Raw genomic sequence first — 112,394 nt, 5'->3', positions numbered from 1 at the left:
ACGGTCGCCGTCTGCCCGACCTTGAGCTTCGTCGCGTCGGCCTCGGTGAACTTGCCCGTGACCTGGACCGCGTCCGGGTTGGCGAGCTCGATGAAGCCCCCCGACGAGGACGCCGAGGACCCCGAGGACCCCGAGGACGCCGACGACCCGGAGGCCGACTCCCCGACGCTGTCGTTGACGGCGGTGACCGTGCCGTCGATCGGCGCGTACAGGACGGTCCCGTCGAGGGCCCGCTGCGCCGCACTCACCGCGTTCTTCGCCTGCACATAGCTCGCGTTGCCCTGCGCCGTACTCGTGTCTCCGTCGGCCGCCACGGCCAGCTGAGCCTTGGCGGCGTCCAACTCCTCCTGCGCCTCGGTCCGGTCCAGCTCGGCCAGCTTCTGGCCCTTCTTCACCGCGACACCGACCTTGACGTCGATCTTCGTCACGGTCCCCGAGCCGCTGAAGGACAACGCCCGTTTCGTCGCGCTCTCCACCGAGCCGGAAGCCGACACCGAAGCGGTCAGGTCACCACGCATCACCCGCGTGGTCCTGGTGGTGGCCGAGGCAGTCGCCCCGTCGTCGCCGAGCGACACGTACGCGAAGCCGATGCCCCCGGCCAACAGCACGGCCAGCGTGCCGTTGACCAGGAGGGCCCGGCCTCTCATCACAGATCTCATGGACCGCAAGGCTGGCCCGCGCACCTGTGGCCGCGATGGCGGACAGCTGTGAATCCGCCATGAAACCTATGTGCAGGCGCCTTCCTGCACGGTGGGGCCGCCTGACCGGCAGGCGAAGTGGCGACAGGCTCCCGAGGTCAGGCGGGGGGAGTCGTCGGGTTGGTGGGCATGTCGGGGACCGACGGCCCGGGCAGGATCTTGATCGAGCGGAGCGGGGCGCCACTGAGGGACATGCCGTAGCCCATCGGCGACGTCGCCGTCGGCGCTCCCGAGCAGGCGTCGCCCTCGTAGACGTTGATCGGCGTGGTGGCGTGGTTGCCGACGAAGCTGAACGTGCCGCCGGCGGGAGCGTCGGGGAACAGTTCCTTGACGGTGTAGCAGTGGTTGTCCACCGGGTCCTTGATGGTGACTCTCTGGGCGGTCATGAGCGGCTCGCCCAGCGTGACGGTCACGGTGCCGTACGCGGCCGACGCGGGGGCGGCCGCCGCGAAGGCGAGCACGAAGGCGCCCGCGGTGGCGAGCGAGAGTCCGGCCCGGCGGCCGGCGGGCAGACGGGGCATGGATACCTCCAAGGCGCCGCGAAGGCATGCCTCAAGAACGATGCGCCATACACGCACCAGTATCCTCCAAGCCCCCGCCCACCGCATCGCGTGACCGACCGCCCACCCGCTCTCCAAGGCACCCCCGAGCCGGGAGGCGGAGCCCGCCGGCCTCATCCACTCCTACCGCCGGGGACGGAGACGGGTCGTGGTCAGTGGCCTGCCCGTACCGGCGCCGCCGCTGCCGGTGTGCCGGGGTGGAGGGGGTAGGCGTCGGCCATGGGGGATCGGCCGGTGGTGAGGAAGTCGTGGATGGCGGCGAGGTAGACGGATCGTTCCACGGTGCCGTCGTGGCGGGGGTCGAGGGCGTCGAAGGCGGCGTCCGCGCCTTCGGGGGTGTTGCCGGTGGCGGCGCGGAGCCGGGTGAACTCGTCGCGGGTGAGGTGTCCGTCGTCGTCGTGGTCGGCGAGGTCGAAGAGGGAGCCGAGGGCGGGCCGGCAGGACTCCTCGAACGCGTCGTGTCCGGCCCAGTCGCGGTATTCCTCGTAGGTGACGGCACCGTCGGCGTTACCGTCCATCTGCCCGAACACCTCCTCGTGGGCCGCCAAGGCGACGGCGACCAGAGGGTGCTGTGCCTCGCGTCCGCATGCGGCGGCCGCCCGGTGGACCCGGTCGAGGTACTCGGGCCGGGTGATCACCCCGTCGCCGTCGGCATCGAGCATGGTGAAGATGCGCCGCTTGGCGGTATCCGACATCTCGTCATCATTCCTTCCTGGATCAGCTGCTCTGTCCCCGTACGCACAGCAACGCTCCAGGCCGCCCTTCGGTCACCGTCCCGGAACGCCCACGGAAGTCACTCGACCGGGTGGGCGCCGATGCCACACCACTCTGCGCGGAGACCCACGTATCAGCCGACCGAACACGCTACGGAGCGTTGCGGAGTTCTCAGCCCGGTTGCCTGATGCTCTCGATGATGCGGGCGAAGCCTTCCTCTCCGTGGCCGGCGTCGATCTGGCGCCGGATGAGCCGCTGGACCATGGTGACCACCTCGGTGCTGATCCCCTGGTCGGAACTGGCGGCGAGGAGGTCGCCGAGGTCGGAGAAGCGCAGGCTCTGCTGCCCTTCGACGGTGTAGTCCCCGCCGTCGATGACGGCGGCGAAACCTTCGAAGGCGCCCGTCATGGAGGTCAGCCAGGGCGCGGCCTTGGCCGCGAACTCTCCGGCCGTGATACCGGCCGGCGCGACCATGGCGGCGCCGTGCATGAATCCGGCGAACATGACGTACATGCCCGCGAGCAGGGCGAGGTCGTACAGAGAGGCCAGCCCGGCATCCTCACCGAAGTAGGTACTGCTGCCCCACAGGTCGAGCAGAGCCTTGTGCTGATGGAAGGCATCGGACGATCCGCTGTAGAGGATCGAAGCCCCAGGCCGGCCGATCATGTGCGGTACGGCCATGACGCCGCCGTCCAGATAGGTGACCCCGGCCCGGGTGGCCCAATCCGCCAACTCCCGTGACTGGGCCGGCGACGTCGTCGTCACATTGACCAGTGTTCGCCCGGCCAGCTCGTCGGTGAGCGGATCGAGCACCTCACGGACCGACGCGTGATCCAGCAGACAGACGACCACCAATCGCCCGGCCCGGACCGCATCGCCGGCCGTATCGGTGCTCAAGGCCCCCTGGGCGACGAGGTCGTCCGCCTTTCCCGGTGAGCGGTTCCAGCACGTGGTCGCGTAACCGGCCTTCACCAGCGTGCTCGCGAGAGCACTGCCCATCGCCCCCAGCCCGAGAACACTCACCCGCAGCGTGTTGTCAGTGGTCATCTTCGTTTGCTTCCCCTCGTGTTCGCGTTCGATTCGATCCTCCTCCCAGTCGGTAGGGTTGACCAGTACGGACTATTTGGTCAGGTACTCACCTGCGAGTAAGTACCCCAGGGAGGGCTGATGGCAACGGCAGCGCGACGCGGTCCCTATTTCTGTGGAATCGACGCGGCGATGGATGTGGTCGCCGGGAAGTGGAAATCGCTCATTCTCTGGGAGCTCCACCATCACGGGACCCGCCGGTTCGCCGAGCTCCGTCGTGGGCTGCCCGGCGTGAGCGAGAAGATGCTGATCCAGCATCTGCGGGAGATGGAAGAAGACGGGCTCGTACATCGAGAGGTGTACCGCGAGGTCCCGCCGAAGGTCGAGTACTCCCTGACGGAGCACGGCATCTCGCTCAACGCGGCTCTGAGGTCCTTGGGGGAATGGGGCACCGAACGCATTCAGCGGATCGGAGCGGAACGCGTCCTCACCGACGTCGGCTCGACAGAACGGCAGTAGAGGCGGGTAGCCCGGTTGGGCGGAGGTGTCCCACCGAGGACAGAGCGAGCATCCGGTTGCCGCGCCGCATCGCGATCACACGAAGCACTGTCCGCTTGGCGAGACGGGCCGGCGAGCCGTGGCGCCGGCCCCCACCTCGCCCGGAGTCGCGTACGGGCGCGCCTTATGGTGGGTGGGACGTGGACGTGCGGAGGGCACGTCGGCCGAGCTGCGCCGGGGGAAACGTGGAATCGAACGATGCGGACGCGGGCGGGTTCCGTGACGGGGCACGCCTGCTGACCGAAGAAGAGGCCTGTCAGTGGTTCGGCTTCCGGCGCGGGTTCGACCTCTATGACGGGATGGGGCATCTGTTCGCCTACGCCGACCCCGATGAGATGGGCCGGTTCCCCGGGCACGCGCTGTGGGGTCGTCTGACCAGCTACAGCTGGGACGCACGGGATCGGATCGTACGCCTGCTCGCTGATCAAGACGGCGAACTCGTCCGGAGGTTCCAGGCGAAGCCCTGGGCGCGCATGGTCAAGGGGGGTGAGGAGAACAGGTTCTGGGTGGCTGCCGACGGGCACGTGGAGATATCCGAGCCGTGCCGGGAGCCCGGCGACGAGGTCGGCCAAGAGGCCTGGAAGTACCTGTGGTTTTCCAAGGGAGACCAGGAGGAGCTGTTTCGGCGGACCGCGGAGCGCCAGAGCGTGATGCTCCGTCTGCGCGTCACCCGGCTGTACGGCGAGATGCGCCCGAAAGACGAGTGGGAGGAGCCCGAGCCTCGGTACTGGTGAGGCCCTCTGTGCTGCCCGAAGCGCACCATCTCGCCATCCTCGCCCCTTTCGACTCAACTACCACTGACTTCGTGAACGTGGTGTCGTCGGTGTCGGCCTCGGTGGTCCGGCGGAGGATCGACCTGTTCATGGGCTCGGAGCGCCGACATCGCCGCGGGCGGCGCGGCGGGCTTGTGGGCGGGGTGCGTCACGTACGCCTGTACGCGGTGCCGCCGATGATGAGCAGGTCCTTGTGGGCGAAGGCGTTTCCCGCGGGGAACTCGCCGTAGTGGAAGCGCCGTTCGTCGAGTTCCCGGCCGGTGGCGGCATCGAGGAGGTGCAGCTGCGAGGCGGCGTACAGGGCCAGGGGTCGCCTTTCGCCCACCACGGTCAGTCTTCCGTCGCGGAGGTGGAAGGCTGCGATGTCGACGTCGACGTCCGCCCTCCACAGCAGGCGGCCGGTGGTCAACTCGATGGCCAGGACGCTCTCCCGGTACGGGCTCTTGTGCCTGGTGGTGCCGCCGCCCCCGGTGACGATGGAGGTGAAGAGGGTGGTGCCGGCCGTGACGGCGATGCTCCGGTCACCCAGCGACCCCTCGACGGGCGGGTTGGGTCGCCCGTCGTCGCTGAAGGAGTACGCGGCCTCGGAGTTGGCCACGATCACCGGGTCGGCGGACATGAGGAAGACGTTGCCACCGGTCCAGGTGACCGGTTCCCGGTCGCCGAGGGAGGCGTCCCACAGGAGCCGGCCGGTGGCCGGATCGAAGGCGGCGGCGTGCAGTTCGGCGTCCCGGGAGAAACCGTCCGGCTCCTTCCTCCCCGTCCCTCCGCAGCCGAGGAGAGCGCCGACGTGCCGTGCGGCCGGCCGCGCGTGGGCCACCGCGCAGCCGGCGGGAAGGGCCGCGGTCCAGCGGGGTGCGCCGGTGCGGACGTCGAAGGCGCGCAACGCCTGGTGGGCGAGTACGGCGAGGCCGCCGCCCGCGTGCACGGCAGGACGCCGGAAAGCGTACGAGATCACCTCGGTGGGCGCCGCCGGGGCCGACGTGCGCCACAGCTCGCGGCCTGTCCTCATGTCGACCCCGGCGACCACCGTGCACAGGTCCTTCTTCGCCGAGGGGGGCCGGTTCTCGTCGTCCCGGGTGACGACCAGGACGGCGCTGTCGACATCGGCGTCGGCGGCGCAGAGCTTGGCATTTCCCGGTGACCGGTACTCCCAGACCCTCCGTCCGGTCCCGGCGTCCTGGCCGGCCGCCCCGTTGAACCCGCTGCGCACCAGGGTGTCACCGACCAGCCAGGACCCGTCGCCGTCGGCCCGCCGCCCCTGGTCGCCCGCGTCGATGGCCCGGACGTCCGCAGGGGTCTGCCAGGCGACGTCCATCGAGTCGCCGGGGACACGGCCCGCGGCGAAGAAGGCCGCGGGGACCCCGCAGACCAGGGCCAGGGCCACCCCGCACCCGATCAGGACGCGTCGCCGGCCCGGTCTCCGATGCGCGGACGGCTCCCCGCTCGCCTCCCCGCTTGCCTCGCCGCCGTTCGCTTGCGCCGTTGTCGCGGCCATGAGCTCGCTCCCCCCTGGAGTGACGTCCCGGACCGGCAGCCGGCAGGGCGTCACATGATCTGTGGCGAGGGGATCATAGGCATGGCGCCGGGAGGGCGAGTGGGTAGCTGGTTCCCGACTTCGTACCGGTACGGCTGGACCTTGCGGCGGATGTGTACTGGAGGTCCGCTGTTTCCGAGGGGGAGGCATGCCGTACACGTCGGAGCCGGGAAGGACCTGGGCACCTGTGGTGCGGAGCCGACGCCGGTATTACTTCCACCCGGGAGACGTGCGCGGGGCCGCGTCGGCGATCGCGGAGGGCTCCCTCACTGGAGTGCGGCCCGCCGGGACGGGGGTCGTTATCTGACGTACGGCGGAGGTTTGGGATGTCGTACGGTGGTCGGGTTCCTGTGCCGGTCTCGGCGGCAGGGATTTCCTGTTCCTTCTGCGGTGATCTTGAGGTGGCTTCTCATCAACCAGGCCGTGTAGTCGTCCGCGTTTCCCCGCGTGCTGTCGTGTCGCACGTGTCCGGGGGCGGACGTCGCGCCGGCCTGAGTTGCGTCACCCACCCCGCAGTTCGTTGTCCTTCCCGGGTGCAGCTCTGCCGCCTGCCCCGGGCTTCGTGTTTCTGCGGCCCTGATGTGGCAGTCGGCGGGCTCCCGGATTCTTCGGTGTCGGCGTGCTGGACTTGGACGACGCGATCATCCTGCTGGATCTGGCGGAGCCGTTGCCCGATGACGTGGCCGGCACATGGGTCGAGCTCTTTATCGAGCGCGAGAAGATCGCTCTCTATCCCTACGAGCTCTGACTGGAGATCAGGCCTGGGAGACCTCCCATTGCGACATGCGGGTCTCGTCGATGAGGTCGGACAGGTAGATGAGGGTGGCCTGCGGGTCCATGCCGAAGGCGGCGGCAACGAGTTTGGGGTCCATCGTGTTCACGAGGTCGACGAGGCGGGTGCTGCGGATCATCCGAGGAGGAAAGCCGCAGTCGTCAAGGACGTGGGAGTTCGTCCCGCAGGGCGACGGGCCGCAGATCGTGGGGAATGATCCGCTGGGCGATCTTCGCCTGGGGTGGGCGGCGCCGCGCAGGTGCGATGCGGGGAGCCGGCAGTGGGCCAGTGGCTTGGTGGTCGGAGAACCGCGGCGCCCCCGTGCCCACGCCTGCGGCCGGGGATGTACCTGTGGCCGGGGTAGCCGGCTGGTCGGTGGCCGTGGGCGGCCGGGAGGTGGCCGCGGTCTTCGCTCCGGGGGTGGCGGCCGCGCAGCGGGAGCAGCACTCCATCACCTCCCACCAGCGGGCTTCCCGATCGGTGACCACGGCCACGACGACCCGCCCGCCGCACCGCCAGGGCTCCGTACGCGACCGGCCGGTGTCGGGAAGATGGGTGCGGCAGTCCGTCAGCCGGCATGCGCAGTACGCGGTGGCCCTCGGAGCAGGGGCGGCGCGTAGGTGGGCCTTGATGTGGGCGACTGCGGCTGCACGGCCGGCGGCCGCGGACGGCAGACGCTGCTCGGAACAGCCGGGTCGGCTGCACGAGATGCGCACCGTTGCACTGCCCCGACCGGCGGCGTCCAGACGCACCGTCCAGCGGCGCCCCGGCACCCGTTCGTCGAGCTCACTCACTGCGGCCTGCGTCATCCCGGTCGTCCTCCCGTCCTGCGCCGGCGGTACCCGCCCGTGCCGCGCGCCAGGCGGTGTGCGGTGTGCGGGCGGTGTGGCCACCGTATTGGTCCGCACGGGCGACGGTCGTTGAACTCGCCCTGCACGAGCAGCGCGAATTGCGCGCGGGTCAGGAGTTCGGGGTGGTCGCGGGGGCGCCGTCCAGGGAGTCGAGGAGTTTGCCGAAGGTGACCTTGGTGTCGTCGTACTCGAAGGTCATGGCGGCGGCGAGGGCTTCCCACCGGCCGGTGCTGTGCCCGCAGTGCTCCAGCAGGATCGTCAGCACGATCGCGGGTTCGTTGCGGGAGAGGACCTCGTCGGCGGGGATCTGACGCAGGTGCTCCAGGGTGTGGTGCCGGGACTTGAGCAGGGCCCGGTAGATCTCGGAGCGGGAGAGGATGTCGTCGGTGGCGGGGGAGTCGAGCCGGGACTGCAGGACGGCCGCGGGGTCGGGGTGCTGGTCCAGTTCGTCGTCGCCCAGCAGCCGCAGAACGCCGTCGTCTTCGTCTTCGTCTTCGTCTTCGGGGGCCGGGACGGCGGCCGCCGCCTCCAGGAACCAGGCCGGGCCGCCGGTATTCTCGGCGATCCGGGCCAGTTCGGCGGGGTGCATCACGTTCAGGGTGTCGGTGACGGCGGCGTGCGGGTTGTGCGGGGTGTGCGGGTTGGCGGCGAGCGCGGCCAGGATCTCGGCACGGCGCTGCTCGTTGTGGCGTTCCAGAAGCCGGGCCGGGTGGTCGTGGTCGGCGGGAGGTTGCCGTCGAAGACGCGGATCAGGGTCCGGCTCGGTGGGTGGGAAACGACGCCCGGCTGGTCCAGGGCGGCGAGCTGGGCGCAGGCGCCCGCGAGGTGGTCGGGGTTGGCGCTGAGGAGGGCCAGGTCCTCGGCGAGGAGCCGTACGCGCCCGTCGAACTCGTAGTCCGTGTCCGTCTTCCCGGGCAGGCGCAGCAGCTGGCCGCGGACCACCTCCTTGTCGGGCTGCGCCCCTGAACGCCCGTCCCGCCCAATCCACCCCGTGCCACCCGGTCCGCGCACGCAGCGCTCACGCAAGCCAGGCCGGCTGCAGGGAGGCGACGCAGCCTTCCCCACCGTCAGGGGGCGGGGAAAGGGCCTGGCGTTTGAAGCACGGGGGCAGATCTCAGCCGAGCAGTCCGCAACCAGCTGATCCAGTTCCCCGGCCTCGGGGGAGCTGAGCAGAAGGTCGTGCCCTCTCCCACACCTGCCGGCTGCTCACCTACCCGCTCGCGGGCCGGCTTGCCGCGGGCGCCGGCTTCCCGCCACGGCCGCCGTCCTGGGCGTCGTCGCGCCGGCGGCCACCGTGGCCGCGACGGCCCTGCGGCCCGCCCGCGCCCCGTCGCGGACCGAGCACGTCCACGCCGAACTGCCCCCGGACCACCCCTACCTCGCCGAAGCAGGTCCCACCCGGGACGGCCGGCGCCACGACCACCACTACGTCATCCGACCGCTACCGACGCCACCGGCCCCGCCCGGCGCCCGCGGACCGCCAGGAGGGCGCCCCGACCGGCCGCCGCCGTCAGCGGGTCGGCGGGTAGCCGCTCGGGAGGGAGAGCTCGGTGTACCGGCCGCGCCCTGCGAGGAGGGTGAGCAGGATCGTCTCGTCGGGCTCCAGCCGTGCGGCGGCCGCCAGTTCGGGCGCGCGGACGCTGCGTACCGGCCGCAGGAAGTACCCGTGGGCGCCCGCGGCCAGGGCGAGCCGCTGGTAGCAGGCACCGGCCGCCAGCAGGGCGCCGCGCACGGCCTCGGGTCCGGCGGCGAGGTCCTGACGGCCGACCAGCAGGAAGCCGGTGTCGCAGGCGGCCGCGTCCACCCGGTGCGCCGGATAGGTGAAGGCCGAGGCGACCGCGTCCGGGGAGACCGGCACCAGCCGCAGCGGCGCGCCCTTCGAAGAGGGCAGCCCGAGGTCCGCAGCGGCCGCCTTCAGCAGGTCGGGGAGCGCCCGCGGTCCCCGGGGGTCGGGCCTGCGGCTGGGTACGAGGCCCAGCGGGCCCCGGCCCGCACTGCGGCGGCACAGCACGTCCAGCACCCCGCGGCCGGCGAGCAGGTCGCCGAAGGGACGGGCGAAGGAGTCGGGGTCGAGCGGCCAGAGGGGCGCGGCCGGGTGCGGCCGGGCGCACGGGGTGCCGGGCTCGTGCCAGGCCGAGACCGGGGTGCGGTCGGGCGTCGGCCCGGCGTCGGTGCGGGGCCAGGCGGGAAGGAGCAGGCCGGTGAGCCAGGCCGCGGTGGCGTGGTGCATCCCGGCTTCGAGGAGGCCGACGACCTCGCGCACGGGAGCGTAGCCCTCCGGGACGCGGCGGAGGTCCGCTTCGAGGCGCAGACCGGTGGGGACGAAGGGGGCCCGCGCGGGCACCAGGGCGTAGCGCGCGGGGTCGTACTCGGCGCCCTGTCCGTCGGCGGTGAGGGTGAGCCGGGCGACCCGGACGCCCCGGATGGAGGCGGTGGCGGCGTGGGGGCCGACGAGGTCCCGGGGTTCGAGTCGGCGCATCCCGAGGGTGCCGTCGACGATCGCCGTGAGGGCGGACAGCGGGGGCAACCGGCCCGCCGTCGCCGCGACGTGGGCCTCGCCGCCGTCCAGCGGGTCCGTTCCGGGGTACGGCAGCTTGAGCGCGGGCCCGGGCTCCGGGACCGGCCGGAGGTAGACGGGGTGGCCCTGCGGGCGGCCGCTCGCGACGAGGTCCCACAGCTCGCGTCCGGCGGAGGCGGAGGCCGGGCCGCTGTCGATCTCGGTGGTGCGGGTCAACGGGGGACTCCTTGGTGGACTTGGGCTAACGGCTGGACGAGCCGTCGGCGCCGGTGAGGGAGAGGGTCCGGGGATCGACGGACACCGGCAGCTCGGGCCAGCTCCATCCGTCGGGTCCGGAGGCGAGGGCGAGCGCGGCGTGAAGTACGGCCGCGGCGGCCACCGCGCGGACGGGAGGGGCGAAGGAGTGCGGCAACCGGGCGGCCGCCGCGTCCGGGCCGACCCGTTCGGCCACGAGGACGCCGCCCTCCGCGGTCAGCCGGAACCCGGTGGTCGTCGCGCCGCTCCGTGCGTGGAGCGTCAGTCCGGTGCCGGGGCGGGCGGGCAGGAGCTGCTCCAGACCCCAGTCGTGGGCGGCGGCCCGCACCGCGCCGGTCTCGATCCGGTCGCCGACCGGTTCCCAGACCGTCGCCGCGATGCGGTCGATCGCGGCCTGCGGGTCGGCGGCCCAGGCGAGGGCGTAGCGGTGCCAGGGCAGCGCCGAGGAAGCGAAGTCGGCGGGTACCAGGACGGCCGCCCCGGTGCCGAGCAGGGCGTCGAGGAGCGAGCGGGGCAGCCGCCCGGGCTCGACGCCCGCTTCGAGGTGGCCCGCCAGCCGCGGCCAGCTCCGGCCGAGGGCGGGTGCGTCGAGGGTGTGTTCACCCCGGAGGGTGCGGACGAACAGTCCGTCCGGTGTCGGTACGGCCACCGTGGCGGGCCGCAGCACCACCACCCGCGGTGTCGGCGCCGGTGCCGGGATCGGCGGGGTTGCCGTCCTCGGCGGGGTCGCTGGGTCAGGCATGTCCTTCTCCGTTCTCGTGGCCCACCAGGAGGCCGATCAGTGCTGTGCGGTCGATCAAGCCCCCGCCGAGCCGGGCCGCGGCGACCACCGGGACGATGCCGTGGACCAGGCAGGAGTGCAGGCCGGCCGCACCGCCGGCGAGCGCTACGAGGGCCAGCAGCGCGGCCGCGTCCCGCAGGACGTCGGGGTCGAGGTCCGGGCGCAGCGTGAGGTCCGTGTGGGCCAGCAGGAGCGCGGCCCGTCCGGGCAGGTCGGGCTGCATGAGGACGTCGCCCGCGGTTCCGGGCGCGAGCAGGGTCAGGCGGATGCCCGAGGTGTCGATCCCGGCGGCGCGGGCGCGGGCGCGGGCCCGGCGCAGGGCGAGCGCGAGGGAGCTCCGGTCGGCCGGGCGCCAGTGCAGGTCGCGCCGGCTGCGGCGGGCCCGGAGCCCGGCCTCGGCCAGGGGGCTCCGCCGGTGCCCCGGCGTGACCTCGATGCCGCCGAACGCCAGGAACCCCGGCGGCAGTTCGGGCGGGCGGGCGGCGCACACCCGGGCCCGCAGACCGGCCGCTGAAGCTGCCGTGACGGTCTGCGCGAGCAGCGCGCCCGCTTCGGCGGAGGCGATCCGCCGCCCGGGGTCGCCGTACTTGCCCACCAGCCGCGCGACGTCGACCGCCAGTCCGAAGCCGCCGTCGGGGGTCCCGCAGGGGAGGTGCGCCGCCTGCAGTGCGGCCGGATCGTCCGAGTCGTGCCGCGGCTGGAGGAGCAGGGCCCCGTCGCGGCCGGGGGCGATCAGCGCGCCCGCGCCGAGGTTGCCCGCCGAGGGGGCCCAGCGGTCGATTGCGGGGTCGGCGGACCGGCGGCCCGCGACCCTGACGAGGAACCGCGTCCAGCGGGGCTCGGAGTCCAGCGCCACCAGGTCCGCGGTCAGCGGCTCGCCGGGGAGCACCGCGTGCTGGAGGCCGACGGCGGCCTGCGTGAAGTGGACCTCCTCGGCGGCCGGTGCGCGCCAGCGGCGCGGCGGCGCTGCGTCCAGCAGTACGGCGGGCAGGGCCTCGGCGGCTGTACGGGCCCGGTCCGGGCGGGCGGGCCGGCCCGCGCAGCGGACGCAGTCGGGGGCGGGTCCGATGCCGTGGGCCCGGGTGGTGCCGGAGCCGGGGGTGTGCTCGACCACCAGGCCGGGGCGGGCGCCGCGGCCGATCCCGGCGACGGTGTGGACCGCTTCGGCGACCGCGAGGGCGGCCAGCAGCCCGAGGTCTCCCGTCACCGGGCCCGCGGCGGGGTGACGACGGGCGACGCAGACCGGGCACGGGGTTTCGCCGGGCTCGGTCCAGGGGCCGACCGCGACGGTGCCGCCCGCGGCGCCGACCGGGAGCTGGGGCCTGGTCTCGGCCGGGTCCGGAGCGCGGTCGACGACCAGCAGCAGCTCCCGGGCCCCCGTCGTGGCGGGCCAGCTCCGCGCCAGTTCCCGTACCAGCTCCCGGGCCAGCGCGGAGTCCCCGACGACGACCGGCCGGACCTGCCGCCAGGCGTCGAGCACGGCCGCCCCGCCGGAGTGGCGCCGGGTGGTCGCGGCCCAGCGGCCGCAGAACCGCAGGGCCGCGCCGCGTACGGCCGGATCGTGGAAGGACCGGGTCCGGTCCCCGGCGGGCTGGGTGTCGTCCTGCTCCCAGAGGCCGAGGGCGTGCAGGAGGTCGGCCTCGCGGGCATCGGCCGGACGGCCGTCCAGTACCTCGCCGAGCCGGGTGCCCGCCGTGCCGTCGAGCCGCCAGGTGCGGGGGCCGCCGGTCACCAGGAGACCGGCGGGGCCGTGGCCGACGCCGAGGCCGGCGGGCGGGCGGCCCGGCACGGGGCGCGGCGGCAGTCGGCCGTCGCGCACCGCCTCCATCAGGGCGGGGATGCGCTGGTCAGCCGAGATCCGGGGCACCGTTGCCTCCCCGCAGCCGCTGCCCGTGGAGGTCGAGGGCGTACCAGTCCCCCAGGCGTGCCCCGTCGAGCTGTCGCAACAGCCCGGCCGCGACGGCCGCGTGGTGCGGCAGGGCGCCGGTCGGTACGGGCTGGTGGGCGTCGGCCAGCGCGGCGTCGCCGACCACCAGCCAGCCCGACCGCTCCACCACGGCCAACCGGGCCCTTGCGCGGTGCTCGGCGGCGACGAACCGGTGCTCCGGGCCGCGCGCCGCGAGGAGGCGGCGGAGGTCGGGGTTGGGCACGGCGACCAGGGAGGGGTCGACAGCGTGGCCGACGGCCTCGTCCATGGACCTGATCACTGCTTCACCCCGACCGGGACGAGGTAGAGGGGCTGGGTGTACACGCCGTCCCAGCCGGCGGCCACGGCGAGTTCGTCGTCGTAGAAGCCGCCGATCGGAAGGGTCTTGAGGCCGAGGGCGGTGGCGGCGAGCAGCAGGTTCTGTGCGAGGTGGCCCGCTTCGAGCAGGGCGAAGCGGATCCCGCGCTGTCCGTAGCGCGGGGTGATGGCGGCCGGCGCGATGCCGAGCAGCAGCAGGGCGGGGGCCTCCTCCGCGGCCACCGGCCGGGGTCCGCCGCCGCGCGGCTCGGTGTACGGGGAGGCGGCGAGCAGGGCGGCGGTGTCCACCGCCGTGCGGGGGGCGAGGGAGTGCGGGCCGGGCAGGTAGCGGTAGGCGCCTGGGGCGATGCCGGTCACCCGCTGCACGACGACGTCGAGCAGGACCGGGCGGACGGCGCCCGCGGAGGGGTGCGCGTACAGGTCGAGCCGTACCGGCCGGCCGGCCTCCTCGACGTCCACGGTGGCGGTCACGCCGGCGGCGAGGCCGAGCAGGGTTCCCAGGTCGGCCGCGTCCAGTGCGCCCCCGAAGCGGCCGTAGGCGCTGCGGCGCAGCCCGAGGGCGTCCGCGAGGTCCGGCGCGGCGAGCCGGGCGGGGTCGGCGGCCGGCAGCGGGACGTGGGCGCCGGGCAGCAGGTCGCGGGCGGTGGCCGGGTCGGGGCGGTCCGTCTCCTTGCGGGGGGCCTGGCGGTCCATGGCGCCGCGCCGGAACTTGGCCGCCTGGAGGAAGTCGTCGGCGGCGCTGCGGCCGCTCGCGTGCAGGGCGTCGGGGCCTTCCGCGCCGACGAGCGCAAGGCTCGCCAGCCAGGCGAGGAAGGCCTCGTCGGCGACGGGTATGCCCAGCCGGTTCGCCAGCATGTGCCACTGGCTGGTCAGCGCGGGCCACGGACCGTGGTGCAGGTCGTCCCCGAGGGCCTCCAGGCCGCGGGCGTACGGGGCCACGGCGGCGGCCCAGCGGCCCGGCAGCCCGGCGGCGGCCCCGGCCCCGGCGGTGGCCCGGCCGCGCAGCCGGGCCACCGCCGAGCGGAACTGCTCGGGCCGCCGGTCGTGTTCCGCCTCGGCACGGGACCGGGCGGCCGCGACGTCCACCCGGGGCGCCCCGGGCAGGGCGGCCCAGGACAGCGCGTACCGACGCAGCACGGCGGCGACGGTGTGCTCGTCGAAGCCCGCGTCCAGCAGACCGGCGACGTGCCCGGCGAGCAGCCCGAGGGCGGCGCCGGTCCGGGAGGTGCCCGCCAGGACGGCGGGGAGCGCGGCGGCGGCCACCTCGCTGGAGTGCTGGAACAGTTCCTCGCCGAGGGGCAGCGCGCGCGGGCCGCCGTAGCGCGCGGTCTCCGGCTCGTACGCGGGCCGCAGGACCGTGCCGGACGGCTGCCAGCCGAGGTTGCGGGCCCCGTCCGGGTCGGCGGTGTGTGCGTAGAAGGAGTCCGGGTCGAGCGGCGCGGCACCCGGAAGGGTGCCGGTGAGGGCCGCCAGACGGCCGGCGACGGCATCGGCCGCCTCGGGCCGGGCATCGCACAGCCGGAGCCGTACGTGCGGTCCGCCCTCCCAGTACCGCAGGGCGAACCATCCGGCGGCGAGACCGCTCTCGACGGCCTGGCGGCCTTCCGCGGCCGCGGCGAGGTACAGGTGGTCGGCGGTGGTGCGGTCGCCGTGGGCAAACACATGCAGGGACTGCCACGTGGTCGTGGCCGTGCTGGTGGGCATGGGGGATTCCTCGGGAATGGGGGCGCGGCGGCGGTGGACCGGCGGGGCCTACGGAAACGGGTGCGGCAGCGGTGCGCCGCGGTGTCCGGTGCGTGCCCTGGCCCGGTCGAGCCGGGGCAGTCCGGTGGTGCGGTGGTGGACGTGCCCGAAGGTCACCGGCACCGCGCCGGGCGCGATGAGCTTGACGGTGCTCAGGCCGAGGGCGGCGTCCCGCCGGCTGGTCAGGTCGACGACCACCGGCGGCATACCCGCCGCCGTCATCCCGTCCAGCACCCGGGTGAGGAGTCCGGTCAGGTCGTCGCTGCGCCGGGTACGCTCCCAGGCCTCCTGGCGGTCGCCCAGGTCCGTGGCGGGCAGGCCGGAGTCCAGCAGGTAGTCGAAGCGGTGCAGCGCCTCCGGGAGGGTGTAGAGGGCGACGTGGTCCTCCATGTCCCTTACCAGCGTGGGGTCTTCCAGCATCCGCAGCCGCTGTGCCCGATCCACGGCGGGGCGCCTGCCCTGGAGCAGGATCATCACGACGACCTCCAACAGGGCGGCGCGGGCGGCCCGTTGCGGATCAAAGTGGGCGCCTGCGGCCGAGAAGCTGGCGGCGTCGGGACGGTCCGCGGCGATCGCCAGGGCCTGGACCACCGGGACGCCGGTGTCCGTGGTCGCATCGAAGAGGTGGACGCTGTAGCCCTCGGCCAGGGCACGCTGCCGGAAGAGCAGTGCGGTCGGGTCGGTGAGCGCTTCGGGAACGATCGGCGGCGCCGCCTCGCGGGCGTACCAGCGCAGCAGGAAGGCGTCCCGTTCGAGCACCTCCAGCGCCGCGTGCAGGGTGGCCTCCTCGCGGTTGGACCCCACCGCGCAGCCGTTGGAGCACTCGTAGAGGAACATCGCCTGGTTCGGGCGGGAGGGCACCCCGTAGTGCGCCACGTGCTCCGGTACCAGGACCTCCCGCCGCTCCGCGTGGGACCAGGCCGGCACCCAGGTGGTCACGGTGTCGGGCCGGTACGGGTCGAGAATCGTGGCCGGGTGGTCCTCGTACCCGGCCGCGGGCAGCCCGAGGACAGCCGGGTCCAGGGCCTGCTCGCCGAGGTCGAGATAGCTCGCGGTGACCCGACGGTGCCTGCGCTGCGGGCGGCAGCCGCTCTCGCGCTCGACGGCCTCCAGGAGCCCGACGGTCCGGGCGCCGGCGTGGTCGTCGCCGCGCCCGTACCCCCACAGCCGCCGGTGCACGTTCGGCAGCGCCACCTCTACGCCGACCAGCGCGCCGGGGGCGAAGGCGTCCCGGTAGGCACGGCGCATGGGGCCGAAGCGGTGGTCGACCAGCAGGCGTTCCAGCCGTTCCCCGTCGGGTTCTTCCCGGCAGCGCAGCGATCCGGGGCCGCTCATGGTCCGCGGCACGAAGGGGCCGGGCTGCGGGTCCTCGGCGCCGCGGTCGCAGCCCGGGCAGCCGACCACCGGGGTGAGCCGGTGCCAGGTGAGCGTCCCGGTGACCAGGTCGAGGCAGAGCACCGGCCGGCCGGCCGCCTCGTCGCACTCCAGGGTGCGCTCGCCGAGCTCGTCCAGGAGGGCGGGCAGGGCGGGCAGCCAGTGCGCCCCGGGCAGGGCGCGGCCGAGGTCGTCGGCGACCTCCGGACCGGCCCCGGTCTCGGAGGGGTTGAGCCCGGTGTCGTCGAGCACCGCCCGGTGCCGGCTGTCCGCGCAGAGCAGGCAGGCCCGGCCGTTCGGGGGCAGGAGGGGACCGAGTTGGAGCACGTCGCCGATCAGGCGGGCCGCCAGGGTCGTGCGGCCCCGGTCCCGGACGGCATTGTCGAGCGGGCTCGCTTCCTCGGCGGGGGATCCGTCGAAGCCGACGACCTTCGGCGCCGGGTTCTGCCCGGCCGCCCAGGCGCGCAGCTCGTCCAGGAGCCGCTGCCGGGCGGGGGCGGCGGAGCGCGGGCCGGCCGTCGAGGGGCCCGTAGCCGAGGGCCCGGTCGCCGAGGGCGTGCTCGCCGGCGGCTCTGTTGCCAGGAGACTCATGTCGTACCTACCCATCCCACGTGAACGGCGGCTTCCTGCCACCGAGGCCCGACCAGCAGCTGGCGTACGGTCGTTCCCGGGAGCGCCGTTCCGAGGCGGTCCAGGGCCTGCCGGTGAGCCGCGGGCTCTCCGGCCTCCAGGCGCGCCACGAGGTCCGCGTCCCCGTCCAGTGCCGTGAGCGCGGTGGCACGCGGATCGACGACCTCAGCGGAGAGTTCCGCGTCGACGTCCCCGCCCCCGGCCAGCAGCTGGGTCCGGGCGGCGGCCAGGCGCAGCGCCTCCGCCACGGCGGTGTCGGCGTCGGCGGCGGCGGCCCGGTGGAGGACGGGCTCGGCCGCGTGCGCCGGCCACAGCTCGGCCTCGGCGACGGGCAGCGGACCGTCCCGGTGCAGCCGTACACCGCCGAGGCGGGGCGGGGCCGCGCCGGGCGCGGAACGGGCCAGTACGGCCATGCCCTCCGCCCAGCGGATCCGGACCGCCTCCGGAAGGGGGTCGACCGGCTCCCACCGCCCCGGCGCCCCGTCGACGGGGGGCGCGAGGGCCACGGCGGTGCGGGCGGCGAGGTCGGCGACCAGGCCGAGGTCCCCGAGCCCGGCCACCGCGTGGGCGCCGGGCGGAGCGACGGCGGCGGCGGCGAGGCGGGCCGCGCCGAGTGCGGCAGCCACCCATGCGGCGTCGTGGGTGTCGCCGAGGCCGACGACCGTCCGCCCGGCGGTCGGGAAGGGGCCGGGTGCGGGCAGGGCGCAGGAGGTCATGGCAGTGGGCATCTGGAGGAGCCGGCCGGGGTGCGGCTCGCGCCAGGGGCCGAGTTCCGGGTCCCAGGCGCGGGACAGGGCGTCGATGACCGGGCCGAAGTCGTCTGGGGCGGTGCGCGGGGCCGCGCCGAGCGGGCGCGGCGTCCGGGGGGTGAGGTCGGCCGGTTCCGGCAGGGCGCGCAGCTGGACGCCGTCGCGGGTGACGCGGTGCCACAGCTGGGGCTGCGCCGTGCCGGAGAGGGTGCGCAGCACCCGGTGGACGGCCACGGCGGCCGCCAGGGCCGGGGCGACCGCGGCTTGGGGGGCGACCGGGCCCGCTGCCTGCCGGTCGGCGTCGTCCAGGCCGCGCGTCCAGCGCGCGAAGGTCTCCGCGCCCGCTGCGTCGGCGACGGCGACGCCGTCGCCGTGGGCCAGTACGGCGACACCGGCGACCGGCCGGTCCACGGCGTCGCGTACCGACACCCGCAGGAGCAGACCCGGTTCGGGCACGCCGATGGTGATCCGGTCCGGGTCGGCCTGACCGTCGAGGGCGGCGCGGGCGGCGTCCGTCCACCGCGGCGTACCGCTGACCAGCCACTGAAGGCCGGCCGGATCGTGCCAGGCGTCGTCGGTGGCGAGGGCGGCGGTCTGGGCCGCCGTCGGGGTGACCTCCCGGCGGACCAGCAGGCCGTGTTCGTCGAGCAGCGCGGTGAGCACGGACCGTGCCCGCCGGGCGCCGTCCGACGCCGGTTCGGGGCCGCTGACGAGGTCGATCCCGGCGGCCTGCCAGAGCGCGGGCAGCCCGGCGGCGGTGCGCAGCCGTACGGTGCCGCCGGCGCGGTGCAGGACCAGCCCGTCCTCGACGGCCCGCACCCGGGCCCCGGGCCGCAGCCGCGGGGTGTCGGACCGCGGGGCGGGCGGGGCATCGGTCCGTACCCCCTGTGCGGTGGACGGCGCTTCGAGGGGTGCGGTCATGAGCGGGCCTCCGCCCCGGTGGCGAGGAGTTCGCGCCAGTCGGCGCCGAGCAGCCGCTCGACGGAGTCGCACAGCGCGAACGCCGCGAAGTAGCGCTCCACGGGGGAGACGTCGAGCAGCGGGACGGTGCGCAGGAACTGGTTGACGACGAAGCGGTAGGCGGCGAACTCGGCGACGTGGACGCGTTCGGGCAGGTGGTCGAGGCCGCGCAGGGTCCGGTGGAACTCGCTGTAGCCGCGGTCGGCGCCGAACTCCCAGCGGGTCCGCTCCCCGGGCCAGTGTCGGGCGGCGCGGGCGGCGTAGCCCGAGCCGAGGTCCTCGCCCAGTTCGCCCCGCCCGGCGGCGGCGGCCGCGTGGGCGAGGGCGCGGCCGAAGGCCGCGGACCAGGCGGTGGTGGCCTCGTCGGCGCCGGTGTACGGCCCGCGCCGGGCGCCGTCTGGGTGGTCGTCGTCGATGCCGTCGAGGACGTCCGCCACGATCCGGTCGACGGAGGGCGCCACCCGCGCGTGCTGCTCGGCGAAGGGGGTCCGCAGCAGTCCGTCGGGGTCGTTGAGGTGGAGGTACTCCTCCAGGTGGGAGCGGTAGGTGAGGTGTCCGGAGCGCACTCCGCCGACCGGCCAGGCGGCGGCCAGCGCGACCATCGGCGCGATGACCCGGATGGCGCCGGGCAGGTCGCCCAGGGGCCGGGACACCGCGAGGGCGGGCAGTAGTTCGGCCATCACCCGCTGCTTCAGGCGCAGTCCGGCGGTGCCGATGAGCCCGGTGATCTGCTCGGCGGGCAGCTCCTCGACCGCGACGGTGTTGTCCGGGCGCAGTGGTCCGTAGGGGCCGGGTACGAGCTCGGCGCGGCCGAGGGCCTGCGAGCGGGCCAGGTGGGTGGGCCCGTCCAGCGGCCGCGGCGAGCGGTGGCGGGCGAGTACGGAGCCGGCACGTGCCGCCACGGCCTCGAAGCGGTCCTCGGCGCCCCAGACCCGGATGTGCGGTCCGCGCAGCCAGTGCCGTTCGAGGCCGAGCCCGGCGCCGCCCGTGCCCGCGCCTTCAGCGAGCAGCGTGGCGGCGAGGTCGGTGGCGAGTTCCAGCTTGGTGTCGGCGTGGTGGGAGATCACCAGGACGGGGAGCCCGGCGCTGTGGTCGTTCGTCATGAGTCCTCACGAGGGGCTGGTCCGGGGGCCACGACGGTCTCCAGGACGTACTCGGTGCAGCGGTCGCCGGTCAGCAGGTCAGTGGGGCGGCCCTCGGTGTCGGGCAGCGCCTCGGTGATCCGGATCCGGGCCGCTCCCGCCGTCCAGGCGGGGAGTGAGCGCAGGTCGAGCATCGAGCGGAGGTCCACCGGCACGGGCTTGGTGCGCATGGCCACGAACTGCTGCCAGGCGCCCTCGGCCTGCGGCTCGGCCCGGACGAAGACCCGGGCGGGGACGGAGTGGCGCCGGCGGAAGGCCTCCATGGCGAGCAGCGCGGTCGTGTCGTCGTCGCCGGGACCGCGGACGGGGAACGCCCCGGCCGGCATGGTCCAGGCCCGGCGGGTCACCACGACCCGGCCGGCCGTCACCCGCGGGTGGTGCACGATCGACTCGGGGTCGCTCTCCCGCTCGACGTCCGCGCCGAGGTCCATCCGGACCAGCGGGCCGCGCCCGAGCATGTAGAGGGCGGCGTCCCGGGCGGGGAGCAGGAACGGCACGAGGAAGCCGAAGTAGGCGGGGTGCACGGGGCGTCCGGCGGCGTCCTCGGCGCTCAGGGTGTGGGCGCCGACCCGGATGCTCAGGGTCGCCGGATCGAGCACGGCCGAGCCCGGGACCGAGGGGCCGGGCCGGTCGGTGGTGGTGAACGAGCGGTCCAGCAGCTGCGGGTGGACGTTGGCGTTGAAGCCGTGCACGGGGCGCAGTTCGACCGCGTCGGTGCCCAGCAGTTCTGCGAGCCGGGCCCGGATCCGCGACACGACCCCGTCGCCCCATCCGCTCAGGAAGCGGGAGGTCATCTGGGCGTAGCCGTCGTGCACGGCGTTGAGCACGGCCCCGTCGATCCGGGGCGTCCCGTCGGGCCGGGTGTCCTGTCCGGTGGGCTGGACGAAGTAGGCCAGGGCCTGGCGTTCTCGACGCAGTTCGGGCGGCACGGAATCGGCCCAGCGGCGGAGCCTGGCCGGCGTCCAGACGAGCTCGCGCTGTCCGGCCCGGCCGGCGGCGGCGAGTTCGGCGGCGGCCTCGGCGCGCAGCGCGACCAGCTTGGCGACGGCGGGGTAGCCGGCGCAGACCTCGGCCACGAGCCGATCCCGGTCGAGCGACTGCCCGGCCAGGAACTCGGGCAGCCGCCGGGCGAGTTCGGCGAAGGGGATGAGGCCTCCGACGCCGACCTCGGCGGTGAGGGAGCGGTGCAGGATCGCGTGTCCGATGTGGGTGTTGTCGAAGATGTCGGCCACGGCCGTGAGCGCGGCCAGGTCTTCTTGGACCTCGCCCCATGCCGCGGTGGGGAAGACCACCGGGCGGGTGGCGGACACGTCCTCGTAGGCGGGCCGGGCGGGCGTCGCCCCGGCGGTGCTCCACGCCTGCGCGAGCGCTTCGACGGCGGCCGCCCGGTCGCCGGAGCCGCGTTGCGGATGCAGGGCGTCGGTGGCGTCGGCGATGGCGGCCAGGTCGTCGGCCAGCGCGTCGCCGCCGGGGATCGCCAAGGCGCGCAGCCGGTCGGCGGCGGCCCGTACGGGGTCCGCGTCGTCGGGGTCCACCGGGTCCCACCGGCGCAGTGCCCCGGCCGACAGGAGCTGGTCGACCAGGGCCGCGGCGCGCGGGGTCCGCTCGGGGTCGCCGCCGCTGAGCAGTGCGGCCAGCTCCCCGCGCGCGCGGGGGCCGGCGGTCAGCGCGCCGAGCACGGCGCGGACGGCGAAGCCGGCCCGCACGGTGACGGTGCGGCTGCGGCCGTCGACGATCCGGGACTGGCCGCCGGCGTCGTCCACGGGCTGTCGGAAGGCGACGGTGGTGCCGTCGTCGGCCGTGAGGGTGGCGGCGACGAGCGGCTCGGCCCCGCCCAGCGCGGCCAGGCGTGCGCGGACCAGGCGGTGCAGTGCGGCGAGGTCGGTGGTCAGCCGGATGCCCAGGCCGGTGGCGGGGGCCAGGTCGAGGGGGCCGTCGGACAGCGGCAGGTCGCCGCGGTGGCGCTCGTCCCAGGCCAGGCCGACGGCGGTGTAGTGGGAGAAGGGGCTGGTGCGGTGCAGTGCGCGCGCGGCGGTGCGCAGCAGCCGGGGTTCGCGCTTGCGCAGCTGCTTGTCGGGTGCTCCCGCGGAAGCGGCGTAGCGCCGGGCGGTGGCCGCCAGCGAGGCGCTGGACATGGTGGCCGCGAGCTGGAGCGCCGGGTCGGCCAGGGTCGCCGACAACCAGGCCCGCTCGCCGGCGAGTTGTCTCTCGACGAGGGTGGAGAGCCGTGCCAGTGCCTCGCGTTCGGCGCCGAGGGCGGTGCGCCACCGCTCGGCGGCCGCCCGGACAGCCTCGGGGAGTTCGCCCCCGGGCGCGGGCGGTACGGCGGGCAGCGCCGCCGCGGAGTCCAGGTCGCGCTGGATCCGCCGGGCCAATGCCACCGCCGCGCGTCGCAGTCCGGGCCGCTGGTCGCGGCTGCCCAGGGGGTACAGGTCGGCCAGCAGTGCGCGGGCGTCCCGGTGCCGTTCCTCGCGCAGCAGCTGGATGTCGTCGAGTTCTCGGTGGTGGAGTCGGGGGCGGGGCGGGGCGGTCACGAGATTGGCACGCACCAGGACCCAGGGCGCCGCCCCGGTCCGGGCTGCCCCGGCAGTGGCCGCATCGGGCCCCGCCGGGTGGATGGCCGCTGCACGCGGCATACGGGGTCTCCTTGGCGTCAGGTCTGTCGACGGCGCCCCCTCGGGGGGCGGCGGAGCTCCCGCCGCCCCCCGAGTGAGGTCATCCGCTGTCGGTCGTCCGCGAGGAGGATCAGACGCAGCAGGTGGAGGTGGAGCCGCAGGTGGAGTGCGAGTCGCAGCTGCTGCTGCCGGAGGAGGCGCCGGTCTCCGGGAGCTGCACCGCGTCGCGGACCTCTCCGACCTCCAGGACCTCCAGGTCCAGGCCGTCGAAGTCGATGCCGGCGGCCGCGTCGATGGTGTTCGCCATGGTGTTTCCTCTTTCGGTGATTTCCGGTGGTGCGCCGACACGGTTTATCGGCACACGGACCGGCCTTTTCGGTTTCGTTCGCCCCGTTCGGCCGGTGACACATTTCTCGCACCCCTGGCGATGGCCCGTCAACACATCTCGGAATTCCGGTGACAATTGTCAGACGGGCCCTGTGACAGGCCATCCATAAATCACCCTCGCGCCATGACAGCTGTCACGCAAGATCGCCAACCGGGCTCCCGGAAGCGCGCTCCCCGGGGGATATCGGACCGACCCCCTGCCGGGCCATGACAACTGTCACGAGCCAGTCGTCACAACCGACCCTGGGCAACCCCACTCCCGCCGAAATAGGCTCGGATTCGCCCCCACGCGCAGAACGGAGCAGGAGAGTGACATTGATGGAAACGGAACGCGCGAATACGACACCGTACGAAGGCGCGGGAATTCTCGCGGTGGACGTGCGCGGCCTTGAGGTCCGTTATCCGGGTTCGGATGTCAACGCCGTGTCCGGTGTCGACTTCCAGGTGCGCCCCGGCGAGATCGTCGCGCTGCTCGGCCCGAATGGCGCGGGCAAGTCCACCCTGATCGGTACCCTGCTCGACCTGATCGAGCCGACGACCGGCTCGGTGCGGGTGTTCGGCTCCACGCCCCGCGGCGCGCTGGAGGCGGGCCGCGTCGGTGCGATGCTGCAGACCGCGGGACTTGCCGAGCAGGTGTCGGTCAAGGAGCTGATCTCCTTCGTCGCTTCGCTGCACCGCGACCCGATGCCGCTGGCGGAGGTGCTCGCCGCGGCCTCGCTGGAGGACATCGCGGGCCGCCGGGTCGAGAAGCTGTCCGGCGGCCAGCGCCAGCGTGTGCGGTTCGGGCTGACCCTGGTCGGCCGGCCGCGGCTGCTGATCCTGGACGAGCCCACCAACGAGATGGACGTGGCCTCCCGGCAGTCGTTCTGGGCGCAGGTGCGGGCCGCGGCGGCGCACGGCCGGTCGGTCCTCTTCTCCACCCACCACATGAGCGAGGTGGAACAGGCGGCGGACCGCGTCGTGGTCATCGCCGGCGGCCGCACGATCGCCGACGAGACCCCGCAGGAGCTGCGCCGCCGCTCCGGTGGATCGACCGTCCGGTTCCGCTCCGCCCGCCCGGTCCCCTCCGCCGAACTGCTCGCCCTTCCCGGAGTCACCGGGTGCGGCGAGGAGGCCGACGGCGTGAAGCTGACCACCGTCGACCCCGACGCGACGGTCCGCGCCCTGGTGGTCCGGGTGCCGGACGCCTGCGACCTCCAGGTCCAGGCGGCGGACCTGGAAGAGGCCTACCTGTCCGTGGTGACCTCCGCCACCTCCTGACGGTCCTTCTCCATCCCCCCGCCCACGCCGCTCCTCCGGCTCCGTTCCCCCGGTCCCCACCCCTCACGGAGGCTCAGTCCCCCATGGTTTCCTACCTGCTCTTCGAGGTGCGCCGCACCTTGCGCAACCCCCGGTTCCTCGTGATGACCCTGCTGATGCCGGTCATGATGAACATCGTGTTCGTCCAGCTCAACAAGGGCCGGATCGGCGACACCCCGGCGGCCGACTTCGCCTCGAACTACATGATGAACATGGCGGCCTTCGCCACGGTGTCCGCCTGCCTCTCGACCGCCGGCCACCGGCTCTCCCAGGAACGCGGCAGCGGCTGGTTCCAGCAGCTGACGCTGACCCCTCTGACCTCCGCACAGGTGGTGCTCGGCAAGCTGCTGTCGGCCGTCTCGGTCGGCGTCCCGGCCGTCATCGCCGTGTTCGTGACCAGCGCGCTGGTCAACGGAGTGCGCCTGCCTCCGGCCCGCTGGGCGCTGGCCCTCGCGGTCGTGGCCGTCGGGTCCTTCGCCTTCAGCGCGCTGGGGGTGGTGATCGGCCTGCTGACCAGCGGCGAGACCTCGTACGCGGCCAGCATGATCGCGCTGATGTTCTTCGCCTTGCTCGGCGGCCTGTGGCTGCCCACGGAGATCCTGCCCGCCTGGGTCGCGAAGCTGACCACGCTCACGCCCTCCTTCCAGATCGCCGACTCCGGGCGCACCCTGATCGACGGCGGAATGCCCGGCTGGCAGACCCCGCTCGTCTTCGCCGCCTGGACCGCGGCGTTCGGGACCCTCGCGCTGGCAGCGTTCCGCCGGGCCGCCCGGAAGCGGTAACGGTGGCCTGGTACGCCCCGTGGCGCCGCCGGCCGGCCCCCGCGGCCGACCCGGTGGGGGACCGGCTCACCGCGCTGGCGGCCCGTCTGGGACCAGCCCGGGAGCAGGCCGCCGCGGACCCGGGCCCCAGCGCGGAGTTACCGGGGCTGGAGCGGGACCTGCGGGTGATCCTGCACGAGGCCCGCTTCGAAGCCCCCGGATACCGCCAGGTCCGCCTCGGGGCCGCGCTCGACCGTACGGTGGCCACCCTGCGCGCGGTGGGGATCGAGGTCGACAGCCGGACGGCACCGGAGCAGGCCGGCGGGCGGGCCGTGCTGGACGCTCTGGAGCCCAGGGTCTCCGACGCCCTGGGATGGGTGTTGCGCGAGTGCACCGCCAACATCCTGCGGCACAGCACGGCAGACCGGGTGTGGATCACGGTGGGCGTCACCGCGGGCCGCGTCCGGCTGGCGATCGCCAACAACGGGGCCCCGCGGCCCCGCCCGGGTGCCCGGCTCGGCCACGGGGCGGGCAGCGGACTGCCCAGTATGCTGACCCAGGCGTCAGTGCTGGGCGGAACGCTCCGAATCGAGTACTCCGGCACGGACTTCGAGGTCATCGCCGAGGCGCCCACCGGCCCCGGGTCCACCATCCGGGGGCCCACCGCCTTCGCCCCGGCTTCCGGGACGCCCCGACGAGAGGAAGACACTCGGTGATCACCGTCGTGCTCGCGGATGATCAGCGGATCATCGTCGATGCCCTCGGCCAGCTGCTCGACCAGGAGGAGGACATATCCGTCCTCGCCCTGGCGCGCGACGGCGACAAGGCGGTCGCCGCCATCCAGCGGCACCGGCCCGACGTGGCCCTGCTCGACATCGACATGCCGGGGCAGGACGGCCTCGCGGTGACGGCCTGGGTCAAGCAGAACCTCCCGCAGTGCCGGGTGATCCTCCTGACCTCCTTCGGGCAACCCGGGTACCTCACCCGCGCCCTGGCCGTCCAGGCCGACGGATTCCTCGCCAAGGACACCGAGGTCCAGGAGATCGTGAAGACCGTCCGCCAGGTGGCGGCCGGGCAGCGGGTCGTCGACGCCTCGGTGGCCCTGACAGCCCTGACCGCCGTTCCCAATCCGCTGACTCCCCGCGAACGCGAGGCGCTGGAGGCCGCGGAGTCGGGTGCCCCGCTCTCCGAGGTCGCCGCCCGGCTCCACGTGGCGCACGGCACGGTCCGCAACCACCTCTCCGCGGCGATCGCGAAGACCGGCAGCCGGACCCGAGTCCAGGCCGCCAGGGCCGCCCGCGAACGCGGCTGGCTCTGAAGGGTGTTTCGAACGTCCCGCACGGAGCCCGAGCCTCGGGTCCGTCAGGAGATCCAGCCCGCCTCGCGGGAGATCCGGATGGCGTCTATGCGGTTGCGGCCGCCGACCTTGACCACGATCGACGTCAGGTAGTTGCGTACGGTGCCCTCGGACAGGTGCAGGGCCCGCGCGATCTCGGGGACCGGCGCTCCCGGGGAGGCCAGTTGCAGCACCTCGGTCTCGCGCGCGGTGAGCGGGCACGCCAGGCTCTCCCAGAGCGACATCGCCAGCTGCGGGTCGATCACCCGCTGCCCGGCTGCCACCGACCGCACCGCGGCGGCCAGTTGCTCCGGCCGGGCGTCCTTGAGCAGGTAGCCCGACACCTGGGCGTCCAGGGCGCGGCGCAGGGTGCCGGGCTGCCCGAAACTGGTGAGCATCAGCGTCCGGCAGGAGGGCAGTCGCGCGGCGAGCTCCGCGGCGGCGGCCAGTCCGTCGACACCGGGGAGGTCGACGTCGAGCAGGGCCACGTCGGGCTTGTGCAGCAGGGCGGCGGGCAGGATCGCGTCACCGCGGGCGACGTCCGCGACCACCTCGAAGTCGGGTTCCAGCCCGAGCAGCGCGACCAGTGCGCCGCGGACGATGTGAACGTCCTCGGCGAGCAGGATCCGCACCACGGGCGGCTCGGACACCACGCGCGACTCCGGGAGCGTGCCGGGTTCGGACATCAGGCGGCCATCCTTCGCGACAGCCTGCGCAGCACCTTCAGCGGCTGGAGCTCCGGCCCCGGGGGCGCCGGAGTCGGCTCGGACGGCACGGTGGCGGTGAGCTGGAAACGGCCGTCGCGACGCAGGCCGAAGTTGAGCTCGCCCCCCATGGCCGCGACCCGCCGGCCCAGGTTGCCCAGCCCGCTGCCACCGTGCGGATCGACCTCGCGGCCCTCCGCCTCGACGCCGTCGTTGACCACCGACAGCCGGACGGAGCCGCCCTCCTGGACCGCCTCGATGACGCAGGCGCTGACCCGGCTGTGCCGGAGCAGGTTGGTCATCCCCTCCCGCAGCACGGTCGCCAGCACAGTGTCCACCGCGGGCGGCAGCTCGCCGACGGAGACGGTCAGGCCGGCGTCGACCTCGGCGGCCCGCAGCACCTCCCGAGCGGAGGCGCACTCCTGCACCAGCGACATGTCCCGGTAGCCGCTGGCCACCAGCCGGACGTCCGAGAGCGCCTGGCGGGAGATGTCGAGCACCTCGGAGACCTCCTCACGGGCGCGCTCCGGGCTGGCCGGAAGCAGCCGGCGGATCAGTTCGCTGCGCAGCGAGATCGCGGAGAGGCTGTACCCGAGCAGGTCGTGCAGATCGCGGGCGAAGCGCAGCCGCTCGTTGGTCACGGCGAGCCGGGCCAGTTCGCTGCGGGTCTCGTGGACCACCCCGACGAGTTCGGTCAGCCAGGAGATGCCGTACACCACGATGCCGGTGAGCCAGGTGGACTGGCCCATGTAGAAGATGTCGGCGACCGGCAGCCCGGCGAAGCCGGCGTAGAGCATCATCAGCACGCCGGCCAGGCCGAACAGCGCCCAGCCGATCCGGGTGGGGAGCAGCAGCAGGCAGGAGGCCGCGAAGAAGCCGCCCATGCTGCCCCACTGCCAGTGGAGGACCATGAGCGGCAGGAAGGTCAGTGCCGCCTGCACGGCGAGCGAACCGATTCTGCGGCGCAGCGGGGCGCGGCGGGTGTTGGGCGAGGAGTGCAGGAGCTGCAGCGCGAAAATCCCGAGCACCCCGGCCATGCCGGCGAGCACGGCGAGGAGGCCGAGGCTCTCGCCGAGGATGTTGAGCAGGGTGATCAGCAGGTAGGACGCGAGGATCGCGTAGAGCATGGCGCGGGCCAGTCTCGGCGCCATGCTCTCGGCGGCGTCGGCCAGCCGCTGCGGTGTCTGCGGTGTGGGGGCAGCGGTGCGGTCGTCGTTCATTCCCGGCCCCCTAGTAACTACCTTGCCCGCATTCCGGACTAGATCATACGATATGAGTACTGTCTGCGGAAATGACGGACCATCAAGCGGAACGCCCCGCCGGAACGCCGTCCACCCGATCTGACCAGGCACTCCCCGACGACCCGGACTATACGAACAGCGGAATCGGATTGAGGTCGGCGAAGGTGGTCGGCTTCTCCAGCCGCCCCAGCGCCACCGGTACGTCGTACAGCCGCCCGGGGCCGAACCGGGCCCAGAAGTGCCTCAGTCCGGGCACGATCACCTTGGCCACCGGCAACCCGATGTCGGGCCGCGTCTGGTCGAGGACCAGCACCTCCAGGCCGTGGCGGCGGGTCAGTTCGACCATGGCGCGCAGGTCGTCGGCGAGGTCCGTCCGCGGGACGTGGTCCCAGTCGCCAGGGCGCCGCGGGGGCCGCGCCCGGTCCGGCAGCAGGTACGGCTGACGGGCCACCGTCTCGGTGGTCCACCAGGTGTACGGCTCCTCTTCCTTGAGGGCGTACCCGGTGCCGTCAGCCCTGGCGTCCGCGACGGCGGGCAGCAACTGGCCCATTTCGGTCATCGCCCTGCGCAGTGCCACGCCCGGGTCGAGGTGTGCGCCGAAACCGAAGAGCACGTCCTCGGCCGGCTTGTCTGTCCGCCGGGACAGCGCCGCCATCACGGGGATGCCCAGGTCGGCCGTCAGGTCCAGGACCCAGATCTCGCGCCCGACGGAGCGGTAGTCCTCACGCAGCGGGCCCAACCAGGGCTCGTGTTCGCCGAACGCGTCCAGGTCGATCGCGGGCTGCCGGGTGCGGTTGTACCACCAGAGCGCGACCGCGTCGCGTTCCACCAGCTCCAGGAACCCCTGGAGGATCGCGTCCTCCAGGGTGCCGCCCGCCGCGTTGCCGTTGGAGTCGGCCCGCGGCGTCCCGGGCAGGCCGGCGCCGGCCGAGAAGTACAGCAGGGAGGTCGGCACCAGTCGCTGGCGGCCCGAGGTCAGGGACCAGACGGGGGTCCACTCGACCAGCTCGTCCTCGTCGAACCTGTCCGGGACGTGGTGGAAGGCGGAGTGCGCGGCGTTCCACACCTCCCGGTCCCGGTACTGCCGTTCGTCGTACAGCTGGATCTCCGCCGGGTGCACGGCCACGGAACCGAGTTCCCGGTAGCGGGCGCGCAGCGAGGGCTCGTCGCCCTGCCAGGAACCGGAGTACCGCTCCACGGCCTCGCACAGGGCGCCGACGCGCGCCTCCTCAGGGTTGAGACCCTTGCCGCCCGAGAGGGCGCGCAGTCCGGCCCGCAGACCGCCGAGGGTTTCCGGGGCGAGCGCCAGGTTGTGCCCCGACACGTAGCTGTGCACGAACGCGGGGCCGCGCGGGTCACGGCGTACGTCCTTGACGATGCCCGTCACCGGATCGATCAGGTGCCCGTACCGGGCGAGCATCTGGCCCGGGGTCAGCACCCGGTGCCCGTTGCCGGCCACCGGGTTCTTCGGCTGGGAGGACAGTTCGACCGGGCGGCGCACCCTGGCGGCCATCAGCCCTCCGTCGCCGCACTCCGGGCACTGCGGCCGGCGCGTGACCCGGTGCGGGCCACCGCTCAGGGTGAGCGTGTCGAGGGTGTGGACCGCGCCCTGGCCCTCGTGCCGGAGCCCGGCCAGCCACTTGGCGGCCTCCAGAACGGCGGTGTGCAGGCCGATGGCCCGTCCGGCTTCCAGCGAGGCCTCGGCGCGGGCGAGCGGTCCCGTCACCCCGAGAGCCCGCTGCAAGGGGAGTTCGGAACGCCGATGTCCGCGCAGCCGGGTGCACAGGCAGTGCCAGCAGGGCCCCTGCCCCGGCTGGAAGACCGGCCCCGTCCACGGCTCGGCGCCCACCGGCCTGGCCAGCAGCCAGGGACGGCCCGCCGCCCGGTGCCGGGCGTCCACCCCGGCGAGCTCCGGGTCGAGGTAGTCGGCGCACAGGACCAGCGAGAGCGCCGCCGCCTCGCCATCCGAAGTCACCCGGATCCCCGAGCGCCGACAGGCCTCTTCGGCCTCCCCGGCGTCCGTGCCGGACAGCGCGATCACCCGCACGGAGCCCTGGGCCAGCTCCTCGGCGGCCCGGCCGCCGTCGAGGCCTGCGAGATCCCAGTACGCCTCGGCCGCCCCGGCCGCCGGGTCTGCCGGGGGCGCGGCGAGGGTGCGTACGAGACCGCCGGCGACGAGGCTGCGCAGGGCCGGCACGGCCTGATCCCGCGGCAGTTCCTCCGCCGCCTCCTCAAGGATCTCGGCGCAGGTCCGGCTGCCGTCGAGCAGCGGCGCCAGCACCTCGGCCGGGCGACCGCGCAGGGCGGTCACCGCCCGGGGCGAGACCAGGTAGGCCGCCTCGTGCGGTACGACCGTCATCCGCAGGTGCCGCTTGAAGCCGAGCGGTGCTTCCGCCGTCCCGCCACCGCCACCGCCGCCGGTCATGCCGCGAGCCCGGCTGTCCTCCCGGCGTGGGCCGGCAGCTCGGCCTGGCGGACGCAGAAGGTCAGCATCGCGACCGCTTCCGGGCCGAGGGCGTCCAGGTCCTCGATGACGATGCCGCATTCGGCGTCGGCCTGGACCGGAGGGGTGAGCAGTGTGGTGGCGTTCATGAGCGGTCTCCCTCTGCTGCGACGGCCCGTCTGTCAGCGGGCCTTTTCTCTGACACGACAGAGTCTTCATGATCGCTCAGGTCGCTCACCAGTAACTAAACCTCACGTTCTGGTATGAATTCTTCATACAGGCGCCCGGTTCGGGAAGCGCACAGTAGAGCGGATGTGCCCGCTCCGGAAATTTCTCGAAATCGCCCTGAACGATCGGGGGTTGTTTTCGCTTGGCTGTGAGTAGGAGCCGGTCCTGAAGGGTCGCTCCGCTGGCTGCCGCCGCACCTGGGGGAAGGGGCACGCCTGGTCTCCCTGCATCGTCGACGAGTCCTCCACCCGGACCGCCATCACCGAGACCCACGCGACAGAGCGAGCACGAAGCCGACACCGTGTTCACGATGACCCCGGCGGCCTGAGTGCCTGATTCTGAACCCGTAGGTCGACGCGCGACCACATCTGGCAAGATCAGCTTGTGACTCGACATTCGGTGAGCTTGAGCAGAATCGAGCTCGCTGACTGGCGAGCTGTTCACTCCTGGGCTTCCCTCGCTGAGGTCTGCCGCTTCCAGACCTGGGGACCGAACACCGAAGAGCAGACACGCGCCTTCGTGATGACTGCGGTCGACGTCTGGTCGCGCATGCCCCGGCAGCGGTTCGCTTATGTAGCGCGCATCGATGGCGACGTGGTCGGCATGGGGGAGCTTCACGTCCGGAGCCGAGGGCAGCGTCAAGGCGAGATCACCTATGCCGTGCATCCGCGGGTTTGGGGACAGGGCGTCGGAACAGCGATCGGTAAGGGACTGCTGGCGCGAGGGTTCGAGGATCTTGGGCTCCACCGCATCTATGCCACCTGTGACCCGCGGAATCTTGGATCGGCACGGGTGCTCAGCAAGCTCGGCATGACATGGGAAGGGCGTCATCGTCACACCGCTCTGATCCGGGACGGTTGGCGAGACTCCGAGGTGTTCAGCGTCCTCGAAGACGAGTGGCGTGCGGTCGGACGTCGGTGAGCATGGGTGTGATGCGGTGCTGACTGACGTTGTGTAGTCGGAGCCCGTGGACTCGGGGGTGTCTGAAGTGACCCCTCGGGTGCCGACACTTCCGTTTTGTGCCGCGAGGTCCAGCCGTTGATGGCAGCGGACTCTCGCCTGGTACGGCGTGATGTAGCCGATGGTCGGGTGGAGCCGCTCCCGGTTGTAATGTTGCGCGATCCACCGGAAGACGTCCTGCCGAGCCTGCGCCCGGGATTCCCAGACGGTCGTGCCGATCTCTGCTTTCAGGACGGCGAAGAAGCTCTCCGCGGCGGCGTTGTCGAAGCATGAACCAGTCCGGCCGGCACTCTGCCGGATATCCAACTCGCCCAGAAGAGCGCGGAATTGGGTGGAGGTGTATTGCGACCCACGATCCGAGTGAAAGCTCGCGTTGCCCGCCGTATGCCCGCCCGCATGGGCCATCCGGAGGGCGTCTGCGACCAGTTCGGTGCGCATGTGGTCGGCCATCGACCAGCCCACGACCTCCCTCGTGCACAGATCGATCACCGTCGCAAGATACAGCCACCCATCGGCCGTCGGCAGGCAGGTGATGTCCCCGACGAATTTCAGGCCCGGCATCGGCGCGGTGAAGTCCCGCAGAATCAGGTCCGGTGCCGGCGGTGCCATACGGTCCTGTCTCGTCAGCGACCGCGACTTCCGTCGCGTTATCCCGACGACCTCACGCTCCCGCATGATCCGCGCGACACGCTTGCGGTTCACCACCTGCCCCTGGTCGCGGAGTTTTCGGGTGATCCGCAGAGCCCCGTAGGATCCCCGGGAATCGGTGTCGATCTCCCGGATGCGGCGGGCCAGGCCCTCTTCCCTATCGGCCTTCTCCTGCCGTGCCTCCTTGTTCTGGTGCCAGGTGTAGTAGCCGGAGCGGTCCCATCCGAGAACGTCGCAGATCCGCTTCACCCCGTGGGCGCCTCTGTGCTCGTCGACGAAACGGAAGCGGATCACCGTGTCGTCTCCCGCGCGAAACAGGCGGCGGCCTTCCGGAGGATCTCGTTGTCCTCCTTCAGCCGGGCGTTCTCCCGCCGCAGGCGCTTGAGCTCGTCTTTCTCATCAGAAGTCATGCCGGCGTCACCCTCGCCATGCGCCGTCCGGGTGCGGGTCCGGTCGTCGCGGACCCATTTGCGCAGGGTCTCCAGATGGATGCCCAGGCCGTGGGCAATGTCGTGAGGGAACGGTCCGGCGAGGAACGTACGAGGTCGACCGCGTCCCGCTTGAACTCTTCGGGGTAGTTCTTCCGCTTTGCCACCTTGGATCACTTCCCCTGGATGACCAAACATCCAGCGTCCAGGTGTCGGAATCCCGGGGGTCACTCCACGAGGCGCCGACACCGCCGACCTTCGCACCATGGACCAGCTGCGCGACGGACTTGCTCTGGACGACGGCGGGGCAGGTTGGACCCCCATTCCTCACGGCGCGTCGGACGCGTACCAGCTGCGTTTTCCGGCACCAGAGGACATGCAGGCCGTCCCGTCTTTCGGCGCCGTCGCCGACAGGGAACTGGCCGATCACGTTGCCGGCACGGCCGGGCTGAGCCAGGGAAAGGCTTGGCAGACCCGTTCCTCGGCACCGGCTACACGGGCGGGGGCGTACCGGAGTGGCATGCCAAGGCCGCCGATCTCCCTCACCATGCTGAAATCTGGCTCCTGCACGACGACGGAACCGAAGAGTCCTGCGGCTACTTCGACAAGGACAAAAGGCGATCGAAGAAACCATGACTGAACCTGCTGGGTTTTCCTTCCCGGTGAAGGGCAACGTAGCCGTTTTCCGCGGTGAGCTCTACCGGACCCGTGACGCCGTGGGTCTGTGGCCATGCGTCGAGCTGCTGCCCCCTCCCGGACGCCCGGCGCCCGAAGGAGTCGCTCCGCGAGAGGCCGCCGACGGGTCGGTGGGCTACCCGGTGGCGCCGGAGCGCCTGGTACACCGTGACGTGGACGTTCCGCTGGATGGGCGAGCTCTTCGAGTGCACGGCCTCCACTTCCACCACCCTCGAAGGCAACTACCAAGGCTCCGACGAACGCTTCGCCAGGGAGCATCTCAAGCGTCTGGTCACCAAGTACGACAGGGTGTTCCCCCGCGACGAGGTCACCGAGCTGGAGCAGCATCAAGAGGATCTGCTGCAACCGTTGCAGGCGCTGGTGAGGCGTCTGGCCGAAGTCGACCACTTCCGTCCCAAGCTCTACGCGGTCTACCGCGGCCGGACCTATCCGGCCGCCAGAGGCCGACGCCTCAGGGCTCGTCGCACTGACCACTGGGCAGGACCGGCCTGCGAGCCTCGAAGCCGATCCCCGAAGCACGAGCTCCGGGCATTTCCTTGCCGCACCGGAGCAGTTGGAGGCTTGGTACCGAACTTACTGGACCTTCCACTGGCAAGGAGGCCCCTTCGATGCCGTCGGCACGGTGGACGGGAGGATCAAGGGCATCTACACAGGCGGCAGCTGGGGCTTTGCGGACCATCGGCGGCTGACCGAGGAACCCGCTCCCGCCGGGAGGCACAGCCAGTACACGCTCCGCGTGGACCTCGGCGCTGTCACGGACCTCGAACAGCACAGCACCGACCTCCTCACCCGCGCCCGCACCGGAGGCCCCCTGACCGGGCGCCTCCGGTGTCACGCTCACACGGCGTGTGTGTGACACCAGCTGTCACGCACACCCCGGAAGGTGTCACGCCACCTCGAATGCGCCCCTGAGATGTCCGTTTCAGCGCCCCTCCAGGGCCGTCCCGGCCGGAATCCGCAGGCGGACGTGACACATGGAAGTTCAACCCCCCGAGTGCCGGTGATCCGCACGGAACGTGATCGTGAGCCCGGGTTCCTCCGGAGTGATCCAGGGCCCCTTCCGCTCGGCGATACCGTGGTGAGGCCAGCCGGTCACGCGCCCTGCAGCCCTCGATGAGCGAACAGCCGGCCCCGCCGACACCGTCCGGCAGCAGCTGGAGCCCGCGGCCGCCGACGCGGTCCCTGCTCCGGCGCCTGCCCGCCCTGACCCCTGGACCGCTCGCCCCCTGCCCCGGGCGGGCTGCCGCACCCGCGAGGGGGCGCCGGGCCGGGTGCCCGGGCGCACCCCCTCGCCGGCCCCGCTCCGGCGTCAGTCGGGCAGGGTGATCTCGGCCCTGCTGCTGCGGAAGTTGGAGACTCGGGTGTACGTCTCGTCGGAGATCGCGTATCGGGGGTTGTCGGGGTCGGTCTTGGTGCCGAGCCAGTAGCCGCCCGTCTTCTCCGTGTTGGAGGTGAACAGGGCGGCCTCGTAGCTGCCGCCCGCCTTCACGCCGGTGAAGACCTTCTCGAAGCGCCAGTAGCCGTTGCCCTCGGTCGAGGAGAACTGCGCGTGGCCGACTATGGAGCCCAGGCGTCCGGCCTCGGCCAGGCGGAAGTCGACAGAGAGGTGGGGCCGGTAGTTGCCGCCGTAGCTCTCCCGGTACCACCGCCACAGCCAGTAGTACTGTGCCCACGCCTCGAACGTGACGATGATGGCCTGCTCGCCGTTCTTCAGCGTGGCCGGGGTCAGCGTGAACCGGTGCTCCAGCCGGGACCAGTCGCCGGCACCGTAGGCGGTCGCCAGTTTCCCGGTCACGGGGGTGCCCCGCTTCTCCACGTCCTCCAACGAGGGCGGGGCGGGCGGGACGGGCGGCTTGGGCGGCACGTACCGGTCGACGCCCCGGTGGACCAGGAGCAGGACCTCGCGCTCGGCGCCCGCCGGGCCGTCCCGGAACGGCAGCAGGGCCGGGGAGTTGCCGGAGTCGTGGCTGTCCAGGGTCACCGGCTCGGACCAGCCGGCGTCCTTGGTCCAGGTCCCGTGGCGCAGCTTGTTGTCCGGGGACGGGAAGACCGTGTGGAGCTTGCCGTCGTACGGGGCCAGGGCGCCGCCGCGGCGCGAGTAGTACGGGTCGGCGACGAAGCCCTCTTTGTTCTTCGGGCCGGCGTCCCTGGCATCGTTCCAGGCGGTGCCGTCGTAGGCGGCGTGTACGAGCGGCCCGTACGTCTCGTCGGGGATGTCGTCGCCGAAGACCTCGGAGTACTTGTAGCCGGGGTTGCCCCGGTAGAGGGCGTGGAGTCGGCCGTCGTGGACGGCGAGGGAAACACTGCCGGGCCACCCGTGCGCGTCGAAGGCCGCCCTGGCGAACTCGTTGTCCTCATCCAGGGATTCGCCTCGGAAGGGCAGGGGCGGCTTGAACCCGCTGTCGAGGTGCGCGGCGTCCTTGGTCTCCTCGTACTTCTTCCAGGCGGCGGCTTCGGCCGCCTCGTAGGCGGAGACGGCCTCGGGCGTGGAGACCGGAGTCCACTTGCCCTCGGCGTCGCGCACCAGGTGCTGGAGGAACCTGCTGTACGGGTCGACGAAGACCAGGTGCACGGCCCCGTTGAACACGGCCAGCCCCGGGGCCAGCGGCATCTGCGAGTCCACGGATATTCGCCGGGGCTCGGCCCACTTCGGGCTGCCGTCGACGTGGTCCAGCCGGGTCTCCCACAGCGACGTCGCCCAGACCTTCTGGTCGCTGTACTCGGAGTGGTCGTCGTCCATCGCCTCGACGCCGGTGAAGACCATCCGCACGGTGCCGTTGTCGTTGACCAGCGCGGGCGTCTCGGAACTGTGGAGCCAGTTCACGTAGGCGTCGGGAGTCCACTTGCGGGCCTCGTCCAGAGCCTCGGCCGCGGCCGTGACGGTCTCCTGCCACTTCTGCTGCTCCGGCTCGCTCGCGCCCTCGGGCAGCGGCACGCGGGCCTGCTCCAGTGCGTCGGCGAACGGCTTGAGCGACGCCGGGGTGAAGGAGGTCCAGCGGAGCGGGAGCTGCTTCTCCCTGCCCTGCCGGGCTCCTCGGTGTGCGCAGTACAGCGTGCCGTTCACCTCGGCCAGGGCGGGTGCGGCCACGCTGAGGTGGTCGGCGAACGCCGTTCCCTCGCTCCAGCCTCGGTCTGCCGTGTACACGGCCCGCCACAAGTTCTGGTCGTCTTCCTGCTGCTGAACGTCGTCAGCCACGTGCCCCTCCTCGCGTACCGCCGTGCCCGCGCCCCAACAGGTCTCAGCTCCGCCCGGAGAGGCCACGGACCCAACCAACGCCACGGAAGGTAGCGAGCACCTCACGCGAAGTGGGCAGCACTTGATCATTCCGACTGGAATCCACGCACACCTGACCGAAAGTCGATGACGTGTACCCCCGGCGGCAGGCACGGCACCCACGGGCGAGGTTCAGTCGAGGGCGGCCTGCAAGGCGGGGTCGTCCCTGGCGGTGGCGACGAGCTTCCCGTGGGCCGTGCCCCTCTCCACGCGGTCCGGGGGCGGGGCGACTCGATGCGGCCTGCGGGGCTGTCCGGGCCCGGGGCGGGGGCCAGGGCTGTGTGCCGGGCATGGGCGAGCTCCTCCCCGGCGACACCGCCGGCCCCCGGCTGCGCCAGTACGGCGACGACCTGGAACGCGTCCGGCTCCTCTACTGGGTCACCGCACTGTGCACCGTCGTCGTCGCCTCATCGAGGTCCGACCCGCGAAGGTGTCCACCGTGCCGTCGATCGTCCAGGAGCTCTCCGCCCACCGTGACCTCGGCGGGCTGCGCATGCTGGTGGCGAAGTGCCCGACCCGGGCGACCGTGCTTCGCGAAGGCCCGGCACAGGACCCCGGGTCGGGCGCGGCCTGGCTCGCCCACCTGTGCCCCGCGCACTCCGTGGACCTCGACGGGGGCCCGGCGCCACGAACCACCCGGACACCGGCACCATGCCGTGCGGCACCGTGCTCGACTACCGCTCCGGCGAGCAGCAGCTCCAGTCGCACGCGGACCTGTGACTCACGCGCCTGACCGGAGTGGACCCGGCGGCGTACGACGGGTGGGCCGACGTCCTGGACCAGGCCGACCGCGTCCTGCTTGACCGGGGCGACGAGGCCGCGGCCGCCGCCGTCCGGGAGGCCGAGCTGCGCGAAGCCGTCCGGATCGCGGCCCGCGCCTACCACCTCCAGGTGCTGGGCGGCCTCGGTACCTCGGACCGGCCCGAGCCGGCGAGCACTACGAGACCGCCTGCCCGCGAAGTCTCAGCCGTTGTGGTTGAAGCTGTCGTCGATCTCAGTGACGTCGACCTTCTTGTCGGCGTTCTTCGAGTTGAGGTTCACCACATCCCTCACGCCGATGTTGTTGCAGTCGAGGGCTTGCGCATTGACGTCGATCGGGGCCACTGCATTGATGGCGCCATTGACCAAGGCGACCAGAGGGTTGGCAGCCTGTGCGTTGTTCGAGGTGGTGGTCGACCCGGTTTGGCCGAAGCTGCACGTGTTCGTCAGGTTGTCCGTGGCGGTGTCGATCGCACTGGCCAGAGGCTGATCGGCGTGCGCCGGGGTGGAAAACGGCAGTGCGGCTGTGGTGAGGGCGATGCCCACGAGTAAGCGCTTGGTCCTGTCCATGTCCTGCCAACGATCACTGCTCGTCCAGGGTCACGTTGGGCCCTTCTGTACCGACCACCACGTTGAGGTCGCCGGGGAAGGCGTGGTCGTCACCCACGAGGTGCCGTTGCTGCCTGTGCCCTGCCAGGACGTACGGTGATCCCCCGGACTTCCCGCACCTGTCTCGATGCCCGGGGGCCCGTTCCGACCTTTGCCAGTGGCCGGCGTGTATCAGCGTCAGTTCGATTCCAGCCGACGTTCGCGGTCCGACTCGCCGCCACCGGGCCCGGAGCCACGGACGAGTCCACTGCTCCTGAGCCCGCCGATACCTTGAAGCGCCAGAACGACTTGGCGGCAGCACCCTCCCCGGCAGCCGACCCTCCCGCTCGATGTACTGCGCCAGCGACAACTGGGAGATGAGGGTGCGGGTGCGCGCGGCGCGCTCCGGACCTACCCTCCATACCTACGCCGAGGCCCGGTGGGATGGGCCCGTCTGTCAGGCGCTCGATGATCCGAAGATCCTCGACGGCCAAACTCCGCGTGCAGTGCCGGCGGCAGGACGGCGCCCTCGTCGCCACGCAGGAACAGCCCGGGATCGAGTCCCGGATGGAGGACAGCAACGGCCAGGGCGACCACAGCGGGCGCCCGCCCGGTTTCATCGCCTACCCGCGATGGCCCTTCGGCTGCGAGGGTGGACCCGCATCGGTCATAGTCACAAAGCCGTGTGAGGGGTGCGCAGAGTTGTCCCGGTAGGCGCCGAACAGGTGCAACGGTGGTTCGGCGTGCCGACCCGGAAGAGGGTCGAGCGAGGCGTCCACCGCTCCGTCCAAGCCCTCGAACGCGACATCCGGGCCCGGCTCGCCGACCGGGAGGAGCACCCCGGATCGTTCATCCGGACGAAGGCGGTCGACGCCGAGGGGTCGGCGGCGGGTACGCCTCGGACCGCGCGACCGTCCCGTGGGCCGTGCAAGTCGGTGGCAAGTGGCCGGCAACCGGGCTCCGGAGAGTGTGGGCATGACCACGAGCAATGCTTTCGACGCCGCCGTTCACCCCTACACCCGGGAGATGGCGATGATCCACCGGGTGTTCCGCCGCGAGTCGCGGCTGCTGGGCGAGCTCGTCCAGGACGTGCCGCCCGGTGACACGGTGCGCGCACGGGTGCTGGCCGAGCACTGGCGCCAGTACACCGTAGGGCTGCACGCCCACCACACCGGAGAGGACGAGCTGCTCTGGCCCGCGGTGCTGCCGCACCTGGACCTCGATGCCGAGCAGGTACTCGCGATGGAGGCGCAGCACCGCGAGCTCGACGGCGGGATCGACGAGGTGCGGGTACTGATGGACCGGTGGCGGGAGCGGGCCCTGGTCGAGGACCGGGACGAGCTGGCCGAGGCGCTGCGCAGGCACCACCGGCAGCTGTGCGCCCACCTCGACGAGGAGGAGCGGGAGGTCATGCCGTTGGTGGCGCTGTACGTCGACGAGGAGCGGTGGCGGGCCGTCGGGGAGCGGGGGTTGGCCGAGACCCCCAAAGAGCGGCTGATGATCGCACTGGGCGCCATTCTGGAGGACACCTCGCCCGAGGAGCGCCAGGAGTTCCTCACCCGGCTGCCGGTTCCCGCCCGGGTGGTGTGGAAGCTCCTCGGGCAGCGCCGCTACCGTCGTGAGACCACTCGGATCCGTGGTCGGCGGGCGGGTGGATGAGGCGGCCCCGTGATGCGTCCGGCGCGGGCGTGTTACCGGGCCGGGCGCGTTCCTGGCCCGGGACATGTTCCCGGGCCGGGCGTGTCCGGGCCCGGACGTCACCGCCCCCTCACCCGTTCCGTACCGATCGAGGAGCCCCCACCGCCGTGCGCACAGGATTCTCCGTCCCGCAGTTCGGCCCCTTCGCCGACCCCCACCGCTCCGCCGCCCTGTGCACGGCCCTGGAGGAACTGGGGTGCGACAGCCTCTGGGTGGCCGATCGGCTGCTGTCCCCGCTCGTCCCGCCCGCCGGGTACGCGGGCGGGAAGCCGATGCCCCTGCGGTACGGCACCCATCTCGACCCCCTGCTCGCGCTGGGCGTCGCGGCCGCCGCGACGGTGCGGGTGCGGCTGGGCAGCAGCACCCTCAACGCCCTGTGGCAGCCGCCCCTGGTGCTCGCCAGGTCCCTGACCACCCTCGACCTGATCAGCCGCGGCCGCCTGGACGTGGGCATCGGGCTGGGCTGGATGCGGGAGGAGTACGAGGCCTGCGGCGTGCCGTGGCGGGGGCGCGGAGCCCGCCTGGAGGAGACGCTGGACGTCCTGGAGGCCGTCTGGCGGTCCGGGACGGTCGCGCATACCGGCCCCCTGTGGACGATCGCCGAGTCGACGGTCCTGCCGCAACCGGCGCAGACGCCGAGACCGCCGCTCCTGCTGGGCGGCTTCACCCCGTTCGCCCTGGAGCGGATCGGCCGGCGGGCGGACGGATGGCTTGCGGCCTCGATGCCGCTGCCGTACCTGCACGGGCTGTGGGCGGTGGCCGTCGAGGCCGCCGAGCGGGCGGGGCGGGACCCGGCCCTGCTGCGCCGCGTGTTCAGGGTGAACGCCGAACTCACCCCGGCAAAGGCCCCCGACGGGGAGACCCACCGGCGCGGGACGGTGCGCCAGATCTGCGACCACCTGCGGCTGATGTGCGCGGCGGACACCGACGAGGTGCTGGTGGACCTCCAGCTGACGACGGACTCCCCGGAGGAGTTCCTCGACCTGGCGGCGGAGTTCATGGCCGAGCTCAGGGGGCACTGACCCGCACTACGCGGACGCAGCCGGAGGCAGCCCGGCCAGGGCGGCGCGGGCGGCCTGCGCCCAGTGGTCCGAGTCCCACGCGGCGGCCACCCGTAGCGCTTCCCGGTAGTGGTCGCGGGCCCGGTCCGGGCGGCCCAGGAACGCGGCGAGGTCCCCGAGGGTCTGCGCGACGGGCCGGAAGACGAGGCTCAGGCTGCTCGCGCCGCCCGCCAGCTCCCGAAGGGGCAGCAGGTCCCGGTAAACTGCACCGGCCGCCTCCCGGTCGCCGAAGGCGATCGCGGCCGTGCCGCGCAGGCCGGCCAGGATGCCGTAGGCGAAGTCGGGCAGCAGCGGGGCCCGCTGGGCGAAGACCTTCCGGGCCTCCGCCGGCCGGCCGGCGGCGAGCAGCGCCAGCGCGGTCAGGGCCTCGTTGTGCGGCCGGTACTGTTCCCACACCGCGAGCAGGACCGGCAGGACCTCGGCGAGCCGTCCCTGCTGCAGCCGTACGCACCCGACGGCCAGGCCCGCCAGCCCGCTGAGGTCCACCGCCCCGCGGGCCCGCAGTTCCGCCACCGCCGTCCCGAGCTCCCGCTCGGCCTCCTCGAACCGCCCCCGGGCCAGCGCCAGCATCGGCCGGCGCAGCCGGGCCACCGCGAACGCGCCCTGGAGTTCATAGGTCCGCGCGATCCCGTCGGCGCGCAGCAGGCACTCCTCCATTCCCGCCGGGTCGTTGCGGGCGGCCGCCATCCGGGCGGCGGTGTAGGCGCTCATCCACGAGTACTCGGGGCCGCCCTGGGCGTCGGCCACCTCGGTGAGCTCCTCGTGGAGCTCCAGGTAGGCCCCGGGCGCGAGTTCACAGTCGATCCGGCGCATCAGCGAGGTGAGGGTCAGGCCCCGCAGTCGAGGATCACCGGTGGCCCGGGCGAGCTCCACGGCCTGCCGGGCGACGACCACGGCCCGCGGATCCGTGTCGTCGAGGGCGTCGGCGAGCTGGTCGAGGAGCAGGCACCGCTCCCGGTCGGCCGTTCCACGGCCCTCCAGCAGCCTGCCGAGCTCCTCGACGGCCTCGGGGTCGCACTCCGCGTACGCGCGCACGCGCCAGGGTGTCGGTTCCGTCCAGGTCGTGTACGCGGCCGTCAGCAGATCGGCCCGGCCCGCCGCCCGGGCCACCCGCACGGCTTCCTGCTGCGCCTCCCGGGCCGGTACGACGGCGCCCATCCGGATCCGGCAGTCCACCAGTTGGCCCAGCAGCAGCACCCGCAACCGGGCGGGGTCCTGGTCGGCGAAGGCGGCCGGGTGGGCCGCCAGCAGGCCCAGGGCCGTGCCGAGGAGGTTCTCGGCGTTCTGCGGCGCGTAGCGGCGTACGGCCTGCTCGCACGCGAGCCGGGCGTGGTGTACGGCGGGACCGGCGTCGGCGGTCACGACCGCGGCCGCGCGCAGCAAATGGTGGGCGGTGGCGGCGACGTCGTCGGAGCCCAGGGCGATCAGGCTCCGGCCGAGCCGCGAGTGCATCCGGGCCAGCCGCAGCCCGGTGAGGTCGGCCTCCAGCGCGTCCCTGACCAGGGCGTGGCTGAAGCGGACCGTTCCCGGCCTGGGTTCGGTGAGCAGGCCCGCGGACACCCCGGCGTCCAGGGCGTCGAGGAGCTGGTCGGCGTCGCAGTCCGCGGCGTGGACCAGGAGCGCGACCGGTGCTTCGCGTCCGGCCACGGCGGCCAGGCGCAGTCCGGCCGTGGCGGTCGGCGCGAGCAGGGCCAGCCGGCGCCGCAGCACGTCCTGGACCCCCTGCGGAATGCGGGCCAGCGCCTGTTGTTCGCCCTCGCCGGCCAGCAGCAGGGAACTCTCGCGCAGGTAGAAGGGGTTGCCCCCGGCCCGCTCGGCCAGAGCGGTCGCTGCCCGGTCGCTCATGCCGGCCGCGACGCGGCGCATCAGCGCCTTCGCCTCGGCGTCCGGGAGCCCGCCGAGGGCCAGCCGTACGGGGGAGAGGGCGGCCAGGCGTGCCAGCGCCCCGGTCAGGTCGCCCTCGCCGGTGCGGTACGAGCCCACCAGGAGCAGCGGTACGTCGCGCAGCCGTTCGGCACAGAGCAGGAACAGCTCGACGCTCTCCTGGTCACCCCGGTGCAGGTCGTCCAGGACCAGCGCCAGCGGCTGCCGCAGGGCGGTGTCGCGGAGCCAGCCGAGCAGCGCGCTGTGCAGGCGGAAGCGCCGCGCGGGGCTGCCGTCCGCCTGCCCCGGGTCACTCGCGGTGCCCGGTTCCAGGAGGGGGGCGAGTTCGTCGGCGTACGCTCCCGGCGGCGCGGCCCGCGCGAGGCCGGGCAGCATGTCGAACCAGGCCCGGCCGGGCGGGGCGCCCTCGGTCTCGGGGCATTGCCCGGAGGCGACCAGCCAGCCCTGCCCCGGGAGTTGCCGCAGGGCGGCTTCCAGGAGGCTCGACTTCCCGATGCCCGCCTCCCCGGAGACGAGGACCACCCGCGCCCCGCCGGTGCGCGCCCGGTCGGCCGCGGAGGCGAGGTGGAGCAGCTCCGCGTCGCGGGCCAGGAGCTTGTCGGCGCTGAAGACCGTCGGCGCGGCCGGGCGGGCGGGTACGGCGGCCACGGCCGCCGGCTCCTCGGCCCGCAGGACGGGGGCCGGCGCGGGGGCCGGCGCCGCCCGGTGGAGGAACTCGACGCGCTGGTGCAGCAGGGCGTCCTCAAGCTCCAACAGGGCGGGTCCGGGCCCGACTCCGAGCTCCTCGTCGAGGACCTGCCGCGCCCGGCGCAGCGCGGCCAGGGCGTCCCCCTGACGGTCGCGGGCCCACAGTCCCAGGGCCAGCAGCCGCCAGCCCTCCTCGTGGAGCGGCTGCTCCGCCGTCAAGACCTCGGCCTCGGCGACGGCCTGGGCGCCCTGCCCGCCGGCCAGCCGCGCCGCCGCCAGCCGTTCCCTGGCGCCGCGCCGCAGCTCCTCCAGACGGGTGCGTTCGGCCGCGGTCCACGGTTCGTCGGCGAACTCGGCGTACGGCCGTCCGCTCCACGTCGCCAGGGTCCGGGTCAGGTGCTCGGTGACGAGGTGCGGGGGCGCATCCGCCGCCGGGCCGGCCGCCACCCGGTCCTCGAACACCCAGGCGTCCACCGCCGTCCGGTCCAGGACGAGGGAGTAGCCGTAGGGGGCGCTGACCAGGATCCGCGCGGGCGCCCGAGGCGCCCGTTCCGGTTCGAGGGCGCGCCGCAGCCGGGCGACGTACGCGTGCAGCGAGGTCTGCGCGCTCGGCGGGACGCGCGTCGGCCAGAGCCGCTCGATGATCTGCTCCGTGGATACGACCGCACCGCGGGCGAGCAGCAGCTGGACGAGGACCATCCGTCCGAGCCGGCCGCGCGCGTCGACGGGGTGGCCGTCGACCTCGGCCCGGAACGGCCCGAGCACCTTCATTGTGATCATGACAAGAACATCGTAGGGGGAAGGAGGGGCAGGAGGTCCCCGGGACCGGATCAGTGGTGCGGCGCCCCCGTCACCGCCGGCCGGCGGACCCGACCGGCGGGCGCGCCGGCCGGCGGAGGGGGAGCGGGCGGGGGATGCCGAAGCGAGGCGAGGACTGCGGCGGCGAAGCCGATCAGGGTACGCACACGGGTTCCTTCCGGGCGGGGTGACGGTTCGGCACGCTCGGCTCAGCGCCGTTCCCGTTCCCGCTCCCTGCCCTGTTCCGCGAGGGCGGCGAACCGGTCCCACTGCACCTTCGGCCGGCGCAGGCCGCGCCGCGCGAGGTACCGGTCGGTGGATCGCCGCGTGTGGCGCAGGACCCGCAGGGCGTCGCTCGCGCGCCCCGAGCCCATGGGTTCGACCACCGTGGACGGCACCACCACCCAGCCGGCCGCGCTGCGGCGCAGCTCGCCGCGTACGAGCGCGTTGTACATGCGGTCGAGCCGTTCGTCGTGCCGGTGCACCAGCAGGCCGGCCGGCCCCGGCTCGACGGGGCAGTCCGCGGGCACCTCGACCAGGTAGCCCGCCGCCGTCGGCCGCGGTCGGGTACGGGCGAGCTGCGGCGCGCCCGAGGCGTCGAGGGCGGCCAGGACGGCGGTGGGCAGGCCCGTCAGCTGAGGGGCCCCGGGCAGGGCCGCCGCCCCGGCGGGCACGGCCGGCACCGGAAGGTCCGGCAGCTCGGCCAGGGGAGGCCGGACGAGCACCCGTTCGGGTTCGACGGTGATCAGGAGGCGCAGGTAGTACCAGGACATCACCGGCCTCATGGGCCGCGTCAGGTACGCGCGGCTGTGCGGCTGCCGCTCGAAGAGCCTGCGCCAGTACTCCTCGGCCCCGCGCGGACCCGCCATCACCGTGTCGGGGCACTGCGCGCGACCGCCCACGAAGATCTGCGGGGCGGAGTCGAGGCCGCTTCCGGTCGGGTCCGAGAAGAGCAGCGCGACCCGGCCATCGCGGCGGACGTTCAGCGCCTTCTGTGCGAACGCGATCGAGGTGGTGAGGAACAGGGTTCCGTCGTCGCGGCGTTCGACGGCCGTGGGCCAGGCCAGCGGGGTCCCGTCCTTGCCCAGGGTGACGAACTCGCAGGTCCGGTAGGCGTCCAGGACGTCGTGGGGAGCGGAGCCGAGTACCGTCATCGCGCTGCTCCGGCGGGGGCGCTCGGGGTGAGGGGGCTCGGGGGAGTACAGCTGGGAGACACGTCCGGACACTCCTGGATCGCTTGTCGACAACGTATGCGCAACGGTCCCCGCATCCCCTTGGCGGCCACTTGCCGCCGACTTGCCGTCCCCGCGCCGCTGTCCGGCGTCGGCGCGCGGGCGTCAGGTCGAAGCCCCGGCCGCGTCACCGGTCGGTTGGACGAGGCCTCGCGCGGCGTCAGCCGTGTGGCGATGGGGCGGCCGTCGGATTGTCCGTCGACTCACGCTGGAATCATGGACACGGTCATTCGTCGTCCGGGGGAACACGGGATGAGCCGGAGGCCGGCACAGGCCGGGTGCGGACGGTGCCTTCGGTCGGCCGATGACCGGTTGTGGGGCTTGCTCCTCACGTGGCGTGAGGTCGTACGGTCCGGGTCATGAAGATCATCGTTCACGACACGGCCTCCGCCATGCTCGACCTCCTGCGGCGCCCGCTCGAGGAGCGGCCCGACGCCCTGCGGGACATGCTCGGTCCCCTGGACGGCGTGATGTCCCCGATCGGCATCGACGTCGTTCGGATGCACCAGATGGGCAGCGGCTTTCGGATCGATCGCGAGGACCCGCGCCACCTGGCCGCCTTGCGGCGGATGCGGGAAGCGGGGGTGTGGGGTCGGATCGAGGACTGCCTCGCCGCGGCGTGGGAGCGCCTGAGCGGCGCGGTGCCCGAAGCCGCGTACGCCGACACCGTGCACGTCGTGCTGGTGCTCGGCGACCCCGACGACGACCTGCTGACGGTCCGCAACGCCGGCTACCTCGGCATGGGCGGTATCCCCGGGGCCATCCAGCTGACGATGTGGCCGACCGAGACCAGCATGGCGAAGATCGGGTACGTCGCCGCTCACGAACTCCACCACAATCTGCGCTACGCCAACGTGGTCTGGAATCCGACGACGGTCACGGTCGGCGAACAGGTCGTGGCCGAGGGGCTCGCCGAGGCGTTCGTACGGGAACTGGCGGGCGAGCGGGCCATGGGCCCCTGGGCGACGGCACTGTCCGGCCCGGAACTCGACGACGCCTACGCGAAGGTCGTCGCGGGCATCGACGTGGCGGGAATGCGGAACCTGCCCGCCTACGTGTACGGCGATGCCACCGCCCGGCACATGGGGCACCGGCCCGTCGGACTGCCCGACTTCGCCGGATACGCGGCCGGCCTACGCATCGTGGACGCCCACCTGGCGGCCTCCGGCCTGACCGCCGCCCAGAGCACGACACTGCCCGCGCGCGACATCCTCGCGAACGCGGGCATACCGAGCAGCGCGTGACGGGTGCTGCGACCGGAAAGGTTCGCAGGGTTGAGCGGTCAGGCCGCGATGGGTCTGGGTATGCCGTCCCAGAGGATGCCGTGTCCCGGGCTGCACCCTGCGGTGGGTCTGTTCCCGAACGCGCACCGTCAACAGGCATGGTGACCGTGTGAGACAGGGCCGTTCGATCGACAGACCCACCCGAGGACGAGCGCCCGACCCCGCCTGTCGACGGCTTCGGCCGCTGGCGATAATCGACCGATGAGCGCCATCGATCGCCCCATGCCGCCCCTGAACGCCGACGAGCGCACGACGCTTGAAAGTTGGCTTGACTTTCACCGCACCACACTGGCCATGAAGTGCGAGGGTCTGGACGATGAGCAGGCCGCCGTTGCGTCCGTGCCGCCGTCTGGCTTCACTCTGACGGGCCTGGTCCAGCACATGGCAGAGGTGGAGCGGAACTGGTTCCGCCGCGTGCTCGCCGGAGAGCAGACCCCGCCCATCTACGACCCGCAGGCCGACCCGGACGGCCCCGACGGCGGCTTCGACCTTGCTGCGGGCGCCGCCCTGAGCGACGCTCTCGCCACCTGGCACGCGGAGATCGCCCGCGCCCGCGAGCACTGCGCCGGCCGTGCTCTGACCGATACGGGCCGCTTCATGGAGCAGGACGTCAGCCTCCGCTGGATCTATGTCCACATGATCGAGGAGTACGCCCGCCACAACGGGCACGCGGACCTGGTCCGGGAACGCATCGATGGCACCACCGGCGTGTAGCGCCGGGTCAGGCAGCATTCGCCCTATCGACGACGGCCGTAGGCGCCGGTCGTCGGGGTGGCGGTTTCGCCAGATGGTGTAGCGGCGGATCATGCTGCCCTGCTCCTTGTGGAGCACACCCAGCCACACCGGTTCCGGCCGGGCGAGGAAAGGGGCACACCGCAACCGACGTAGCAGAGGAACGCGGTCAGCATCACGCGTGCCGGCCCGAGCCTGTTCTCGCCGTGAGGTCGATGGTGAAGGCCACTCGGTGGAGTCCGGGGCCGTCGTAGTCCGGTTTCACCATCGAGGCCGTGAAGCCGAGTCGGTGCAGGAGCAAAGCGCGTTCCGTCGCTCCGCCGGCTCCCTTCAGGCCGCCCCACCCGTGTCCAGTACGCCAAGGACACGGAGGTGCTCTTCATGAGCGAGGTGACGGGCACTCAGGCCGGCGGGAAGATCATTGATCATCGGGGGCAGGCCGCCGGGTCGGACCGGTGCGTGCGCCAGAGCGACCTGAGGGCTTCGAGCTCGGTGCGGGGGAAGTGGTCGCCCCACTTGCCGCGATATCCGCTCTCGTCGTACTTCGTGGCGACTTCGTCGAAGCAGCGGATCACCGCTCGTGCCACGGCGTCGACGCTCTGCTGGGTCGACCAGATCTCGGTGCCGGCGTTGTCGTGCTTGGCGTCGTCCGGTAGTTGAAGGAGGCGGATCCACACGTCATCGCCCGCGCGGTAGAAGATCCATCGGAAAGCGGTGGGCTCTGCCTCGAACTGGGCACGCGTCTCGGCTTCACCGCTGACCAGCCGGGCGATCGCCGCCAGGAGATCCTCGGGGCGCTGGTGATGTACGACGCCGTGACCTCGGCATCGGCGTGCCCGTCAGCGATACGGCAGTCCGCCCACCCGTGTCCGTTGAGAGTCCAGACGAGCCGCAGGTCAGCCACGGCCACCGTCCTGCTGGGTGAGGAAGCGCCGGACATCGACCGCGAGAGCAGAGATCTGCTCGCCGGCGTCGAGCCAGGTCGTGACGGATGCCTCCCAACCACCGGCAGCCCTTCTCCAAGGGCGAAGAGTCCAGGTCGGCCCGACGTGACCACCGGAGCGGAACACCGCGCTGACGGTGAGATCCCGGTCGTCGGTCTGCCAGACCCGCTGCCCCTCCCAGCCGCGGAAGTCGACCGCCAGTCCCTCCAGGAAGGGCGCCAGGTCCGCGCCCCAGTTCCAGGAGACCACCTCGTCAACGCGCATGGTCAGCCCCGGCGCGGCCGCTTCGACCGCGTACTGCACGCGGTCCTCGTCGGGCCGGGAGGAGTCGCAGAGCCGCACGCTGACGGAGCGGTTGTTCTGGCAACGGACGGTCACGGCGGTCGGCGTGTCGAGGCCGGTGTCGTGGGAACTCATCGGTCGAACGGTAGATCACGGAGGTACCACCCGTCGCGGAGATTACGCGTCGGGGAGGCGTCCTGCATCGACGTGATCGGCGAGGTAGATCATGACGCCCTCGGGATCCATGCCGAGGGCTGCGGCGACGAGTTTGGGGTCCAGCGGCGGAACGGTTGTCGCTGCTGCCCGACGGCGACGGCCGTGCTCGAGCGGTAGCGGTGAGTGGACGCGTTGACGCTCAGTTGCCGGCCGGGCGCCTCGTAACTCCTCCCGTTCCGCGCCTTCGGCGTGCGCACGAGCTCCGCGAACTCCTCGACGGCGGCGTCCTTCGTCATTCCACCCCCTTCGACCCCGCGTTCCATCCTTCACGTTCTTGCAGGTCAGTGGGGGTGGAATGGTTCCGGGACGGCTGGTGGGCGGGTGATCGTTGCGGTCTGGGGGGTGTCGGCCGCAGGCTGGTTGGGCACTGACCGAACGAACGACCCGACGGGGGATTCACCACCATGAACAAGCTCCGCACCGCATTCGCCGCCGCTGCCGCTGCCGCACTGGGCCTCGCGGCCCTGGCCACGGCCCCGGCGCAGGCGGCTGGCCAGCCCGCCTTCCTCGCCGCCTCCCAGATGCCGCCGGCGTCGACGTCGTGGACCGCCACCCAGGTGTTCACCGGTGTCCCGGAGAACGGTGGCGTCCTCTGCGCCCCGTACAAGATCCCGGCGCAGAACACCCGCTACCGCGAGTTCAACACCGAGCTCGACACCAACGGCGTCCAGGTCACCACCGTGGCCCGTACCGAGGCCGACGCCGTGAAGCTGGTCGACACCCTCCGCACCGCCCTCGCCGGCTGCGGCCCCCTGCTGGAGCGGCAGAACCCGGGCCTGCAGGCCGTCAGCGCCTCCCACGGCAAGCTCGCCGTCGAGGAGGGCGCCTGGGTCTACAGCCTGGACACCGCCGACCCGCAGATCGGCACCTCCGACATCCACCTGTTCTCCGTCGGCCGCGACGGCCGCACCGTCACCCTCGTCCGCTGGGGCCAGATGGGCGACCTCAAGGACGCCCCGCTGACCGCCTTCCGCACCACGACGAAGACCGCCGTCAACAAGCTCCACTGACCCCCGGAGCTCCCCCGAGGACTGACCACAACCCGACAGCGGCGCGACCACAACCCGGGCGCGCCGCTGTCGAGCCCACCCGCTCCGCCGGCGGCGACCACTTCCCGGCCCGCGCCAGCATCGCCCGCACCCCCATCTACCACCGCCAACTCGCCGAACGGTCTCCAAACCGCCCCCACCTCCCATCCCCGGCCGCCACGACCCCACCGGACACCTTCCGCCCCATCGGCCGCACCGTCCCGCAACTCCAGCACGGGCCCGTGCTGCGGCCGCTGCCATCCGGGCCCGGGTCGCCGCCGTGTCGGCGTAGCGCCGGCGGCCGTTGACGTCGCCGCGGCCGTGTTCGTGATGAACGACGGCGGCCGCTTTTCACCGTCGACGGTCTGATCACGGGGCCGGCTGTCCCGGCGTGTACACCGAACGGTGCAGCCGGGCCGGGCGACGACACCGGCCGGTGTACGACAGGGTGTCCGCATCGGGACGACGCGGCCGCCCCCGCCCCTCCGTAGGTTCTGCATCACGGGAACGACACTGAGGAGGACGACATGGCGCCGACGAACACGGCCCCGGCAACAGGGGCCCGCGCACCGCTCACCCTGATCGGCTTCGGGGTCCTGGCGATGGCCGCGGTGGAGACGCTCAACCCGGAGTACGACCTGGTGAGCGAGACCCTCAGCCGATACGTACACGGCACAGCCGGCTGGCTGCTCCCGGCGGCGCTGCTGGCCGTCGCAGCCGCCTCCGCCGTCCTCGTGGTACGCCTGGGAGCCGGGACGCGGCGGGCGGGTCGGGCCGCGCTCGCGGTGTGGACGGCGGGGGTCCTGGTCGCGGCCCTCTTCCCGGCGGACCCGCCCGGCAACCGGAGCCGTCCTTCCCTTTCCGAACTCGTCCACGGCAATGCCGCCTTCCTGGCCTTCGCGGCCTTGCCGACCGCCGCCGTGCTGCTCCGCGGGACGCTCGCGGCCCGGCGGCCCGGCCTCGGAACGGTCCTGAACACCCTGACCGTCGCCACGGTCACGACCACGGTCGCGTTCGCGGTCTTCCTCGTCGACGTGATGGGCGGCGGCCCCTCGCTCGGGCTGGGCGGCGCACCCACACTCATCGGCATCGCCGAACGTCTGCTGCTCGCCGTGGACTTCACGTGGCTCGCGCTCGCACTGTGCGTGGCGGGCACCCGCCATGACCATGGGCACCGTCGTGCATGATCGGCGCATGGACCAACCCGCTGAACGCGCTCTCGCCGTCCCCCGCACGGGCCGGCTCGTCGACGGGCTCCTCGCGGCCGGAACCGTCGTCGCCGTCCTGGCCGTCACTGTCCGGCTCGACGGTCGGCTGGACGCCGAGGGTACCCTGCCGCTCGCCCTGTGGCTGGGCGCGCTGCTCCTGCTGCGCCGCCGGTGGCCGCTCACCGTGCTGCTGCTCAGCGTGCAGGCCGTCGTCGCGTTCCGCACAGCCGGACTCACCGACGTGGGCTGGGTGTGGCCGCTCTCCGCCGCGTACGCCGCTCTTGCCGCGGACGACCGGCCCGGCCGGCCCGGCCTGCCGTGGGCGGTCGGGGTGGGCTTGACCGAACTGGCCTTCGCCGGGGCCTGGGAGACGAGCGCGGGTGGAGCCACCCCGCGCGAGGCCCTCGGCTCCCTGGGCACCGAGGCCCTCTGGCTCGCGGTGATCCTCGCCGCCGCCACCGCCTACCGCAACCGGCTCCGCTGGCGCGCGGAACTCGACGAGCGCCTGCTGCGGGCCGATCGGGAACGGAGTCTGGAGGCCGACCGGCGGATCGCGGAGGCCCGTCTGGACATCGCCCGGGAACTGCACGACGTCGTCGGGCACACCCTCACCGTCGTGGGCCTCCAACTCCGGGTCGCCGGCGAGGCCCTGGGCGATTCCCCTGAAGAGGCGCGCAAGGCCCTCACCACCGCGCAGCAGGTCCGCACCGAGGCCCTCCGGGACCTCCGATCCCTCGTCCACGTGCTACGCGCGCCGGAAGAGGTCGCGCGAGGCCCCGCGGCCGGGGTCTTCGAGATCGCGGCGCTCGTCGAACGCATGCGGTCGCCGGAGCTGGAGATCCGGTTGGAGACCACAGGCGACCTCGCGGCCCTCCCCGCACCGGTCTCCCTCGCCGTCCATCGGATCGTCCAGGAGGCCCTGACCAACACAGTCCGCCACGCACGGGCGTCACAGGCACAGGTCACCCTCCGATGCGGCGGCGGACGGATGGAGGTGAGCGTCACCGACGACGGCCGGACACCGGCGAAGCCACCGGGGAGGACGGCCGGGCACGGGATGAGAGGGATGGACGAGCGGGTCCGGGCGCTCGGCGGAGACTTCTCCGCCGGACCGCGTGGAAAGGGCGACGGATGGCTCGTGCGAGCCGCCATACCTGTGCCAGGCTTCCGCACATGACGATCAAGGTGCTCCTCGCCGACGACCAGGCCCTGGTACGGGCGGGATTCAGCAGCCTCCTCGCCCGTGCCGAGGACATCCGGGTCGTCGGCGAGGCGGGCACGGGTGACGAGGCGGTCCGTGCGGCCCGCGCGGTGCGCCCCGACGTCGTCCTCATGGACATCCGCATGCCCGGCATGGACGGCCTCACCGCGACCCGGACGATCGTCGAGGACCCCGCACTGGCGGACTGTCGCGTCATCGTCCTCACCACCTTCGAGACCGACGAGTACGTCTTCGCGGCTCTGCGTGCGGGCGCGAGCGGCTTCCTCACGAAGGAGACCGAACCCGACGAACTGCGCCAGGCCGTCAGGGCGGTGGCGGTCGGCGACGCCCTGCTGTCACCGGGCGCGACCAGACGGGTGATCGAGCAGTTCGCGCACCGCCCCGTGACCCCCACCGACACCGCCGAACGGCTCACCGTGCTCACCGCGCGGGAACTCGAAGTGACCCGCCTGATCGCGACCGGCCTGTCCAACGACCAGATCGCTTCGCAACTCTTCATCAGCCCGCTCACCGCCAAGACCCACGTCACCCGCGCGATCGCCAAGCTCGGCGTCCGCGATCGCGCCCAACTGGTCATCCTTGCCTACGAGACGGGTCTGGTCCTCGCCGGCGAACAGCGACGCCCGGAGCAGGGACCATCGAACAGGACCAAACCGCAGCGCCTCCCCGAGTGGTGAACCTCCGCTGTCCGTTCTCAGGTTCTGGCTGCTCGACCCCACCCCACCTGCGAACGGACTTCCTTCATGACCAACGGCCTCACCTGGATGGGCGCCCACGCCCACACCGTCACGCCCGTCCCCGGAATGCGCGGCGGCATCTCCCTCACCCTTGCCCGAGGCATCGACCCTGACGAGTTCCTCATCAACCTCGGGGCCGACCTCGATCAGCTCGCCGCCCGCACCCCGCTGGCCGAACTGCGCAGCCGGCCCACCCCGCCCGGCCACGACCCCACCCGCTACGCCTACGCGATGTACGGCAGCGAGGGCGAGTGGACGTACGTGCTGGAGAACGACCACGCCGCGACCTGGGCAACCGGCTTCCGCCGTGTCCCCTCGATGCGGCCCGGCCCGGGCGAAGAGATCCTTTGCGCCAGCCGGAACCTGTACAGCCCGCCCGCCGCGATCCTGCACGTCGAAGGCGACGAGGTGATACGGCGCGCCGAGTTCGGCACCACCACCGGCCACGAATCGGCGCTGGACGCGGCGCTCACCGCCGCCGGTGCCGTCTTCCCCTCCATCCCCGACGCCACCGCCGACGAGGTGACCGCCTACTACGAACAGCACGGCGCGCGCCTGCCCACCTTGGTGTTCACCGCGCTGGGCGCGTACACGGGGCTGAGCATCGACCAGGATGCCGCACAGGCCGGGAATCTCCCCGCCGTCCACCTCCTCACTCCTTACTGATCTTTTCGTGAGCTCGGTGGGTGTGGTGGGTGGATGGGTGAGAGTGTTCCGTCGTGTCGTCTCCACCATCGTCCACACCTTCCGGGTGGAAGAGGTGCGGGCCGCGCTGGAGCGGGGTGCCCAGGCCCACGGCTTCGAGGCCGATCTGTGGACGTTGGAACGGGTCGGTGTGGTCGTCGAGCGTGTGACGGGGGTGTCCCTCTCGCGGGCGTCGGTGTGGCGACTGCTGACCGGCCGGCTCGGATGGAGCCTGCAACGGCCCGAGCGGTGGGCGGTCGAGCGGGCCGAGTCGGAGATCGCCCGCTGGATCGCGTATGAGTGGCCGCGCATCAAAAAGGGGCCGTGAACACACGTGCCTGGATCGTGTTCCTCGACGAATCAGGCTCATCGAATGCGACATGACGCCCCGGCCCTGTTCGTCGCCTTTCCAGTCGTTGAGGGCGTCGCCGAGCTTCTTGGCGTCATCGAGCGGGAGGTCGAGCCACCCTCGCACTTGACTGCCGTGTCGCAGGATCAGTTCTCCGCCGAACCGACGATGGGCGGCCTCCGCAGAGCGTCCCCAGCAGGCGATGCTCGCCCTGCACCTGCTCCAGTCCGCGCTCGTGCACGTCAACACTCTGCTGGTGCAGCAGGTCCTGGCCGAACCAGCCTGGTCGAAGAAGCTCAGCGACGAGGATCGACGCGGCCTGACTGCGCTGTTCTGGTCCAACGTCAAACCGTACGGACCTTCAGCCTGGACATGGACGCCCGGATCGACCTGGGGCCGGTTGTCGTCGTGCCGCGCCCCCGCACATCTGCCGACGCCGCCGGCCGATCACGCACCCAGACACGCTGAGGGATTTTCGGGCTTCGTCGACCGCGCGGCCGGCCCCGCGAACCGGCCTCACAGCGCTCACCACCGCTCCGTGACCCACGTCACATCCAGTTCCTGTCAGGAATCGGGTCGCTGTCCCGCTCAAGTCACCGAAGGCAAGCGAATCGACAGGAGCGAGACATGAAGCACCGCATCGTCGTCCTCGGCGCCGGGTACGCCGGGGCCTACGTGGCCGGGACCCTGGCCCGTCGGCTGTCGCCGGCGGACACCGAGATCACCGTGGTCAACGCCGAGCCCGACTTCGTCCAGCGGTTGCGGCTGCACCAGCTCGCGGCCGGCCAGGAGATCGAGGCCCCGCAGCTCGCCGACGTCTTCGCGGGCACGGCGGTACGGCTGCGCCGGGCCCGTGTCACCACCGTCGACCCCGAGCGCCAGGTCGTCGCCGTGGCCGATGCCGACGGCGGCGGCGAGCTCGGCTACGACACGCTCCTCTACGCGCTCGGCAGCCACGGCGGTGCCCACAGCGTCCCCGGCGTGGCCGAGCACGCCTTCGACGTCGCCACCCGGCCCTCCGCGCTGCGCCTGCGCGAGCGCCTGGACAGCCTGAGCAGGCGGGACGCAGGCGGGAGCGTCCTGGTCGTCGGCGACGGGCTGACCGGCATCGAGACCGCCACCGAGATCGCCGAATCCCGACCCGGCCTGTCGGTGACGCTGGTCGCACGCGGCGAGCTGGGCGCCCCGCTCTCCGCCGGAGCCCGCAGCCACCTGCGCCGGACCTGCGACCGGCTGCGCATCACCATCTTGGAACACACCAGCGTCGAAGCCGTCGAAACAACGCGGGTGCTGTGCGCCGACGGCACCGCCCTGGCCTCCGACGCAACCGTATGGACGGCCGGGTTCGCCGTCAGCTCCATCGCCGCCGCGAGCGGGCTGGAGGTCACCGAGGACGGCCGGATCGTCGTCGACCGCACCATGCGGTCCGTCTCGCACCCGAACGTCTACGCCGCCGGCGACAGCACCTACGCCATCGGCGACAACGGCCGGCCGCTGCCGATGTCCTGCGCCTCGGCCGGCTACACCGGCCGTCAGGCCACGGACGCGATCGTGGGACGCCTGACCGGGCGCGAGATCACCAACACCAAGCTGGAGTACGTCGGCAACCACATCAGCCTCGGGCGGCGGGACGGAATCCTGCAGATGGTCGACGACCAGGGGCAGGCGAAGCCCAAGTACACGGGTGGCCGGAAGGCCGCACGGATCAAGGCGGGCATCGTCAGGATGTCCCTGTGGGCCACCGAGCACCCGACCTTCGGCCTGCCCAAGCGCAAGCACCACCTGGCCGCCGTGCCGGAGGCGTCGCCCGCCGCGAAGGCGATCGTGTAGCCGCGCCCTCCACCTCACTGGTCGATACGGCGATCCACCCGGGTTCGGGCCGTGTTCCGGCGTGGCATCCGAAACCCTGCTTCCCGGTGATGAACTCCCTCCTCCGAAGGAGAAGCCATGTCCGCACGGGCCGCGGCCGCAGCCGACGTGTCGCCCTCCCCCTGGCCCTCAGTGGTCAGGGCGGTCGCCTTGCTCACGGTGACCATCAGCCTGCTGCTCATCGCCTTCGCCTGGCCGTCGGTGCGCTCATCGGTGCATGACGTGCCGATCGCCGTCGCCGGGCCCGCTGCCACCGTCAAGCGGATCACTCCCGTACTCGACCAACGGCTTCCCAACGGCTTCAAGGTCACCGAGGTCGCCGACACCGCCGCCGCCGAACAGCTGATCCGCGACCGCAAGGTGTACGGGGCGATCGACCTGAGCTCCGGCACCCCACAGGTGATCACCGCATCAGCCGGGAGTACCGCCGTCGCCCAGACCCTGAACACCATCGCGACCGGCCTCAGCCAGGCCCCGGGACCCGGTACCGTTGTCGCCGCCCGCGACCTCGTACCGCTGCCGGCCGCCGACCCGCGCGGCGCCGGACCGGCCGCCGGAGCCCTACCGCTGGTCATGGGCGGCCTGCTCGCCGCCCTGCTGCTGACCAGGCTCGTCCACGGCAGCGTCCACCGCGTCACCGGAGCACTCTCCTTCGCCCTCACCGGCGGACTTGCCGCTGCAGCGATCCTGCAGTTCTGGCTCGGCTCACTCGACGGTTCCCACTGGGCCGACTCCGGCGCCGTCGCCCTGACCATCGCGGCCACCTCGCTGACCATCATGGGTCTCGAGTCGCTGCTCGGGTACGCCGGATTCGGCCTCGGCACCGCCACCATGATGCTCAAGGGCAACCCCCTCTCGGGCACCGCGACCGCACCCGAGATGCTGCCCGGCTGGTCCGGCACCCTCGGCCAACTGCTGCCGCCCGGGGCCGGCGGCCGGCTGCTGCGCTCCACCGCTTCTTCGCCGGCCACGGCGCCACCGCGACGGCCGCAGACCCCGCAGCACGGCCGGCCCTGCCCGTGACCGTCTGACCCCCACAGCACCTGCCGACTGCGGGAGGTGCCCGCAATACGAGAAACGGAGCGTCTTAGGGTGGCCCGCATGGACAGCACCGCCGCGGATCTCTTCGACACAAGCCGCTTCGAGGCCGGCCGCGGCCGGCTGGCCTCGCTGGCGTACCGGCTGCTGGGCTCCGCAACCGACGCCGAAGACGCGGTACAGGACGCGTTCTTGCACTGGCAGGCCGCGGACCGGCAGCGGATCAAGGTACCGGAGGCGTGGCTGACCAAGGTCGTCACCAACCTGTGCCTGGACCGGCTCCGCTCGGCACAAGCCCGCCGCGAACGCACCGCCGGTGCCTGGCTGCCCGAACCGCTCCTCGACGGCGACCCGATGCTCGGCCCGGCCGACACGTTCGAGCAGCGGGAATCGGTCTCCCTTGCCCTGCTGACGCTCATGGAGCGCCTGTCCCCCGTCGAACGGGCCGTCTACGTCCTGCGCGAGGCGTTCGCCTACGGTCACGCCGAAGTCGCCGAAATCCTCGACATCACCGAGTCCACGAGCCAGCAGCACCTCCACCGGGCCCGGCGTCGCATCACCGCCGCCCGCAGCGGTGGCACCGAAGTCGACCCCGCCTCCGCCCGCAGGATCGTCGAGGAATTCCTCGCCGCCGCCACCTCAGGCCGCACCGAACGGCTGGTGGCACTGCTCACCGACGACGCGACCGCGGTCTCCGACGGCGCCGGCGGCCTGGCCACGACCCTGATGCGGTACGACACCCCGCACCGCATCGCCGCCGTCGTACGGGTCGGCTTCAAGCCCACGGACGCGAAGCGGCGACTGGCCGGTGGCACGCCGGCCATCCACTACGCGCTCGTCAACGGCGCTCCCGCCATCCTCTTCGTGGTCGGCGACCAGGTCGTCGGTTCCACGATGTTCGACATCATCCACGGCAAGATCGCAACCATGCACGGCATCGCCGCCCCCACCCGCCTCGCCCGTCTCACTGAAGCCTGGCGGCAGCACGAACCGGACGCTCCGCTCATCGCCCAGTGGTGACCCAGCTGCCCTCGGCCAGGCCGAGGTGCCGGGATCGGGCCGGACTCGGTGTTCACGAGATGGGAGGCACCCGCGGCTGCTCAGCCGTGACGGGCGAGCTTGACGGCGGAGACGAGGAGGATCACGGCCGGCGCGGGGATGATGGCCACCCGGCTGGACCAGCGATTCGCGGGCTGCTTGGGCCGAGCGGGTGGCGTTCACGCCGCAGTCCCGTCCGTAGCGGTGACGGCGACGAACTCCCAACAAGCCATCGGACACCCTGCCCGAGGCGTCCTTGTAGGGAGTAATCATGCGAAACCGCACCATGATCGCGGCGTCCGCCACCATGCTGGCCGCCCTGTGCGCGGCACCTGCCCTTGCCGCGTCCGACACTCCGCCGCAGACCCTGCCCGCCCACGATCACAAGGCTCTCCGCGCGATCGGGCTCACCGGCGACCAGCGTCTGGTCGAGTTCGACGTCGACAGGCCGTCCAAGACCTGGTCGCTGGGCAGGGTCTCTGGTCTGTCCGGCGACACCAAGCTTGTCGGCATCGACTTCCGTGTCCAGAACGAGAAGCTCTACGGCGTCGGCGACCAGGGCGGCGTCTACACCCTGAGCACCACTGACGCCAAGGCGGTGAAGGTGTCACAGCTGACCGTCGCGCTGGCCGGAACCGCGTTCGGGGTCGATTTCAACCCCGTCGCCAACCGGCTGCGGGTCATTTCCGACACCGGCCAGAACCTGCGCCACAACATCGACGACCAGACGGCCCCGCGGACCACCACCGTCGATGGCACCTTGACCAACCCGACCACGCCGCCGTCGACCGCCATGGGTGTCACCGGCGCCGCGTACACCAACAACGACCTGAACGCCGCCACCGCGACGACGTTGTTCGACCTCGACACGATGGCCGACCGGATCTCCCTGCAGTCCCCGGCGAACGCCGGCACTCTCGCCCCGACGGGCAACCTCGGCGTCGACGCAGACCTCGATGCCGGATTCGACATCCACTACGACCTGGCCGCGGGCACCAACCACGGCTTCGCCTCCATCGGCAACGACAGGGGCGCCTACCGCCTCTACGCGGTCGACGTACTGACCGGAAAGGTCACCGACAAGGGCGGCTTCCCCGGCAAGTACCGGGTCACCGACCTGGCTCTGCCCATCAACCAGAAGTAGCGACATTTGACCCCGGCCCTGCGCACCCGGTCTCGACGGGAGACCATCGCGCGGGGCCGGACCGGCCGGCCGATCCACTTGATAGGGAGGGCCACGCCGAGCGGCCCCGCATTCCTCGGAGGAAGGGTGCGGGGCCGTCGATGATGAGGTAACCGGCTCTCTGTAAGGGCTACTTGGGCATGAGGACGGTGTCGACGATGTAGACGTTGGCGTTGGCGGTCTTGACGTTGCCGCAGACCACGTTGGACGTGTCGTTGACCTTGTAGGCCTCGCCGGAGCCGGTGGTGGTGACCATGCCCTTCTGGAGGGTTTCGAAGCTGCCGTTCTCCAGCTGTTGGGGGGTGAGCTTCTGGCCGACGACGTGGTAGGTCAGGATCTTGGTGAGGGTGGCCTTGTCGGCGAGGACCTTGTCGAGGTCGGCCTTCGGGATCTTGGCGAAGGCGTCGTTGGTCGGGGCGAAGACGGTGAGGTCCTTGGCGTTGTTGAGGGTGTCGACGAGGCCGGCCTGCTTGACCGCGGTGACCAGGGTGGACAGGGCCGGGTTGTTGGAGGCGGCCGTGGCGACCGGGTCCTTGGCCATGCCGTCGAAGGAGCCGGCGCCCTCCTTGGGCACGCCCGCGCAGGCCGCGCCGAAGGGCTGGTCGCCGGTCATGGAGTCGCCCGAGGGGGTGGCGCCACCGGTCTTGGCCTCGTCACCGGAGGCCGCCGAGGGGGCGGCCTTGGTGTCGCCGCCGGAGTCGGAGCACGCGGCCAGGGAGAGCGGCAGCAGGGCCGCGGCGGTGACGGCGATGGCGGTACGGCGGATCTTCAGGCTGTTCATGATCTTCCACTCCGTGAAGTGCTGCTTTGGTGGTGTTGGTTGGTGCCGGAGTCGGCGTTCAGGCCGTTCCGGTGGTCTGGGGGACGGTGACGAACACGCTGTGCCGGCCGCTCGCACCGTCGGGGATGGTCCGCGTGCGCTGTTCGGTCTGCACCGTCCGGGTGCCGTCGGTGGCGCGGACGGTGATCGTGTGGCCGCCGGGGGTCGCCTGCCAGGGGTAGGACCACTGGCGCCAGGTGTCGACGCCCGCCTGGCGGGCGAGGTCGGCGAGAACCATGAGGATGCCGAGCCGGAGAACCGCCTTGTCGTTCTCGCCGAACGTGCTGATCGCGAAGTCCTTGACCACGGCCCGAGTCCGGTCCGTGACAGCGCCACCCACCACGGTCACCGGCCCGGTCGCGGGACGCACCAGACCGGCGACCAGCTTTGCCACCGCGAGCGCAGTGAACGCGGCCAGGAGGCCGGTCAGTGCGCCCCGTGCGGCGCGGGAGAAGGTGTCGCTGAAGCTGCTCACACCCGCCATTCGGCGGCGTCTGTTCGGCGGATTGGTCAGACCCTCGAAAGAGTGAGCCGCGCCAACTCGTCTCGAATCCTTCACGTGAGGTTTCTGACGCGCCCGGCAGCACACCGGGTGCTGGGTGTCTCGGCCACGAGGAGCGTGGCCGGCGCCGGCTGTGATGATCGGCGACCGGGACAGAGCGAACCCGGCATGAGCGGCGTATCCAGTGATCGCCGGTAGACCGCCGTCGGGTTCCGGGACCGCCGACACCCCAATCCCGCCAATCCCGTTCCCCTCCAGCCCGGTTTCCGGAGACGGATACCGCCAACCGTGAGGAATGGTCATGGACACCGTCGTCGCTTCGTGGGGGTGTCCGGCCACGCTGCACATTCAGCTCTCGTCTGACGCGGAGGCCGCCCGACAGGCGCGACAGACCGTGACAGGACTGCCGGCTCGGGCGACGGCTTCCTGCCCGGGCGCGGTCGTCGATGACCTCGTGCTCATCGTCTCCGAGCTGGTCACCAACGCGGTCGTGCACGCCCAGGGCCCCTATGCGCTCATCGTCAGCCTGGAGGCAGGGCGGGCGGGCATCGCGGTCAGTGACGGTTCGGCCGACCTGCCCGAACACCAAGCTCGCACGGGCGGCGGTCGGCAGGTCGCCTCGGGAGGCCGCGGACTGGAGATCGTCCAGGCGCTCGGCGCCGACCTCTTTGTGAGCCGCTCGGCCGGCGGCAAGCAGGTCATCGCCGTCCTCACCTGGTAGGTCACGCCGACGTGCGAATGCTGCGGGTGGCTGTGCCGGTCAGCCACCCGCAGCCGACCCGCCGGGTCGGTCAATGCGACGCGTCCCCCCCCAGGACCTCGTCGGCTCCGGGGCCCCATCGGGTCACCGGCCGGCGCCTCCCCGTCGTGACGGCGCCGGACCGGAGCTGTTCCCGTCGCAGGCGGTCAGGCGTTGACGCAGGTGTTGCCGAAGGACGGGTTCAGCAGGCCGATGACGCTGACGGTGTTGCCGCAGACGTTGATCGGGATGTGGACGGGCACCTGGATGAGGTTGCCGGAGCCCACGCCCGGCGAGCCCGCCGCCACGCCCTGCGCGCCCGCGTCGGCGGACGCCACCGAAGCACCGGCCACCACGACCGCGCCGGCCGCGAGGGCCACGGCCAGACCTCGTCGCACACGAACCATTTCTCTGTACCTCCCGTTGAGGGTGCGCGGCCGCGCGGAGGTCCCGCGCGGCCGGTGAGGAAGCCTCGCGAACGCCTACGGGCTCCTCCCACACGCCGTCTTCGCGGCCGCGCTGGCCGCGGCTTGGCGCAAGCTGCCAGGTTCCCTCCAACGGCTCAACGCGATCCGCGCGGTTGACGAAGTGATCGCCCATCCGCAAGCCGTTCGGCTACGAAGGACAGACGAACACAGGCCCAAACTTTCAGGGCCGGACCGTCCCCGGAATGGTTCGGCACCGTACGAGCGACGACACGAGGACCGGCATGCGATGGACGCCCCGCCCCACTACGGCCGACCCAGGCCGCCTTCTCGCCCGCTCACCCCGGCCGGAGCGGCACACGTGAACCAACCGATTCCCTTCCGAGGCAACAGCTCCGGCGATCATGGCCAAGGTGAGCTGGTCGAGGTCATGCAGAAGGTCGCCCACGGCGACAAGCAGGCCTTCGCCGTCCTCTACGACGCTCTCTCGCCTCTGGTCTTCGGGATCGTGCTCAAGGTCGTACGCGACCGGGCGCAGTCCGAGGAGGTCGCGCAGGAGGTGATGATCGACCTGTGGCGGCAGGCCGCCCGCTACCGCCCCGAGTCCGCCTCCGTCAGGACGTGGGCGGCGACGATCGCGCACCGCAGGGCGGTGGACCGCGTCCGGTCCGCCCAGGCCGCGACCGATCGCGAGCACGCCCGGGCGGCCCGCGAGCACACCCCCGCCTTCGACGAGGTCGCCGAGCAGGTCGAGACCCGCCTGGATGCCGAGCAGGTACGTCGCTGCCTGCGCGGCCTGACCGAACTCCAGCGTCAGGCCGTGACCTTGGCCTACTACCGGGGGCTGACCTACCGTGAGGTCGCCGAAGCCCTGCGCACACCACTGCCGACCATCAAGACACGCATGCGCGACGGGCTCATCCGGCTCCGCGACTGCATGGGGGTGACCACATGAAACACCACACCACCGACGCCCACACCCTCGCCGCCGCCCACGCCCTCGGCGCCCTCGACGAAGACGAACGCCAGGACTTCGACGCCCACCTCCGAGGCTGTGAGGCCTGCCGGCAGGAAGCCGCCGAATTCGAGGCCACCGCGGCACGCCTGGCCGCAGCCGTCTCCCAGCCACCCCCCGCTTCGGCCAAAGCACAGGTCATGGCCGCCATCAACGAAGTGCGCCAACTACCGCCCCGCGTACCCGCCACCCGAGCCATCACGCCCGCGCCCGCGGTCGGCGGCCTTCTGAGCCGCCGAGCCGTGCCCTTGGCGCTGGCCGCCGGCGTGGCCGCCGCGGTACTCGGCGGCATCGCCGTGTGGCAGACGCACAACGGCCAGGACCTCAAGGCACAGGCCCGCCAGACTCAGCAGCAGCTCGACACGATCAGCACGGTTCTGGCGGCACCCGATGCGCGCACCGTTCACGGCAAGGCCGCCAACGGCGCCCTGACCACCGTCGTCGCCTCCGACCGGCAGAACAAGGCCGTCTTCACCGCCGCCAACCTCCCCGCCCCGGGAACGGGCAAGACCTACCAGTTGTGGCTCGACCACGACGGCACCATGCGCCCCGCCGGTCTCATCGAACACGACGGCACCGTCATCCTCACCGGGAACCCCGCCGACGCCGGCGCCGTCGGGCTCACCCTCGAACCCGCCGGAGGCTCCCCCCGGCCCACCACCGACCCCCTGCTCCTGATGACCCTTCCCACCTGACACACCCACCCCGAACGCCCGCACCGAGCAACGAGTCGAGATCCCACATGGCCCACACCCCAAAGATCGGGGACACCGTCGGCGACTTCCGGTTGCCCGGCGGGCGCCTGGACGGCGAAACCTTCAACCGGCGCGACTACGCCTTGTCCGAACAGCGCGGCAAGCCCCTCGTCCTCGCCTTCTACCCCGGCGACGACACCCCCGTGTGCACCGCGCAGCTGTGCTCCTACTCCGACGGCCTGAGCGATCTTGAGGCCGCCGGGGCCACGGTGTGGGGAATCAGCCCGCAAGGGCTCGACAGCCACGAGAAGTTCGCCCGCGACCGGAATCTGCGCATGCCCCTGCTTTCCGACCACGGGCGCACCGTGGCGAGGGCCTTCGGAATCACGGCACCACTGATCGGGCTGCGCCGGGCGGTGTTCATCCTCACCGCCACCGGCCGCCTGCACTGGAAGCACGTCACCGCCGTGGGCGCCACCTACCCGCCCGCCACCACCCTGACCGCACAGCTCGCCCGACTGCCGGTCTGAACCCACGCAACGCTTCCCCCGGGCACCTCGCTGCTCGTGGATCTCCTCCAATCCGATCGCCGGGTCGCTGCGAAGTACGAGTGAAACGCAGCAGCCTGGCGGCGTGTCGAGTGGCGGGAGCGGTTGTGGTGCAAGACCGGACAGTGGCGGTCATCGGCTCGGGGGTGGCGGGCCTGACCGCCGCCTACATCCTCGCCCGCTCGTATCAGGTCACCCTGTACGAGGCGGACGGACGGCTCGGCGGTCACGCCCACACCCGCGACCTGCCGGCCGCCGGCGGACGGACGGTGGCGGTGGACTCCGGTTTCATCGTCCACAACGAACGCACCTACCCCACCCTGCTGCGGCTCTTCGAAGAACTCGGGATCGGCACGCAGGACGCCGAGATGAGCATGTCGGTGAGCTGCGACGGCTGCGGCCTGGAGTACGCGGGCGCCCGCGGCCCGGCCGCCCTGTTCGCGTCCCGGGCCGCGCTGCGGGGGCGCCATCTGCGACTGCTGGCCGAGGTACCGGTCTTCCACCGCGGCGCCCGACGCCTGTTGGCACGCGGAACCCATCCGGGCGTCATCTTCGGGGACTTCCTGCGCGAGGGCGGGTTCTCCCCCTACTTCGTCAGCCATTTCGCCCTGCCGCTGGTCGGGGCGGTGTGGTCCTGTCCCGCGCAGACGGCCCTGTCCTATCCGGCCGCCCACCTGTTCACCTTCCTGCACCACCACGGTCTGCTGTCCGTGACGGGCTCCCCACAGTGGAAAACCGTCACCGGTGGCTCCGCCGCCTACGTCACCGCTGCCGCCAAGCACATCCAGCGCATCCGCACCTCCAGCCCCGTCGACGCCGTCCGCCGCACCGGCCGGGGCGCGCTGGTCACCACCAAGGACCACGGCACCGAGGGCTTCGACGCCGTCGTCATCGCCACGCACCCCGATCATGCGCTGCGCTTGCTCGCGGACCCGACCGAGGACGAGCAGCGGCTTCTGGGCGCGTTCACGTACTTGCGCAACCCCACCGTGCTGCACACCGACCCCGCCGTCCTGCCGCGCTCGCCCCGCGCCCGCGCCTCCTGGAACTACCGCATGACGGGCTGCGACCCCTCCACGGAGCCCGTCCGCGTCAGCTACGACATGCGGCGCCTGCAGCACCTGCCCGACGGCGCGGACTACGTCGTCACCCTGGGCGGCCAGGACGGCATCGCCGCCGACCGAGTGGTGGAGCGGATGGTCTACGAACACCCGGTCTACACCCCCGCCTCCGTCGCAGCGCAGAAGCAGTTGCCGCGCCTGAACGACAAGGTGACCGCGTACGCGGGCGCCTGGCACGGCTGGGGCTTCCACGAGGACGGCTGCCGCTCCGGCGCGGAGGCCGCCCGATCCCTGGGAGTGCGCTGGTGACCGGAACCGCCCACCCCACGCCGTACACGAAAGCCGCCTCACCCGAACCGGGGGCGCCCGCCGCGGCGCTCTACCAGTGCGTGATCACCCACACCCGCACCACACCGCTGCGCCATGCCTTCCGGCACCGCACCTACCTGTGGTGCGTGGACCTCGACCGGCTGCCCGTCCTGCCCCGCCCGGTGCGCCCGCTCGCCCGCTTCGACGCCCGCGACCACTTCACCGGCGACTTCGCCACCATCCGTGCCGGACTCGAAGCCTTCCTCGCCGGCCACGGCGTCGACCTGGACGGCGGGCACGTGACCATGCTGGCGCACGCCCGCGTCTTCGGGTTCGTCTTCAACCCGCTCAGCGTGTACTGGTGCCACGACCGCTCCGGCACCTTCGTGTGCGTGGTGGCCGAGGTCCACAACACCTACGGGCAGCGCCACTGCTACCTGCTGCGCCCGGACCGCTGCGGCGAGGCGGAGGTGGACAAGGAGTTCCACGTCTCGCCGTTCTTCGCCGTCGAAGGCCGCTACCGGATGCGGCTGCCGCTGCCCGGCGAACGGCTGGCGCTGACCGTACACCTGGAGCACGAGGAGGGCCGCGCCTTCACCGCGGTCGTCCGCGGCCGCCGCCGGCCCGCCACGGCCGCCGCCCTGCTGTCCGCCGCCGCCCGCCGACCGTGGTCCACCGCCGCCGTCTGGGCCGGCATCCGCCGCCACGGCATCCACCTCCTGCTGCGCGGTCTGCCCGTACACCCCCGCCCCCGCACCACCCCGCAGAAAGGCATGACGCCGTGACCCGCCCAGCCCTCACCTCGCACCCCGGCCCCCAGCCCGAGGGCCGCACCTTCGAGCTCCCTTCCCAGGGGATCCCGGCCGGCCGGCCCGCAGGCGCCTCGCCGACCATCAGCGGTGAGCACGCGGACGTCGACCGATGGCCGGACGTGGCCCGGCTGCCTTCCGCCGCTCCGGCACGTACCGCCCTCGCCCGGATGCTGGTGAACCGCGCCCTGAACCGGCTGGACCTGACCGCGCGGACCGGACGCGCCCACCCGAACACGGCCGGGCCGCGGCTGACCCTGCACGACCCCGACGCGTTCCACCGACGCATCGGCCGCGACGGGCTGATCGGCTTCGGCGAGTCCTACATGGCCGGCGAGTGGGACAGCGAGGACCTGGCCGGCGTCCTGACCGTCCTCGCACGGCACGTCGACGAGCTGGTCCCCGCTGTGCTGCGGCGGCTTCGCGGCCTGTGGGTCAGCGCCCGCCCCACCACCGACCGCAACACCCGCGATGGGGCCCGGAGCAACATCCGGCGCCACTACGACCTGTCCAACGACCTGTTCGCCGCGTTCCTGGACCCCACCCTCACCTACTCCTCCGCCGTCTTCACCGCCTTCCCCGCCCGACCCGAATCCCTGGAGGCCGCCCAGCACCGCAAGATCGACCGGCTCCTGGACCTCGCCCGGGTCGGCGCGGGCACACGACTGCTGGAGATCGGCACCGGCTGGGGCGAACTCGCCCTGCGAGCCGCCGCCCGCGGCGCCCGCGTCACCACCCTGACCCTCTCCGCCGAGCAGGCCGCCCTGGCCCGCGAGCGGATCGCGGCGGCCGGACTCGCCGAGCGGGTGGACGTCCAGCTGCGCGACTACCGCGACATCGAAGGCCGGTACGACGCCGTGATCAGCGTCGAGATGATCGAAGCGGTCGGCGCCGCCTACTGGCCCGCCTACTTCAACGCCCTGCGCCGTGCGCTCGCCCCCGGCGGCCGGATCGCCCTGCAGGCCATCACCATGGGCCACCGACAGATGCTCCACACCGCCGCCACCCACACCTTCATCAGCAAGTACGTCTTCCCCGGCGGCCTGATCCCCTCCCGCGAGGCCATCACCGAACACTCCACCGCCGCCGGCCTGCGCACGGTCGCCGACGACGGATTCGCCGACCACTACGCCGAGACGCTGCGCCTGTGGCGCGAACGGTTCACCGCCAACCGCCCGACCGTCACCGGCCTCGGCTTCGACCCGGTCTTCCACCGCATGTGGGAGTTCTACCTCGCCTACTCCGAAGCCGGATTCCGCTCCCACTACCTCGACGTCCGCCAGCTCCTGCTCACCGAAGGAACCCCCCGTTGAAGCCCGCCGCCGACCGCATCGCCCAGCTCCTCGGCCACTTCGTCCCCGGCCCCCTCCCCGTCCGGATCCGCGCGTGGGACGGCAGCCAGGCAGGCCCCACGAACGCCCCCCTCGTCATCCTCCGCTCACCCGCGGCGCTGCGCCGCCTGATGTGGCAGCCCGGCGAACTCGGCCTGGCCGAGGCGTACATCACCGCGGATCTGGACGTCGAAGGCGACCTGGCCGACGCCCTCTCCCAGGCGGGCCGCAGCGTCCGCGACCGCTCCTCGACACGCCCCGGCCGGACAACCCTGGCCTCGGCCGCTGTCCTCGCCGCGCGCCTGGGCGCGGCAGGTCCGCCCCCCAGGCGCCCCGAGGGGCGGGCCCGCCTGACCGGCGGCCTGCACAGCGTCTCCCGGGACCGCGCCGGGATCAGCCACCACTACGACCTCTCCAACGACTTCTACTCCCTCCTGCTGGACGAGACGATGGCGTACTCCTGCGCCTACTGGACCCGGCCGGACGACCCCGCCTACACCCTGGCCGACGCCCAGCGCGACAAACTCGACCTGATCTGCCGCAAGCTGGGCCTCGGCGCCGGCGACCGGCTCCTCGACGTGGGCTGCGGCTGGGGATCCCTCACCGTCCACGCGGCGCGCGAACACAAAGCCCGCGTCACCGCCGTCACCCTCTCCCGCGCCCAGCACGACCACGTCACCGAACGCGCCGCACGCGAAGGGGTCGCCGACCTCGTGGACGTCCAGCTGCGGCACTGGCGCGACATCGACGGAGGCGGCTACGACGCCGCGGCCGCCGTCGAGATGGGCGAGCACGTCGGCGACGCCGAATACCCCGCCTTCGCGACCAAGCTGCACGACGTGCTGCGGCCGGCGGGCCGGCTCCTGATCCAGCAGATGTCCCGCGGCGCGCACGCGCCCGGCGGCGGCGCCTTCATCGAAACCTACATCGCCCCCGACATGCACATGCGTCCCGTCGGCCGCACCGTGGACCTGCTGGAGGACGCGGGCCTGGAAGCGCGCTCCGTGGAAGCCCTCCGCGAGCACTACACGACCACCATCGACGCCTGGCGCACCACCCTCGAACGGCGCTGGAACGACATCGAAGCCCTCGTCGGAACGACGACCGCCCGAGTGTGGCGCCTCTACCTCGCCGGCGCGTCACTGGCCTTCGCCGAACGCCGTATGGGCGTCGACCAGATCCTCGCCGTACGACCCACCCGCGAAGGAACCTCGGCCGTGCCGGCCACCCCCGCCGACTGGTACACCCCGCTCGGCCCGGCATGAGCGCCACAAACTGGGGCGCCCTCGGCGTCAACCTCGCCGCCACCGCCGCGACGGCACCGACCGTCCTCCTCGCCACCTTCGCCGTCGCCGTACGCCTGCGCCTGCACCGCGTCGTCGACATCGCCTGGGGCCTCGCCTTCGCCACCGTCGCCGCCGTCACCTGGCTTCTCTCCGCCGGACACGGCGACGACGGCCGCCGCTCGCTCGTCGCCGCGGCAACCATCCTGTGGGGGCTGCGGCTCGCCGCACACATCGCCCACCGCTCCCGCGGCCACGGCGAGGACCCCCGCTACACCGCCCTCCTCGCCAAGGCCCCCGGCAACCGGATGCTCTACGCGCTCCGCACCGTCTACCTCGGCCAGGCGGCCCTCGTCTGGCTGATCTCCCTCCCCGTACAAGCAGCCTCCTACAGCTCCGCACCCGTTGACTTCCTGGCGTACTGCGCGATGGCGGTGTGGGCGGCAGGGCTCGCCTTCGAGACCATCGGCGACCACCAGCTCGCCCGCTTCAAGGCGAACCCCGCCAACCGGGGACGGATCATGGACGAGGGCTTGTGGGCATGGACCCGACACCCCAACTACTTCGGGGACAGCCTCGTATGGTGGGGCCTCTACCTCCTTGCCTGCACCGCCTGGCAGCCGGCCCTCGCCGTTGTCGTCTCCCCGATCCTCATGACCCTGCTGCTGACCGTCGGCAGCGGCAAACGCCTCCTGGAGAAGCACATGGCCACCCGCCCCGGCTACGCCGAATACGCCGCACGCACCAGCGGCTTCCTGCCGATGCCCCCGAAGAGCACTCCGGCCAAGCCGGCGGCCACGAAATGAGCGAGGACGCCTTCGAAGGCGCACACCGACACCGTGCCCTGGAGCTGCCGCAGCCGTCGTTCCTTCCCGCGGCCGGGGCGATCCTGGTCCTGCACGGCGGCCGCGCCGACTCCCTCACGCCACCGCCCCTTCTCAACCTGCCAAGCCTGCGGATGCGCCCGTTCCTCCGCGTGATGAACCGCAGCCCCCTGCTCGCGGACGTCCTGGTCGCCCCCGTCCGCTACCGGCTACGCGGCTGGAACGGGCACCGGGCGGACCCCGTCCAGGACACCAGACAAGCACTCAAGGAACTACGGAATGCCGCAGGACCTGTGTCCGTGGTACTCGTCGGGCACTCCATGGGCGCCAGAGCAGCACTGCGCGCAGCCGACGACCCACAGGTCCGGGGCGTTGTCGCCCTCGCCCCCTGGTGCCCGCCCGGCGAGCCGACCGCCCACCTCACCGACCGCACGATCATGGCCCTCCACGACGAAGCCGACCGGATCACCTCCGCCACGGACACCTGGAACTACCTCGCCCGCGCCCACGCGGCCGGCGCCCGCGTACGCGGCATCCGCATGCCCCGAGGCCACCACGCCATGATCCGCGACGCCCGCCTGTGGCACCGCCTCACCACAACCTGTGCCGCGGCCGTACTCGGCCTGACAGAGCCATCCGGGAGCGCACAGGACACCGCCACCGCCTGGAGCACCACCCCGGTCGACGCCGCCGACATCACCCTGACCCGCCCCTGACCACCGGCGGGCTACGTGTCCGTGACGGGGGCTGTGCAGGTCGGATCGGCCCCGAACCCAACAGGTACTCTGCGGCCCCGGCACGGACGTGCCGGGGCCGCCGGACGGGCCACATCGCCATTCCATCGAGGTGCCTGAGCCTGCGGTGGGCACGGCCCGACATGCCGGCAGTAGGTTCCGTGCGGTGGAACCGGCCAACGCGGCCGGCTGTGCACTTCGGGTTCAGGGCGTGGCCCAGTACCCGGCCCAGGCCCTGGCGGCGTTGATCGTCTCCTCGAGTCCGGTTGCCCCGGACACCTGCCAGGCTTCCCAGGATCGGGCTTCGGCCTCGGTGAGGATGACGACGGCCTCGCGGGGGGCGGCCGCGAACGCGGGGACGGTCCGCGCCCGGGCAGCGGCTTGTTCGGGGGTCTGTTTTCCGTCCAGGATGAGCCGCATTCCCCACAGGGCGGTGTCGATCCAGGCGGGCCCGCGCATCGCCCATGCCCAGTCGATCATCCATACACGCCCGCTGCGCTCGACCATGAAGTTGGACGCGGCCGGGTCGGCGTGAACGAGCCGGTCTCCGGTCAGCAGCGGCTCGTCGGCCGGGTCGCAGTACGCGCCCCACCTCTCCCACGGCGTGAACCGGAGTCCCTTCGGGGCGGGCCAGCGACTCAGTTCGCGAAGGACGGCGGCGATCGGCTCCAGATGGTCGCTGTCGTCGCCGAACCAGGACCACGCGCTGGCGTTGGCGCCTTCGAAGGCGACCAGGAGCCAGCTGCCTGCTTCCTGCCGCCACAGCATCCTCGGCGCGATGGAGGGCAGGTGCGGGTTGACGGCGGCCTCCGCCTTCAGCTCGCCGATCCGGTCGTGGTCGAGCGGCAGCCCCTTGACGAACACCATCTCCGTGTCCGACTCCGAGGGCCAGAAGAGGGAGGCGAGTGCGGAGCTGGTGCCGTTCTCCACCTCGGCGCGCGGGCAGCCGGGTCCGAGGCGGTCGGCGATCGCCTGCCGGGTCGCTTCGGGAAGCTCGTCGAACGGGATCCGGTCGACACGCATGGCTCAGGGCCCGGGCGGGGGTTGTTGCGGGTTGCTCGGCGGGAACGGTGGGTTCTTGTCCGGCCGGGTGGGCGGGCCGGTGGACGGTCGGCCGGGCGGGGGTGTGGAGGTGGGCCCGGGCGTCGGGCGGCGATCGAGCACGGGGATCGGCATGGCGGCGAAGTTACCCGCTGACACAGGGTCGGCGCCGGGTGTTGGCCGCAATGGCCGGTTGTCGCGCTCCGACCACCATCAGTGTTCGGTAGGTCGCGGCCGGGTGAGCCTGAACGCTCCCCCTACGCCCTTCTGGCCAGGGAACCCAGGCCGGCGTCACGGACGCTCGGATCTCCCGAGCGCCAGGCCGGCAGGACCAGGGGCAAGCCACCGCCCACCGGCATCGGCTTCCCGGCTGAGCCCAGGCACGACAGTTGTCACCAGCGGCTTTGGTTGGCCATCGGCACGCCGACTGTCACCAGCAGCACGGGAAGCAGGATTGGTTTCACCGACTCAGGGGCTGCCCAGTAGGCCCTGTTCCGGCAGGCGGCATCCTGCCCGTCGATCACCTCCCGGGCCCAGGAAGTAGGTCATGTGCTGACCTGGATGCCTTCTAGCGTTGCCTTCTCGGCAGGGATGCCTGCGGAACTCGACTTGGGGGCTTCGAATGACGATTCTGGTGACCGGCGGGACGGGGAACCTGGGCCGCCACATCGTGGAGCGGTTGCTGCTCACGGGCGGGACGGTCCGCGTGCTGACCCGCGATGGGGGCGTCGCCCGGCTGCCGAGGGGTGTCGAGGTGGTGGAGGGCGACCTGGAGCAGCCGTCGTCCCTGGCCGCGGCGCTGGACGGCGTCGGCGCCATGCACCTGCTCGGCACCACGGGGGCAGGCCACGCACCGTTGCGGACCGGGGGCGAGATCATGACGATGGCCGCCGAGGCAGGGGTGCGCCGGATCACGGTCCTGTCTCCGGGCGACGGGCGGGAGTTGGACGGGGCGGTGCGTGGCAGCGGTCTGGAGTGGACATTCCTGTGGCCGGTCGACCTGATGGCCAACACCTTGGGGTGGGCGGACGCCATCCGCGCTGAGGGGCGGGTCCGTGAACCCTACGGCGACCGGCGAACCGCCTCGGTGGACGAGGCCGACGTCGCGGATGTCATCAGCGCCATCCTGACCGATGGCGGACATGCCGGTCATAGCTACGTCCTGACCGGCCCCCAGGCACTCAGCCCGGCCGACAAGACCGCCGCCCTCTCGTCGGCAACCGGCCGCGAGATCCACTTCACGCACCTGACGGACATGCAGGCGCGCGAGCTGTGGCGGGCTCAGGGATGGCCGGAGGAGGGCATCGACTTCATGCTCCACATGTGGGCAACGGTGCCCACCACAGTGGCCGATGTGACCTCTTCGGTGGAGCGAGTGACCGGCCACCCTCCCCGGAGCTTCGCGCAGTGGGCCGCTGCGCACGCCGAGACATTCCGGAGCGCCGGCTCCGAGTAGGACAGCGAAACGGGTGCCGAGCATTCGCTGGCACGACGGAGACCCCGTGGCAACCCACACTGCCAAAGCCACAGATGTCCTGTCGCATTCCAGTTGCCCGGTGGTGCGGTTCTGACCTGCAGGGCTGCCAGATGGTTTGAGAATGCGGTCCGGCCGCATTCTCAGACGATTTGGCCTTCTCGGAAGGATCGCGCGGCCGGGATTTCGGTTCCCAGACACTCGGCGCCCATGCGTGGCTGTGGCTGTCACCCTGCGGCCGGGCCACGAGGTTGGTCGCGGTGCGCACGCCAGGCGGCGAGCGCTTCGATACGCCCGCTGGCCGGATGCTCGGCATGCCAGTCACGCAGGAAGCGGTTGAACTCGAACTGCGAGCCGATCTCCTGAACCTGGGCAGCGGTCTGGCGCGTGGCGTGCCAGTGGGCGACGGCGTCGGCCAGGGTACGCCCTGCACCTTCGGCAACGAACGTCCGCATGTGGGCGTCAAAGTGGAAACCCGGGCCGATCTCGCGGCGCAAATACTCGCGCAGCACCTGACTACACCGCTGGCCCTCGGGAATCACGGTGGACCCGTTCACCGGCGCGGCGAGCTGACGGCCTGCGCCGCGCGTCCGGAGCGGCGAGGACGGCGGGGCGACGCCGTCCAATGCGGCCCGTAGCCGCTCCGTCAGCGCCGCTTTCCCACCACCCCGCGGCACTCCGAGCTCCCGGGCGAGCACCGTCAACTCGGCCAGCGTCCAGTACCAGCGGGCCAACTCGTCCCCGCTCAACGTCGCACTCAGCTCCGGCCGCACCGCAGCACCCGCGTTCGAACTCATGTTCCCATGATAGGGGGCGGTGCGCCCAGCGTTCCGCGAGACGAACCGGCGGCCAACCGCGACGCGGTGAGCTTCTTCGAGTTGGCCACTGCTCGGGTGATGGGCGGTGACGCGCAACGGGCGAGGCCCCCGGGCTGTTGATCGGGATGTCTGACGTCTCAATCACGTTGCTCGGGGGCCTCGTTCTGCTCGACGGGACGCTCGCCGCGTGCGACCGGGTCGGCGACGGCCGGGCCGACTACTCCCACAAGCACCGACGCCACGGCGTGAACGTGCAGGTCGTCACCGATTCCGGCGGCCGGCTGCTGTGGCTCTCGCCCGCCCTGCCGGGCCGCACCCTGTGGTGGTGAGTGGCCAGGCACGGTGCCGGGGCAGTCTTCGATTTCGTGCGGACATGGCAAGCAGAATGGCAGAGGGCCGCTGTCGGGTCTCGGGTATTTGCTCGGCGACCTGCTCCAGCAACGCCCGTGCGAAGGCCGCGTATCGCATCGCGGTCTTCTCGTCGAGCCTGAAGACTTGGCGAGGTGGAGCGGGTCAGGACCTCTGACCATGGGCCTCTTCGAGCTGCTGGTCGACGCGGAGTTTCTCCAGGGTCGCTTCCTGTCCCCAGAGCGTCCGGACGTGAGTGCCACGGTCTCAGCGCCCTGTGGCGGGCGTTGACTGGAGGGCGCCCCACCCGGACACGGGGTTTCGCCGGGGTCGACGTTCCGGCCCGGCCACTGTCAGGTCCACGGCCATGTGGGCCGAGCGGATCTGAATGGGGCGGCCGGCGGTGTCGGTGAAGGAGAAGCCCACGTAGGACGTCGCGTTGGCGATTCTCTGGATGTACTCCTTCGGCGGGATCCGGCCGCCCATCATGCTGCCTTGTTTTCGAGGGCTGTGAGGTAGTGCCGGACCGGCCCGGCAAGGGCGGCGTAGAACGGGGTCCGATCGGCGGCCTGGAGTACCTGGGCGCAGACGGTCAGCTCGGCGACGTGCACCGCCGGGTCGTCGAGGGCGTGCGCGAGGGCTTGGCGGACGCGGGCAGCGGTGTCCGGAGTCTGGAGGGCGTAGATGTGCAGGAGGGCGGCGTCGAAGCCGACCGGGGCGGTGCCCCAGCCTTCCCAGTCGAGGATCAGCAGCTTGGGGCCGGCGAGGTTGGCCCAGTGGCAGTCACCGTGGGCAGTGGACCACTGGATCTCGCCGACGGCGTGACCGGTGAACTCGGGGACAACGCGGCGGATGTACTCCTCGCGCACGGCTTCCCGGAAGGTGGCGACGCCGGCAAGCGCGTCCAGGGCGAGCGGCAGTCCCCTCCACCAGAGCTCCGGGAGGTCGACGTCGTGCTCCAGGACGGGGCTGCGGGAGACGACGCCGAGCGGGGTGTGCTCGTACAGTTCGGCGCGGTAGCCCCAGCCGTCGGCGGTCCAGTCGAGAAGGCGGTGGAGGGCCGGACGGGGAACGGCCGCGGGGAGGGCCTCCTCGGCGGTGCGGGGGCCGTCCCAGAGCTTGCCCTTCGCACGGTCCTCGGTGGCGCCGACGATGCGCAGCCACTCGTCTCCGTCGGTGCTGGTGACCCGCCCGGAGAGGGTGCGGCCCTCGTAGCCCCAGATGGGATCCTCCGCACGGTCCTGGATACCGAGAGCCGTGCAGGCGGTGGTCCTGGCGGTGCGCATCCTGCTCGCGGTGGGTTCGTCAGGTTCCGAGAACATCGAGTACCTTCCGCAGGGTCGAGGGTGGCAGCGGATCCCGGGCGAGGGTCTGCCGGGCGGCGTCCCAGTGTGCCGGGTTGTGCGTGCCGAGGAGAACCCGCGTCACTCCTGGCGTGGACGCGACGATGCGCAGGGCGGCCTGGGTGGGTGCGAGACCGGCCTCGATCAGTTCGGCGAGTTCGGGTGTCACCAGGCCGGGAAGCTGTCCCCCGTGAAGGGGTGAGGAGGCGAATGCGTCCAGTCCGGCGGCGCGGGCCTGGACGAGGGGGCCGCGGCCGTCGAGGGCGAGGCTGATGGGCCGGGCCGTGACGAGGGAGACGGGGAGCTGTACGGCGCGGAGGTGATGTTGTCCTCCGGCGGCTTCGCGGGCGAGGGTGAGGAGTTCGGTCACGCTGAACTCGGCGGTGTCGAGCCCGGACCAGGTGGCCACCCCGTACGCGCCGATGTGCCCGGCGTGGGCGTACTCCTCCAGCACTGCGAAGGCGTCCCGGAGCCCCTGGTGCAGCTGCGCGCGGTCGAGGCGGGCGTGCTCGGGGTTGTGGACGAACACGATGTCGGCGCGGCCCAGACAGGCGAGGGAGCGGTTTGTCTGCCAACGGAGGAACTCGGGGGCGAGGCTGTGGCCGGCGGGAGCCTGGTGCTCGGTGAGGATGCCCTCCGCAACGGCTGCGGCGGCTTCGTCCTTCCCGAAGAATCCCGTCTTCGTCGACACCTTGACCTGCGGGTGCTCGGCGAGGACCGGGGCGAGTTGGGGGTGGGCCAATCCGGCGCGGTAGTTGGGGGCGGTGTCGATCCAGGAGGCCCCCCGGGCGACAGCGTGGGCCGCCGCCCGGGGAATGTCCTCGCAGTGGTGGGTGCCGAGGGCGAGTTCGGTGGTCATCGGCTCATCACCGTGGCGACGTCTGCGGAGACCAGCTCGGTCACGAGAGCGGCGACCTGCTCGACGCTCAGTCCGGCGGCCTCGGCGAGGTCGCCCAGGGTGGGGCTTTCCCCGGCGACCAGCGGGGTGATGACGGGGCCGGCGGCCGGTGAGAAAGTCCACTGTTCGCCGCCAGCCAGCAGCGCCACCTGACCCTCGGTGTTGGTCGTGGTCCGGGCCCTCGCGGTGACCAGGCGCACCCGGAGGTCCGGCTCGGCGGGGACGGCGTCCAGGTAGGGCAGGTAGGGGGTAGGGCGGCCGGGTTCGGTGGCATCGCGGTGGTCGAGGTACTCGCTGATCACGCCGTCGTGCAGGGCCTCGGCCACTTCCTTGCGGAGGGTTTCGAGGTATGTGGCCTGTTCGGCGACGCTCCCGAAGGCGGGGAGGTGGGCCCGAACGGTCTCGGAGCCCCGCAGCCGGTGGGAGAGCCAGCCGATCAGGTCGGCGCCGGTCGTGGTCTGGAGCCCGCACGTCAGGTGCAGGGAGCGGCCCTCGGTGGCGGCCACGGCGTGCCACCATCCGCGCGGCAGGTAGAGCATGTCTCCGGCCCGCAGCATGATCTCCGCGAGCGGCTCTCCCTCGGGCGGCTGGGGCGCCTCCATGTCCCGGTACATCGGGTTGACGCGGGTGGGGCCGTAGATCCGCCACCGCTTCGCCCCTTCCAGCTGGACCACCACGACGTCGTGGTCGTCCCAGTGGGTACCGAAGCCTTCCCGACCGGTCCACGAGGCGTACATGTTGACCTGGATGTGCGAGCGGAAGATCGCTTCGAGGTCCCGGGCGAGGTCCTCGACAGGGGCGTGCAGCTCGTCCACAGCGTCCAGTACGAGCGACGCGCCGTCCTTGAGCTGCTGGTGTAGCCGGGACGGCTGGATCCGCTGCCACACCGTGCTCCGCCTGGTGGTGACGGGGGTGGCGTAGGTCTGCCAGGGGACCTGTTCGCTGTCGCGGTGCAGACGCAGGCGCGGGGCTTCGAGCCGGCCGCGGGCCACGATCTCGTTCACGTCGTCCCAGGACAGCAGTCCGGAGAAGTCGGCGACGTTGGTCCACACACGGTGCCGGCGGCCGAAAGCCCCGGCGGGGAAGTCCCCGCCGAGGCACTCGACCACCTCAGTGAAGGTGGTCACGGGATCGACTCCGATCAGTCGTTGGAGTCGGAGACGCCGGTCGAGCCGCCGTCGGACTCCTGCTGCGCGCGGGTGCGGGCGGCGGCGATGGACTGGCGGGCGACGAGCAGGCCGTCACCGTTCTGTGCGGGAGCGTTCCCGTTCATCACGTACTCCTTTTCTTCCCTTTGTTCTCCCGGCCGGTGGTCCGGCAGGGAGTACCCGCCCCGGGCTGTGCTGTAGGAGTTCGGGGCGGGGAGTCTGTGGGGTCAGTGGGCCTCGGCCTGGCGCAGGGCCCGGTGGTCGTCGACGACCCACTCGACGCCGCCGCCCTCGGGCCGCAGGAAGATCGCCTCGGGGATGAGGCGCCGAGTGCGGGGGTCCACCCACTCCCCGACGAACTGCACGATCCCCTCGGTGTCGCGGCCGGGGTCGAGGACGCGGGCGCCCTCGTGCAGCCAGGCTGGGCGCTCACTCACTGCGCACCTTCCGCGGGCTGCATGTCCGTGCGGCTCATGAACTTCTCCCAGCCGCCGACCGCGCGGACGCGCAGGGCCCGGCTCGGCGTCCCGGGGCTCGGCTCCTGTATGGCAAGGGTGCGTCCGCTGGCTCCGGGCTTCCGGCGCGGCAGGGAGGGGGTCATGGCCTTGCTCCTCTCCGACAGGGGACGCAACGGACCGCAGGAAGGCGCGAGGACGGAGCCTGCGGTCCGTTGCTGGGGGGAGCACTTCCCGGAGCGGTAGGCGTGCTCCGGGGTGCGATGACCAACGTAGGGAGAGACCGTGGAAGCCCTCAACGAAGTTGCGGGGAATTGCGGATTCTCACCCGAGGGCGTCGATCGCGGCCGAGATCAGCGCGCGGGCGTCGTCGCCGTAGACGGCCATTTCCGCAAGCCCGGCGAACGCCTGTGCGTAGTCGGCAAGTTCTCGGGGCTGGGTGACACCGATCCGTGCGGTGAGGGTTTCCACTACCACCTGACGGTCGTCGTAGAGGTAGAACGCCTCCAGCGGCCAGACCGTGCGCTCGGCGCTGAAGGGGATGACTCCGAGGGAGACCGAGGCGAGCGGCATCACGGTGAGCAGGTGGCGGAGCTGGCCGACCATCGCGGCTGCGTCCCCGATTCGGGAACGCAGCACCCACTCCTCCAGGAGCACCGCGTACCGGTGGGTGCCCTCGTAGAGGAATCGGGACCGGGCTACACGCGCGGCGACCGCCTCGGTGACGTCGTCGGGAGTGCCCTGGAAGTGGGTGATGTTCGTCAGCAGCGCGGTGGCGTACGCGGGGGTCTGGAGGAACCCGGGCACGACGTTGGAGACGTACACGCGTTGGAGGGACGCCTGCGCGTTTGCGGCGGTCGCGTTCTCTTGGGCCTGGCGAAGCCCGTTCCGGTGGATCCTGCGCCACTCCTGGTACATGGACTCGACCGCGCGGGAGGTGGCGATCAGGTCGTCCACCTGGTCCTCGGCTCCGCAGGCGGCGCACCACGCACGGATGTCCGCGTCCGAGGGAGGCGCTTCGGCCTTCTGGATGCGGGTGGTCTTGGCGGGGTGCCAGCCGCACCGAGCGGAGAGTTCCCGCCCGGTGAGACCGGCGTCCCTACGGAGGTGGGACAGCCGCACGGCGAGGGCCTCACGGGCCGCCTGGGCGCTCGAAGACGGAGATGCGGGCATGTGGGCGTGTAGAGGTCAGACGGTGTACTGGGCGTGCGGGGTGCCGCGCTCCCACACCGTTTCGAACGCGGTCTCACACAGCTTGATCACTGCGGGGTCGTCGGAGACGGAGTACTTCGGGTCGTCCCAGTCGCCGACGCCCGTGAAGTGGTTCCACCGGACGAGGGTGTCGTCGATCAGCCAGAAGTCGTTCCCAGGCAGCGCAATGTCCGAAGCCTGCCGACGCGAAAGCCAGCGCACCTGTTCCCCGGCGTCAATGTTCAGGGGTGTGGCGGCGTGCTCCCACCGGATGTAATCGGTGACCGGCTCGGAGACGATCCTGGCCCGCCGCATCACCACGCCTCGTCCGACGGTTTCGCGAACGATACCGAGCCAGACCGGCCACCACGCCGCGGTGGGGTCGAGGTGGACGTGTCCCGTGCGCTTGAACGCCTCGAACTCCGCCACCTCGTCGCCCACGCTGTAGACGTCGCGCATCTCCAGGTGGACCGCGCTGCGCTCAGCGGCCCTCAGCATCGTCGTGAAGTCCGGCACGTTCTGCGTCATCGCACGCCTTCCTGAGTATCTCGATCATCCGGGCCGGGATCCGCACCACGCCCTCGTGGTCGGGTATCCCCTTGCCGTGGCCGGGGACCCACTCGGTCCCCGCGATCTCTTCCGTCGTCACCCGGTCCGGCTTCCAGCCCTGGACGACGACCTCCTTCTTCTCCTCGTCCACCCACACGGTCGGCGATCCGTCACCGCCGGTGCTGGGGTCTATCCCGACGAACCGTAGTGGCATGGCGATCTCTCCTGTCCAGAGGATTGCGCGTATTTGCGGGTGACGTTCGTCCACGTTCGCCGGGGCGTCAAGAGTGTGAACCGGCCATCAACACGACGGGCTCGGAGAGTTCAAGCATGACTGTGGCCCTTGAGTACCAGCGTGCGTACCGACGCCGGATGACCGAGGATGAGACGGACGAGCTGTATCCGCAACACCGATCCGCCGTGGCGTGGTCACCCAGGCGGCGGCCAGTCAGGGGGGTACCACTCCACCGGCCCGCCTCGGTACAGCAACGGATCGGGTTCGGTCACAGTTCCCACTAAAACGGGGCCTCCGCAGTCTGCTCGCGGGCAACGGTCGGCCAGGCGCCAACAGGGCGGGCGGTCATGGCTGTCAGGTCGGCGTTCTGTGCCTTCCGGCGGCGTTCTGCCTTCCATGCGGCCATCCTGCGACCAATCTCCTCATCGAGGGCCGTGCCGTACATTCCCTCGGCGACCAGGAACGCACGAACGCGCTGTTCCTCGGCGGCCCGGCGACCGCGCCCGGCCGCCTCAGCGAAACCGGCGGTGCCGTCGAGGGCGTCTGAGGTGAACGCGTTGTCCTGCTCGGAGTCGGCGGGGTCTTCGTCGTGGGAGGGGTGGAGCGGAGCGGGAACCACGGGCCGAGGCGCAGGGGCGTCCAGCGCGGCGAACTCCGCAACGAGTTCGGCGTGGAGGCGGGCGGTCTCCGCAGCCTCGGCCGCCCGGGCCTCCCGCCACGCCTTCTCCCTCAGCGCATCCCTGTGTGCCTGTTCCCGTTCGTCAGCCGACCTCCGAGCCGCGAGCTCGGCTTCGACCTCGGCACGGCGTTGCTGCTCGGCAAAGAGCTTGGTGGCCTGGGCCTGCCGGACTCGTTCCACCGCCCGGTACTGGCAGGTGCCGCACTCCTCTTGGGTGTTGAGGAACACGCCCGCCTCGCAGTTCGGGTGGTCGCAATCGTGGGTGCTCAGCAGCGCGGCGAGGTAGCCGGTCGGCCGGGCGATCCGATCCCCGCCGTCGTAGCCGGGGCTGGAACGGCGTGCGCCGCCGGCCTGGTGCCACCCGATGCTCAGGCGAAGGGCGGCATGCTCAGGGAGACGCGGGTACATCGCGAACGGTCCCGAGCGGGCGTCCGCGTAGTGCCCCAGGAACTCCCGGACGGCGCGGCGCAGGGTGGAGATGCGGGCGGCCGGGGAACCGAGGACCCCGAGGTCGTCGAGCATCGCGTAGACCTCGTCCTCGCCGGCTACCGGCCTCAGCTCCGACACCTGACGGGGCCCCTTCGCTGCCCGCTTCCTCGGCTTCGTGGTTCCGGCCAGGGTCTTGCTCGTACCCGCTGACATTGAGGAGTCGGCGGCGCAGCCGCCCGCAGCGGTCGGGCTTTCGGTCGTCGAGCCGTCGCGACCACCCGAACCTGTCAAACCACCCGCACCGTGGCCTCCGGCCGACCCCACCGGTTCCGCAGAAGTAGAAAAAGGAGAAGAGCAACAAGAGCAGTACGGGCCCGGTTCGCCCAGGCCATCACCAGGGTCGTGGTCGGAATCCTGACCAGCCTGGTCAGGATTCCGACCAGGCTGGTCAGGATTCCAACCAACGCCGAGCTGGTCGGAATTCCGACCAGCCGTCTTGGCTGCCGCCCGAGAGGCGTCCCGCTCCGCCGCTTCGATGGCGGCCTGCGCGGCCTTCGGCCGGACGGAAGAGAGCTTCTCCTCGGTGTTGGGCCACACCGGCTTGAAGGCGTTCGCGGGCTGATCATGGATCTTGATCCGCAACGGACGGCCCTGGGCCTTCCCACCTGAGGACGTGGTGACCGGACCACCCTCCGGGGTGGTGATCAGCCCGACCGTCGACAGGCACCGCAGCAGTTCCCGGATCCGGCTGAGGCTCGACGGCTTGCCGTTGGGTCCAGGGATGAGCTGACACAGCTCGGCGAGCGTCAGGACCCGCACGCGGTTCTTGACGCCCTTCCCCTCGAACACCAGGGAGCGCAGGATCAGGTAGCCGCGGACGTCGGCGTCCCGCAGGGCGTCACACAGCGCGATCCAGTCGCGGACGTACGTTCCGTAGAACGGGTTGTGATCCGGGCCGTGCAGCTCGGCGAGTTGATCAGCGGGGTGCGATTCGGTCATCGGGCACCCCCGGCCGAGGCCAGGCGTAAGAGCCCTGCGGGGGATGCTGCCGGAAAGTTGATCTTTGTCCTTGTAGGGCGTCGCCGCGTCGCGCTGGCCGCGGACGCGTAAACGTGCAGGTCATGCACGGAAGGGTCTCCCCATGATCGGGGAGTCGCGGACGGCAGATGTGACCCGACAGGGCCCCGGAATGGTGGCCCCTGGGTGAGGAGCCCCTTATTCTGGGGTACTGGTGACCACGCGGGCCTCCGGGCCCACGCGCATCACCCCCGGCGAGGTCACCTCACCGGACACGACTCGTAGCTGTGGAAGGCGGGCGAGTCGAGCTGTATCGGCCGCTCCTGTTGGCGCAGGGGCGGCCTTCAGCATTTCTAGGTTGGCGTGGCGTGGCTGGGCTCGGGATGCTGTCGCGTGAGCTCACACAGGAGCTGGCTGTAGGCCGTGCGCCGTTGCCCGCTGGGGTCCGGATATCCGGTTTCCCGACGGGCCACCTGCACCCTGCCGACGCCTGGCGCCTGCGCAATTTGGGGCTGAGTGAACCCTGCTGCGCGGCGTAGCCGTCCCCGCATCTCTGGTGCGGCGAGCCACGCAGCTTGTGACCGTAGTACATCGACCGTGTTCTGCGGATCGTGGGTCCCCACTTCACACTCCAACATCGACTGAAGGAAAAGACACACACCGGCTGCGGGGTATGGAGCTTGCGGCCGGACGTGTTGCAACACGTCAGCTCTCGGTCAGGGGCAGGTTGTCGTAGGTGAGTTGAAGTCGATCCGCTGGAGCGACCGCCCGCATCACCTCAAGGGCTCGACCCTCCGCGTCGCGAGTGAGGCGCTCCAGGGCGATGACCCAGACGCGCCCACCAATACGGAGTCGAGCGGCTTCGTCTTCGGTGGGCATTCGGGCGCTGACGGTTTCGCTGGCGACGGTGGGTCGGTGGCCGGCGCCGACAAGGGCCCCGTAGATGCCTCCGTCTACCTTTCCGTCTCGGTCAAGTCCCGCTGCCTCGGCGACTGCTGCCGGGTACCAGGAGTGCTGGATCTGGACGGTGTCGCTGGGCAGAATGACGGCCTGGCGGACGCGGTAGACCAGTTCGTCGCCCTCTGCCAGGCCCAGGAGACCTGCGACATCGGAGTCTGCGCGGACGCGCTCGACCGAGACGAACTGCATGCGTCCATCCAGCCCGATGGCGGCCGTAGCCGTTTCCCATGGTCCCCGGGCTCCGCCCGGGGACAGCACCTGGCCGTACCTGCTCAGTGGAAGCGGGATGGAGGTCCGGCTGCGGACGATCGTTCCGGCTCGCTTGGACGAGTACACCAACCCTTCGTCTGCGAGCGCGGCAATCGCCTTGGTGACTGTGGCCTTTGAGACACCGTGCTCAGCCATCAGCTGGGCATTCGTGGGCAGCTTGCTGCCTACCGCGAGCGCTCCGGTCGCGATGCGCCGGCGCAGCTCTGCGGCCAGGTCCCCGGAACTACTCAAGTGCTTCACCTCCTGTAGCTGCCTCCACCTTATCGCCTAGTCGTTATTGACAACAGCGGGCAGCCTGGGCATTCTCGTTAATGCCTAGGCAATAACCATGGAGGTGGTCGGAACTGGACTACCTCTGCTTCTGCCTGGACGCGTCCGCCTGCACAAGCAGGTGCCCGGCCCGTGCTCACAACACGGACCGGGCGGCGGGCGCGGGGTTGCCGCCCCCCGCCCGCAGTCGGACCAGCCCACTTGCGAGGGGACCGACTTCAGTGATGGTTGCAGAGATGGGGCGCTGGTGGCGTCCTCGGCGGGGCGTGTGCCCCGTGGCGGTGAGGACGCGGACGGTTTTACCGTCGCGGCGTTGCACCGCAGGACTGGTTGAGGCCTTCCAGGCGGCGCCGGAGGCGCTGGCTCTGGGCGGGGATGAGTTGCGTGTGCGTGCGGGTCTGCGGGCGCTGGGCGTGGAGCTGTGAGCGCGGTGCGCGGGGTTCCCCCGCTGCTGGAGGGGTGGAGCACTGCGCGGCCGTCTGACTGGCTGGACTGGCTGTGGGAGTACGAGGACCTGGCCCCCGCGCCGGCTGTGCGTCGGGAGCGGTTGGGCGGGCCGGCCTGCGTGACCGTGGACCCGCAGGTGTTCTACCCGCAGCCGTGGGAGACGACCTCGGGCGAGGCCGCGCCCTCGTCGGCGGAGCGGGCGGCGCTCGCGGTTTGCGAGAAGTGCCCTGTTTTGGCCTGGTGCCTGGGCGAGGACCTGACCGCCGCCTCCACCCCCTCGAAGATCCTTGGGGTACGGGCGGGGATGCGGCAGGCGGACCGGCGGGCGTTGCACGCGCGGCTGTTCGGCAAGCGGCCGAAGAACAGGTCGCAACGGTGAGCGCGTCCACGGTCGGCGCCGCGAAGGCGCGGAAGAAGCGGAAGAGCAAGGGCGACGGCGAGGGCCCGGAGCAGGGCGTCGCTGTGGTGGCGCCGCCGGTGGAGGCCGTGGTGAAGCCGGTCGAGCCGGCGGTGGTGAGCGGGTGGGAGGCCCGGCAGGCGGTCCGCCAGGCGCAGTGGGAGGCCTTCAACGGGCCGAACCCGGTGGCGGAGGCGGCCCGGACGCGGCAGCGGGAGGAGGCCGAGGCGCGACGGCGCGCGGAGGCTGCGGAGGTCGAGGCGCGCAAGCAGGCCGAGGCCGAGGCTGTCGAGGTGGAGGAGGAGCTGGCCGCCGGCGACGACGTCGAGACCGAGGGCGAGGCGGCATCGGGGTGGCGGCGGTGGTGGTCGCTGAAGCCGGACCAGACCGACCAGACCACCCCGGCCGCAGACGGTGCGGAGGGTGGTGCGGCTCCGGCGGTACCCGCCGCCCCCGTTGAGACCCCGCCGGTGCTGCTGCCGGGTGGGGTGCGCAGGATCGCTGCCTCGCGCTGGGGTTGGCTGGCCTATCACGGCAGTGCCGCCGCGGTTGGGCACGGTGCCTTATGGGGTCTGACCGGCAACCGCCTCGGCGGTGCGATGTTGTTGGACTCCGCGATCGTGTCGGTCGTTCCGGTCACCACGGCTGCGGTCGCGTGCTGCGCCGGGTGGGCGGGCTGGCAGCTCGGCCGGTGGCTGCGCCCGTACCTGCCGTTCGGCCGTTGGGCCGCTCCGGTCGGGCTGTTCGCCGGGCTGGGCTGGGGCCAGGGCGCCACGGGTCTGGTGGCGGACGTGTTCGCGTGGGCCGCTCCGTGGCCCGTGCTCGCCGCCCCCGCCGTCATCGCCGCCCTGGCCGGCGCCGGCTGCTGGGCGTTCCTGGACCGCCAAGCCCACGCCCGCGACTGGGCCCCGCCACTGCGCTGGGCCGCCCACATCCCCCTTGCCACGGTCGCCCTGTCGGCGGCCCTCCACGCCCCCGGAGCCCTGCTGTGAGCGCCCTGACCCAGACCCAGACCATCGCCACCGACGTCGTCCTGGCGGCCGAGGGAGGCGGTTCCATCCTCGGCTCGGTCGGGGTGTCCGGCCTCGCCTTCGCGATGGGATTCCTCCTGTTCAGCGGCCTGCGAGGCAGCGACCGCATCAAGCTGGACCGCGACAAGGCCGGCGTCCTCGGCATCGTGTTCAGCACCCTGGCAGCCTCCGCCTCCGGGATGTGGGGCAGCGTCGCCTCCGGCGCGGCCGAGGTCCCCCGCGGCCTGATGGAGGGCCTGTCCTTCGGGTCGTTCGGGCTCGGCGCGGTGGCGCTCGGGACATCCTTGATGATCTTCATCCCGAAGTGGAAGAACCTCTGGGCGCCGGCGGTTCTCGGCCTGGGCGCCGGCTGGACGTTCGCCGGCGCCGGGGGGATCTGGGCGCTGGCCACGACGCTGATCACGACCATGGCGACGAAGCTGGGCGGCATGTGATGGCCGCTCAGCGCATGGCCGGCCTGCGTGGGACAGCCGGTGAGGTGCGAGCCGTCGGCGCCAGCATCGGCCCGGTGTGGGTCGCGCTGACCCGAGGGTCCTGGCGGCTGCTGGGCCTGGGGTGCCGGTGCCTGGGGGACCTCGCGGCCGGTGTCTGGCGGGCGGTGTCCCTGGACCCGACCCGGGAGGCCGCGGCCCGCACCAAGGCCGTCAAGGCCGCCGAGGCCCGGCAACGCAAGCGCGCGGCCGCCGCGAAGAAGGCCGCGAAGAAGGTCGCAGCGACCGAGCTGGACGAGGACCCGGACGACGAGGACGAGGACCCGGACGAGGACGAGGCCGCGCCGATCGTCTTGTCCGCGCGGGCGGAGGCGGCGATCCGTACGGCGTCAGCCCGACCCCTGTGGGAGGCCCTGGCCCTGTTGGGGCTCGGAGGCGCGGTCGCGGCCGTCGGCGGGGCCGTCCTGGTCCGCGTCGCGGCCGGCCCCGCCACCGCGTGGGTCGGCCCGGTCTGGGACTCCTGGTCCGGTCTGATCACCACCGGCGCCCTGACGGCCTGGACCACCGGCGCTCTGGCGGTCGGCCCCTCTCTCGCCGAGGCCGAGGCGATTCTTGCGGCCCGCCGTACCGCACGGGCCGCGAAGCGGCACCACCAGGTCGAGGAGCCCACCGGGGCCGACTTCGAGCAGGGATCGGAATGGGAAGAGGAGCAGGACGTCGACGGAGACGTCGAGCAGGACATCGAGGAGCCGCGTCCGTCGGTGGATCGCGGGACGGCGCTGCTGCTGCACGTGCTGCGGGCGTTGTCGGACGCGGAGGCGGCCCGGCGCGCCGGGGTCCACCTGGACGCGGTGCTGGCCTCCGCGACCGACGCCGGACTCGTCCCGGCCGGGACGGATGTGGGTGAGCTGCGCCGGTGGCTGGAGGGCGCAGGCCTGCCCACCAAGGAGATCGGGATGCGAATCCAGGGCAGGCCGACGACCCGCGTGGGGGTGCGGGTGGACGCCGCGACCGCGGTCCTCGGCATGGCCCCCCGGGCCCTGCTGAAGGCCCGCTCCGAGGCCACCGCCCGGACCCCGGGGGAGGCCCCCGCAGCGGCCGGTGCGACCCCCACTCGGGTGCCCACTCAGCCGGTCGGGGAGACCCCCGCCACGGTGGCTCCCAGCACCCCCGCCGAGGCCTTCGAACCGGCCGTCCTGCGGCTGACTCCCGGGGGTCTGCCGAACCCCGTCCAGACCCTCTCCCCGACCCCGTCCAAGACCGTTTCCCAGGGGGCCGTCAGGCGAGCCTATCGGCCCTGTGACCTGCGGGTCTAGCGCACACCTGACGGTCCCTGACAGGGCCCCTGACGCCCCTCCCTGACACCCCAGACACCGGCCCCGAGGAGGGGCCAGGAGCACCAAAACAAGACACCCCGAGACGGCCGGCTTTCTTGGCAGTAGGGCGGCCGCCCCGGGGCACACCATCCCGTTTTCACGGAACAGGAGTCCCCATCATGGCACTTCGCAAGACGATGCCGATGGCCCCCGGCACGAAGCCGGACCCCAGGCACGAGACGACCTACCAGGCGTCGCGCGGCGGGCACCACCTGACGCCGGCGAAGCTGGTTCCCGGAGCCAAGAAGGACAACGGCTGATGGCCCGCCACACGGCGCCGGTGTGCCACGGCCGACCGATGAAGCACGACGCCAGGTCCCGGCAGTACGTGTGCCGCACCTGCGGTGGCTGGACCACCCGCCTGCTGGCCCTCGCCGTCGGGAGCCGGCGGTGAGGCGGCTGTGGGGCGTCCTTGCCCACCTGTGGCAGTGCTCGCGCTGCGGCACCTGGAACGAGGAACAGACCGTGAACGGCCTGTGCCGGGACTGCCGGTGACGGCGCCGGCCCTTCCGGAGAGGCCCACCGCGCACGAGCGGGACGGGCGCACCGAGCCGCAGCCGCCGCCGGCCCGCCCCCACCCGCAATCCGGCGACTGACCACCACCCTGCGCACCGCGGAAGGCACCCCGGGAGGTTCGGGGCAGCGCCACCGCACAACATCCAGCGACATTCGGGCGGGTTCCGGCCCGCCCGGGTTCCGAACCGGCACAGGAGAGAAATTGACCAGCACCATCGAGTCGACCACCGGCCCGAGCCCGGCCGGCACCGTGCCCACTCCGGTCACCCAACACCCCACGTCGGCCGCCCCGACCGCCGCTCCGCCCACCAACGAGTCCGCTCCGCCCATCGAGTCGAGCGTTCCGCCCACCGTTTCGGCGGCTCCGGTCGCGCCTCGCGCATGGTCCGCCAGCGCGCTGCGCGGCCTGATCATCGCCGCCGGAAACTGCGCCGCGGTCGTCGCCGGAATCGGCTTCGTCGGCTCCTACGACGCCCTGCGCGGGCTCGCGGCACGACGGGGATTCGGAGACTTCGCGTACGTCTTCCCGATCGGCATCGACGCCGGGATCGTCGCCATGTACGCCCTGGACCTGATCCTGGTGTGGCGGCGGATGCCCAAGCCCCTCCTTCGCCTGCTGGCCCACGGCCTGACCCTGGCGACAGTCGCGTTCAACGCCTACTCCGGTGACAAGCCGCCGCTGGACGACCCCCTGGGCGCAGCGATGCACGCGGTCATGCCCGTCCTGTTCGTGGCCGTGGTCGAGGCCGTACGCCACCTGATCATCAAGACCAACCGTCTGAAGCTGACGGCCGAGACCGGACGCGTACCGCTTCACCGATGGCTGCTCGCCCCCGTCGCGACCTGGAAACTCTGGCGACGCATGAAGCTGTGGGAGATCACCTCCTACACGCAGATGGTCACCATGGAGAAGGAGCGCACCGTCTACCGCGCGTGGCTCCAGCACAAGCACGGCCGCGGCTGGAAGAAGAAGGCCGGAGCCACAGCCCTCCTCCCCTTCACCCTGGCGCCCTACGGCCTGACGGTAAACCAGGCGCTCGCACTGCCCGAGGAGAAGAAGGCCGCCGAGGCCAAACGCGCCGCCGACGAGCAAGCCAGGGCCGCAGCCGCGGCAGCACACGAGGAGCAACGGAAACTCGACGCCGAGGAACGAACGGCGGCGGCACAAGTGCGACGCATGGAGATCGCCGCCACGGTGACCACAGCCGAACACCGGATCACGGCCGAGACCACCGTGGCCGAGGCGGAGGCCCGCGCCGCCGAAGCAGTCTCCACCGTCGAGGCCGAGACCGCCGCGCACACCGCCAAGCTGACGGCGGAGGCCAACCGCCGAACGGCGGAACGCGACGCCGCCTCGGCGGAACGCGCCGCCGAACGCGAAGAATCAGCGGAACGCACGGCTGCCGAGGCGGAAGCGCTGGCCCGAGAGACGAGCGCCCGCCGGCAGGCCGCGGAAAACCACAAGGCCACCGCGAAAGCCGCAGAGGACGCCCAGACGCACGAGCGGAAGGCGGCCGACCAACGCCTCGCGACCGCGGAGGCCGAACGACGAACGGCGGAGGCCAGCCTCGCGACGGCGACGGCCACCGAGGCGACGGCGGAGGCCGAACGACGCACGGCGGAACACCGAGCCGCCACGCATCGCGCCGAGCTGGCCGCCCTGGAGGCCGAGGACCACGCGAAACTCCCGGCGCGCGAGCGGGCAGAGCGCAAGGCCGCACGCATGATCCTCACGACATGGGCCGCTCTGCCCACCGAGGCACGCCCGGACCGGACGGACGCGAAGTCCCTGAAGGCGCTGGTGTCCCTGGACGACGTGGGCACGGCGCTGAACGTCTCGCGCACCGTCGCCGGCGAACGGCGCGAAGCCGCGGCCGACCTGATCGCAGCCGGATACCCCGGCTGACCCGACGAAAGGAACGGATGATGCCGACGTTCGGAAAGGTCAACGGCTGCACCGCCCCGGCGGTGTGGCTGGTGGAGGGCTACAGCGGTGACGGCCACGACGAGAACGACATGAGCCTGGACCGCACCGTGTACGCCTGTGAGGCGCACCGGGTGACAGCCGAGGTGAGGTGGCTGCGAGGCCTCGCCCCGCACACCCTCCCGACCCGGGGGCGGTCCTCGTTCCACTGGTGCGGCCAGTTCACCGACTACGACCCGGCCGGCGGGTGACCGGACAGCACAACGCAGAGCGGGGCCCGCGGTGCTGGAATCGCCGCGGGCCCCGCCCGCTTCCACCGTAGTCCGTCCTGTACGCCAGACGAGATCGCCAGAGCTCCCCAGTGTGGGGCTCCAGGCGATCGATCGGGTCCACTCCGGTCCGAACACGACCGCCCCACCCGCACAGCGCCGGTCCGGGCGATCACCGTGGCCGGGTGAGGTTCCCGCTCTCCCTTGGGGCGCCTGGTGTCCGGAAATCCGGACACGCTCCTCCGGAAGCGAGCACGGGCAGTTCGTTCCGGCTTCCTCGGCCGCGCCCCTACCTGACCGCTTGGTCCGCGGAGGCCGCACCGCGACTGCGGCTCGGACCTGAAACCGGAATCGACCCCAACGCTGCGCCTGCGGATCGGATGGCACGCCCCCACCGTACGCGGTGCACGGGGCCGCCGTTGCTTGCCCCCGAGGCGACGGTCAGATCAGGCGCAGCAGGGCGGCCGTCGCAGCGATCATGGTTTCCGCCTCTTCCCGGGTGTAGATGAACGTCTTGGTGAGGGCGTCCTTGTGCAGGGCGCTGCTGGCCTGCCTCTCCAGGGCCTTGGCGGTAGCGGCCCAGCGCTCCTCCTTCGTGAGCTGGTCGGGCGACTTCTTGGAGGAGGGCTGGGGCCAACCGCTGTTCTCACGGATGTACTCCAGGGCCCGGCGGACATCGAGGAGCGCGCCGTCGATGTCGGCACTGCGAAGTCGGCTCTGGGCGGTAAGCAGGTACTGCACGGCCTCGCGGCGAGGATCGTCGGTTGCAGGGAAGGGCACGGACATTTCGACGGCGAGGGAGGGGCCCAAGGCTTCGAGCTGCTGCCTCCAGCGGCTCTCGGCGACAGTGAGGTAGAGCCGAATGTCCGAACATCCCGGGTAGAGGCCGGCGGCGGCCTGCGGGAGCACCGCGCGAACGGCGATCTCCAGACGCAGGTCACCGGAGCGGTTCTCCTCCAGGGCTCGCAGCTGAGGGTTCGTCAACGTGTAGGTGAACCGGTGGTAGGTGCGCTGGTCGGGACGGAAGGCGAGGGTGGTGTTCGAGCCGGCCAGGGCGATGGGCATGCCGTTGGCGTGCGGGGCCTGGAGGCTGGTCTCCAGCATCAGCACGCGACCCGCTTCCGGCGCCTTCGGCACATGGATATCCAGGGCGAGCTGGAGCGTGTGGGTGCCGAGGGCCTTGAGGAGAAGCAGGCTGTCGTCCCGCGGGCTGACGGCAATCGAGCCGATCGGCTCGTCGAAGAGCAGGTTGTCCATCACGGCAGTGGCCTTCCTATGTGCGTAGTGCCGATTCTCGGCCCTGAACACGAAGCCCTGCGCCCGGTTTCCCAGCCTGGGCCTGCCTGGGGCAGTCCGGCCGTGGGCGGCGCCGAGTCGGGGCCTTCGGAGCAACGGCGTAGATCGTGCGCTAAGCCCTCGTCGCTCCAGGCAGGTGGTTGGATGGGTGTTGATCGCGGGGCGGGTCTGGAGCCGTTCCACGGATAGCAGACCGGATGTCTGTGGGATGGCTTCAGGCAGGTTGCCGTCGTGGTTTCGCTAGCCGTCCAACAGGACCGACTTCGCCTCGGAGCATGGCTGGTGCAGTGCTCCTTCATCCATGGAGTCTTGAGCCCAGGGCAGGCATCACCCACAGCCGGACCGTGCGGTCGTAGCTGGCGGTGTGCGAGGAGGGTGCCGTCGGGGGAGAAACACACCGCAGTGACCCCGCGGGTGTGGCCGGTGAGGGGTTCACCGACGGGTCGGCGGGTGATCGGGTCCCACAGCTGCACCGTGCGGTCTTCGCTGGCGGTGGCGAGGAGGGTGCCGTCGGGGGAGAACTCCATTGCTGTTACCGGGTTCGTGTGGCCGGTGAGGGGTTCGCCGACGGGGCGATGGGTGGTGGGGTCCCACAGTCGCACCGTGCGGTCCTGGCCGGTGGTGGCGAGGAGGGCGCCGTCGGGGGAGAATGCCACCGCCATGATCGTCATGGTGTGGCCGGTGAGGGGTTCGCCGACGGGCCGGCGGGTGGCAGGGTCCCACAACCGCACCGTCAAGTCTTCGCCGGCGGTGGCCAGGAGCGTTCCGTCGGGGGAGAACGTCACCGCTGCGACCCCGCCGGTGTGGCCGGTGAGGGGTTCGCCGACGGGCCGGCGGGTGGCAGGGTCCCACAACCGCACCGTGCGGTCCTGGCCGGTGATGGCTAGGAGCGTTCCGTCGGGGGAGAACGTCACCGCTGCGACCCCGCCGGTGTGGCCGGTGATGAGTTGGCCGATGGTTCGGCGGGTGTCAGGGTCCCACAGACGCACGGTGTGATCCCGGCCGGTGGTGGCGAGGAGGGTGCCGCCGGGGGAGAACGTCACCGCTGCGGCCGTGCCGGTGTGGCCGGTGAGGGGTTCGCCGACGGGCCGGCGGGTGGTGGGGTCCCACAGTCGAACCGTTGCACCTTCGCCGGTGGTGGCGAGGAGGGTGCTGTCGGGGGAGAACGCCACCCCATAGACCGCTCCCGTTGTTGTGATTGCGGGTAAAGCGATGGGTAGCCCCTCCTGAAGCAAGTGGGCCAATGCCCGTATTCCCAGGGCATTTTGTGGCCCAACCGGGTCGACCTGCTTCCACAGTTGGACCGCTCTGTCGCCGCCGGTGGTGGCGAGGAGGGTGCCGTCAGGGGAGAACGCCACCGCCACGACCATGCCGGTGTGGCCGGTGAGGGGTTCGCCGACGGGTCGGCGGGTGGCAGGGTCCCACAACCGCACCGTTGCGTCTTCGCTGGCGGTGGCCAGGATGTTGCCGTCGGGGGAGAACCCCACAGCCCGGATCCTGCCGGTGTGGCCGGTGAGGGGTTCGCCGAGGGGGTGGTGGGTGGTGGGGTCCCACAGCCGAACCGTGCCGTCCTGGCCCGCGGTGGCGAGGAGGGTGCCGTCCGGGGAGAACCCCACCGCCATGACCGGACCCGTGTGGCCGGTGAGGGGTTCGCCGAGGGGGTGGTGGGTGGTGGGGTCCCACAACCGAACCGTGTGGTCCTGGCCCGCGGTGGCGAGGAGGGTGCCGTCGGGGGAGAACCCCACTCCCCAGATTGCGCCGGTATGGCCGGCGAGGGGTTGACCGAGGGGTTGGTGGGTGCTGGGGTCCAACAGCCGAACCGTGCCGTCGTCGCCGGAGGTAGCTAGGACGGTCCCGCCCGGGGAGAACCCCATACCCATAACCGGGCCGGTGTGGCCGGTGAGAGGCCCACCAAGAGGCCGGTGGGTGGTGGGGTCCCACAGCCGGACCGTGCCGTCGTAGCAGCCGGTGGCAAGTACGGTGCCTTCAGGGGAGAACCGCAGCACCCAAACCGAGCTGGTGTGGCCTACGAGGGGTGGGAGCTTGACGAACCATTGGCGCGGCCGAGTCGCCTTGGCGGGTGGGGCTGGTTGTGCCGTGGCCTGTTCGGAGACGGCACGGGGTGGCGCAGGCGCGGCTTCGCCGGCTTGGACCGTCGGAGGGATGTCGGGCGCTGTCGGTCGGGCGCGTTGGCGAGGGGGCCGGGCCTTGGTGATGGCTTCCCAGCGGTCGTGCCAGGGGTCGAGCGCGGGGTCGCCGTAGGTGGGCGGGGCGCAGTCCTGGCCGGCCCGGTCCCAGGATAGGAGGGTGCGTACGAGCAGCAGCAGTTTGTCCCGGCCGGCGTAGCCGCCGTTGAACATGCCGCTGAGCGCGGAGGGCGGCAGGGCGGCCTTCTCGTCGGCGAACAGTGTCCGGGCCCGCTTGTGGATGTCGCGCAGGGACGGATTGCCCGCGCGGACCTTCAACGCGATCAGTTCGGCAACCTGTTCGCGAAGCAGTTCCTCGTAGCTGCCCGTGGCACCCGGCTTCGTCATCCTCACCCCTGTGCTGTGTCGGTGACAGGCCAGGCTAGGGCGGGCTGGGCGTTCCGCGCTGAACTTCTCGAAACATTCCTGAACGCCTTGGAACGCATCCGAACGCCGGTCCGTGTTCCGCTGAACACCGCGGCCGTTCAACGAGCACAGCGACGTGATCAGAATTCTCCGGGATCGTTCCGTTTGGCCAGGTCACAGGCTTGGACGCTGGAGATTGGAGGCATGACCACACCTGAAACCCCGCCGTTCCTGTCCCTGCACACGACCGTCGTCCTTCTGATCGCCTTTGTCATTGGCACTGTCCTGGGCCTCCTGACCGCCCTGGGCGGCGCTCCCGTTGCCCTGGGCATCGTCACCGGCATCACCAGCGCCGGCGCCGCCATCCCCGCCCTGCGCAGCCTCATCAAGTAGCTGTGCCGTATACGGGCCGGTACGAGCGGAACCGCGCAAACGCCCGGTTCCGCTCGTACCGCAACCCGGCCGGCGCTGCGGGCAGGGAAGGGCCTTACCCGAACCCGACGCCGGTGTCGATGCTGATCGCGAACGGCGCCTGCAACCGAACCTCCGTACCGAAGGCATGCGGGCCGTCGACGCGCCCGCATCCGCTGGACGAGGAGCAGCGGCGGTGGGCGGGGGCTTTCGCGGGGGACCCGACCTGTTGGACAAAGCGGGCACCAGCCGTTGTCAACGGGCAGTACCGCACATGTGCGCTGCGCGCCGCCGGCGTCACCCGTGTTCCTGTCGAGGGGTGGTCCCTGCCCACCGGTCAACCCCCGCGTCCTCGATCGACGCGCACGTCCACGCCCGGCGGAGTGCGTTCGTGCCTACTGGCGTCGTCATCTCGGCGACACCTACGGCCCGAGCCGGGCCACCTTCGCACCGCTGCTGGCTCGCTTTCCCGGCCCGTGTGCTCTGCTGCCTCGTTCCTGAAGGGGAGGAGGGGGGTGGGGCGCTGTTCGAGGGGTTGGTCGGGGGGAGGTGGTGCGCCGGGTGGCGGGGGAGGGGCGTGGGGTGGCGTTGGGCACGGTGCTAACCGGTGGGGCCTGGCTTCTTCCTTTGGCATATGCCTTTGGGTGTGCCGGAAGGTGCCACATTCGGTGACATTCGCCGCGCGGGGCGATGGTTTACCGCACTATCGGATCAGCGTGGAGCGGTCGCGATCGATCGCGATCGAATTTGTGCTCGGATATGTGTTATCGGAGTGAACGGCCCGTGACATGGCCGCCCTGGGCGTCAACGCCCGTAGGCACCCGATTGCGTGGCGTGACGACCTCAGGCCCGCGTAGTGTTCCCGCACACCGGGTCAAATCCCGGGAAAGACCAGGACCCTGGCGGGCCGTCAAACCAAGCCAGGGTCCGGGTTCGAACTCCACGACACGGCTCCCACGCCGACACGAGAAGGACCTGAGGTGACTTTTCATGCCGTCTGACCGTAATCGCCGCCCGCGTACCAAATGGTCGCCAGCGTTAGGTGCCGAAAGTATCATGCCGCCCTCCACCAGCGGCGAAACCCTTCGGGCCGATGACTTGACGGTCACGATGCGCGCCGGCGCGTTCATCGCCGTCACCGTGCTGCCCATCATCTGCATCCAGGGCCTGCCGGAGCACCCCCAGACGCTAGCCGTGGCCACGGCTCTGCTGGCCGCCGCACACGGCGGCCACGTCGTCTACCGGCGCGTTCGCGGCAGTCGAACCTGAGTTCCAGCACGCACGGTGACCGTGGCGGCGCCGCCCCCGAGCGGGCGGCGCCGCCCCGCCCCGCCGCCTTCATCGCCCTTCGCGCCGGGCACGGCGGGCATCGACGACCGGTCCTGCCCCCCTCGCCCCGGCACGCCCCCTGTTTTTGAAAGGCACTTCAGCATGACCGCAGCGCCGCGACCGCGGACCTGCCCGGCCTGCCGCCGCACCCCGAGTTCCGCCCGCCCCACCGCCTGCGTCCGCTGCGGGCCCACGCCCACCGCTTCGTCGTCGCCCGCGCCTGCGACGGCCGAGGCGGACGACGCGGTGGTCCACACGGCCGAGGTCATCAACCAGCGGGCCAGCGCCTACCTGGCCGCCGCGCACGGCTCGACCCCGGGCGTGGCCCTCCTGTCCCAGCTCAACGACTTCATGCCCCTGCTCCAGGACAGCGAGGCCGCCGTCATCCACCGCAGTCGCCTCCAGGGAGACTCCTGGCAGGTGCTCGCCGAACCGCTTGGGGTGAGTCCCGAACGGCTGCGCAAGCGCTGGAGGGCCGCCAGCCTGGAACGACGCCTCGAACGCCTGCGCTCCGCCCGCTCGCGCACCCTCGCGGCGACCCTGACCCCCGGCGCGCCCCCGAGCCAGACGCCTGCCCAACAACTCGCCGCCGCGTTGTCGTTCCTTCAACGCGGCACGGGGCGAACCCTGGCCCAGTGCGCTGCGGAGATGGAGATCTCCCCCTCCTACGTCTCGCGCGTCCTGTCCGGAGCACGCCGCCCCTCCTGGAACGTCGTCCTGCGTTTCGCCCAGGTCTGCGGTGGGCACGAACCCGAACTCCGGGACCTGTGGGAAGCGGCACAACGCCCACCCACGCCCGGCAACCCCGGCCGCGACCGCACCTCCAACGGACAGGCCGACGCACGGCAGAAACTCCACACCGCCCTGCGCGCCCTGTTCCTCGCGAGCGGCTGCCCCAGCCCCGAACACCTCCGCCACCGCACCGGAGACACCCTCACCGCCGAAGAGATCCACCAGGTCCTCACCGACGCGATCCTGCCCGACTGGCACCGCACCTCACGCCTGATCTTCGCCCTGCGCGGCCGGCCCGCCGAACTCCAGCCCCTCTGGCTCGCCGCCACCGCACCGCACCCCACTCCACCCCACCGCTAGCCGCGACCCACCCCACCCGACCACGGGGAACGACCATGCCCCACACCACGACCATCGCCATCACCACCGACACCACCCTCAACCTCGCCTACCAGGCCTTCCTGACCCTCCAACACCCCCACTACCACGCCTACGCCCACGCCCGCCTGGCACCCGCCCGCGCCGAAGAAGCCCTCCACGACACCTTCGACACCCTCGCCACCCACTGGACCGCCCTGGTCTGCGGAACCGACCTCACCGCCCGCGCCTGGGACGAACTCACCCACCAAGTCCAAACCCGCACCGGCCGCCACCGCCACCCCACCCGCAACACCCTCCAAGACGACCTCGAAATCCTCACCGAACTCGGCTACACCCCCACCCACTGCGCCGACATCACCGGCCGCGACCCCGCACACATCCACGCACTCAAAGCCGCACGACAACGCACCTGACCGTGACGGCGCTCCAGAAGGGCGCCGTGACGAGCAGCCGGAACAGCCCGACGGTGGACAACCCCGGCGACACAACCGGCCGGCCGTGGGGAGCGGCCCGGGGCCACGCAGTGGCACTTCGCCGAGGCGGCCGGCTCGCCTTGTACCGCGCCGGAGCCGGGTGTCGCGCATCGCCGAGCCTTCGTCGACGCACTCGTTGGCCGGGACCGCGTCGGTCGCTCACGTGGGCAGGACCCGCCGGATCTCTTCGGCGAGGTGACCGGGGTGAGCCGTCTCCAGGCTGACTCCGAGCTCGGCGACATTCTCGTAGAACGCGATGCTGTCCGGCATCACCACCTTGAGGTCCACGGACCAGCAGCCGTCGCCTCTGCCGAAGGTGAGAAGTTGCCCGCGGTGTTCGATGTCGATCTCGCAGCCGCAACAGTCGGCCAGCTCAGCGGGTATACCCGGTGTGGGGGTCGAGGGATCGCACTCGGTCAGGGCGGTGGTGGGCCCCAGAAGCGCGGCTGCGGCCGCCACCGCTTCATGGACGTCGGCCGGCAGCGGTGCCGTCGACGGCATCCGAAGAAGGGAACCCACCGCCGGACCGGCGTGATCACCAACGACTGCGTCGATCGCTTCAGCCGCTGCCGAGAGCCGCGCCGACGTTTCCGGCACGGAGCCATCGACCTGGTCCCCGGGATCGGAGACGGGCCCCGTATCGCCTCGGGCAGTCATCTGCCCGAGGACCCGACTGACGCCCCGCAGCGCCTCGGCGGCCGCAGAAACCTGCGCGTAGAGCGCGGATGCCACCGTCGCGGCCTGCTGCGGCGTATACAGCGACCACTGGCTACGAAGCTGGACGCACAGGGCCTCGGATGCCTCGGCGGCCGCACACGCCATGTCGATGGTGTAGCTGGGCTCGGTGATTTCATGACCCATCGCCTCCCTGATGTCCGTCGTGAGACTGCTCTCTTCGCCTGTCGCAGTCTCGAACGGGGAACGCCAGGAATTCTCAGAGGTGGCTCGCAACGTGTTGTCCACGGGCCTAACAACCGCGTCAGGCAGGTCAGGTCACGGCATGGGCTGTTTTCGGCGGGGTGAACGAGAGCCGCTGGGATGGTGGTTTCGGGAGCCGTGTTGGGCCGGCTGTGCGGGAGATGGAGAGCGACAGAAGTCCATGATCGGGTGACATACTCGTCGGTGTGTCTGCGGTGTCCGTGCTGGGTGGGCCAGTAGCTCTGCGGTCAGGGTTCTGCTGATCCGTGTCCCTGACAGGCGCGGCTCGGAAGGGCCCGTCTTCTTTCTCGGAGGCGACGGGCGCGTCGGCCGTCGATGATGTGTCGATGAGCCAGAACGAGGTCGACGCACTGCGGCAGGCCGGAGATGACACCGGCCACCGCGAGTTCGCAGAGCGCATGGTGCGGGCTTTGAGCGACGGCTTCCAAGTCCTGGAGAACCTGCCGCGAGACGACGAGTTCTGGCGGGGCTGGGCCAACGATCATGTCACGGTCCACAAGCTTGATGCTCTCGCCATCGAGCGGCTGGCACGGGATCCCGCAGACCGGACGGCTCGGTGGACGCTTGTGGCGCTCGCGCTCGCCCATGGCGCCAATGACGGCGGGCTTGCCCTGCTGGGGCCGGAGATCGCCGCCGATCCGACCGTCGTGGCGGACGCGCTCGTCATCGCGGACTGGATCGGCCAGGAGATCGGGCTCGATCTCACCACCGAGCTGCGTGAGGCGTGCGCGTGGGCGGATCGCGACGCGCTGGAGTCGCTGGCACGGACGGAGAGAGGAGAGGCAGCACAAGCTGCGTTGCGTGTTCTGGAACCGCAGCCTCCTCTCTCCGGTCGCGACTGAACCGTTCGGGAGACGGTCAGGGGCTGCGGCGTTCTGCTTCGGTGACGCGGAAGCGGTAGGACTCGGTACCGGTCTGGATGAGGGTGCAGCGGAAGCTGATCCGGTCGGCGATGGCCGCGCAGAGACGGGGGTCGCCGAAGGCCTTGTCCCACTCGGCGAACGGGGAGTTCGTGGTCACGGCGGTCGCCTTGCATTCCTCGCGCTCGGTGAAATCTGGAACAGGAGCTTGGCGCCCTTCGCACACTCGGCGCCAGCGAGGAGGCCGCCCGCCGATGCGTGTTGGGCGGCCTGCGGCCCCGAGCACAGTGACCGCCACCGCTTGGTTGGCCGGAGTGGCGGTGGCAGGGGGGTGCAGAGGCGTTTCAGCGGTGAATGCGCGGCCCCGGGAGGGTGAACCACGTACTCGCGGCCTTCCGGTGGAGGGGTGGGGCCGATACAACCCCTCCCGTGATGATCACCATGAAGAGGGCCTGCACTGCCGCCGCCGCGGCCTTCGCTCTCGCCTGCCCCACCCCCGCACACGCCGCCGACGCCGCGCCTCAGGCCGTGCCGCAGGTCCTTCCGATGGGCGTGGCGATCTCGGCGCTTTCCCTGGCGGCCGAGGACCGTACCGGCTACCGGCGTACCTCCTTCCGTCACTGGAACGCGGGCGACCAGCCGGCCGACGGCTGCAACACCCGCCAGGAGGTGCTGCTCGCGGAGGCCGTCGACTACCCGACCATCGGGCCGGGCTGCACCCTGTCCGGGGGGAGCTGGGAGTCGTACTACGACGCGGTCAGTGTCACCGACGCTTCCCGGTTGGACATCGACCACATGGTGCCCCTGGCCGAGGCCTGGGACTCGGGGGCCTCGACGTGGACGGCGGCCAGGCGGGAGGCCTACGCGAACGACCAAGGCCAGCCGGCCTCGTTGGTCGCGGTGACGGCGCGTACGAACCGCGCGAAGGCCGACCGTGACCCGTCCGAGTGGCTGCCGCCGTCCGCCGACGCCCTGTGCCGCTACGGAGCCGAGTGGACCGCGACCAAGCTCCGCTGGGGGCTCGCCGTCGACGAACCGGAACGAGACCGGCTCCTCGACATCGCGGCCGGATGCGGCGACACCGACGTCGAATTCACCCCCGCCCCCTAGCCAAGCCCCGACACCCCAGACAACGGCCCCGCGACTTCCGGCAACGCACCGACCGATCAGTCGCGGGGGATCACCGGAGAGTGCAGGAGGAACGACCATGGGGGCCTTCGGGCGGATGGACATCACCGTCAAGGCGCACACCCTGGTCGCCACCCGGTGGACCTGGGGCACGCAGTACGCCCCCGAACGCCGCTGGGTCGACGGTTGGGGAACGGAAGTCGAGACACCGGTCGTGATCCAGCTCCTCGACCTTGTCGCGGCCGGAGAGGTGAGCGCGAAGGATGCCCGCGACGCGCTGGCCGCCGCGGCCGCGAAACTCATCCGCACCCACGACCCCGACGAGGCGGATCCGCGGGAGTACGCCGCCGCACGCTGCTACGGGGACTGCGAACGCTGCCGGGCCAGGCGCCCCGAATTCGAAGCGATCCACGCCCGCGCCCTCGTGGAGAAGGCGAAGGGCGCGGACACGCTCACCTATCCGTACGCGGTCACCAGGAACGGGCTGCACCGCTCCGACTGCCCACACATCACCGACACCATCTCCCACATCCGCGGATACGAGATGCGAGACCTCAAGTCCTTCGTCCACGAGGACGAGGAGCACTCCGGATGGGCGGCGTTCAGTACCTTCCTCGACCGCAACGAGGCCGCGGCCTGGGTCGCGGAGCGCTGCGGTCCCCGTGGCGGCAGGCAGTACCGGTTGTGCAGGATCTGTAGCCCTGAGCACCCCTGACCCGCTGGTCGAGAGTTTGGCGGGTGCAAGGTCGCCGGGGTGCGGGGCCGGAGGTGCAGTGGCGTGCCGGCCTGATTCTGCGCGGCACTGCCAGCGTCGTGGGGAAGCAGGGGGTGAGCTTTTCGAGGTGGGGCGCACTGTGACGGCGCGCAGGATTCGCGGCACGCTCGTGATGCTTAGCGCGTCACTGCTGACGAGGCGTCAGGGCTCGACCGAGTGTCTCGTATAGGACGTGTGCCGCCGCGTTGTCGCGTGCTGGTCCGTTGGGTGCGGGGTGCGGGGTGCGGGGTGCGGGGTGCGGGGTGCGGGGTGCGAGGGTGGCGGGTTGGAGGGTGCCTGGGCCGTAGGGGGTGCGGGCGTGGTCGGTGACCGCTTCGATCGCGAGGGCGCACTAGGCGGGCCAGATCGCGCGCGAGTAGATCTTCGATGGGCTCCTGGCCCGACTCGACGAACAGGCCGGGTGACCGTCAGCAGGCCGCAGGACGCCAGAAACCCGTGTTCCGATAGCGCCACCAGTACAGGACGGTGCGATCGTCGGGCCACGCAGCCAGCTGAACGCCCTGGGGCTCGAAGTGGTAGTGCTCGGAGTCGATGGGCCGCCAGCTCCGGTCCTGCGGCTCGTCGTCCCGGGGCGGGCGGATGTGCTCCACGGACCGCTCATCACAGGCCCCGAAGGCCTGGTAGTTCTGTTGCGCCTCGACCAGTGAGGTCCGATTGGCGCCAACTTTCCAGTCGGGCCAGCGCAGCTGCAGGACGTCGTCCTCCCAGAAGCACACCGGGCAGATCTCATACGAGCCAGGCGGCTCGTCCATGGTCAATCGGCCGCAGCACACGCAGGGGTATTTCAGGATCACGCCCGTCATCCTGTCTCACCTCTCCGTGAGGCCCAACTGCTTTCAAGGGGGTTGACAGCGAGACCCGCATATTAGGGCCTGTGTGATGTCGTGATCAGCTTCTGGGTTCTGCCCTCTTCGTAGGCCGGGATCCGGTGGGCCTGGGGTTGTGACGCGCAGGCAACTGGCCTGACAGCCCCTGGCGACCCCCAGCGCGGGCCCGCAACCACCCGGTGGCGGGCCCGCGCTGTTGTGTCTCCGGGGCCTCCAAGGTCATGTGCCGTCAGAGGTGTTGGCGGCGCGCTGGTACCAGACTTGTGCCTCGGCCGCGCGCCCGGTGTTGGCCAGCAGCAGTCCGAGGTTGTGCATGGCGTCGGTGCTTCCGGCGTCGATGGCTTTGCGGTACCAGGTTTCTGCCTCGTGGGTGCGGCCGGTGTCGGTCAGCAGCAGTCCGAGGTTGTTCATGGCGTACATCTGTCCGGTGTCGGCGGCTTTGCGGTACCAGGTTTCTGCCTCGTGGGTGCGGCCGGTGCCGGCCAGCAGCACTCCGAGGTTGTTCATGGCGTCGGTGTTTCCGGCGTCGGCGGCCTTGCGGTACCAGGTTTCTGCCTCGTGGGTGCGGCCTGTGTCGGCCAGCAGCAGTCCGAGGCCGTGCATGGCACCGGTGTTTCCGGCGTCGATGGCTTTGCGGTACCAGGTTTCTGCCTCGTGGGTGCGGCCGGTGTCGGTCAGCAGCAGTCCGAGGTTGTTCATGGCGTTCATCTGTCCGGTGTCGGCGGCTTTGCGGTACCAGGTTTCTGCCTCGTCGGTGCGGCCGGCGTCCTCCAGCAGCAGTCCGAGGTTGTGCATGGCGTCGGTGTTTCCGGCGTCGGCGGCCTTCCGGTACCAGGTTTCTGCCTCGTCCGTGCGGCCGGTGCCGGCCAGCAGCAGTCCGAGGCCGTACATGGCACCGGTGTTTCCGGCGTCGATGGCTTTGCGGTACCAGGTTTCCGCCTCGTCGGTGCGGCCGGTGCCAGCCAGCAGCAGTCCGAGGCCGTGCATGGCACCGGTGTTTCCGGCGTCGATGGCTTTGCGGTACCAGGTTTCCGCCTCGTCGGTGCGGCCGGCGTCGGTCAGCAGCAGTCCGAGGTTGTGCATGGCGTTGAAGTTTCCGGTGTCGGCGGCTTTGTGGTACCAGGTTTCCGCCTCGTCGGTGCGGCCAGCGTCCTCCAGCAGCATTCCGAGGTTGTTCATGGCACCGGCGTTCCCGGCGCCGGCGGCCCTCCGATACCAGGTTTCCGCCTCTTCGATGCGGCCGGCCTCTGTCAGCAGCAGCGCGAGGTTGAACATGGCGTCGGTGTCTCCGGCTGCGGCGGCTCGCCGGTGGCGCTCCTCGTCGGTTTCCCAAGCCTTTGCGGCGGGGCCGGTGGTTGGCCAGGGTACGAGGTGTGCCGAGCGCAGGCGTGCGCCGACCTCCTTGGCAGTGAGGGGACGGTCGACGGGGTCTTTGCCAAGGAGGGAGGTGATGAGGGTGTCGAGGCCGGGCGGTAGGGCGGGCCGGTGGGTGCTGGGCGGTTCGGGCGTGGTGGACAGGTGCATGGCGATGACGGCGTACGCGGAGTCCGCGGTGAACGGGGGGCGCCCGGTGAGGAGCTCGTACAGGCTGACACCCAGCGCGTACAGGTCGGCCGAGTGCGTCGGTGTCTGGCCCCTGAGCTGCTCGGGAGCCATGTAGAGGGGGCTGCCGAGCAGCGCTCCGGCCGCGGTCAGGCCGATCGTGCCGTCCTGGATCTGGACGATCCCGAAGTCGCAGATCTTGACGGTGCCGTCGTCGAGCAGCATGAGGTTGGCCGGTTTGATGTCGCGGTGCACGATGTTTTGCGCGTGGGCGGCGGCCAGCCCGTCGCACACCTGGGCGCCGTACTCCAGCACCTGCTCCGGGGGAAGCCCGCCGGGGTGGTCCTCGCGCAGGACCGTCGCGAGATCACGCCCTTCCAGGAACTCCATGACGAGGAACGGGGAGACTTCCACCAGCCCGTCGGCGCTCGTCTCCTGGTGCTCGCCCAGGTCGTGGACGATGGCGATGTTGCGGTGGTTCAGCCGGGCGGCCGCCTCGCCCTCACGGCGGAAGCGGGCCAGGACCTGGGCGGCGAGCCGGTCGTCACGCAGATGCGAGGCGAGAACCATCTTGATCGCGACGGTGCGGCGCAGCCTCAGATCGGAGGCCGCCCACACCTCGCCCATACCGCCGTGCCCCAAGCGGCTGTCGAGCCGGTAGCGGCCCGCCAACTTCATCCCCCTGTACATGTGGATCACCGTATGCGACCCGCCCGCGACGGGACAATGCACCAGCAGGCTGTGAGGTGGAGCGTGACTGGCTGCTTGGACATCGCGGCCGGCTGCGGCGGAAGTGCGAAGCCGCCGGACCGGCTGAGCGAGGCGCTCGGGATGCCGTTGCCGTTTCGGCGGCCTCGGGTGACGCCGGGGCGGTCGGGCACCTGGTCCGCGCGGGCCTGTTGGTCTACCTCAGTGGCGAGGTCGAGTTCCCTGACGTCCACCCGGACGAGGTTGCGGCCTTGGCCCGCCGTTGGGACCTGCTTGCGCTCCTGGATCGGTACGTGCCTCTCGGGCCGGACCAGGCCGCCCGCCGGCTCGGAGTTCCCCGCACGGATTTAGACGTCCTCGTGGCGAAGGGCTTCATTCGGCCGTCGGGTTCGGTGGACATCGACTTCAAGCGCCAGGGCGGCGTCACGACCGTCGACCTCATATAGCGCGGAGGAGGTGGTGCTCCTCACGGTCGTGTGACCCTCGGTGGATTGGCGGGGGGCGTACGGTCGAGGGGGGCCGCTGGCGGACATGCGGTCACCCGGCCGGGCCATCGTCGGTGCCCGCGTCGAGCTGGTGGCTTTGTTTACTTTCAGGACAATCCGTGAACAAGGCCCCCCGGCGTTCGGAGCCTGGCGGGGTGGAGCCGGTCTCGGTGCAGTGCTTGACGGCTGCCCCCGCCGGTGCCTGTGGCGGGGGCGTGTGGGTTGTGGGATGTGCTGTTTTGGTGGTTATCGGATGAGGGTGTGCAGGGCGGCGGTGGCGGCGCCGGTGGTGGTGAGTCCGGCGATGACGGCGGTGGCGGGGTGGGTTCCGGTGAGGGCGGTGAGGGCGCCGACGATGAGCCCGAGCACGAGTGCGGTCAGGAGGACCACGGCCGTGCGCAGGGGGAGGAACGCCTGGTTGTCGGCGGGGGGCGGGGTGGGCCGGCTGTTCTGGTGGGTTGTCATGCTTCGACTCTGGAGCCGTTCAGGCTGTTGACCTGCATGGAGGGAACACATCTGTTGACAGTCGATCAGGGGGTGTTCACCGCAGTACATCTGGCCTGTTCCGCGGAACACCGCCGCCTTCTGCCTGGGGTGTTCCGGGGTGTTCACACACGTGCCCTACTGTTCCGCGGACCGGCCCCCTACCCTGCTGAACAGGGATCGGCAGGGGGGACACGGGCGTGATCGACAGTACCGACGCGGGGCACGGCGAGGTCACCTTCGAGGCTGGCCTCGCGGACCAGGCGGCGCATCTGCGCCGGCTGAAGGTGGAGCGCGGAGACCCCTCGCTACGCCAGATCGCGGTGCGGGCGCAGAAGATTCCCAACGGGGCGGCGTTACCGATCGCCACGCAGAGTTCGGCTTTCGCCGGTACCCGGTTCGTCGGCGTCGACAAGATCATCCTGTTGGTTCGGACCCTGATGTCCTGGGACGCGGACGGCGAGGAGATCCCCGCCCCGGCCCGCACCGACCCCGTGCTCGACGAATGGCGCGGTAGGTGGCGCGTGACAGCGGAACTACGTCCGGGCCGCCGAAGCGGCGTCGCCTCGGCCTCCGCTTCCCTGGGGCAGGATCCGATTCCGGTCGACGAGGCGTCGGCGGGTCCCACGGCGGCCGGCGTGCCTCGTCAGGGGGGTCCGCCGGCGGGGCCGGGATCATCGCTGGCGGTCAGGGCGCTCCTGCACGCGGCCGGGGTGGACGTGCTGGAGTTGCCGCCCTTTCGGACCGGTGTGGTGTTCGCGGTGGCGTTCTCGCCCGACGGGTCGCTGTTGGCGACCAGCGTCGTCCATTCCAACGCCGGCATGGTGCGGTTGTGGGACCCGGTGACCCGCACCCTGGTCGGCGAGCCGTTCGCCGGAGTCAGCGCTGCGGGAATGGGGGTGGCGTTCTCGCCCGATGGCACGCTTCTTACGAGCAGCGACCAGGAAGGCCTGGTTCGATTGTGTGACCCGGTCACTCGCACCCCTGTCGGCGACCCACTCCCCGGCCACACCGACATGGTGCGCGGGCTGGCGTTCTCGCCCGACGGCACGCTTCTTGCGAGCGGCGACAAGGCCGGCATGGTGCGGTTGTGGGACCCGGCCACCCGCACCCTGGTCGGCGACCCGCTCGTCGGCCCCAAGGGCCAGGCGAACTGGCTCGCGTTCTCGCCTGACGGCTCTCGTCTGGCGGTCACCGGTGCCGAGGACGGCACGGTGCGGTTGTGGGACCCGGTCACCCGCACGCCTGTCGGGAGCCCTCTTACCGGCCACGACGGCATGGTGTTCGCGGTGGCGTTCTCGCCTGATGGCTCGCTGCTGGCGAGCGTCGGACAAGATGGCACGGTGCGATTGTGGGACCCGGTCGCCTGCACCCCTGTCGGGGACCCTCTCACCGGCCACGACGGCATGGTGCTCGCGGTGGCGTTCTCGCCTGATGGCTCGCTGCTGGCGACCGCCGGCGCCGAGGACGGCACGGTGCGATTGTGGGACCCGGTCACCCGCACTGCTGTCGGCGAACCCTTGGTCACCCGCAACAATGCGGCGCTCGCGGTGGCGTTCTCACCCGACGGCACCCTCCTCGCGGCCGCCAGCCTCGACAAGAGGTTCTTCGAACTCGAAGATGAAGCCGAGCTCGAGCGTGTCGGCGACGATTTAGGCGTTGTGCAGCTGTGGGTGGTTCCCGGCCGTACCCCGTAGCCCGCACCTGATCCAAGCGGTCATTGAAAGATCTACGGGAGGAAGCGGCGGTCTGGGCGCTGGCCCCGGCCGGGCGTGGAAGGTCTTGTCGTTCGGCTGCGGGTGGATGAAGGGGATCGCGTTCATCCTCGGCGTCTCCCGGCCGGGCAGGCGGCCGGTCGGGCGCGCGGCCGCCCGGGGAGGTACCTTCGATCGGGTCGCGATGCACGCTGTCGCCCGCGCCTTTGAGGCTGGGTGGGGCTGGCGGCGATGTCGGCGCAGGATCGTACGGCGGTGCGCCGCCCGTCGACGGGGGAGCTGGCGGAGGCCGGCTGCCGCCGGGGCCTGCTGGAGACCGCCCGGCGGTCTGGAAGAGCTGATGGCCCGCCGCCGGGCATGCCTCGATGACCAGGAGCGGCGCGAGGACGCGAGCGCCGAGGAGACCGCCCGGATCACCGCCTATTACGATGCCCTGCTCGCCGAGCTGGAGCGTCCGGGCCCTGACGGCCACCCGCGGATTCTACGGGCAGGGCCGCCGGCACCGAAGTGCGGGGCAGGCGGCGAGGCCGCAGGTCCACCGGCATCAGCGGCACTGCGAGGCGGGTGCAGCTACCAGTTCGGCCCGGTGCTGCGTCAGTATGCTCAGCAGCCTGCGCTGCACGGTGAAGAACTGGGACATGGCTTTGTCAGCGAGTCTCCCTGTGAAGCCAGGCGGGCCCGGAAACCTCGTCGGGCTCGCCTACTTCGAGGTGGTCAGCACTCTGCGAAGAAGCGAGCCCGAGGCCATGAACAGGGTGCTCACTGTCCACGTCTGAAGAGCATCTGCTGGCCGCCGCCGACGAGAGGCCCGCAGCCTGGGGTCCTAGCCGCAGCTGGAGCGGTAGTACGACTCGTTGCCCCACATCGCCTCAGCCGCCGATGCGTAGGACGTGACGCCGGCCTTGACGTCGCCGCTCTGCGCGAAGTACTTGCCCTTCACCGAGGAGCCGTGGCAGTTCTTGCCGTGGTAGAAGTTCGAGTAGACCTGGTCGCTGCTGTTGGTGCCGTAGAACCACTTGCCGCCGCTGACCTCGACGGTCTGCGCCAGTGCCGGGGTGGCAAGGCCCACAACGATGAAACCGGCCGTGACGGCAGCCTTGATACGGGTGCTGACCTGCATGTTTTGCTCCACTCCATCTTCCGGTCATGGGCAGACCGGGAACGAGCACTCATAGTGCAGACACGTAAATCCAAGATCAATAAAATTTCCGGGTATGGCCTAAACCGCACCTCTACTTCCGACGGAGTGCAGGTCTGCGGACGCAAGGGCTTCGTGGGGGTCAAAATTCACCAGAGATGGACGAAGCTCCCACGGCACTGCTGGCTGAAAGACGTCTGATCCGTCAGGCCTTCCGCCACCGGCTGCCGCTCCGAGAACCTGCTAGCCCCAACTCCCGGAGGGCACGCCTCTTCCAGCGCCTGCTGGCCGGCGAGTGCGACATGGAGAGGTGCAGAGCCATATCGGCTGGTCGCCGGGCAGATCTGTTCAAGCTCACCCACTGCTGGATCTGCTGCACCGAGGCACGGTCAAGCAGGCGTAGTGCGCGGTTGCAGAAGTCGGCGGTCGCACGGTCGGCGTTGGCCGCGGCTCGGCTCTATCTGGCGGCCGGCGGTGAGGGCCGATCAGAAGGAGGAGCGGGGAAGAGAGTGCGCTCACCTTGTGAGCCGCTGGCATCGAAAAATTCCGCCGTCACGTCTCAGCCATGCGTTGAGCTAGGCCGTTTGACCTGCAGAAACTCGCCGATCCCTTGTGGGCCAAGGGCGCGTGGGCGTCGACGCACCAGCTGGCCCAGGGGTGGTTTAGGCCATACCCGGAAATTTTATTGATCTTGGGTTTACGTGTCTGCACTATGAGTGCTCGTTCCCGGTCTGCCCGTGACCGGAAGATGGAGTGGAGCAACACATGCAGGTCAGTACCCGTATCAAGGCTGCCGTCGCGGCCGGTTTCATCGTTGTGGGCCTTGCCACCCCGGCACTCGCGCAGACCGTCGAGGTCAGCGGCGGCAAGTGGAGCTACGGCACCAACAGCAGCGACCAGGTCTACTCGAACTTCTACCACGGCAAGAACTGCCACGGCTCCTCTGTGAAGGGCAAGTACTTCGCGCAGAGCGGCGACGTCGCGGCGGGCAAGTGGTCCTACGCGTCGGCGGCTGAGGCGCTGTGGGGCAACCAGTCGTACTTCCGTTCCAGCTGCGGCTAAGGATCCAGGCTGCGGGCCTCCAGGTAGCGATGCCTGACTGTCGCTGGGGGGTGAGGACCGGTCCTCACCCCCCAGCGAGGCCCGTCAACTTCAGGTTGACGCTTTTCATAGCTGTGCCACGAAATGCCCCCAAGCGCTCCGAACTAGGTAGTCGATGCTGCACCGAGGTATCAAATTCATCTACGCCGCCGTATTCGCGTTCTCCGCGCTTGTGGCGTTCCTGTTCGTGCGGGGGCTGGACGAGGACTGGGTGCTTGGCCACTCGTCCGTGGTCTGGGTGCTCGACGCCGACGACTCGGCCAGCGGGTCGCAAGTCGCCCGCGACGTAGCCGCGTTCGCCACCGACCGTAGGCTCTCGGTAGCCCGCGAAGTGCCCGATCTGAAGGACCCCGACGGTCTCCGACACCTCTATCTCGCTTCCGGTGACCCGGGCTCAGACGCGGCATCATGGCTGAAGGAGGGCTATCCGTCCTTCGGCCGGGACTATCAGACCCAGGTGCATCCGCTCACGGATATCGGGCAGCGAGACCCTCGAGGCTACTACTACGTGTTCGGCCCGGAAGGGTCCGATGCCGCACTGGTGGCCCAGTTCAAGAGCCTTGGCCTACGTGCCATTTCCTCCCACCCGCTCTCTATCGCGGAACTGACCCCCTTCTACGCGGACGGGGTCCTTGTCTGGTCTCTTCTGGTGGTTGCTCTCGCCGCCGTGACGATGACCGGAGCAAGTGTCCTGCTCAATGCGAAGTCATACGGAGTGCTTCGCCTGCAGGGGAAGTCCTTCACCGACATCCTGCTTCGTGATCTGCGACAGCTCGCGACGTTCGCCGCGATAGCAGCTGCAGTGGTGGCCAGCGGGGTCCTGCTACTCCTCGGCCTTTACAACGGATACGCGTGGCTGGGCCTGTTCACTTCTGTGACTCTGGGCATCGCCGGCGTCCTCATCCTCTTGATCCTGGCGACCCATGCGGCTGTGCTCGCCCTCACCTTCAGGACCGATGTCCTTCGTGCCCTCAAGGGCGAACTCCCCGCCCGGGCAGCATCCCTTTCGGCCTACCTCGTCCGCATCCCTGCTTTGCTGCTCGCCCTCAGCATCGCCACCTCCGCTGCCCTGGCGGGCCAGGACATCCTGGCGCGCCAAGACAGCCGGGAAATCTATGCGAAGGTGGGCGACACGGCAGCCATCCGACTGAACGGCAGCCTGGGTGGCGACGACGAGATAAAGCAGATGCAAAAACGCGTGGGCGGATGGCTCCGCCAATCCGACGCGGCGGGCAAACTCATCGTCGCCGGGCGGCGGGAACTACACGACATCTCGCCCGGTTCCGGCCTGCCCCAGGGCGAGATGCTCATCGTCAACGAAACCTTCCTCACCGAACAGTCCCTCGTTGATCCCACCGGAAACCGGTACGCCCCCACGCCGCTGGACGGCAAGAGCCCCAACAGCCACGCAGTACGGCTCATCGTGCCCCAGTCCCTCAGCCAGCACAGCTCGACCATCGCCGCGGAGATCCCGGGCGTCCTGAGCCCGGCGGACCCGGGGCGAATCCGGCAGAGCCAGGTACAGACGCTCCCCGCGAAGAGCGGCCAGCGCGTCTTCGGCTACAACCCCGGCGACCAAGCCCACACCGCCGCCCGCAACACCAAGGAGGACCGCTCCCTCGTGGACGACGCGGTCCTGCTGGTGGTCCCCAACGGATCGGCCTATCTCACCGACAACGCCTACACCTCGTTCGCCACCCAGGGCGGAGTGGTCTTCCCCAACCCTGCCGACATCCAGGCCGGCATCGAAGAGAACAAGCTGCAGAACGATGTGATAGCCATCAGGCCCGTCGGGCAGAACGCAGCCCTGCAGATGCGGGACGCAGTCAACGACTTCCGGCTGTACCTGTTCAACCTCGCTGTAGCCGTGATCGTGCTCGTCATCACAGGCGTCGGCGTCAGCATCGTCTACTCGCGGAAGAACGCCCAGGCCATCTTCGTCAAGCACATCAGCGGATGGACATTCGCCGCAAGCCACCGCTCCGTGCTCGCGGTCGAAGGGGCTCTCGCCATGCTGCTGGCCGGCTGGGTGCCCTTCCGGGTCTGGCAGCAGAACCAGGACCTGGAGGAGTACACGGCCATGGGGATGCCCGCGCCCAGCCCGCCGGTGCAGATCAGCGCCCTGGATCTGACTCTGACCAGTGGGCTGGTCGCAGTCGAGGTCGGGGCCGTGCTCCTCGCGCTGACAGCCTTCCATCGCCGCATCGTCAAGGAAGGGGCCACCGAAGGATGATCCCCGTTCGCACCCCTTCACGCAGGAGCACTACCGTGATCAACATTGAGAAACTGTCAAAGTCCTTCGGCCGACGGACCCTGTGGTCGGATGTCAACCTGACCGTGAAGGGCGGCGAAATGCTAGCCCTGGTCGGCCCCAGCGGATCAGGAAAATCCACCCTCCTCAACTGCCTCGGATTGCTCGAGGCACCGAGCGAGGGCGCGATCCTGTATGACGGCAAGGACATCACCCGCTTCAACGCGACTCAGACACGACGGTTCCGCCGTGAGGTACTCGGCTACCTCTTCCAGAACTACGCCCTGATCGAGAACGCCACCGTCGCCGCCAACCTGGAGACGGCCGTCAAGCCTCGGCGGTCGCTCAGGAGCAACACCCACGTCACCATTGCCAAGGCCCTCGACCGTGTCGGGCTCGCCGGCCGCGAGAAGGAGAAGATCCACTACCTCAGCGGCGGCGAACAGCAGCGTGTCGCCCTTGCCCGGCTCATGGTCAAGCAGCCAGCACTTGTACTCGCCGACGAACCGACCGGCGCGCTAGACCACACCAACACCACCTTGGTCGTGGACATCCTGCGCGAGATGAGCGACGCCGGATGCGCCGTCGTCATCGCCACCCACAACGACTACGTCCGCGATCGCTGCGACACCGTCTTCGCAGTAGATAGGCGCTCGCCGGACATCGGTGCCCACTCCGCGCGGGCTGCAGGCGAAGCGGACGCTGCCCCTGCACCAGAGCGTGGAGCGCGGTTCGTGGTCTGAGCACCCCTGTCCGCACTGCCTCGGCAAGACGGTCCAGTGCGCTCGGCACATGAAGACGTCAAACGAGAACGGACCCCGGGCAGGTGCTGGGGTCCTTCGCAGGACGGACTGAGCTGGTGGGCAATCGGCCACTCATGCCCAATCGATGCCGAGTTCGGCGAGCGCCCGGAGTTGGCCGGTGTCGAGTCGGTCGCGTTGTTTCTGGTTGGCGAGCCACACGCCGGTACGGTGCTCCGACCCGTTCGGGAGGTGCTCGACGTGGGAGCGCCCCGGAGCGCCGCCCCCTTCCCGGGCGAGGTACTGCGCGAGGGCCTGGATGCCGGTCTGGAAGGCCGCTGCACCGCGCCCGGCCCCGCTTGGCCGTGCCGGTCTTCGTGGAGGCCGTACGGGCCTGTACGACCCGCGAGGGGGTGACGCCGAGCGCACCGAGCCGTGCCTGCTGCTTGGGGTTCAGCCGCGCCCAGCTCCGTCGTTGGGTGGCGAGTCAC

At 71.5% G+C, this 112,394-nt stretch carries 109 protein-coding genes and 3 pseudogenes (1 of these 112 running past the window's edge); 57 read left to right on the top strand and 55 right to left on the bottom strand.

Annotated elements, in window-relative coordinates:
* The 4 genes from AB0D01_RS22310 to AB0D01_RS22295 all read right to left on the bottom strand — a co-directional run.
* A protein-coding gene (locus AB0D01_RS22310; RefSeq protein WP_363057825.1) for an efflux RND transporter periplasmic adaptor subunit crosses the window boundary here: on the bottom strand, window positions 1–659 show its 5' portion. 469 nt of this gene lie to the left of the window's left edge; only the first 659 of its 1,128 coding nucleotides appear in the window; it begins with the start codon at window positions 657–659; the stop codon falls past the left edge of the window.
* A gap of 137 nt (window positions 660–796) precedes the next feature.
* Window positions 797–1,219 (bottom strand): hypothetical protein, encoded by a 423-nt coding sequence (locus AB0D01_RS22305; protein WP_363057823.1) that lies wholly within the window; start codon window positions 1,217–1,219, stop codon window positions 797–799.
* Between the two features lie 191 nt (window positions 1,220–1,410).
* Window positions 1,411–1,953 carry an EF-hand domain-containing protein gene (locus AB0D01_RS22300; RefSeq protein WP_363057821.1) on the bottom strand — a complete coding sequence of 181 codons (543 nt, stop codon included), beginning with the start codon at window positions 1,951–1,953 and terminating at the stop codon, window positions 1,411–1,413.
* Between the two features lie 190 nt (window positions 1,954–2,143).
* Window positions 2,144–3,019 (bottom strand): NAD(P)-binding domain-containing protein, encoded by an 876-nt coding sequence (locus AB0D01_RS22295; protein WP_363057819.1) that lies wholly within the window; start codon window positions 3,017–3,019, stop codon window positions 2,144–2,146.
* A gap of 120 nt (window positions 3,020–3,139) precedes the next feature.
* Here AB0D01_RS22295 and AB0D01_RS22290 point away from each other — a divergent pair, with 120 nt between their 5' ends.
* Window positions 3,140–3,517 carry a helix-turn-helix domain-containing protein gene (locus AB0D01_RS22290; protein ID WP_363057817.1) on the top strand — a complete coding sequence of 126 codons (378 nt, stop codon included), beginning with the start codon at window positions 3,140–3,142 and terminating at the stop codon, window positions 3,515–3,517.
* Between the two features lie 224 nt (window positions 3,518–3,741).
* The gene (locus AB0D01_RS22285) at window positions 3,742–4,290 is read left to right on the top strand and encodes a hypothetical protein (RefSeq protein ID WP_363057815.1); all 549 of its coding nucleotides are present in this window, start codon (window positions 3,742–3,744) and stop codon (window positions 4,288–4,290) included.
* A gap of 187 nt (window positions 4,291–4,477) precedes the next feature.
* Here AB0D01_RS22285 and AB0D01_RS22280 read toward each other — a convergent pair whose 3' ends face one another.
* A complete protein-coding gene (locus AB0D01_RS22280; protein WP_363057813.1) occupies window positions 4,478–5,827 on the bottom strand; it encodes a PQQ-binding-like beta-propeller repeat protein in 1,350 nt (449 codons plus the stop codon).
* A gap of 658 nt (window positions 5,828–6,485) precedes the next feature.
* Between AB0D01_RS22280 and AB0D01_RS22275 the strand changes: the two genes are divergently transcribed.
* Window positions 6,486–6,614 carry a hypothetical protein gene (locus AB0D01_RS22275; RefSeq protein ID WP_363057811.1) on the top strand — a complete coding sequence of 43 codons (129 nt, stop codon included), beginning with the start codon at window positions 6,486–6,488 and terminating at the stop codon, window positions 6,612–6,614.
* Between the two features lie 7 nt (window positions 6,615–6,621).
* Here the strand turns inward: AB0D01_RS22275 and AB0D01_RS22270 are convergent, their stop codons facing one another.
* The 13 genes from AB0D01_RS22270 to AB0D01_RS22210 form a co-directional block, all read right to left on the bottom strand.
* The gene (locus AB0D01_RS22270; protein WP_363057809.1) at window positions 6,622–6,777 is read right to left on the bottom strand and encodes a hypothetical protein; all 156 of its coding nucleotides are present in this window, start codon (window positions 6,775–6,777) and stop codon (window positions 6,622–6,624) included.
* An 821-nt stretch (window positions 6,778–7,598) separates the two neighbouring features.
* Complete coding sequence (locus AB0D01_RS22265; protein WP_363057807.1) at window positions 7,599–8,078, bottom strand: hypothetical protein; 480 nt, start codon at window positions 8,076–8,078, stop codon at window positions 7,599–7,601.
* A gap of 5 nt (window positions 8,079–8,083) precedes the next feature.
* Window positions 8,084–8,431 (bottom strand): hypothetical protein, encoded by a 348-nt coding sequence (locus AB0D01_RS22260; RefSeq protein WP_363057805.1) that lies wholly within the window; start codon window positions 8,429–8,431, stop codon window positions 8,084–8,086.
* Window positions 8,432–8,999: 568 nt separating this feature from the next.
* Entirely contained in the window at window positions 9,000–10,223 is a 1,224-nt protein-coding gene (locus AB0D01_RS22255; RefSeq protein ID WP_363057803.1) for a hypothetical protein, read from the bottom strand.
* Window positions 10,224–10,248: 25 nt separating this feature from the next.
* On the bottom strand, window positions 10,249–11,004 hold the full coding sequence (locus AB0D01_RS22250) for a hypothetical protein (protein ID WP_363057801.1): 756 nt from the start codon (window positions 11,002–11,004) through the stop codon (window positions 10,249–10,251).
* Window positions 10,997–12,910 (bottom strand): hypothetical protein, encoded by a 1,914-nt coding sequence (locus tag AB0D01_RS22245; protein ID WP_363057799.1) that lies wholly within the window; start codon window positions 12,908–12,910, stop codon window positions 10,997–10,999. The genes AB0D01_RS22250 and AB0D01_RS22245 overlap by 8 nt, the downstream gene beginning before the upstream one ends.
* Window positions 12,891–13,250: a hypothetical protein gene (locus tag AB0D01_RS22240; protein ID WP_363057797.1), complete on the bottom strand. Its 360-nt coding sequence runs from the start codon at window positions 13,248–13,250 to the stop codon at window positions 12,891–12,893. Before AB0D01_RS22240 ends, AB0D01_RS22245 begins: the two co-directional genes overlap by 20 nt.
* On the bottom strand, window positions 13,247–14,992 hold the full coding sequence (locus tag AB0D01_RS22235) for a thiopeptide-type bacteriocin biosynthesis protein (protein WP_363057795.1): 1,746 nt from the start codon (window positions 14,990–14,992) through the stop codon (window positions 13,247–13,249). The genes AB0D01_RS22240 and AB0D01_RS22235 overlap by 4 nt, the downstream gene beginning before the upstream one ends.
* Before the next feature lie 48 nt (window positions 14,993–15,040).
* Complete coding sequence (locus AB0D01_RS22230) at window positions 15,041–16,996, bottom strand: TOMM precursor leader peptide-binding protein (RefSeq protein ID WP_363057793.1); 1,956 nt, start codon at window positions 16,994–16,996, stop codon at window positions 15,041–15,043.
* A complete protein-coding gene (locus AB0D01_RS22225; RefSeq protein ID WP_363057791.1) occupies window positions 16,993–18,705 on the bottom strand; it encodes a hypothetical protein in 1,713 nt (570 codons plus the stop codon). Before AB0D01_RS22225 ends, AB0D01_RS22230 begins: the two co-directional genes overlap by 4 nt.
* Window positions 18,702–19,847, bottom strand: coding sequence for a hypothetical protein (locus AB0D01_RS22220; protein ID WP_363057789.1), 1,146 nt, complete (start codon window positions 19,845–19,847; stop codon window positions 18,702–18,704). Before AB0D01_RS22220 ends, AB0D01_RS22225 begins: the two co-directional genes overlap by 4 nt.
* The gene (locus AB0D01_RS22215) at window positions 19,844–22,522 is read right to left on the bottom strand and encodes a lantibiotic dehydratase (protein WP_363057787.1); all 2,679 of its coding nucleotides are present in this window, start codon (window positions 22,520–22,522) and stop codon (window positions 19,844–19,846) included. The genes AB0D01_RS22220 and AB0D01_RS22215 overlap by 4 nt, the downstream gene beginning before the upstream one ends.
* A 109-nt stretch (window positions 22,523–22,631) precedes the next feature.
* Window positions 22,632–22,808, bottom strand: a complete 177-nt coding sequence (locus AB0D01_RS22210; protein ID WP_363057785.1) for a thiazolylpeptide-type bacteriocin — start codon at window positions 22,806–22,808, stop codon at window positions 22,632–22,634.
* 503 nt (window positions 22,809–23,311) lie between these two features.
* Between AB0D01_RS22210 and AB0D01_RS22205 the strand changes: the two genes are divergently transcribed.
* The 4 genes from AB0D01_RS22205 (at window position 23,312) to AB0D01_RS22190 (ending at window position 26,266) form a co-directional block, all read left to right on the top strand.
* Entirely contained in the window at window positions 23,312–24,148 is an 837-nt protein-coding gene (locus tag AB0D01_RS22205; RefSeq protein ID WP_363057783.1) for an ABC transporter ATP-binding protein, read from the top strand.
* 83 nt (window positions 24,149–24,231) lie between these two features.
* Window positions 24,232–24,969, top strand: coding sequence for an ABC transporter permease (locus tag AB0D01_RS22200; protein ID WP_363057781.1), 738 nt, complete (start codon window positions 24,232–24,234; stop codon window positions 24,967–24,969).
* 2 nt (window positions 24,970–24,971) lie between these two features.
* Window positions 24,972–25,664, top strand: coding sequence for a hypothetical protein (locus tag AB0D01_RS22195; RefSeq protein WP_363057779.1), 693 nt, complete (start codon window positions 24,972–24,974; stop codon window positions 25,662–25,664).
* Complete coding sequence (locus AB0D01_RS22190; protein WP_363057777.1) at window positions 25,661–26,266, top strand: response regulator transcription factor; 606 nt, start codon at window positions 25,661–25,663, stop codon at window positions 26,264–26,266. The genes AB0D01_RS22195 and AB0D01_RS22190 overlap by 4 nt, the downstream gene beginning before the upstream one ends.
* A 44-nt stretch (window positions 26,267–26,310) precedes the next feature.
* Here AB0D01_RS22190 and AB0D01_RS22185 read toward each other — a convergent pair whose 3' ends face one another.
* The 4 genes from AB0D01_RS22185 to AB0D01_RS22170 all read right to left on the bottom strand — a co-directional run bounded on the left by AB0D01_RS22185 (window position 26,311) and on the right by AB0D01_RS22170 (window position 30,821).
* A complete protein-coding gene (locus tag AB0D01_RS22185) occupies window positions 26,311–26,970 on the bottom strand; it encodes a response regulator transcription factor (protein WP_363057775.1) in 660 nt (219 codons plus the stop codon).
* Window positions 26,970–28,208, bottom strand: coding sequence for a histidine kinase (locus AB0D01_RS22180; RefSeq protein WP_363057773.1), 1,239 nt, complete (start codon window positions 28,206–28,208; stop codon window positions 26,970–26,972). The genes AB0D01_RS22185 and AB0D01_RS22180 overlap by 1 nt, the downstream gene beginning before the upstream one ends.
* A gap of 148 nt (window positions 28,209–28,356) precedes the next feature.
* Entirely contained in the window at window positions 28,357–30,654 is a 2,298-nt protein-coding gene (locus tag AB0D01_RS22175) for a TOMM precursor leader peptide-binding protein (protein ID WP_363057771.1), read from the bottom strand.
* On the bottom strand, window positions 30,651–30,821 hold the full coding sequence (locus AB0D01_RS22170) for a hypothetical protein (RefSeq protein ID WP_363057769.1): 171 nt from the start codon (window positions 30,819–30,821) through the stop codon (window positions 30,651–30,653). Before AB0D01_RS22170 ends, AB0D01_RS22175 begins: the two co-directional genes overlap by 4 nt.
* 463 nt (window positions 30,822–31,284) lie before the next feature.
* Here AB0D01_RS22170 and AB0D01_RS22165 point away from each other — a divergent pair, with 463 nt between their 5' ends.
* Window positions 31,285–31,821, top strand: a complete 537-nt coding sequence (locus AB0D01_RS22165) for a GNAT family protein (RefSeq protein WP_363057906.1) — start codon at window positions 31,285–31,287, stop codon at window positions 31,819–31,821.
* 150 nt (window positions 31,822–31,971) lie between these two features.
* Here AB0D01_RS22165 and AB0D01_RS22160 read toward each other — a convergent pair.
* Window positions 31,972–32,802 (bottom strand): annotated as a pseudogene (locus AB0D01_RS22160) (IS3 family transposase); the annotation flags it as partial.
* 599 nt (window positions 32,803–33,401) lie between these two features.
* Between AB0D01_RS22160 and AB0D01_RS22155 the strand changes: the two are divergent.
* The gene (locus AB0D01_RS22155; RefSeq protein WP_363057767.1) at window positions 33,402–33,572 is read left to right on the top strand and encodes a hypothetical protein; all 171 of its coding nucleotides are present in this window, start codon (window positions 33,402–33,404) and stop codon (window positions 33,570–33,572) included.
* A gap of 1,369 nt (window positions 33,573–34,941) precedes the next feature.
* On the opposite strand, the gene AB0D01_RS22150 is transcribed toward AB0D01_RS22155, so the two are convergent.
* A complete protein-coding gene (locus AB0D01_RS22150) occupies window positions 34,942–36,828 on the bottom strand; it encodes a hypothetical protein (protein WP_363057765.1) in 1,887 nt (628 codons plus the stop codon).
* Between the two features lie 663 nt (window positions 36,829–37,491).
* On the opposite strand from AB0D01_RS22150, the gene AB0D01_RS22145 reads away from it, so the two are divergent.
* Window positions 37,492–37,626 carry a hypothetical protein gene (locus tag AB0D01_RS22145; RefSeq protein WP_363057763.1) on the top strand — a complete coding sequence of 45 codons (135 nt, stop codon included), beginning with the start codon at window positions 37,492–37,494 and terminating at the stop codon, window positions 37,624–37,626.
* A gap of 243 nt (window positions 37,627–37,869) precedes the next feature.
* Here the strand turns inward: AB0D01_RS22145 and AB0D01_RS22140 are convergent, their stop codons facing one another.
* Window positions 37,870–38,235, bottom strand: coding sequence for a hypothetical protein (locus tag AB0D01_RS22140; protein ID WP_363057761.1), 366 nt, complete (start codon window positions 38,233–38,235; stop codon window positions 37,870–37,872).
* 993 nt (window positions 38,236–39,228) lie between these two features.
* Between AB0D01_RS22140 and AB0D01_RS22135 the strand changes: the two genes are divergently transcribed.
* Together AB0D01_RS22135 and AB0D01_RS22130 are read left to right on the top strand one after the other, a co-directional pair.
* A complete protein-coding gene (locus AB0D01_RS22135) occupies window positions 39,229–39,912 on the top strand; it encodes a hemerythrin domain-containing protein (RefSeq protein ID WP_363057759.1) in 684 nt (227 codons plus the stop codon).
* A gap of 146 nt (window positions 39,913–40,058) precedes the next feature.
* Window positions 40,059–40,973 (top strand): TIGR03619 family F420-dependent LLM class oxidoreductase, encoded by a 915-nt coding sequence (locus AB0D01_RS22130; RefSeq protein ID WP_363057757.1) that lies wholly within the window; start codon window positions 40,059–40,061, stop codon window positions 40,971–40,973.
* Between the two features lie 6 nt (window positions 40,974–40,979).
* On the opposite strand, the gene AB0D01_RS22125 is transcribed toward AB0D01_RS22130, so the two are convergent.
* Entirely contained in the window at window positions 40,980–44,363 is a 3,384-nt protein-coding gene (locus tag AB0D01_RS22125; RefSeq protein WP_363057755.1) for a BTAD domain-containing putative transcriptional regulator, read from the bottom strand.
* A 227-nt stretch (window positions 44,364–44,590) separates the two neighbouring features.
* Window positions 44,591–45,535 (bottom strand): pyridoxamine 5'-phosphate oxidase family protein, encoded by a 945-nt coding sequence (locus tag AB0D01_RS22120; RefSeq protein ID WP_363057753.1) that lies wholly within the window; start codon window positions 45,533–45,535, stop codon window positions 44,591–44,593.
* A gap of 437 nt (window positions 45,536–45,972) precedes the next feature.
* On the opposite strand from AB0D01_RS22120, the gene AB0D01_RS22115 reads away from it, so the two are divergent.
* On the top strand, window positions 45,973–46,857 hold the full coding sequence (locus tag AB0D01_RS22115; RefSeq protein ID WP_363057751.1) for a DUF2268 domain-containing putative Zn-dependent protease: 885 nt from the start codon (window positions 45,973–45,975) through the stop codon (window positions 46,855–46,857).
* A 240-nt stretch (window positions 46,858–47,097) separates the two neighbouring features.
* On the top strand, window positions 47,098–47,610 hold the full coding sequence (locus AB0D01_RS22110; protein WP_363057749.1) for a DinB family protein: 513 nt from the start codon (window positions 47,098–47,100) through the stop codon (window positions 47,608–47,610).
* A 7-nt stretch (window positions 47,611–47,617) separates the two neighbouring features.
* Here AB0D01_RS22110 and AB0D01_RS22105 read toward each other — a convergent pair.
* The 4 genes and pseudogenes from AB0D01_RS22105 to AB0D01_RS22090 form a co-directional block, all read right to left on the bottom strand.
* Window positions 47,618–47,721: pseudogene (locus tag AB0D01_RS22105) on the bottom strand (Mobile element protein); the annotation flags it as partial.
* An 82-nt stretch (window positions 47,722–47,803) separates the two neighbouring features.
* Window positions 47,804–47,929, bottom strand: a complete 126-nt coding sequence (locus AB0D01_RS22100) for a hypothetical protein (protein ID WP_363057747.1) — start codon at window positions 47,927–47,929, stop codon at window positions 47,804–47,806.
* 124 nt (window positions 47,930–48,053) lie between these two features.
* Window positions 48,054–48,305: a hypothetical protein gene (locus tag AB0D01_RS22095; protein WP_363057745.1), complete on the bottom strand. Its 252-nt coding sequence runs from the start codon at window positions 48,303–48,305 to the stop codon at window positions 48,054–48,056.
* Between the two features lie 219 nt (window positions 48,306–48,524).
* A complete protein-coding gene (locus AB0D01_RS22090; protein WP_363057743.1) occupies window positions 48,525–48,989 on the bottom strand; it encodes a DUF6228 family protein in 465 nt (154 codons plus the stop codon).
* A 485-nt stretch (window positions 48,990–49,474) separates the two neighbouring features.
* Here AB0D01_RS22090 and AB0D01_RS22085 point away from each other — a divergent pair, with 485 nt between their 5' ends.
* The 11 genes from AB0D01_RS22085 to AB0D01_RS22035 all read left to right on the top strand — a co-directional run bounded on the left by AB0D01_RS22085 (window position 49,475) and on the right by AB0D01_RS22035 (window position 59,387).
* Window positions 49,475–50,080, top strand: coding sequence for a hypothetical protein (locus AB0D01_RS22085; RefSeq protein WP_363057741.1), 606 nt, complete (start codon window positions 49,475–49,477; stop codon window positions 50,078–50,080).
* A gap of 545 nt (window positions 50,081–50,625) precedes the next feature.
* Window positions 50,626–51,285 carry a DUF998 domain-containing protein gene (locus AB0D01_RS22080; RefSeq protein ID WP_363057739.1) on the top strand — a complete coding sequence of 220 codons (660 nt, stop codon included), beginning with the start codon at window positions 50,626–50,628 and terminating at the stop codon, window positions 51,283–51,285.
* 7 nt (window positions 51,286–51,292) lie between these two features.
* Entirely contained in the window at window positions 51,293–52,483 is a 1,191-nt protein-coding gene (locus AB0D01_RS22075) for a sensor histidine kinase (RefSeq protein WP_363057737.1), read from the top strand.
* Window positions 52,480–53,205: a response regulator transcription factor gene (locus tag AB0D01_RS22070; RefSeq protein ID WP_363057735.1), complete on the top strand. Its 726-nt coding sequence runs from the start codon at window positions 52,480–52,482 to the stop codon at window positions 53,203–53,205. Before AB0D01_RS22075 ends, AB0D01_RS22070 begins: the two co-directional genes overlap by 4 nt.
* 66 nt (window positions 53,206–53,271) lie before the next feature.
* A complete protein-coding gene (locus tag AB0D01_RS22065) occupies window positions 53,272–53,931 on the top strand; it encodes a hypothetical protein (protein WP_363057733.1) in 660 nt (219 codons plus the stop codon).
* A 43-nt stretch (window positions 53,932–53,974) separates the two neighbouring features.
* The gene (locus tag AB0D01_RS22060) at window positions 53,975–54,277 is read left to right on the top strand and encodes a winged helix-turn-helix domain-containing protein (RefSeq protein WP_363057731.1); all 303 of its coding nucleotides are present in this window, start codon (window positions 53,975–53,977) and stop codon (window positions 54,275–54,277) included.
* 223 nt (window positions 54,278–54,500) lie between these two features.
* Complete coding sequence (locus AB0D01_RS22055) at window positions 54,501–54,929, top strand: Tn3 family transposase (RefSeq protein WP_363057729.1); 429 nt, start codon at window positions 54,501–54,503, stop codon at window positions 54,927–54,929.
* Window positions 54,926–56,128, top strand: a complete 1,203-nt coding sequence (locus tag AB0D01_RS22050; RefSeq protein WP_363057727.1) for an FAD-dependent oxidoreductase — start codon at window positions 54,926–54,928, stop codon at window positions 56,126–56,128. The genes AB0D01_RS22055 and AB0D01_RS22050 overlap by 4 nt, the downstream gene beginning before the upstream one ends.
* A 117-nt stretch (window positions 56,129–56,245) precedes the next feature.
* On the top strand, window positions 56,246–57,190 hold the full coding sequence (locus AB0D01_RS22045) for an ABC transporter permease (protein ID WP_363057725.1): 945 nt from the start codon (window positions 56,246–56,248) through the stop codon (window positions 57,188–57,190).
* Between the two features lie 78 nt (window positions 57,191–57,268).
* Window positions 57,269–58,225: a sigma-70 family RNA polymerase sigma factor gene (locus AB0D01_RS22040; RefSeq protein WP_363057723.1), complete on the top strand. Its 957-nt coding sequence runs from the start codon at window positions 57,269–57,271 to the stop codon at window positions 58,223–58,225.
* Window positions 58,226–58,514: 289 nt separating this feature from the next.
* Window positions 58,515–59,387: a DUF4394 domain-containing protein gene (locus AB0D01_RS22035; RefSeq protein ID WP_363057721.1), complete on the top strand. Its 873-nt coding sequence runs from the start codon at window positions 58,515–58,517 to the stop codon at window positions 59,385–59,387.
* Between the two features lie 169 nt (window positions 59,388–59,556).
* On the opposite strand, the gene AB0D01_RS22030 is transcribed toward AB0D01_RS22035, so the two are convergent.
* Window positions 59,557–60,207 (bottom strand): fasciclin domain-containing protein, encoded by a 651-nt coding sequence (locus AB0D01_RS22030; RefSeq protein WP_363057719.1) that lies wholly within the window; start codon window positions 60,205–60,207, stop codon window positions 59,557–59,559.
* Window positions 60,208–60,265: 58 nt separating this feature from the next.
* Window positions 60,266–60,730: a hypothetical protein gene (locus tag AB0D01_RS22025; RefSeq protein ID WP_363057717.1), complete on the bottom strand. Its 465-nt coding sequence runs from the start codon at window positions 60,728–60,730 to the stop codon at window positions 60,266–60,268.
* Window positions 60,731–61,049: 319 nt separating this feature from the next.
* Between AB0D01_RS22025 and AB0D01_RS22020 the strand changes: the two genes are divergently transcribed.
* On the top strand, window positions 61,050–61,469 hold the full coding sequence (locus AB0D01_RS22020) for an ATP-binding protein (protein ID WP_363057716.1): 420 nt from the start codon (window positions 61,050–61,052) through the stop codon (window positions 61,467–61,469).
* A 185-nt stretch (window positions 61,470–61,654) separates the two neighbouring features.
* Here AB0D01_RS22020 and AB0D01_RS22015 read toward each other — a convergent pair whose 3' ends face one another.
* Window positions 61,655–61,894, bottom strand: a complete 240-nt coding sequence (locus tag AB0D01_RS22015) for a chaplin (protein WP_363057714.1) — start codon at window positions 61,892–61,894, stop codon at window positions 61,655–61,657.
* 379 nt (window positions 61,895–62,273) lie between these two features.
* Between AB0D01_RS22015 and sigK the strand changes: the two genes are divergently transcribed.
* From sigK to AB0D01_RS21970, 9 genes are all read left to right on the top strand, one after another.
* Window positions 62,274–62,867, top strand: a complete 594-nt coding sequence (gene sigK / locus AB0D01_RS22010) for an ECF RNA polymerase sigma factor SigK (RefSeq protein WP_363057712.1) — start codon at window positions 62,274–62,276, stop codon at window positions 62,865–62,867.
* The gene (locus AB0D01_RS22005; RefSeq protein WP_363057710.1) at window positions 62,864–63,622 is read left to right on the top strand and encodes an anti-sigma factor; all 759 of its coding nucleotides are present in this window, start codon (window positions 62,864–62,866) and stop codon (window positions 63,620–63,622) included. Before sigK ends, AB0D01_RS22005 begins: the two co-directional genes overlap by 4 nt.
* A gap of 47 nt (window positions 63,623–63,669) precedes the next feature.
* Window positions 63,670–64,152 carry a peroxiredoxin gene (locus tag AB0D01_RS22000; protein WP_363057708.1) on the top strand — a complete coding sequence of 161 codons (483 nt, stop codon included), beginning with the start codon at window positions 63,670–63,672 and terminating at the stop codon, window positions 64,150–64,152.
* 128 nt (window positions 64,153–64,280) lie between these two features.
* Window positions 64,281–65,540 carry an FAD-dependent oxidoreductase gene (locus AB0D01_RS21995; RefSeq protein WP_363057706.1) on the top strand — a complete coding sequence of 420 codons (1,260 nt, stop codon included), beginning with the start codon at window positions 64,281–64,283 and terminating at the stop codon, window positions 65,538–65,540.
* Between the two features lie 80 nt (window positions 65,541–65,620).
* Window positions 65,621–66,325 (top strand): DUF1365 domain-containing protein, encoded by a 705-nt coding sequence (locus tag AB0D01_RS21990; RefSeq protein ID WP_363057904.1) that lies wholly within the window; start codon window positions 65,621–65,623, stop codon window positions 66,323–66,325.
* A 107-nt stretch (window positions 66,326–66,432) separates the two neighbouring features.
* The gene (locus AB0D01_RS21985; protein ID WP_363057903.1) at window positions 66,433–67,662 is read left to right on the top strand and encodes a class I SAM-dependent methyltransferase; all 1,230 of its coding nucleotides are present in this window, start codon (window positions 66,433–66,435) and stop codon (window positions 67,660–67,662) included.
* Window positions 67,659–68,945 carry a cyclopropane-fatty-acyl-phospholipid synthase family protein gene (locus AB0D01_RS21980; RefSeq protein ID WP_363057704.1) on the top strand — a complete coding sequence of 429 codons (1,287 nt, stop codon included), beginning with the start codon at window positions 67,659–67,661 and terminating at the stop codon, window positions 68,943–68,945. Before AB0D01_RS21985 ends, AB0D01_RS21980 begins: the two co-directional genes overlap by 4 nt.
* Window positions 68,942–69,769: a DUF1295 domain-containing protein gene (locus AB0D01_RS21975; protein WP_363057702.1), complete on the top strand. Its 828-nt coding sequence runs from the start codon at window positions 68,942–68,944 to the stop codon at window positions 69,767–69,769. Before AB0D01_RS21980 ends, AB0D01_RS21975 begins: the two co-directional genes overlap by 4 nt.
* Complete coding sequence (locus tag AB0D01_RS21970) at window positions 69,766–70,503, top strand: alpha/beta fold hydrolase (RefSeq protein WP_363057701.1); 738 nt, start codon at window positions 69,766–69,768, stop codon at window positions 70,501–70,503. The genes AB0D01_RS21975 and AB0D01_RS21970 overlap by 4 nt, the downstream gene beginning before the upstream one ends.
* Window positions 70,504–70,725: 222 nt before the next feature.
* Here the strand turns inward: AB0D01_RS21970 and AB0D01_RS21965 are convergent, their stop codons facing one another.
* The gene (locus AB0D01_RS21965; protein ID WP_363057699.1) at window positions 70,726–71,544 is read right to left on the bottom strand and encodes an aminoglycoside phosphotransferase; all 819 of its coding nucleotides are present in this window, start codon (window positions 71,542–71,544) and stop codon (window positions 70,726–70,728) included.
* Between the two features lie 640 nt (window positions 71,545–72,184).
* On the opposite strand from AB0D01_RS21965, the gene AB0D01_RS21960 reads away from it, so the two are divergent.
* On the top strand, window positions 72,185–73,018 hold the full coding sequence (locus AB0D01_RS21960) for an NAD(P)H-binding protein (RefSeq protein ID WP_363057697.1): 834 nt from the start codon (window positions 72,185–72,187) through the stop codon (window positions 73,016–73,018).
* A 245-nt stretch (window positions 73,019–73,263) separates the two neighbouring features.
* On the opposite strand, the gene AB0D01_RS21955 is transcribed toward AB0D01_RS21960, so the two are convergent.
* Complete coding sequence (locus tag AB0D01_RS21955; RefSeq protein WP_363057695.1) at window positions 73,264–73,833, bottom strand: DUF6434 domain-containing protein; 570 nt, start codon at window positions 73,831–73,833, stop codon at window positions 73,264–73,266.
* A 182-nt stretch (window positions 73,834–74,015) separates the two neighbouring features.
* Here AB0D01_RS21955 and AB0D01_RS21950 point away from each other — a divergent pair.
* A pseudogene (locus AB0D01_RS21950) lies at window positions 74,016–74,171 on the top strand (transposase family protein); the annotation flags it as partial.
* A 516-nt stretch (window positions 74,172–74,687) separates the two neighbouring features.
* Here AB0D01_RS21950 and AB0D01_RS21945 read toward each other — a convergent pair.
* The 11 genes from AB0D01_RS21945 to AB0D01_RS21895 all read right to left on the bottom strand — a co-directional run bounded on the left by AB0D01_RS21945 (window position 74,688) and on the right by AB0D01_RS21895 (window position 83,607).
* Complete coding sequence (locus AB0D01_RS21945; protein ID WP_363057693.1) at window positions 74,688–75,524, bottom strand: hypothetical protein; 837 nt, start codon at window positions 75,522–75,524, stop codon at window positions 74,688–74,690.
* The gene (locus AB0D01_RS21940; protein ID WP_363057691.1) at window positions 75,508–76,404 is read right to left on the bottom strand and encodes an aldo/keto reductase; all 897 of its coding nucleotides are present in this window, start codon (window positions 76,402–76,404) and stop codon (window positions 75,508–75,510) included. The genes AB0D01_RS21945 and AB0D01_RS21940 overlap by 17 nt, the downstream gene beginning before the upstream one ends.
* The gene (locus tag AB0D01_RS21935; RefSeq protein WP_363057689.1) at window positions 76,401–77,570 is read right to left on the bottom strand and encodes a cupin domain-containing protein; all 1,170 of its coding nucleotides are present in this window, start codon (window positions 77,568–77,570) and stop codon (window positions 76,401–76,403) included. The genes AB0D01_RS21940 and AB0D01_RS21935 overlap by 4 nt, the downstream gene beginning before the upstream one ends.
* Before the next feature lie 14 nt (window positions 77,571–77,584).
* On the bottom strand, window positions 77,585–77,716 hold the full coding sequence (locus AB0D01_RS21930; protein ID WP_363057687.1) for a hypothetical protein: 132 nt from the start codon (window positions 77,714–77,716) through the stop codon (window positions 77,585–77,587).
* A 102-nt stretch (window positions 77,717–77,818) separates the two neighbouring features.
* Window positions 77,819–78,028: a hypothetical protein gene (locus AB0D01_RS21925; protein WP_363057685.1), complete on the bottom strand. Its 210-nt coding sequence runs from the start codon at window positions 78,026–78,028 to the stop codon at window positions 77,819–77,821.
* On the bottom strand, window positions 78,025–78,192 hold the full coding sequence (locus AB0D01_RS21920) for a hypothetical protein (protein WP_363057683.1): 168 nt from the start codon (window positions 78,190–78,192) through the stop codon (window positions 78,025–78,027). Before AB0D01_RS21920 ends, AB0D01_RS21925 begins: the two co-directional genes overlap by 4 nt.
* A 178-nt stretch (window positions 78,193–78,370) precedes the next feature.
* On the bottom strand, window positions 78,371–79,219 hold the full coding sequence (locus tag AB0D01_RS21915) for a helix-turn-helix transcriptional regulator (protein WP_363057681.1): 849 nt from the start codon (window positions 79,217–79,219) through the stop codon (window positions 78,371–78,373).
* A gap of 15 nt (window positions 79,220–79,234) precedes the next feature.
* On the bottom strand, window positions 79,235–79,765 hold the full coding sequence (locus AB0D01_RS21910) for a DUF6879 family protein (protein ID WP_363057679.1): 531 nt from the start codon (window positions 79,763–79,765) through the stop codon (window positions 79,235–79,237).
* Entirely contained in the window at window positions 79,719–80,000 is a 282-nt protein-coding gene (locus AB0D01_RS21905) for a hypothetical protein (RefSeq protein ID WP_363057901.1), read from the bottom strand. The genes AB0D01_RS21910 and AB0D01_RS21905 overlap by 47 nt, the downstream gene beginning before the upstream one ends.
* Before the next feature lie 301 nt (window positions 80,001–80,301).
* Window positions 80,302–82,128, bottom strand: a complete 1,827-nt coding sequence (locus tag AB0D01_RS21900) for a hypothetical protein (protein ID WP_363057677.1) — start codon at window positions 82,126–82,128, stop codon at window positions 80,302–80,304.
* Between the two features lie 723 nt (window positions 82,129–82,851).
* A complete protein-coding gene (locus AB0D01_RS21895; RefSeq protein WP_363057675.1) occupies window positions 82,852–83,607 on the bottom strand; it encodes a GntR family transcriptional regulator in 756 nt (251 codons plus the stop codon).
* Between the two features lie 460 nt (window positions 83,608–84,067).
* On the opposite strand from AB0D01_RS21895, the gene AB0D01_RS21890 reads away from it, so the two are divergent.
* The 8 genes from AB0D01_RS21890 to AB0D01_RS21855 all read left to right on the top strand — a co-directional run bounded on the left by AB0D01_RS21890 (window position 84,068) and on the right by AB0D01_RS21855 (window position 90,019).
* The gene (locus AB0D01_RS21890) at window positions 84,068–84,472 is read left to right on the top strand and encodes a WhiB family transcriptional regulator (RefSeq protein WP_363057673.1); all 405 of its coding nucleotides are present in this window, start codon (window positions 84,068–84,070) and stop codon (window positions 84,470–84,472) included.
* Entirely contained in the window at window positions 84,469–85,482 is a 1,014-nt protein-coding gene (locus tag AB0D01_RS21885; protein WP_363057671.1) for a hypothetical protein, read from the top strand. Before AB0D01_RS21890 ends, AB0D01_RS21885 begins: the two co-directional genes overlap by 4 nt.
* A complete protein-coding gene (locus AB0D01_RS21880; RefSeq protein ID WP_363057669.1) occupies window positions 85,479–85,955 on the top strand; it encodes a hypothetical protein in 477 nt (158 codons plus the stop codon). Before AB0D01_RS21885 ends, AB0D01_RS21880 begins: the two co-directional genes overlap by 4 nt.
* Window positions 85,956–85,999: 44 nt before the next feature.
* Window positions 86,000–87,268, top strand: coding sequence for a hypothetical protein (locus AB0D01_RS21875; protein WP_363057667.1), 1,269 nt, complete (start codon window positions 86,000–86,002; stop codon window positions 87,266–87,268).
* 179 nt (window positions 87,269–87,447) lie between these two features.
* On the top strand, window positions 87,448–87,588 hold the full coding sequence (locus AB0D01_RS21870) for a hypothetical protein (RefSeq protein ID WP_363057665.1): 141 nt from the start codon (window positions 87,448–87,450) through the stop codon (window positions 87,586–87,588).
* On the top strand, window positions 87,588–87,722 hold the full coding sequence (locus AB0D01_RS21865) for a hypothetical protein (protein WP_363057663.1): 135 nt from the start codon (window positions 87,588–87,590) through the stop codon (window positions 87,720–87,722). Before AB0D01_RS21870 ends, AB0D01_RS21865 begins: the two co-directional genes overlap by 1 nt.
* Window positions 87,723–88,046: 324 nt before the next feature.
* Entirely contained in the window at window positions 88,047–89,750 is a 1,704-nt protein-coding gene (locus tag AB0D01_RS21860) for a DUF2637 domain-containing protein (protein WP_363057661.1), read from the top strand.
* 20 nt (window positions 89,751–89,770) lie between these two features.
* On the top strand, window positions 89,771–90,019 hold the full coding sequence (locus tag AB0D01_RS21855) for a hypothetical protein (RefSeq protein WP_363057660.1): 249 nt from the start codon (window positions 89,771–89,773) through the stop codon (window positions 90,017–90,019).
* 459 nt (window positions 90,020–90,478) lie between these two features.
* Here the strand turns inward: AB0D01_RS21855 and AB0D01_RS21850 are convergent, their stop codons facing one another.
* Window positions 90,479–91,297 (bottom strand): hypothetical protein, encoded by an 819-nt coding sequence (locus AB0D01_RS21850; RefSeq protein WP_363057658.1) that lies wholly within the window; start codon window positions 91,295–91,297, stop codon window positions 90,479–90,481.
* Window positions 91,294–93,867 carry a WD40 repeat domain-containing protein gene (locus AB0D01_RS21845; protein WP_363057656.1) on the bottom strand — a complete coding sequence of 858 codons (2,574 nt, stop codon included), beginning with the start codon at window positions 93,865–93,867 and terminating at the stop codon, window positions 91,294–91,296. The genes AB0D01_RS21850 and AB0D01_RS21845 overlap by 4 nt, the downstream gene beginning before the upstream one ends.
* A gap of 222 nt (window positions 93,868–94,089) precedes the next feature.
* Between AB0D01_RS21845 and AB0D01_RS21840 the strand changes: the two genes are divergently transcribed.
* The 4 genes from AB0D01_RS21840 (at window position 94,090) to AB0D01_RS21825 (ending at window position 97,151) form a co-directional block, all read left to right on the top strand.
* Window positions 94,090–94,278 (top strand): hypothetical protein, encoded by a 189-nt coding sequence (locus tag AB0D01_RS21840; RefSeq protein WP_363057654.1) that lies wholly within the window; start codon window positions 94,090–94,092, stop codon window positions 94,276–94,278.
* Window positions 94,279–95,352: 1,074 nt separating this feature from the next.
* Complete coding sequence (locus tag AB0D01_RS21835; RefSeq protein WP_363057652.1) at window positions 95,353–95,565, top strand: hypothetical protein; 213 nt, start codon at window positions 95,353–95,355, stop codon at window positions 95,563–95,565.
* 162 nt (window positions 95,566–95,727) lie between these two features.
* Complete coding sequence (locus tag AB0D01_RS21830) at window positions 95,728–96,717, top strand: helix-turn-helix domain-containing protein (RefSeq protein ID WP_363057650.1); 990 nt, start codon at window positions 95,728–95,730, stop codon at window positions 96,715–96,717.
* A 35-nt stretch (window positions 96,718–96,752) separates the two neighbouring features.
* Complete coding sequence (locus AB0D01_RS21825; RefSeq protein WP_363057648.1) at window positions 96,753–97,151, top strand: hypothetical protein; 399 nt, start codon at window positions 96,753–96,755, stop codon at window positions 97,149–97,151.
* A gap of 219 nt (window positions 97,152–97,370) precedes the next feature.
* Here the strand turns inward: AB0D01_RS21825 and AB0D01_RS21820 are convergent, their stop codons facing one another.
* Window positions 97,371–98,174, bottom strand: a complete 804-nt coding sequence (locus AB0D01_RS21820; RefSeq protein WP_363057646.1) for a hypothetical protein — start codon at window positions 98,172–98,174, stop codon at window positions 97,371–97,373.
* Window positions 98,175–98,476: 302 nt separating this feature from the next.
* On the opposite strand from AB0D01_RS21820, the gene AB0D01_RS21815 reads away from it, so the two are divergent.
* The gene (locus tag AB0D01_RS21815) at window positions 98,477–98,992 is read left to right on the top strand and encodes a hypothetical protein (protein ID WP_363057644.1); all 516 of its coding nucleotides are present in this window, start codon (window positions 98,477–98,479) and stop codon (window positions 98,990–98,992) included.
* A gap of 16 nt (window positions 98,993–99,008) precedes the next feature.
* On the opposite strand, the gene AB0D01_RS21810 is transcribed toward AB0D01_RS21815, so the two are convergent.
* Window positions 99,009–99,170 carry an ATP-binding protein gene (locus AB0D01_RS21810; protein WP_363057642.1) on the bottom strand — a complete coding sequence of 54 codons (162 nt, stop codon included), beginning with the start codon at window positions 99,168–99,170 and terminating at the stop codon, window positions 99,009–99,011.
* 272 nt (window positions 99,171–99,442) lie between these two features.
* Here AB0D01_RS21810 and AB0D01_RS21805 point away from each other — a divergent pair, with 272 nt between their 5' ends.
* Together AB0D01_RS21805 and AB0D01_RS21800 are read left to right on the top strand one after the other, a co-directional pair.
* Complete coding sequence (locus AB0D01_RS21805) at window positions 99,443–100,120, top strand: HNH endonuclease family protein (RefSeq protein ID WP_363057899.1); 678 nt, start codon at window positions 99,443–99,445, stop codon at window positions 100,118–100,120.
* Window positions 100,121–100,217: 97 nt separating this feature from the next.
* Window positions 100,218–100,853: a hypothetical protein gene (locus AB0D01_RS21800; protein ID WP_363057640.1), complete on the top strand. Its 636-nt coding sequence runs from the start codon at window positions 100,218–100,220 to the stop codon at window positions 100,851–100,853.
* A 467-nt stretch (window positions 100,854–101,320) separates the two neighbouring features.
* Here AB0D01_RS21800 and AB0D01_RS21795 read toward each other — a convergent pair whose 3' ends face one another.
* On the bottom strand, window positions 101,321–101,716 hold the full coding sequence (locus tag AB0D01_RS21795) for a CPCC family cysteine-rich protein (RefSeq protein ID WP_363057638.1): 396 nt from the start codon (window positions 101,714–101,716) through the stop codon (window positions 101,321–101,323).
* A 243-nt stretch (window positions 101,717–101,959) separates the two neighbouring features.
* A complete protein-coding gene (locus tag AB0D01_RS21790; protein WP_363057637.1) occupies window positions 101,960–103,972 on the bottom strand; it encodes a tetratricopeptide repeat protein in 2,013 nt (670 codons plus the stop codon).
* Between the two features lie 56 nt (window positions 103,973–104,028).
* Here AB0D01_RS21790 and AB0D01_RS21785 point away from each other — a divergent pair, with 56 nt between their 5' ends.
* Window positions 104,029–104,436, top strand: a complete 408-nt coding sequence (locus tag AB0D01_RS21785; protein WP_363057635.1) for a hypothetical protein — start codon at window positions 104,029–104,031, stop codon at window positions 104,434–104,436.
* A gap of 285 nt (window positions 104,437–104,721) precedes the next feature.
* On the opposite strand, the gene AB0D01_RS21780 is transcribed toward AB0D01_RS21785, so the two are convergent.
* Window positions 104,722–104,940 carry a hypothetical protein gene (locus AB0D01_RS21780; RefSeq protein ID WP_363057633.1) on the bottom strand — a complete coding sequence of 73 codons (219 nt, stop codon included), beginning with the start codon at window positions 104,938–104,940 and terminating at the stop codon, window positions 104,722–104,724.
* Window positions 104,941–105,158: 218 nt separating this feature from the next.
* Here AB0D01_RS21780 and AB0D01_RS21775 point away from each other — a divergent pair, with 218 nt between their 5' ends.
* A complete protein-coding gene (locus AB0D01_RS21775; RefSeq protein WP_363057631.1) occupies window positions 105,159–106,655 on the top strand; it encodes a WD40 repeat domain-containing protein in 1,497 nt (498 codons plus the stop codon).
* Window positions 106,656–107,496: 841 nt separating this feature from the next.
* Here the strand turns inward: AB0D01_RS21775 and AB0D01_RS21770 are convergent.
* Entirely contained in the window at window positions 107,497–107,805 is a 309-nt protein-coding gene (locus AB0D01_RS21770; protein ID WP_363057629.1) for a lactococcin 972 family bacteriocin, read from the bottom strand.
* An 822-nt stretch (window positions 107,806–108,627) separates the two neighbouring features.
* On the opposite strand from AB0D01_RS21770, the gene AB0D01_RS21765 reads away from it, so the two are divergent.
* From AB0D01_RS21765 to AB0D01_RS21755, 3 genes are all read left to right on the top strand, one after another.
* Window positions 108,628–108,873, top strand: a complete 246-nt coding sequence (locus AB0D01_RS21765) for a lactococcin 972 family bacteriocin (protein WP_363057627.1) — start codon at window positions 108,628–108,630, stop codon at window positions 108,871–108,873.
* Between the two features lie 154 nt (window positions 108,874–109,027).
* Window positions 109,028–111,145 carry a hypothetical protein gene (locus AB0D01_RS21760; protein ID WP_363057625.1) on the top strand — a complete coding sequence of 706 codons (2,118 nt, stop codon included), beginning with the start codon at window positions 109,028–109,030 and terminating at the stop codon, window positions 111,143–111,145.
* 35 nt (window positions 111,146–111,180) lie between these two features.
* Window positions 111,181–111,906, top strand: coding sequence for an ATP-binding cassette domain-containing protein (locus AB0D01_RS21755; RefSeq protein WP_363057623.1), 726 nt, complete (start codon window positions 111,181–111,183; stop codon window positions 111,904–111,906).
* Window positions 111,907–112,394 lie beyond the last annotated feature (488 nt).

The organism is Streptomyces sp. NPDC048606 (genome assembly GCF_040650855.1).
Taxonomy (GTDB): Bacteria; Actinomycetota; Actinomycetes; order Streptomycetales; family Streptomycetaceae; genus Streptomyces.
This window is presented reverse-complemented; position numbering and strand designations above follow the sequence as displayed.

Coding starts and splice junctions, on each gene's coding strand:
- AB0D01_RS22175 (WP_363057771.1), bottom strand. CDS start 30,654: ATGACCGGCGGCGGTGGCGGTGGCGGGACGGCGGAAGCACCGCTCGGC.
- AB0D01_RS22280 (WP_363057813.1), bottom strand. CDS start 5,827: ATGGCCGCGACAACGGCGCAAGCGAACGGCGGCGAGGCAAGCGGGGAG.
- AB0D01_RS22210 (WP_363057785.1), bottom strand. CDS start 22,808: ATGGCGAACACCATCGACGCGGCCGCCGGCATCGACTTCGACGGCCTG.
- AB0D01_RS21835 (WP_363057652.1), top strand. CDS start 95,353: ATGCCGCCCTCCACCAGCGGCGAAACCCTTCGGGCCGATGACTTGACG.
- AB0D01_RS21840 (WP_363057654.1), top strand. CDS start 94,090: ATGACCACACCTGAAACCCCGCCGTTCCTGTCCCTGCACACGACCGTC.
- AB0D01_RS22030 (WP_363057719.1), bottom strand. CDS start 60,207: ATGAACAGCCTGAAGATCCGCCGTACCGCCATCGCCGTCACCGCCGCG.
- AB0D01_RS21855 (WP_363057660.1), top strand. CDS start 89,771: ATGCCGACGTTCGGAAAGGTCAACGGCTGCACCGCCCCGGCGGTGTGG.
- AB0D01_RS22270 (WP_363057809.1), bottom strand. CDS start 6,777: ATGATCCGCAGCACCCGCCTCGTCGACCTCGTGAACACGATGGACCCC.
- AB0D01_RS22115 (WP_363057751.1), top strand. CDS start 45,973: ATGAAGATCATCGTTCACGACACGGCCTCCGCCATGCTCGACCTCCTG.
- AB0D01_RS22110 (WP_363057749.1), top strand. CDS start 47,098: ATGAGCGCCATCGATCGCCCCATGCCGCCCCTGAACGCCGACGAGCGC.
- AB0D01_RS22080 (WP_363057739.1), top strand. CDS start 50,626: ATGGCGCCGACGAACACGGCCCCGGCAACAGGGGCCCGCGCACCGCTC.
- AB0D01_RS22085 (WP_363057741.1), top strand. CDS start 49,475: ATGAACAAGCTCCGCACCGCATTCGCCGCCGCTGCCGCTGCCGCACTG.
- AB0D01_RS22135 (WP_363057759.1), top strand. CDS start 39,229: ATGACCACGAGCAATGCTTTCGACGCCGCCGTTCACCCCTACACCCGG.
- AB0D01_RS22265 (WP_363057807.1), bottom strand. CDS start 8,078: ATGCACCCCGCCGAACTGGCCCGGATCGCCGAGAATACCGGCGGCCCG.
- AB0D01_RS22075 (WP_363057737.1), top strand. CDS start 51,293: ATGGACCAACCCGCTGAACGCGCTCTCGCCGTCCCCCGCACGGGCCGG.
- AB0D01_RS22090 (WP_363057743.1), bottom strand. CDS start 48,989: ATGAGTTCCCACGACACCGGCCTCGACACGCCGACCGCCGTGACCGTC.
- AB0D01_RS22180 (WP_363057773.1), bottom strand. CDS start 28,208: ATGAACGACGACCGCACCGCTGCCCCCACACCGCAGACACCGCAGCGG.
- AB0D01_RS21825 (WP_363057648.1), top strand. CDS start 96,753: ATGCCCCACACCACGACCATCGCCATCACCACCGACACCACCCTCAAC.
- AB0D01_RS21915 (WP_363057681.1), bottom strand. CDS start 79,219: ATGCCCGCATCTCCGTCTTCGAGCGCCCAGGCGGCCCGTGAGGCCCTC.
- AB0D01_RS21910 (WP_363057679.1), bottom strand. CDS start 79,765: ATGACGCAGAACGTGCCGGACTTCACGACGATGCTGAGGGCCGCTGAG.
- AB0D01_RS22305 (WP_363057823.1), bottom strand. CDS start 1,219: ATGCCCCGTCTGCCCGCCGGCCGCCGGGCCGGACTCTCGCTCGCCACC.
- AB0D01_RS22185 (WP_363057775.1), bottom strand. CDS start 26,970: ATGTCCGAACCCGGCACGCTCCCGGAGTCGCGCGTGGTGTCCGAGCCG.
- AB0D01_RS22250 (WP_363057801.1), bottom strand. CDS start 11,004: ATGCCTGACCCAGCGACCCCGCCGAGGACGGCAACCCCGCCGATCCCG.
- AB0D01_RS21945 (WP_363057693.1), bottom strand. CDS start 75,524: ATGTTCTCGGAACCTGACGAACCCACCGCGAGCAGGATGCGCACCGCC.
- AB0D01_RS22235 (WP_363057795.1), bottom strand. CDS start 14,992: ATGCCCACCAGCACGGCCACGACCACGTGGCAGTCCCTGCATGTGTTT.
- AB0D01_RS21965 (WP_363057699.1), bottom strand. CDS start 71,544: ATGCGTGTCGACCGGATCCCGTTCGACGAGCTTCCCGAAGCGACCCGG.
- AB0D01_RS21780 (WP_363057633.1), bottom strand. CDS start 104,940: ATGACAACCCACCAGAACAGCCGGCCCACCCCGCCCCCCGCCGACAAC.
- AB0D01_RS22230 (WP_363057793.1), bottom strand. CDS start 16,996: ATGAGTCTCCTGGCAACAGAGCCGCCGGCGAGCACGCCCTCGGCGACC.
- AB0D01_RS22200 (WP_363057781.1), top strand. CDS start 24,232: ATGGTTTCCTACCTGCTCTTCGAGGTGCGCCGCACCTTGCGCAACCCC.
- AB0D01_RS22025 (WP_363057717.1), bottom strand. CDS start 60,730: ATGGCGGGTGTGAGCAGCTTCAGCGACACCTTCTCCCGCGCCGCACGG.
- AB0D01_RS22125 (WP_363057755.1), bottom strand. CDS start 44,363: ATGATCACAATGAAGGTGCTCGGGCCGTTCCGGGCCGAGGTCGACGGC.
- AB0D01_RS22220 (WP_363057789.1), bottom strand. CDS start 19,847: ATGACGAACGACCACAGCGCCGGGCTCCCCGTCCTGGTGATCTCCCAC.
- AB0D01_RS22055 (WP_363057729.1), top strand. CDS start 54,501: ATGCTCGCCCTGCACCTGCTCCAGTCCGCGCTCGTGCACGTCAACACT.
- AB0D01_RS22295 (WP_363057819.1), bottom strand. CDS start 3,019: ATGACCACTGACAACACGCTGCGGGTGAGTGTTCTCGGGCTGGGGGCG.
- AB0D01_RS22045 (WP_363057725.1), top strand. CDS start 56,246: ATGTCCGCACGGGCCGCGGCCGCAGCCGACGTGTCGCCCTCCCCCTGG.
- AB0D01_RS21900 (WP_363057677.1), bottom strand. CDS start 82,128: ATGACCGAATCGCACCCCGCTGATCAACTCGCCGAGCTGCACGGCCCG.
- AB0D01_RS21920 (WP_363057683.1), bottom strand. CDS start 78,192: ATGACCCCCTCCCTGCCGCGCCGGAAGCCCGGAGCCAGCGGACGCACC.
- AB0D01_RS22300 (WP_363057821.1), bottom strand. CDS start 1,953: ATGTCGGATACCGCCAAGCGGCGCATCTTCACCATGCTCGATGCCGAC.
- AB0D01_RS21845 (WP_363057656.1), bottom strand. CDS start 93,867: ATGACGAAGCCGGGTGCCACGGGCAGCTACGAGGAACTGCTTCGCGAA.
- AB0D01_RS22000 (WP_363057708.1), top strand. CDS start 63,670: ATGGCCCACACCCCAAAGATCGGGGACACCGTCGGCGACTTCCGGTTG.
- AB0D01_RS22050 (WP_363057727.1), top strand. CDS start 54,926: ATGAAGCACCGCATCGTCGTCCTCGGCGCCGGGTACGCCGGGGCCTAC.
- AB0D01_RS22170 (WP_363057769.1), bottom strand. CDS start 30,821: ATGAACGCCACCACACTGCTCACCCCTCCGGTCCAGGCCGACGCCGAA.
- AB0D01_RS22065 (WP_363057733.1), top strand. CDS start 53,272: ATGACCAACGGCCTCACCTGGATGGGCGCCCACGCCCACACCGTCACG.
- AB0D01_RS22225 (WP_363057791.1), bottom strand. CDS start 18,705: ATGACCGCACCCCTCGAAGCGCCGTCCACCGCACAGGGGGTACGGACC.
- AB0D01_RS22215 (WP_363057787.1), bottom strand. CDS start 22,522: ATGCCGCGTGCAGCGGCCATCCACCCGGCGGGGCCCGATGCGGCCACT.
- AB0D01_RS22070 (WP_363057735.1), top strand. CDS start 52,480: ATGACGATCAAGGTGCTCCTCGCCGACGACCAGGCCCTGGTACGGGCG.
- AB0D01_RS21960 (WP_363057697.1), top strand. CDS start 72,185: ATGACGATTCTGGTGACCGGCGGGACGGGGAACCTGGGCCGCCACATC.
- AB0D01_RS21870 (WP_363057665.1), top strand. CDS start 87,448: ATGGCACTTCGCAAGACGATGCCGATGGCCCCCGGCACGAAGCCGGAC.
- AB0D01_RS22040 (WP_363057723.1), top strand. CDS start 57,269: ATGGACAGCACCGCCGCGGATCTCTTCGACACAAGCCGCTTCGAGGCC.
- AB0D01_RS21815 (WP_363057644.1), top strand. CDS start 98,477: ATGAGCCAGAACGAGGTCGACGCACTGCGGCAGGCCGGAGATGACACC.
- AB0D01_RS22035 (WP_363057721.1), top strand. CDS start 58,515: ATGCGAAACCGCACCATGATCGCGGCGTCCGCCACCATGCTGGCCGCC.
- AB0D01_RS21805 (WP_363057899.1), top strand. CDS start 99,443: ATGATCACCATGAAGAGGGCCTGCACTGCCGCCGCCGCGGCCTTCGCT.
- AB0D01_RS21830 (WP_363057650.1), top strand. CDS start 95,728: ATGACCGCAGCGCCGCGACCGCGGACCTGCCCGGCCTGCCGCCGCACC.
- AB0D01_RS21970 (WP_363057701.1), top strand. CDS start 69,766: ATGAGCGAGGACGCCTTCGAAGGCGCACACCGACACCGTGCCCTGGAG.
- AB0D01_RS21930 (WP_363057687.1), bottom strand. CDS start 77,716: ATGAACGGGAACGCTCCCGCACAGAACGGTGACGGCCTGCTCGTCGCC.
- AB0D01_RS21795 (WP_363057638.1), bottom strand. CDS start 101,716: ATGACGGGCGTGATCCTGAAATACCCCTGCGTGTGCTGCGGCCGATTG.
- AB0D01_RS21790 (WP_363057637.1), bottom strand. CDS start 103,972: ATGTACAGGGGGATGAAGTTGGCGGGCCGCTACCGGCTCGACAGCCGC.
- AB0D01_RS21865 (WP_363057663.1), top strand. CDS start 87,588: ATGGCCCGCCACACGGCGCCGGTGTGCCACGGCCGACCGATGAAGCAC.
- AB0D01_RS22005 (WP_363057710.1), top strand. CDS start 62,864: ATGAAACACCACACCACCGACGCCCACACCCTCGCCGCCGCCCACGCC.
- AB0D01_RS21955 (WP_363057695.1), bottom strand. CDS start 73,833: ATGAGTTCGAACGCGGGTGCTGCGGTGCGGCCGGAGCTGAGTGCGACG.
- AB0D01_RS21975 (WP_363057702.1), top strand. CDS start 68,942: ATGAGCGCCACAAACTGGGGCGCCCTCGGCGTCAACCTCGCCGCCACC.
- AB0D01_RS21760 (WP_363057625.1), top strand. CDS start 109,028: ATGCTGCACCGAGGTATCAAATTCATCTACGCCGCCGTATTCGCGTTC.
- AB0D01_RS21800 (WP_363057640.1), top strand. CDS start 100,218: ATGGGGGCCTTCGGGCGGATGGACATCACCGTCAAGGCGCACACCCTG.
- AB0D01_RS21940 (WP_363057691.1), bottom strand. CDS start 76,404: ATGACCACCGAACTCGCCCTCGGCACCCACCACTGCGAGGACATTCCC.
- AB0D01_RS21905 (WP_363057901.1), bottom strand. CDS start 80,000: ATGCCACTACGGTTCGTCGGGATAGACCCCAGCACCGGCGGTGACGGA.
- AB0D01_RS22120 (WP_363057753.1), bottom strand. CDS start 45,535: ATGACGGTACTCGGCTCCGCTCCCCACGACGTCCTGGACGCCTACCGG.
- AB0D01_RS22290 (WP_363057817.1), top strand. CDS start 3,140: ATGGCAACGGCAGCGCGACGCGGTCCCTATTTCTGTGGAATCGACGCG.
- AB0D01_RS22020 (WP_363057716.1), top strand. CDS start 61,050: ATGGACACCGTCGTCGCTTCGTGGGGGTGTCCGGCCACGCTGCACATT.
- AB0D01_RS22140 (WP_363057761.1), bottom strand. CDS start 38,235: ATGGACAGGACCAAGCGCTTACTCGTGGGCATCGCCCTCACCACAGCC.
- AB0D01_RS22015 (WP_363057714.1), bottom strand. CDS start 61,894: ATGGTTCGTGTGCGACGAGGTCTGGCCGTGGCCCTCGCGGCCGGCGCG.